Source organism: Nodosilinea sp. E11, from assembly GCF_032813545.1.
Lineage (GTDB): Bacteria > Cyanobacteriota > Cyanobacteriia > Phormidesmidales > Phormidesmidaceae > Nodosilinea.
This window is the reverse complement of sequence record NZ_CP136520.1, coordinates 3,283,855-3,395,231: the sequence shown is the minus strand read 5'-3', so window position 1 is coordinate 3,395,231 and position 111,377 is coordinate 3,283,855. Positions and strand designations below refer to the sequence as shown.

115 protein-coding genes, 2 tRNA genes and 1 riboswitch (2 of these 118 only partly in view) are annotated in these 111,377 nt (G+C 56.5%); of the genes, 55 read left to right on the top strand and 62 right to left on the bottom strand.

The window, feature by feature from the left end; translation table 11 throughout:
- From RRF56_RS17235 to RRF56_RS17220, 4 genes are all read right to left on the bottom strand, one after another.
- Positions 1-112 carry the beginning of a helix-turn-helix domain-containing protein gene (locus RRF56_RS17235; RefSeq protein WP_317034392.1) on the bottom strand. 671 nt of this gene lie to the left of the window's left edge, so only the first 112 of its 783 coding nucleotides appear in the window; the start codon lies at positions 110-112; the stop codon falls past the left edge of the window.
- Between the two features lie 16 nt (positions 113-128).
- Positions 129-914 carry a pseudouridine synthase gene (locus RRF56_RS17230; RefSeq protein ID WP_317034391.1) on the bottom strand — a complete coding sequence of 262 codons (786 nt, stop codon included), beginning with the start codon at positions 912-914 and terminating at the stop codon, positions 129-131.
- 142 nt (positions 915-1,056) lie between these two features.
- Complete coding sequence (locus RRF56_RS17225; RefSeq protein WP_317034390.1) at positions 1,057-2,445, bottom strand: HAMP domain-containing sensor histidine kinase; 1,389 nt, start codon at positions 2,443-2,445, stop codon at positions 1,057-1,059.
- Between the two features lie 190 nt (positions 2,446-2,635).
- Positions 2,636-2,806 (bottom strand): DUF4278 domain-containing protein, encoded by a 171-nt coding sequence (locus RRF56_RS17220; protein WP_317034389.1) that lies wholly within the window; start codon positions 2,804-2,806, stop codon positions 2,636-2,638.
- Between the two features lie 39 nt (positions 2,807-2,845).
- Positions 2,846-2,901, bottom strand: a riboswitch (Glutamine riboswitch).
- A gap of 85 nt (positions 2,902-2,986) precedes the next feature.
- Between RRF56_RS17220 and RRF56_RS17215 the strand changes: the two genes are divergently transcribed.
- The 3 genes from RRF56_RS17215 (at position 2,987) to RRF56_RS17205 (ending at position 5,145) form a co-directional block, all read left to right on the top strand.
- Positions 2,987-3,811: a creatininase family protein gene (locus RRF56_RS17215; RefSeq protein ID WP_317034388.1), complete on the top strand. Its 825-nt coding sequence runs from the start codon at positions 2,987-2,989 to the stop codon at positions 3,809-3,811.
- Between the two features lie 53 nt (positions 3,812-3,864).
- A tRNA-Cys gene (locus RRF56_RS17210) sits at positions 3,865-3,935 on the top strand.
- A 133-nt stretch (positions 3,936-4,068) separates the two neighbouring features.
- Complete coding sequence (locus tag RRF56_RS17205; RefSeq protein WP_317033854.1) at positions 4,069-5,145, top strand: hypothetical protein; 1,077 nt, start codon at positions 4,069-4,071, stop codon at positions 5,143-5,145.
- Here the strand turns inward: RRF56_RS17205 and RRF56_RS17200 are convergent.
- From RRF56_RS17200 to RRF56_RS17175, 6 genes are all read right to left on the bottom strand, one after another.
- Entirely contained in the window at positions 5,130-5,345 is a 216-nt protein-coding gene (locus RRF56_RS17200) for a hypothetical protein (RefSeq protein WP_317033853.1), read from the bottom strand. The genes RRF56_RS17205 and RRF56_RS17200 overlap by 16 nt on opposite strands.
- Positions 5,338-5,769 carry a hypothetical protein gene (locus RRF56_RS17195; protein WP_317033852.1) on the bottom strand — a complete coding sequence of 144 codons (432 nt, stop codon included), beginning with the start codon at positions 5,767-5,769 and terminating at the stop codon, positions 5,338-5,340. Before RRF56_RS17195 ends, RRF56_RS17200 begins: the two co-directional genes overlap by 8 nt.
- Positions 5,766-6,215, bottom strand: a complete 450-nt coding sequence (locus tag RRF56_RS17190; protein WP_317033851.1) for a hypothetical protein — start codon at positions 6,213-6,215, stop codon at positions 5,766-5,768. Before RRF56_RS17190 ends, RRF56_RS17195 begins: the two co-directional genes overlap by 4 nt.
- Positions 6,208-6,570 carry an HNH endonuclease signature motif containing protein gene (locus tag RRF56_RS17185; RefSeq protein WP_317033850.1) on the bottom strand — a complete coding sequence of 121 codons (363 nt, stop codon included), beginning with the start codon at positions 6,568-6,570 and terminating at the stop codon, positions 6,208-6,210. The genes RRF56_RS17190 and RRF56_RS17185 overlap by 8 nt, the downstream gene beginning before the upstream one ends.
- Positions 6,557-8,851 carry a VapE domain-containing protein gene (locus RRF56_RS17180; protein ID WP_317033849.1) on the bottom strand — a complete coding sequence of 765 codons (2,295 nt, stop codon included), beginning with the start codon at positions 8,849-8,851 and terminating at the stop codon, positions 6,557-6,559. Before RRF56_RS17180 ends, RRF56_RS17185 begins: the two co-directional genes overlap by 14 nt.
- A gap of 101 nt (positions 8,852-8,952) precedes the next feature.
- Positions 8,953-9,330, bottom strand: coding sequence for a hypothetical protein (locus tag RRF56_RS17175; protein ID WP_317033848.1), 378 nt, complete (start codon positions 9,328-9,330; stop codon positions 8,953-8,955).
- A gap of 139 nt (positions 9,331-9,469) precedes the next feature.
- On the opposite strand from RRF56_RS17175, the gene RRF56_RS26450 reads away from it, so the two are divergent.
- From RRF56_RS26450 to RRF56_RS17150, 6 genes are all read left to right on the top strand, one after another.
- A complete protein-coding gene (locus tag RRF56_RS26450) occupies positions 9,470-9,727 on the top strand; it encodes a helix-turn-helix domain-containing protein (protein ID WP_410510487.1) in 258 nt (85 codons plus the stop codon).
- Positions 9,728-9,802: 75 nt separating this feature from the next.
- The gene (locus RRF56_RS17170; protein ID WP_317033847.1) at positions 9,803-10,006 is read left to right on the top strand and encodes a hypothetical protein; all 204 of its coding nucleotides are present in this window, start codon (positions 9,803-9,805) and stop codon (positions 10,004-10,006) included.
- An 83-nt stretch (positions 10,007-10,089) separates the two neighbouring features.
- Positions 10,090-10,284, top strand: a complete 195-nt coding sequence (locus RRF56_RS17165) for a hypothetical protein (protein WP_317033846.1) — start codon at positions 10,090-10,092, stop codon at positions 10,282-10,284.
- 209 nt (positions 10,285-10,493) lie between these two features.
- Complete coding sequence (locus RRF56_RS17160; protein ID WP_317033845.1) at positions 10,494-11,432, top strand: hypothetical protein; 939 nt, start codon at positions 10,494-10,496, stop codon at positions 11,430-11,432.
- A complete protein-coding gene (locus RRF56_RS17155; RefSeq protein WP_317033844.1) occupies positions 11,432-12,136 on the top strand; it encodes a hypothetical protein in 705 nt (234 codons plus the stop codon). Before RRF56_RS17160 ends, RRF56_RS17155 begins: the two co-directional genes overlap by 1 nt.
- Positions 12,129-12,326 (top strand): hypothetical protein, encoded by a 198-nt coding sequence (locus tag RRF56_RS17150; RefSeq protein WP_317033843.1) that lies wholly within the window; start codon positions 12,129-12,131, stop codon positions 12,324-12,326. Before RRF56_RS17155 ends, RRF56_RS17150 begins: the two co-directional genes overlap by 8 nt.
- A 48-nt stretch (positions 12,327-12,374) precedes the next feature.
- Here the strand turns inward: RRF56_RS17150 and RRF56_RS17145 are convergent, their stop codons facing one another.
- From RRF56_RS17145 to RRF56_RS17080, 14 genes are all read right to left on the bottom strand, one after another.
- Positions 12,375-12,722: a hypothetical protein gene (locus RRF56_RS17145; RefSeq protein ID WP_317033842.1), complete on the bottom strand. Its 348-nt coding sequence runs from the start codon at positions 12,720-12,722 to the stop codon at positions 12,375-12,377.
- 58 nt (positions 12,723-12,780) lie between these two features.
- On the bottom strand, positions 12,781-13,395 hold the full coding sequence (locus RRF56_RS17140; protein WP_317033841.1) for an FHA domain-containing protein: 615 nt from the start codon (positions 13,393-13,395) through the stop codon (positions 12,781-12,783).
- Positions 13,382-13,543: a hypothetical protein gene (locus RRF56_RS17135; protein ID WP_317033840.1), complete on the bottom strand. Its 162-nt coding sequence runs from the start codon at positions 13,541-13,543 to the stop codon at positions 13,382-13,384. The genes RRF56_RS17140 and RRF56_RS17135 overlap by 14 nt, the downstream gene beginning before the upstream one ends.
- Positions 13,543-13,953: a hypothetical protein gene (locus RRF56_RS17130; protein WP_317034387.1), complete on the bottom strand. Its 411-nt coding sequence runs from the start codon at positions 13,951-13,953 to the stop codon at positions 13,543-13,545. The genes RRF56_RS17135 and RRF56_RS17130 overlap by 1 nt, the downstream gene beginning before the upstream one ends.
- Complete coding sequence (locus RRF56_RS17125; RefSeq protein ID WP_317033838.1) at positions 13,950-15,050, bottom strand: hypothetical protein; 1,101 nt, start codon at positions 15,048-15,050, stop codon at positions 13,950-13,952. The genes RRF56_RS17130 and RRF56_RS17125 overlap by 4 nt, the downstream gene beginning before the upstream one ends.
- Positions 15,031-15,501, bottom strand: coding sequence for a hypothetical protein (locus tag RRF56_RS17120; protein ID WP_317033837.1), 471 nt, complete (start codon positions 15,499-15,501; stop codon positions 15,031-15,033). The genes RRF56_RS17125 and RRF56_RS17120 overlap by 20 nt, the downstream gene beginning before the upstream one ends.
- Positions 15,501-15,851 carry a hypothetical protein gene (locus RRF56_RS17115; RefSeq protein WP_317033836.1) on the bottom strand — a complete coding sequence of 117 codons (351 nt, stop codon included), beginning with the start codon at positions 15,849-15,851 and terminating at the stop codon, positions 15,501-15,503. Before RRF56_RS17115 ends, RRF56_RS17120 begins: the two co-directional genes overlap by 1 nt.
- Positions 15,820-16,074: a hypothetical protein gene (locus tag RRF56_RS17110; protein ID WP_317033835.1), complete on the bottom strand. Its 255-nt coding sequence runs from the start codon at positions 16,072-16,074 to the stop codon at positions 15,820-15,822. Before RRF56_RS17110 ends, RRF56_RS17115 begins: the two co-directional genes overlap by 32 nt.
- Positions 16,074-16,754: a hypothetical protein gene (locus RRF56_RS17105; RefSeq protein WP_317033834.1), complete on the bottom strand. Its 681-nt coding sequence runs from the start codon at positions 16,752-16,754 to the stop codon at positions 16,074-16,076. Before RRF56_RS17105 ends, RRF56_RS17110 begins: the two co-directional genes overlap by 1 nt.
- Positions 16,755-16,770: 16 nt before the next feature.
- Entirely contained in the window at positions 16,771-17,274 is a 504-nt protein-coding gene (locus RRF56_RS17100) for a hypothetical protein (RefSeq protein ID WP_317033833.1), read from the bottom strand.
- 319 nt (positions 17,275-17,593) lie between these two features.
- The gene (locus tag RRF56_RS17095; protein ID WP_317033832.1) at positions 17,594-19,171 is read right to left on the bottom strand and encodes a hypothetical protein; all 1,578 of its coding nucleotides are present in this window, start codon (positions 19,169-19,171) and stop codon (positions 17,594-17,596) included.
- A gap of 2 nt (positions 19,172-19,173) precedes the next feature.
- Complete coding sequence (locus RRF56_RS17090; protein ID WP_317033831.1) at positions 19,174-21,612, bottom strand: hypothetical protein; 2,439 nt, start codon at positions 21,610-21,612, stop codon at positions 19,174-19,176.
- Entirely contained in the window at positions 21,609-21,911 is a 303-nt protein-coding gene (locus RRF56_RS17085; protein ID WP_317033830.1) for a hypothetical protein, read from the bottom strand. Before RRF56_RS17085 ends, RRF56_RS17090 begins: the two co-directional genes overlap by 4 nt.
- A 510-nt stretch (positions 21,912-22,421) precedes the next feature.
- A complete protein-coding gene (locus RRF56_RS17080; protein WP_317034386.1) occupies positions 22,422-23,084 on the bottom strand; it encodes a response regulator transcription factor in 663 nt (220 codons plus the stop codon).
- A 1,013-nt stretch (positions 23,085-24,097) separates the two neighbouring features.
- Between RRF56_RS17080 and RRF56_RS17075 the strand changes: the two genes are divergently transcribed.
- From RRF56_RS17075 to RRF56_RS17065, 3 genes are all read left to right on the top strand, one after another.
- Entirely contained in the window at positions 24,098-27,835 is a 3,738-nt protein-coding gene (locus RRF56_RS17075; RefSeq protein WP_317034385.1) for a hypothetical protein, read from the top strand.
- A 211-nt stretch (positions 27,836-28,046) separates the two neighbouring features.
- The gene (locus RRF56_RS17070; protein ID WP_317034384.1) at positions 28,047-28,724 is read left to right on the top strand and encodes a MerR family transcriptional regulator; all 678 of its coding nucleotides are present in this window, start codon (positions 28,047-28,049) and stop codon (positions 28,722-28,724) included.
- The gene (locus RRF56_RS17065; RefSeq protein ID WP_317034383.1) at positions 28,721-29,995 is read left to right on the top strand and encodes a vWA domain-containing protein; all 1,275 of its coding nucleotides are present in this window, start codon (positions 28,721-28,723) and stop codon (positions 29,993-29,995) included. The genes RRF56_RS17070 and RRF56_RS17065 overlap by 4 nt, the downstream gene beginning before the upstream one ends.
- 333 nt (positions 29,996-30,328) lie before the next feature.
- On the opposite strand, the gene RRF56_RS17060 is transcribed toward RRF56_RS17065, so the two are convergent.
- Entirely contained in the window at positions 30,329-31,105 is a 777-nt protein-coding gene (locus RRF56_RS17060; protein WP_317034382.1) for an SDR family oxidoreductase, read from the bottom strand.
- Between the two features lie 274 nt (positions 31,106-31,379).
- Between RRF56_RS17060 and RRF56_RS17055 the strand changes: the two genes are divergently transcribed.
- Positions 31,380-32,330, top strand: a complete 951-nt coding sequence (locus RRF56_RS17055; RefSeq protein ID WP_317034381.1) for an HNH endonuclease — start codon at positions 31,380-31,382, stop codon at positions 32,328-32,330.
- Positions 32,303-32,905, top strand: coding sequence for a hypothetical protein (locus RRF56_RS17050; RefSeq protein WP_317034380.1), 603 nt, complete (start codon positions 32,303-32,305; stop codon positions 32,903-32,905). The genes RRF56_RS17055 and RRF56_RS17050 overlap by 28 nt, the downstream gene beginning before the upstream one ends.
- A 412-nt stretch (positions 32,906-33,317) precedes the next feature.
- Here RRF56_RS17050 and RRF56_RS17045 read toward each other — a convergent pair whose 3' ends face one another.
- Positions 33,318-33,689, bottom strand: coding sequence for an REP-associated tyrosine transposase (locus RRF56_RS17045; protein WP_410510627.1), 372 nt, complete (start codon positions 33,687-33,689; stop codon positions 33,318-33,320).
- Positions 33,690-33,818: 129 nt separating this feature from the next.
- Entirely contained in the window at positions 33,819-34,046 is a 228-nt protein-coding gene (locus RRF56_RS17040; RefSeq protein WP_317034378.1) for a helix-turn-helix transcriptional regulator, read from the bottom strand.
- A 106-nt stretch (positions 34,047-34,152) separates the two neighbouring features.
- Between RRF56_RS17040 and RRF56_RS17035 the strand changes: the two genes are divergently transcribed.
- Positions 34,153-34,461 (top strand): hypothetical protein, encoded by a 309-nt coding sequence (locus RRF56_RS17035; RefSeq protein ID WP_317034377.1) that lies wholly within the window; start codon positions 34,153-34,155, stop codon positions 34,459-34,461.
- Between the two features lie 209 nt (positions 34,462-34,670).
- Entirely contained in the window at positions 34,671-35,075 is a 405-nt protein-coding gene (locus RRF56_RS17030) for a hypothetical protein (RefSeq protein WP_317034376.1), read from the top strand.
- 208 nt (positions 35,076-35,283) lie between these two features.
- On the opposite strand, the gene RRF56_RS17025 is transcribed toward RRF56_RS17030, so the two are convergent.
- Both RRF56_RS17025 and RRF56_RS17020 read right to left on the bottom strand, forming a co-directional pair.
- Complete coding sequence (locus tag RRF56_RS17025; protein WP_317034375.1) at positions 35,284-35,838, bottom strand: DUF2267 domain-containing protein; 555 nt, start codon at positions 35,836-35,838, stop codon at positions 35,284-35,286.
- 290 nt (positions 35,839-36,128) lie between these two features.
- Entirely contained in the window at positions 36,129-36,872 is a 744-nt protein-coding gene (locus RRF56_RS17020; protein ID WP_317034374.1) for an ABC transporter substrate-binding protein, read from the bottom strand.
- A 268-nt stretch (positions 36,873-37,140) separates the two neighbouring features.
- On the opposite strand from RRF56_RS17020, the gene RRF56_RS17015 reads away from it, so the two are divergent.
- Positions 37,141-38,037 carry a phytanoyl-CoA dioxygenase family protein gene (locus RRF56_RS17015; protein WP_317034373.1) on the top strand — a complete coding sequence of 299 codons (897 nt, stop codon included), beginning with the start codon at positions 37,141-37,143 and terminating at the stop codon, positions 38,035-38,037.
- Between the two features lie 298 nt (positions 38,038-38,335).
- Entirely contained in the window at positions 38,336-40,267 is a 1,932-nt protein-coding gene (locus tag RRF56_RS17010) for a primary-amine oxidase (protein WP_317034372.1), read from the top strand.
- Positions 40,268-40,360: 93 nt separating this feature from the next.
- On the opposite strand, the gene crtC is transcribed toward RRF56_RS17010, so the two are convergent.
- The 4 genes from crtC to RRF56_RS16990 all read right to left on the bottom strand — a co-directional run bounded on the left by crtC (position 40,361) and on the right by RRF56_RS16990 (position 43,391).
- A complete protein-coding gene (gene crtC / locus RRF56_RS17005; protein ID WP_317034371.1) occupies positions 40,361-41,251 on the bottom strand; it encodes a cyanoexosortase C in 891 nt (296 codons plus the stop codon).
- Positions 41,252-41,265: 14 nt separating this feature from the next.
- The gene (locus tag RRF56_RS17000; protein ID WP_317034370.1) at positions 41,266-41,892 is read right to left on the bottom strand and encodes a hypothetical protein; all 627 of its coding nucleotides are present in this window, start codon (positions 41,890-41,892) and stop codon (positions 41,266-41,268) included.
- Positions 41,893-41,935: 43 nt separating this feature from the next.
- A complete protein-coding gene (locus RRF56_RS16995) occupies positions 41,936-42,589 on the bottom strand; it encodes a hypothetical protein (protein ID WP_317034369.1) in 654 nt (217 codons plus the stop codon).
- Positions 42,590-42,671: 82 nt separating this feature from the next.
- The gene (locus tag RRF56_RS16990; RefSeq protein ID WP_317034368.1) at positions 42,672-43,391 is read right to left on the bottom strand and encodes a hypothetical protein; all 720 of its coding nucleotides are present in this window, start codon (positions 43,389-43,391) and stop codon (positions 42,672-42,674) included.
- A gap of 1,008 nt (positions 43,392-44,399) precedes the next feature.
- On the opposite strand from RRF56_RS16990, the gene RRF56_RS16985 reads away from it, so the two are divergent.
- The 9 genes from RRF56_RS16985 (at position 44,400) to RRF56_RS16945 (ending at position 56,061) form a co-directional block, all read left to right on the top strand.
- On the top strand, positions 44,400-45,794 hold the full coding sequence (locus RRF56_RS16985; protein ID WP_317034367.1) for an ammonium transporter: 1,395 nt from the start codon (positions 44,400-44,402) through the stop codon (positions 45,792-45,794).
- A 64-nt stretch (positions 45,795-45,858) separates the two neighbouring features.
- Positions 45,859-46,311 carry a hypothetical protein gene (locus tag RRF56_RS16980; RefSeq protein WP_317034366.1) on the top strand — a complete coding sequence of 151 codons (453 nt, stop codon included), beginning with the start codon at positions 45,859-45,861 and terminating at the stop codon, positions 46,309-46,311.
- Between the two features lie 220 nt (positions 46,312-46,531).
- Positions 46,532-48,178 (top strand): CapA family protein, encoded by a 1,647-nt coding sequence (locus tag RRF56_RS16975; protein ID WP_317034365.1) that lies wholly within the window; start codon positions 46,532-46,534, stop codon positions 48,176-48,178.
- A gap of 322 nt (positions 48,179-48,500) precedes the next feature.
- Positions 48,501-48,791: a hypothetical protein gene (locus RRF56_RS16970; RefSeq protein ID WP_317034364.1), complete on the top strand. Its 291-nt coding sequence runs from the start codon at positions 48,501-48,503 to the stop codon at positions 48,789-48,791.
- A gap of 54 nt (positions 48,792-48,845) precedes the next feature.
- Positions 48,846-49,733, top strand: coding sequence for a DUF2267 domain-containing protein (locus RRF56_RS16965; RefSeq protein ID WP_317034363.1), 888 nt, complete (start codon positions 48,846-48,848; stop codon positions 49,731-49,733).
- A 146-nt stretch (positions 49,734-49,879) separates the two neighbouring features.
- The gene (locus tag RRF56_RS16960; protein ID WP_317034362.1) at positions 49,880-52,435 is read left to right on the top strand and encodes a type II CAAX prenyl endopeptidase Rce1 family protein; all 2,556 of its coding nucleotides are present in this window, start codon (positions 49,880-49,882) and stop codon (positions 52,433-52,435) included.
- 76 nt (positions 52,436-52,511) lie between these two features.
- A complete protein-coding gene (locus tag RRF56_RS16955; protein WP_317034361.1) occupies positions 52,512-53,432 on the top strand; it encodes a hypothetical protein in 921 nt (306 codons plus the stop codon).
- Positions 53,425-54,600, top strand: a complete 1,176-nt coding sequence (locus RRF56_RS16950) for a lipase family protein (protein WP_317034360.1) — start codon at positions 53,425-53,427, stop codon at positions 54,598-54,600. Before RRF56_RS16955 ends, RRF56_RS16950 begins: the two co-directional genes overlap by 8 nt.
- Positions 54,601-54,690: 90 nt before the next feature.
- A complete protein-coding gene (locus tag RRF56_RS16945; protein WP_317034359.1) occupies positions 54,691-56,061 on the top strand; it encodes a hypothetical protein in 1,371 nt (456 codons plus the stop codon).
- A 126-nt stretch (positions 56,062-56,187) separates the two neighbouring features.
- On the opposite strand, the gene prmC is transcribed toward RRF56_RS16945, so the two are convergent.
- Positions 56,188-57,126, bottom strand: a complete 939-nt coding sequence (gene prmC / locus RRF56_RS16940) for a peptide chain release factor N(5)-glutamine methyltransferase (RefSeq protein ID WP_317034358.1) — start codon at positions 57,124-57,126, stop codon at positions 56,188-56,190.
- Positions 57,127-57,351: 225 nt separating this feature from the next.
- Positions 57,352-59,013, bottom strand: coding sequence for a D-Ala-D-Ala carboxypeptidase family metallohydrolase (locus RRF56_RS16935; RefSeq protein ID WP_317034357.1), 1,662 nt, complete (start codon positions 59,011-59,013; stop codon positions 57,352-57,354).
- 173 nt (positions 59,014-59,186) lie between these two features.
- On the opposite strand from RRF56_RS16935, the gene RRF56_RS16930 reads away from it, so the two are divergent.
- From RRF56_RS16930 to RRF56_RS16920, 3 genes are all read left to right on the top strand, one after another.
- Positions 59,187-59,960 carry an HAD family hydrolase gene (locus tag RRF56_RS16930; protein WP_317034356.1) on the top strand — a complete coding sequence of 258 codons (774 nt, stop codon included), beginning with the start codon at positions 59,187-59,189 and terminating at the stop codon, positions 59,958-59,960.
- Positions 59,961-60,613: 653 nt separating this feature from the next.
- Positions 60,614-62,221 carry a Re/Si-specific NAD(P)(+) transhydrogenase subunit alpha gene (gene pntA, locus RRF56_RS16925; RefSeq protein WP_317034355.1) on the top strand — a complete coding sequence of 536 codons (1,608 nt, stop codon included), beginning with the start codon at positions 60,614-60,616 and terminating at the stop codon, positions 62,219-62,221.
- Positions 62,222-62,277: 56 nt separating this feature from the next.
- Positions 62,278-63,702 carry an NAD(P)(+) transhydrogenase (Re/Si-specific) subunit beta gene (locus tag RRF56_RS16920; RefSeq protein ID WP_317034354.1) on the top strand — a complete coding sequence of 475 codons (1,425 nt, stop codon included), beginning with the start codon at positions 62,278-62,280 and terminating at the stop codon, positions 63,700-63,702.
- Positions 63,703-64,042: 340 nt separating this feature from the next.
- On the opposite strand, the gene RRF56_RS16915 is transcribed toward RRF56_RS16920, so the two are convergent.
- From RRF56_RS16915 to RRF56_RS16900, 4 genes are all read right to left on the bottom strand, one after another.
- On the bottom strand, positions 64,043-64,714 hold the full coding sequence (locus RRF56_RS16915; RefSeq protein ID WP_317034353.1) for a hypothetical protein: 672 nt from the start codon (positions 64,712-64,714) through the stop codon (positions 64,043-64,045).
- 355 nt (positions 64,715-65,069) lie between these two features.
- A complete protein-coding gene (locus RRF56_RS16910) occupies positions 65,070-65,714 on the bottom strand; it encodes a L,D-transpeptidase (protein WP_317034352.1) in 645 nt (214 codons plus the stop codon).
- Positions 65,715-66,400: 686 nt separating this feature from the next.
- Positions 66,401-66,793, bottom strand: a complete 393-nt coding sequence (locus tag RRF56_RS16905; RefSeq protein ID WP_317034351.1) for a hypothetical protein — start codon at positions 66,791-66,793, stop codon at positions 66,401-66,403.
- Between the two features lie 606 nt (positions 66,794-67,399).
- Positions 67,400-67,804: a Fur family transcriptional regulator gene (locus RRF56_RS16900; protein WP_317034350.1), complete on the bottom strand. Its 405-nt coding sequence runs from the start codon at positions 67,802-67,804 to the stop codon at positions 67,400-67,402.
- A 103-nt stretch (positions 67,805-67,907) separates the two neighbouring features.
- Between RRF56_RS16900 and purS the strand changes: the two genes are divergently transcribed.
- The 3 genes from purS to RRF56_RS16885 all read left to right on the top strand — a co-directional run bounded on the left by purS (position 67,908) and on the right by RRF56_RS16885 (position 69,553).
- Positions 67,908-68,171, top strand: a complete 264-nt coding sequence (gene purS, locus RRF56_RS16895) for a phosphoribosylformylglycinamidine synthase subunit PurS (RefSeq protein WP_317034349.1) — start codon at positions 67,908-67,910, stop codon at positions 68,169-68,171.
- A 127-nt stretch (positions 68,172-68,298) separates the two neighbouring features.
- Positions 68,299-68,994 carry a phosphoribosylformylglycinamidine synthase subunit PurQ gene (gene purQ / locus RRF56_RS16890; RefSeq protein WP_317034348.1) on the top strand — a complete coding sequence of 232 codons (696 nt, stop codon included), beginning with the start codon at positions 68,299-68,301 and terminating at the stop codon, positions 68,992-68,994.
- Between the two features lie 241 nt (positions 68,995-69,235).
- On the top strand, positions 69,236-69,553 hold the full coding sequence (locus tag RRF56_RS16885) for a hypothetical protein (protein ID WP_317034347.1): 318 nt from the start codon (positions 69,236-69,238) through the stop codon (positions 69,551-69,553).
- A gap of 13 nt (positions 69,554-69,566) precedes the next feature.
- On the opposite strand, the gene RRF56_RS16880 is transcribed toward RRF56_RS16885, so the two are convergent.
- Positions 69,567-69,917, bottom strand: coding sequence for a hypothetical protein (locus tag RRF56_RS16880; RefSeq protein WP_317034346.1), 351 nt, complete (start codon positions 69,915-69,917; stop codon positions 69,567-69,569).
- 82 nt (positions 69,918-69,999) lie between these two features.
- On the opposite strand from RRF56_RS16880, the gene RRF56_RS16875 reads away from it, so the two are divergent.
- Positions 70,000-70,317, top strand: coding sequence for a (2Fe-2S) ferredoxin domain-containing protein (locus RRF56_RS16875; protein ID WP_317034345.1), 318 nt, complete (start codon positions 70,000-70,002; stop codon positions 70,315-70,317).
- Between the two features lie 185 nt (positions 70,318-70,502).
- On the opposite strand, the gene recF is transcribed toward RRF56_RS16875, so the two are convergent.
- A complete protein-coding gene (gene recF, locus RRF56_RS16870) occupies positions 70,503-71,633 on the bottom strand; it encodes a DNA replication/repair protein RecF (protein WP_317034344.1) in 1,131 nt (376 codons plus the stop codon).
- A gap of 80 nt (positions 71,634-71,713) precedes the next feature.
- Between recF and rnc the strand changes: the two genes are divergently transcribed.
- Both rnc and RRF56_RS16860 read left to right on the top strand, forming a co-directional pair.
- Complete coding sequence (rnc, locus tag RRF56_RS16865) at positions 71,714-72,367, top strand: ribonuclease III (RefSeq protein WP_317034343.1); 654 nt, start codon at positions 71,714-71,716, stop codon at positions 72,365-72,367.
- A complete protein-coding gene (locus RRF56_RS16860; protein ID WP_317034342.1) occupies positions 72,364-73,188 on the top strand; it encodes an SDR family oxidoreductase in 825 nt (274 codons plus the stop codon). Before rnc ends, RRF56_RS16860 begins: the two co-directional genes overlap by 4 nt.
- A gap of 183 nt (positions 73,189-73,371) precedes the next feature.
- Here RRF56_RS16860 and RRF56_RS16855 read toward each other — a convergent pair whose 3' ends face one another.
- The 3 genes from RRF56_RS16855 to RRF56_RS16845 all read right to left on the bottom strand — a co-directional run bounded on the left by RRF56_RS16855 (position 73,372) and on the right by RRF56_RS16845 (position 77,685).
- Positions 73,372-75,132: a hypothetical protein gene (locus tag RRF56_RS16855; protein WP_317034341.1), complete on the bottom strand. Its 1,761-nt coding sequence runs from the start codon at positions 75,130-75,132 to the stop codon at positions 73,372-73,374.
- 25 nt (positions 75,133-75,157) lie between these two features.
- Entirely contained in the window at positions 75,158-76,798 is a 1,641-nt protein-coding gene (locus RRF56_RS16850) for a D-Ala-D-Ala carboxypeptidase family metallohydrolase (protein WP_317034340.1), read from the bottom strand.
- Positions 76,799-76,941: 143 nt separating this feature from the next.
- Entirely contained in the window at positions 76,942-77,685 is a 744-nt protein-coding gene (locus RRF56_RS16845) for a cation diffusion facilitator family transporter (RefSeq protein WP_317034339.1), read from the bottom strand.
- A 328-nt stretch (positions 77,686-78,013) separates the two neighbouring features.
- On the opposite strand from RRF56_RS16845, the gene RRF56_RS16840 reads away from it, so the two are divergent.
- Positions 78,014-78,838 carry a histidine phosphatase family protein gene (locus RRF56_RS16840; protein WP_317034338.1) on the top strand — a complete coding sequence of 275 codons (825 nt, stop codon included), beginning with the start codon at positions 78,014-78,016 and terminating at the stop codon, positions 78,836-78,838.
- Positions 78,839-78,906: 68 nt separating this feature from the next.
- Here the strand turns inward: RRF56_RS16840 and RRF56_RS16835 are convergent, their stop codons facing one another.
- Entirely contained in the window at positions 78,907-79,872 is a 966-nt protein-coding gene (locus RRF56_RS16835) for a hypothetical protein (RefSeq protein ID WP_317034337.1), read from the bottom strand.
- 221 nt (positions 79,873-80,093) lie between these two features.
- On the opposite strand from RRF56_RS16835, the gene RRF56_RS16830 reads away from it, so the two are divergent.
- Complete coding sequence (locus RRF56_RS16830; RefSeq protein WP_317034336.1) at positions 80,094-80,732, top strand: GNAT family N-acetyltransferase; 639 nt, start codon at positions 80,094-80,096, stop codon at positions 80,730-80,732.
- 306 nt (positions 80,733-81,038) lie between these two features.
- The gene (locus RRF56_RS16825; protein ID WP_317034335.1) at positions 81,039-81,506 is read left to right on the top strand and encodes a hypothetical protein; all 468 of its coding nucleotides are present in this window, start codon (positions 81,039-81,041) and stop codon (positions 81,504-81,506) included.
- A 32-nt stretch (positions 81,507-81,538) separates the two neighbouring features.
- On the opposite strand, the gene RRF56_RS16820 is transcribed toward RRF56_RS16825, so the two are convergent.
- The gene (locus RRF56_RS16820; RefSeq protein ID WP_317034334.1) at positions 81,539-82,663 is read right to left on the bottom strand and encodes a histidinol-phosphate transaminase; all 1,125 of its coding nucleotides are present in this window, start codon (positions 82,661-82,663) and stop codon (positions 81,539-81,541) included.
- A 200-nt stretch (positions 82,664-82,863) separates the two neighbouring features.
- On the opposite strand from RRF56_RS16820, the gene RRF56_RS16815 reads away from it, so the two are divergent.
- The 4 genes from RRF56_RS16815 to RRF56_RS16800 all read left to right on the top strand — a co-directional run bounded on the left by RRF56_RS16815 (position 82,864) and on the right by RRF56_RS16800 (position 86,493).
- Positions 82,864-83,946 (top strand): PIN/TRAM domain-containing protein, encoded by a 1,083-nt coding sequence (locus RRF56_RS16815; RefSeq protein WP_317034333.1) that lies wholly within the window; start codon positions 82,864-82,866, stop codon positions 83,944-83,946.
- Positions 83,947-84,012: 66 nt separating this feature from the next.
- Complete coding sequence (gene aroA, locus RRF56_RS16810) at positions 84,013-85,362, top strand: 3-phosphoshikimate 1-carboxyvinyltransferase (RefSeq protein ID WP_317034332.1); 1,350 nt, start codon at positions 84,013-84,015, stop codon at positions 85,360-85,362.
- A gap of 93 nt (positions 85,363-85,455) precedes the next feature.
- Entirely contained in the window at positions 85,456-85,899 is a 444-nt protein-coding gene (locus RRF56_RS16805; RefSeq protein ID WP_317034331.1) for a hypothetical protein, read from the top strand.
- 135 nt (positions 85,900-86,034) lie between these two features.
- The gene (locus RRF56_RS16800; RefSeq protein ID WP_317034330.1) at positions 86,035-86,493 is read left to right on the top strand and encodes a GatB/YqeY domain-containing protein; all 459 of its coding nucleotides are present in this window, start codon (positions 86,035-86,037) and stop codon (positions 86,491-86,493) included.
- A gap of 220 nt (positions 86,494-86,713) precedes the next feature.
- On the opposite strand, the gene RRF56_RS16795 is transcribed toward RRF56_RS16800, so the two are convergent.
- The 4 genes from RRF56_RS16795 to RRF56_RS16780 form a co-directional block, all read right to left on the bottom strand.
- Entirely contained in the window at positions 86,714-87,184 is a 471-nt protein-coding gene (locus RRF56_RS16795; protein ID WP_317034329.1) for a hypothetical protein, read from the bottom strand.
- Between the two features lie 157 nt (positions 87,185-87,341).
- Complete coding sequence (locus RRF56_RS16790; RefSeq protein ID WP_317034328.1) at positions 87,342-87,809, bottom strand: hypothetical protein; 468 nt, start codon at positions 87,807-87,809, stop codon at positions 87,342-87,344.
- 151 nt (positions 87,810-87,960) lie between these two features.
- Positions 87,961-88,416, bottom strand: a complete 456-nt coding sequence (locus RRF56_RS16785; protein ID WP_317034327.1) for a hypothetical protein — start codon at positions 88,414-88,416, stop codon at positions 87,961-87,963.
- Positions 88,417-88,431: 15 nt separating this feature from the next.
- Complete coding sequence (locus tag RRF56_RS16780; protein WP_193969686.1) at positions 88,432-88,836, bottom strand: NIL domain-containing protein; 405 nt, start codon at positions 88,834-88,836, stop codon at positions 88,432-88,434.
- Positions 88,837-88,980: 144 nt separating this feature from the next.
- On the opposite strand from RRF56_RS16780, the gene RRF56_RS16775 reads away from it, so the two are divergent.
- Positions 88,981-89,562: a thioredoxin domain-containing protein gene (locus RRF56_RS16775; RefSeq protein ID WP_317034326.1), complete on the top strand. Its 582-nt coding sequence runs from the start codon at positions 88,981-88,983 to the stop codon at positions 89,560-89,562.
- 3 nt (positions 89,563-89,565) lie between these two features.
- Here the strand turns inward: RRF56_RS16775 and ald are convergent, their stop codons facing one another.
- From ald to RRF56_RS16750, 5 genes are all read right to left on the bottom strand, one after another.
- Positions 89,566-90,681, bottom strand: coding sequence for an alanine dehydrogenase (gene ald, locus RRF56_RS16770; RefSeq protein ID WP_317034325.1), 1,116 nt, complete (start codon positions 90,679-90,681; stop codon positions 89,566-89,568).
- A 145-nt stretch (positions 90,682-90,826) separates the two neighbouring features.
- A complete protein-coding gene (locus RRF56_RS16765) occupies positions 90,827-92,080 on the bottom strand; it encodes a hybrid sensor histidine kinase/response regulator (RefSeq protein WP_317034324.1) in 1,254 nt (417 codons plus the stop codon).
- A 175-nt stretch (positions 92,081-92,255) separates the two neighbouring features.
- Complete coding sequence (locus RRF56_RS16760; RefSeq protein ID WP_317034323.1) at positions 92,256-92,471, bottom strand: hypothetical protein; 216 nt, start codon at positions 92,469-92,471, stop codon at positions 92,256-92,258.
- 4 nt (positions 92,472-92,475) lie between these two features.
- Positions 92,476-92,952, bottom strand: coding sequence for a multicopper oxidase domain-containing protein (locus RRF56_RS16755; RefSeq protein WP_317034322.1), 477 nt, complete (start codon positions 92,950-92,952; stop codon positions 92,476-92,478).
- A gap of 10 nt (positions 92,953-92,962) precedes the next feature.
- Positions 92,963-93,430 (bottom strand): peptidoglycan-binding domain-containing protein, encoded by a 468-nt coding sequence (locus RRF56_RS16750; protein ID WP_317034321.1) that lies wholly within the window; start codon positions 93,428-93,430, stop codon positions 92,963-92,965.
- 427 nt (positions 93,431-93,857) lie between these two features.
- Between RRF56_RS16750 and RRF56_RS16745 the strand changes: the two genes are divergently transcribed.
- The 3 genes from RRF56_RS16745 (at position 93,858) to RRF56_RS16735 (ending at position 96,225) form a co-directional block, all read left to right on the top strand.
- The gene (locus RRF56_RS16745; RefSeq protein ID WP_317034320.1) at positions 93,858-94,535 is read left to right on the top strand and encodes a sigma-70 family RNA polymerase sigma factor; all 678 of its coding nucleotides are present in this window, start codon (positions 93,858-93,860) and stop codon (positions 94,533-94,535) included.
- Positions 94,536-94,621: 86 nt separating this feature from the next.
- Positions 94,622-95,335: a DsbA family protein gene (locus RRF56_RS16740; RefSeq protein WP_317034319.1), complete on the top strand. Its 714-nt coding sequence runs from the start codon at positions 94,622-94,624 to the stop codon at positions 95,333-95,335.
- Between the two features lie 401 nt (positions 95,336-95,736).
- A complete protein-coding gene (locus RRF56_RS16735) occupies positions 95,737-96,225 on the top strand; it encodes a hypothetical protein (protein ID WP_317034318.1) in 489 nt (162 codons plus the stop codon).
- An 82-nt stretch (positions 96,226-96,307) separates the two neighbouring features.
- Here the strand turns inward: RRF56_RS16735 and RRF56_RS16730 are convergent.
- Positions 96,308-96,380 (bottom strand) — tRNA-Ala (locus tag RRF56_RS16730).
- A 148-nt stretch (positions 96,381-96,528) separates the two neighbouring features.
- On the opposite strand from RRF56_RS16730, the gene RRF56_RS16725 reads away from it, so the two are divergent.
- From RRF56_RS16725 to RRF56_RS16705, 5 genes are all read left to right on the top strand, one after another.
- Positions 96,529-97,605: a RuBisCO accumulation factor 1 gene (locus tag RRF56_RS16725; RefSeq protein ID WP_317034317.1), complete on the top strand. Its 1,077-nt coding sequence runs from the start codon at positions 96,529-96,531 to the stop codon at positions 97,603-97,605.
- 12 nt (positions 97,606-97,617) lie between these two features.
- Positions 97,618-97,821 carry a hypothetical protein gene (locus RRF56_RS16720; RefSeq protein ID WP_317034316.1) on the top strand — a complete coding sequence of 68 codons (204 nt, stop codon included), beginning with the start codon at positions 97,618-97,620 and terminating at the stop codon, positions 97,819-97,821.
- Between the two features lie 154 nt (positions 97,822-97,975).
- The gene (locus RRF56_RS16715; RefSeq protein ID WP_317034315.1) at positions 97,976-99,739 is read left to right on the top strand and encodes an NAD-binding protein; all 1,764 of its coding nucleotides are present in this window, start codon (positions 97,976-97,978) and stop codon (positions 99,737-99,739) included.
- Positions 99,740-99,872: 133 nt separating this feature from the next.
- A complete protein-coding gene (locus RRF56_RS16710) occupies positions 99,873-101,369 on the top strand; it encodes a DEAD/DEAH box helicase family protein (protein ID WP_317034314.1) in 1,497 nt (498 codons plus the stop codon).
- Positions 101,370-101,797: 428 nt separating this feature from the next.
- A complete protein-coding gene (locus tag RRF56_RS16705) occupies positions 101,798-102,502 on the top strand; it encodes a hypothetical protein (RefSeq protein WP_317034313.1) in 705 nt (234 codons plus the stop codon).
- 163 nt (positions 102,503-102,665) lie between these two features.
- Here the strand turns inward: RRF56_RS16705 and secG are convergent, their stop codons facing one another.
- The 4 genes from secG to RRF56_RS16685 form a co-directional block, all read right to left on the bottom strand.
- Positions 102,666-102,920, bottom strand: a complete 255-nt coding sequence (secG, locus tag RRF56_RS16700; RefSeq protein ID WP_317034312.1) for a preprotein translocase subunit SecG — start codon at positions 102,918-102,920, stop codon at positions 102,666-102,668.
- A gap of 81 nt (positions 102,921-103,001) precedes the next feature.
- Positions 103,002-104,600, bottom strand: coding sequence for a 2,3-bisphosphoglycerate-independent phosphoglycerate mutase (gpmI, locus tag RRF56_RS16695; RefSeq protein WP_317034311.1), 1,599 nt, complete (start codon positions 104,598-104,600; stop codon positions 103,002-103,004).
- 286 nt (positions 104,601-104,886) lie between these two features.
- Positions 104,887-106,596, bottom strand: a complete 1,710-nt coding sequence (locus tag RRF56_RS16690; protein WP_317034310.1) for an ABC-F family ATP-binding cassette domain-containing protein — start codon at positions 106,594-106,596, stop codon at positions 104,887-104,889.
- A gap of 198 nt (positions 106,597-106,794) precedes the next feature.
- Entirely contained in the window at positions 106,795-107,214 is a 420-nt protein-coding gene (locus RRF56_RS16685) for a hypothetical protein (protein WP_317034309.1), read from the bottom strand.
- Positions 107,215-107,510: 296 nt separating this feature from the next.
- Between RRF56_RS16685 and hisIE the strand changes: the two genes are divergently transcribed.
- Complete coding sequence (gene hisIE, locus RRF56_RS16680; RefSeq protein ID WP_317034308.1) at positions 107,511-108,161, top strand: bifunctional phosphoribosyl-AMP cyclohydrolase/phosphoribosyl-ATP diphosphatase HisIE; 651 nt, start codon at positions 107,511-107,513, stop codon at positions 108,159-108,161.
- A 280-nt stretch (positions 108,162-108,441) separates the two neighbouring features.
- Here the strand turns inward: hisIE and rsmG are convergent, their stop codons facing one another.
- Both rsmG and RRF56_RS16670 read right to left on the bottom strand, forming a co-directional pair.
- The gene (rsmG, locus tag RRF56_RS16675; RefSeq protein ID WP_317034307.1) at positions 108,442-109,179 is read right to left on the bottom strand and encodes a 16S rRNA (guanine(527)-N(7))-methyltransferase RsmG; all 738 of its coding nucleotides are present in this window, start codon (positions 109,177-109,179) and stop codon (positions 108,442-108,444) included.
- Positions 109,180-109,214: 35 nt separating this feature from the next.
- On the bottom strand, positions 109,215-109,871 hold the full coding sequence (locus RRF56_RS16670) for an ABC transporter ATP-binding protein (protein ID WP_317034306.1): 657 nt from the start codon (positions 109,869-109,871) through the stop codon (positions 109,215-109,217).
- A gap of 382 nt (positions 109,872-110,253) precedes the next feature.
- On the opposite strand from RRF56_RS16670, the gene RRF56_RS16665 reads away from it, so the two are divergent.
- Together RRF56_RS16665 and RRF56_RS16660 are read left to right on the top strand one after the other, a co-directional pair.
- Positions 110,254-111,090: a Sll0314/Alr1548 family TPR repeat-containing protein gene (locus RRF56_RS16665; protein ID WP_317034305.1), complete on the top strand. Its 837-nt coding sequence runs from the start codon at positions 110,254-110,256 to the stop codon at positions 111,088-111,090.
- A gap of 59 nt (positions 111,091-111,149) precedes the next feature.
- A protein-coding gene (locus RRF56_RS16660) for a DUF3531 family protein (RefSeq protein ID WP_317034304.1) crosses the window boundary here: on the top strand, positions 111,150-111,377 show its 5' portion. Its footprint extends 225 nt past the window's final position; 228 of the gene's 453 nt are visible here — the first part of the coding sequence; the start codon lies at positions 111,150-111,152; its stop codon lies off the right edge, out of view.

The following is a 111,377-nucleotide window of genomic DNA, read 5'->3' as shown; positions in this document are numbered from 1 at the left end:
TGGCATCAAGGGTTTCTCCCTGCTGCTGGCGCGCGGCCTGCAATAGGGTACCGAGTTCTACCAGTTGCTCTCGGTAGAGCGCGTTAGGATCAACCAACTCTTTTGTCTTCATACAGGGAGAATTTAGCTCAAGACGGCGAATGGCTAACTGATGACTGAGGCAGACAAGCGGCGGAGTCTGATTGAACCCATGACTCAGCTAATAATGCCTCAATTTCGGCAGATGATAAAGCCCTGTAAGCCCCCACATCCAGGTTGCCTAGATGGACTGAGCCCACCGCAACCCGGTGTAAGTCTAGCACTCGATGCCCCAGGGCCTGGGCGACTCGACGAATTTGGCGGTTGCGCCCTTCCTGAAGAATGACCTCCAGGTGGGTATCGGTGGAGCCGGCAGAAATCACCTCTACGCGGGCCGGGCGAGTGGGGCTGTGGTCGAGCCAAATACCCTGACGCCACGCTTTTAACGTTGCTGCAGTTACCTGACCCTCTAGCCGCACTCGGTAGGTTTTAGAGACGTCATGACGGGGGTGGGTGAGCCTAAAGGTAAAGTCACCGTCGTTAGTCAGCAATAGTGCCCCGGTCGTGTAGGCATCGAGCCGCCCCACTGGGTGGATGCCGACGGTATGGAGGTCGGGGGACAGGGCAGTGAGCACGGTGGGTCTGCCTTCGGGATCGGCACAGGTAGAGACCATGCCTCGGGGTTTGTGCAGCAGCAGATAGTGCTGGGTCGGGCGATGATGCGCCTGGATGGGGCGGTGGTTGACCTCAATGCGATCGCAGTTAGGATCGGCCCGCTGGCCTAGGTGGGCGACCTCTCCATTGACCATGACTTGCCCAGCTTCAATCAGCTGCTCGGCCTGCCGTCGAGAGGCAACCCCATACTGGGAAAGAATTTTTTGGAGCCGTTCTGACATAGCCGAAGTCAATGCAATGCGGGGAAAACGCTAGAGATTATTTGAACCCGCTTAATGATTATGGCAGCAATTGAGGGTGGCTGAGTATAAGTTCTCAGTGAAGCGGCCGACGAATGCGCCTGGCGGTGGGAGTTCCAGCAATTTAGGCAGGATCTTTAGCGCCGATCGCGCCCTTGGCATGTTCGGGCAGGGCCGATACCGGTAACTCTAGCTGTAGCCAGGCTCCGCCTAGGTCGGGGTGGTTGGCGGCGGTAATGGTGCCGTTATGAGCTTCGATAATTTGGCTAACAATGGCGAGTCCTAATCCAGAACCCCGGCTTAGGGTCGGCGTTAACCCAGGGTCTACGGGCCTGAGATCGGTGTTGGCTGTGTTGCGGGTGCGGGAGGGATCGGCTCGGTAAAACCGATCGAAAATATAGGGTAAATCTTTGGGGCTAAAGCCTGACCCCATGTCGATCACCTCGAGGATAAGGCCGGCAGGGGCCTCGCTGTCGGCCTCAAGGTCAGGGGTTAGGGCGATCGCAGGCACGATTAGACGGGCATAGATAGTGGCACCGCTAGGGCTGTGTTTGATGGCATTGTCAAGCAGGTTGAGCAGTACCCGGTGGAAGAGGGGCTCGTCGAGGTTGACTAAACACTGGGACGGACCGACATAGGCTAGGTCGAGCTGCTTAACCTGGGCCAGGGGTTCGAGGCTGAGCCAGGCTCGCTGCACCATCTGGGGTAAATCAACGGGCTTGAGGTTAAGGCCCTGAAATTGATCGCCCTGGAGGCGGCTGAGGTTGAGCAGGTCTTCGACCAGGTTGCTGAGGCGAATGGTTTCATTGACCAGGCGATCGAGCCAGCGCCGTTGAGCTTCATCGACTCGGGGTTGTAGGGTTTCGGCCACCAGACGGATTGAAGTCAGGGGAGTTTTCAGCTCATGGGCGACATCTGACGTCCAGCGATCGCGCTGCTGCACCAGCAATGCCGCCTCCTGCCGATTCTCTAAAAACACCCCCACCTCACCGTTGCCGAGGGGAATGGCATAGCCCCGCAGGGGATAGGTCGGCTCTTCTTTAGGGTGCAGCGGGTCGGGAGAAATTTGGTAAAGCATCCACTCCTGCTGGCAGCAGGCCTGCTGTTCTCGGGCTTCTTCGATCAGTGCATCGAGTTCGTAAGAACGGGCCACTTCTAACAGCAGTCGCCGCCGCTGCACTGGCCCCGTCAGCGGCTGATTCATCTTGAGCAAACGGTTGGCCTGGGCGTTGCACCACACCAGCTGGTTTTCTTCATCTACTTGCAGGTAGCCGATGGGGGCATTTTGCAAAATGTGCTCTAAAGTATCGCGGCTGGTGCCGAGCGATCGCAGCTGCCGCTGCTGCTGGGGATGGGTTTGCACCAGTTTCTCAACTTGTCCTAGGGCTGTAGGCCAATCGGTTGCCTTGAGGGTAGCAACTAGCCGTTGCTCTCGCCGCCGCTGTCGGCGCTGCTGCCAGATCAGCAGCAGCGCTCCGGTAACCAACCCCAGCAGGTAGATCCCAATAATCAACGTTTGCCCTGTCCGTAGCGAAGTATCTCTAGCTCAAGCCTATCGCACAAAAAAGCACCCCCGTAGAGGTGCTCTTTTTAAATCAAAGATAAAGTCAGAGTTTAAGATGGCTCTGGCCCCTTTGAAATAGAACGAAGGCCCTAGTTGATGTTGACTGGAGCCCTCGCTTAGCCTAACCGGGCAAACTTAACTAGTTAACCGCAGCCCCACGGTACCTTAGCCCTTGGGGGTGATCGGCCTTAACCTGTTTCGCTAGGTGGCGAGTAGCCACTGCGCCACGGTAACGACCAATGACTTCTTCAGAAATAGCTACCTGGGCAGCAGCAGGTTCGTAATCAACGCCACGATATTTCAAGGACATATTCCGCCTCTCCTTAATGAGTGAAGGTGTATAAACAGAGGCGCGTTCCTTCGAGCTGAGCTCTACTTCCGTCTCTTTCAAAGGAGATGAACGATTTGTTTCTGTATTCATTGTTACTGTTTGCACCATAACTGTCAAGTCACGTTGTCAGGAATTCCTAGCAAAAGCCACCTTGTAACTATGCACAATCCTATTCCTCCCCATCGCTACTTCCCCTACCTGACTTGGACTGAGATTGAGGCGATGCCCGATCGCGAGAATGTGGTGATTGTGCAGCCGATGGGAGCGATCGAGCAGCACGGCCCCCATTTGCCGTTAGCTGTCGACAGTGCGATTTGCACTACGGTGTTGGGTCAGGCCCTGGCAGAGTTGAATCCGGCTATTCCGGCCTATAGCCTGCCGCCGCTGTACTACGGCAAATCGAACGAGCACTGGCACTTTCCAGGCACCATCACCCTGTCGGCAGAAACGCTGCTACGGGTGATCCATGACGTGGCCGAGAGTGTGTATCGGGCCGGGTTTCGCAAGCTGGTGCTGCTCAATGCCCACGGTGGCCAACCCCAGGTGCTAGAGATTGCCGCCCGCGATCTGCACTTGGCCCATCCCGATTTGATGGTGTTCCCACTGTTTGTGTGGGCGGTGCCCAACTGCGCCGGAGAGTTGCTGAGCCAGAAAGAACTGGAGCTGGGTATCCATGCCGGAGATGCCGAAACTAGCCTGATGCTGTCCATTCTGCCTGAGCAGGTGCGGATGGAGCTGGCCCAGACGGAATTTCCCCAGGGGTTGCCCACCGAGAGCTGGCTGACGATGGAAGGGGCGCTGCCCTTTGCTTGGGTGACCCGCGACCTGAGCGCCAGCGGTGTGTTGGGCGACCCGACTGTGGCTACGGTAGAAAAGGGCGATCGCCTGCTGGAGTCGTTAGCTCAGGGCTGGGTAACAGTGCTGGAAGATATTTATCGGTTTCAGCAGCCCCAGGCCAGGCTGGATTTGCCGCAGGTTCCTTAGTGCGATCGCTAGATTGCGCCCCTGAGTTTGCTATACTCAATAGCTGATAAGGTGGCGACATGGCCAAGTGGTAAGGCAGAGGTCTGCAAAACCTCCACCCCCGGTTCGAATCCGGGTGTCGCCTTTCTTTTAGCTGGCAATTTTTGAGCCAGAACGACTGTAGACAGGGCCTTTCGGCTCTGTCTACTTTTGTATATTGTTGCTAGTTGTAGCCATTTGTAGTTAATTGAGCCTAAGTTTTTAGGCAAAATTTAGGCATGGATTTTGCAGAGCGGTTGAACCGGGCCAACGGGCGACTTAAGGCGGGCAGAATCCGTGTGCGGCTGCAAGCGCTCAATCAGAAGATTTATGCTCGGGGCACGTTTCCGCCTGCCCCCGGGAGCACGAAAGACGCGCCCTACCAGCAGCGGATCGCGTTGGGGCTGCCTGCTAACCCTAGGGGGTTGTCGCTGGCTGAGGAACAGGCGAAGGCGATCGGCGTGGCCTTAGAGGCTGGCCGGTTTGATTGGGGGCAGTATCGGGGCGATAGTGCCGAATCTGTGGGGGATTGGGTAGAGCGATTTAAGCGCCGGTGGCGGGGGGCCGCCATTACATGGAAAACCGACTATCAGCAGCCGTTTAACAAACTGCCTTCAGAGGCTCCGCTGACTCTGGCCCTGCTAGAGCAGACTGCTGAGAAACGGACGGAAGAAGATTCTCGCTCGCGCCTGCGGGCCTGCAATGCTTATCGCCAGCTCGCAGAATTTGCGGGCCTGCCGGGGGAGGGGTTCGCAAAGCTCAAGGGCAGCTATAGCGCGTCGGCGGTCGATCCGCGAGCGCTGCCCAGCGATGAGCAGATTGCGAGCTGGCGGGGCAAAATTGCTGATCCTGGGTGGCGGTGGCTGTTTGGGATGCTGGCCACCTACGGCCTACGGCCCCATGAGGTCTACACCGCCGACCTGGCCGACTTTCCTACGGTGAGGGTGCATGAGGCTACCAAAACCGGGTCGAGGTTTGTTTGGCCGCTCTACCCAGAATGGGCCACGGACTGGGAGCTGTCGGCGGTGACGATGCCGCCGCTAGAAAATATCGCAGGGTGCAGCAATGCCCAGCTGGGTACAAAAACCGCGAGGGCCTTTAACCGGCTGGGCTTTTGCCAGGCGTATGATCTGCGGCATTCTTTTGCCCGCCGATGCCTTGAGTTTGGCTATAGCCCAGAGTTTGGGGCAAAGCTGATGGGGCATTCGCCAGAGACCCACTGCAAGGTCTATCGGCGATGGATAGATGAGTCTGTGTATCGCGCCATTTATGACCAGGGCATTGAGCGGGGCGATCGCCCTCATGCCCCGGCCTGAGTCTCAACCTGGCTTTGCCACTTTTCGAGGCGCTCACAGTGCCAGAGGTAGGTAAGCCGGGCCGCACTAGGATTTTTAACTTTCCAGTGTTGGCCCTTCTTGAGCTCGCCGTTTTTGCGGGCCGTGGCCAGCACCCACCGGCTAATGCCCAGGCGCTCGCAGGCGGCGGCGGTGGTGAGCCAGGGGGAGGGTTTAGCCATCGATTTTTTCTCCCATTTCATCGACTAGGCGGCAGAGTAGGGCGGCCTGCTCTGATTGGGTTAGGCCTGCCAGCAGCCGATCGCAGTATTCATCTATGCTGGCGGCCATTTGTGGGGGCAGCTCACGGGGCGGTTCGAGGAATAGGCGGTAGGTGCCACTGCTACTTTCGCTGGTGAGCATTTGGGTTTGGGGTAAGGGTTTGGGGGCGATCCACCCTTCGGCTAGGCCCTGGGCGATGGTGGCCGCATCGGCGGCGGGTTTGCAGATGGGCAAGCCGGTGGGGTTTTGTACGTTATCGGGTTGGGGGTTGTCGAGCTGGCGGGCAATTTCGAGCAAATGATCGGCCAGGGCCTCTGGTACGCGGATCGCTCGGGTGGGGCCGCTCCATTTGGCGGGGCGGCCTGCTTTGGTTTTCTCAGTCATAGAGCCTCCACTAGCCGGCGCATTAGTTCGCGGTGATAAGTTTTCCGCACGGATGGACGCAAGACATCAGGCACCAACCAAAGGCCTTGCTGCCCGCTGCATGGCACCGGGTCGATCGCCACAACCTCTGTAAGCTGCCAGCCAATGGGGCCAACAAACCAGGGGGAATCTGATGCCGTCACGTTGCCCACGAATCGGGCGATCGCAACGATTCCGGTGGGGTGTTCATCGCCATCGGGCGGGCAGTCTTGGCCCAGGGTTTGCCGTATCCAGTCGGCAGCCTGTTTGTCGTATTTTTTGCCCGCGTGGATGGCGATTAGGCTGCCTGGGGCTAGGGGGCAAGCCCAGCCGCGATTCTCAACGCGCTTGCCTAGGTGGGCGATCGCGTAGGCCCAGGGGCGGTGCAGGGTGATTGCCTTGAGGGATTGCTTTGTGGGGCTACCCATCGATCGCACCTCCCAGTAGAGGCAATTGCCCAGCTCTCTCGCGTTTGGCGATGCTGTTGGCTTTGCGGTAGGGGGCATCGTGGCGCAGGTGGCAGGGGGCGCAGAGTGCCCGCAGGTTGCTGGGGTCGTTATTGCTGGGGTTTTGGTCGAGGTGGGCGACCGTGAGCGTAAAGCGCTGGGGGTGGTCGAGGTCTTCAGCCCAGTAACCTAGGGCCAGGTCCGAAAAATCTTCCCAGCCCTGGCCAGTGACGCGGCAGGGCCTGCCACAACCAGAGCATCTCCACCCAGCGGCGACTTTAACTTGAAGTGCTATTTCTTCCCAGTTCTCGGGGTATCGGCTTCTATCCATTGGCATCGCTGAGCACCTCCACTTCACCGGGTAAATATTCACGGGTGATCATCCAGCCGTCGCGCTTGACGGCTACCTTTTCGTCAACGTGGGCGACCACCCAGGCGGCCACGCCGTCATAGCGACCCTTCTTGATTTCGACCTTGGCCCCTACCGGGGGAAGAACTATAGACACCTCTCTATCGGGACATAGAGATTCATCTTGGATATTTCCCCTCTTAGGGATTTGGTTGGTCAGGTTGGTCAGGTTGGTCACCTTGCTAGATGTCCGGTGGTCAACGGTTTCTAGATTGTCGTTTTGGGTAGGTTGGTCAGGGGGTTGGTCATTAGGTTGGTCATTAGGTTGGTCACCCCCATTTACATGGGTTTGAACCTCCTCTGACCAACCTGATCCAACCTTTTCTCCAAACTTTGGATTTATCCAATATCTAGGTCTTCTGCCGTTGACCAACCTCCTGACCGACCTCCACCCGTTGATGCGCAGAAGGTTGGACACTCGCATTTCTTCGCGCTTTCCCTGGCGGTCGTAGGGCAGTTGCAGGCCCACGGCTAACACGTCGGCGGTATTCACTTCGCTGAAGTCTTCGCAGTAGTCGAGGATCTTTTTCTCCCATGGGTCGCTGGTGACGTAGTTGAGGGCATCTTCTTGGGCGGCCTGGTGCATCTCGTGGGGCAGCTCCCACCGTTCGCCGCTACGGAAGGCGTGAACCACCGCGCCCCAGATGCGATCGCGCTCGACCGACAGCTGCTGAAAGGGCACCATCGGAATTTCGACCGGAATGACCCAATAGCGGCGGTTGCCGGTGGCGTCGGCCAGGAATTCGGTTTCGTTGGTGCTGCCCACGATGATGCTGGGTCGCTTGAACTCTTGCACCGTGCGGCCATAGGGCGGCCGCACCTGGTCGGTTTGGGTGGTGATAAAGGCCTTGACCGCTGAAATGTCTTTGCGTTTAAAGACCGCTTCAAGTTCGGCCCACTCGATGAACCAGCTCTGGTGTAGCTTTAGCCGCTCGTCTTTGTCGCTGGTGCTGCCTACGGTGTCGTCGAACCACTCCTCTCCTGCCAAAATCTTCCAAAAACTGGATTTACCGACGCCCTGGCCACCACTGAGAATGCAGACCGTGTCTACTTTGCAACCTGGCCAGAATGCCCTGGCCACAGCTGAGATTAGCGTTTTTCTCAGATAGACCTGGTGCAGTTCGCTGGTGGTGCCCAAGAACGTTGGCCCCAGGCTATCAAGCAGCTCGCTATCTGCGGGGTAGAGCTTGGCGCACTGGTTGAGGTATTCGGCCACGGGGCTAAAGTTCTGCTGGCGGGCGATGTGGCTACAGATGGCGGTGCAGTCGGCGTCTGGCAGCTGAATATTGTACAAAAGTGCCAGCTGTAGGCGAAGGCTGTCGAAGTCGCAGGGTTCACCATCTAGCTCTACTTGAGATTTCAGCTCATTCCACCGTAGGCGGTTCTTTAGGCGGTCCGAAACCATTTGGTACCTACGGGCCAAGGCGCAGGGTTCACCCTCGGGGGCTTCGGTGTCGTTTTCGTCGGTGTCGGCCTTCCATTCTTCGAGAGTGGGGGCAGCGGTGATCCTTTCGGTAACCTCGACGCCGGCGGCGATCGCGTCGTCGATGCCCTTCAGTTTGTTATCCCACTCCACCACGTAGACCATGGCCCCTTTGGCGGCGAGCATTCGCCCCAGGTTGTGCAGGGCGCGTCTCACCTGGCGTTTCTCGATAATGTCTCGGTCAAAAAACAGGTAGAAGACTCTGCCATAAGCACAGAACAGCTCCAGCTCTGGCCGTAGCCTCCCCAGCTTGCCGCCGGTGCTCACCCCAGGGATACTGATCGCCGGATGGCCCTCGGTGAGTAGTGCCCCCGCTTTCTTGGCCCCTTCACAGATGCAGATCGCCTGGCTGGTGTCGGTGATGAGTTTGGGCCAGTAGTCTCTATCCTCCATTTCGAGAAAGAGTGGAGCTAGGGCCTGGCGGCTAGGGCTGAAATATTTGCGGGGCTTCTTGGTCTCTGGGTCTAGGGGTGGGTTGTCTGGCTTATATTGAGCCCCGGCAAAGGTGCGCTCTCCTGTAGTGGGGGCAACCCCAGCGACTGCCCACCCTGGTGCTAAATCTGTGCTGTGCTTCCATCGCTTGTCTGTGTTGCGGTTGAGTAATTTGTCTACGTCGGAGGGATCGTCTATGCTCCATACGTTGCGGTCAATGATGTCTGACAACACCGCCGAGGCTTCCCACTCTGAGCGGTGTTCTGGCATTAAAATGCTTGTATGTTCGGGCATCTCTCTGGTTAATAGGGTTACGTTTCAGTGGCGGGGTAGTGACCCGCTCTAATAGTGAAAACGAAGGGGCGGCATCTATTGAGGGTGGCCGCCCCTTTGCTTTAAATGACTCCGTATTCGATCAGCACATCGTGAATTTGGTCTGGGGTGGCCATGGGGTAGACCTGCCGAACGTCGCGGAGAGTGTGGGCCAGCGCAACTAGGGCGGCATTCTCGAAGGCTTCGCCCCAATACCAGGGGCTGTTGAGGTGCGAAATTTCGGCATTTTCGGTAGACCACCAAAACCCCGGCCACGGCTCGGGGTTGGTGCCGTAGGGCAAGCAGCCCCGCATATTGCGATCGACCAAAAGGGGCAGCCAACCTAGCAGGGCACTCCAGGGGCTGCACTGCTGCCAACCCACGACTTCACCGCCGCCGCCGTCGTAGCTAGGTGCGCCTAGTACTGGGCAAAAAGTCGCTGTCAATCTACCTATAGACATACGGTTTCTCCGGTTCTAAGTGACTGAGAGAATAAAAGGCGGGCTCAGATGTGAGAGTCGGTAGCCCGCCTTGTCGTTTCTTGGAGCATAGCAGACTCGGATGTGAGTTGCACATCCGAGCCTGCTATGTTAAGTTCAAATGGTAGACCGAAAAGTGATTGGTGTCGAGGGAGACCCCCCGATGAAGCAGATCAGAGAAATGTTGGGGTTGACGCAGCAAGAGTTTGCCGGTCGGTTAGGCGTGGCTATGTCCACGCTAAGTCGATGGGAGAACGGGAAAGGGAAAGCATTGCTTAGCTCTGGCCAGTTCAAAATCTTGCTGTCAGACCTTGAACCGCACGGCATCACGCTAAAAGACCTGCCAGACGATCTCAGTCGTCCAGCAGGTCAGAGTTAAACCACAAGTTGTAAACCCCAGGGGCAGAGCCGTGGAAAGCAGACCCCTGGGATACCCAAAGAGGGCACTTCCATTATGCCGAAACCACTTCCACCTAAATTCCGCAGCTACTACCGGCGTCTGCACCATCGGGCGGCGATCGAAGCGATGGCGGCACTGATCGACCTCGACCCTAGCTGGGAGAGTAAGGATTTAGCCCCAGTAGCCGCCGACTATGCCGACGATCTGATCGCAGAGCTGAAGCGGAGAGAAACCGCCGGCGACGATATCGAAGACTAATTAAATTTCAATCTTGTAAACCCCAGGGGCAGCCGTCGAAAGCAAACACCCCTGGGATACCCCAACAAGGGCACCTCTATTCTATGGCTTCCCCATCCCAGCAAAAGATTCTCAAGCAAATTGAGACCAAAGGCCACTACAGCACCACATCGGAGCGCAGCGCAAAAGCCGCTAAGGCCCTCCCTGATGTGCAGCATGTCTACAGTTGCGAGATTCCTACGAACCCAGGCAAAACAACCCACCGCTTTATAAAGCGGCAGTCTTGCCTGCCTCAATAGTTCGCTGAGCCCGCGCCCCCAACTCTCCTGGGGGGCGCTTTTTGTCGTTTTAAAGCAGCAAAAATTATGTCCAACTTCTTCATCCTTCTCCTTTGTGCTGGGGCAGCCTGGCGAATGATCGTTTTAGCTCTAGCCGTTGGCCTTTCCTGGTCAGCCATTCTGTTTATCGCTTTCTTCAGCATTCTTATCGTTCGGGTCTTTTCTTTGCTATGACTAATCAATTTTGCGAAGGGGCTCAAACCTCAATCAGCGGCGATAACCAAGGGCGTTCCTGGGAGCACTTTTGGTTAGACCAAACCTACAAATTCTCCAATCAAATTCCCAATCAACAAAGTTGGACACGTACAGATCCCGGCTGGGTTTTGGCAGACAACGGCTACTGCCGCTGGCAAAATACCCCGCCCGAAAGAATGCGTGATTTCTCGCCCAATGGACAGGCCCTAGCCGTAGTAGAAAATGCCCCAGCACCTACCCAAGCAAATGCCATCCATGGGGGCATGAGTGACGGCGGTTTTGGTGTTCTGGTGTTGTTGGCCACCGCCGCCGCAGCCGGGCTGTGGTGGGTCAACCGGGGCAAAAAAACAGACCCCACCTACCACCCCCACGCCGACTTAGATTTATCTCTGCCCCCCATGCGCTACTCGCCCGTAGCCATCGACTACATCGAGATCGAAGACGGGGAAGAGGTGCCCGAGGGTTACGAGCTGGTGACAGAGGAGGAGGGGGACAACCACCCAAAGCACCTGATGCCGCAGGGGAATCGAACCCACGGAATTCCTAGCGTTGAGCCCCTCGAATTCGAGTGGAATTCGCGCGAATTCGAGGGGAATTCGCATGGGGCCGATGCGAATTCGCAAAACAGCCAAGATGCGAATTCGCTAGGAATTCCGGGGCTTCCAGCCGATTCGCAAGACTGGCCCCCAAAAACCATGGGGGCACCCTGCGACCCACTTCAGCCAGAGCAAGCGGGGGAATTTGACCTGTACAGAAAGTACGTAGACACCGATGGCCTCAACCCCAAAGGCAACGACATCATTAAGCGCCTGTGGGGTTGCACCCCAGGCCGTAGCGCTGCCTATGAAGCCGCACGCAACCGACGCGATGCCTTCGCCAAACGCCTCGACTATTACCGTTTTGAGGAAGCCTAATGCCTAAGCGTAGAATCAGAAAAGTTAACTCGGGCCACTACTCCCCAGCCCCCACAGCAGCAGTCACATCTACCGCAATTTCTGTCACTCCGCCAAGGGTTTCCCCCTGGCGGGTAGACCTGGCTTTACTACTCCTAACTGTCGGCGGTTTTGCTGCCATTGGTGCAGATTCTTGGATGAGTTGGGAAGGCTTTTCTACCATGCCGATTGACTGGTGGATCGCCGCTATCCTCACCGCAATTGTGGCCGTTTCTCAGATTGGCTCTGGCATCATTCAAGCGTTAGGAGGAGACCCCTTTAAGGGCATTGGTGGCAGCACTAGCGCAGATGATTGGTGGGGTATCACTCTTAAGGGTTTATATGTGCTCGATATCTTCAGTAACTTTGCTGGGTTTGGGGGCACTCAATACCTATCCATTAATGCCCTTTGGGCCGACCCCCTTGGCACTATTGGCCTGCTGCTGTGGAATGCAACCCTGGCCGTTTTGCTAGCCTTTGGCGATGAGATTCTCTTTAGATTGAGAGACCGAATCGCCATCGGGGCGCAAAAGAACCAGCAGCTCGCTAAGATTCGCGCCATTCAGGTCGAGGCCCATAACAAAGTGCTCGACCACTACCGAAAGCTGGCGGTCGAGCAAGCAGAAGCCGCAGGGCAAAACCTATCGGTGGCCTTTGACTGGTTAGACGGGGGCGACAATGTTTAAGCCCTATATCAAATCCTTCCTAGCCACACCACAACGCCTGTGGGCCTGGTCGAGGCTCTACCCCTACGAGTCGATCGGCTATGGCACCCTGCTACTGTTCCTAGCTCTGGCCGCAAAACCAATCATCGTTGCCGCCGCTTGTGTGGCGATCGTCGGGGGAATCTACTGGATGTTCACCGGCCCGCAATAACATAGACCTCAAACCACACCGCGCCCCAGCCACACCTGGGGCGCTTTTTTATCGCCTATCTCGCAAAAGATCATCAATCACCTTTTCTGCACACCAATCGAGCGACTTGCTCATATTGGCCTGGCGGGTCGAATGCAGCAGCCGCACCGAAACTTCGTAATTATGGGTGTAGGTTGTGATTTTGCTCACCGCCTGGCCAATCTCTCTCTCTGCTGCTGGGGTTGCCCTCTTTCTAGCCACAGGCCTATGGGCCACCTTCACCCGTCGCGCCCGGCTCTGGCTCTGCCCACCCAAACTAAAAAAAGGCGTCTTCACCGCCCCAGAGCGATAGAGCTGGTTGTAGCGAATCCACCACGCCACAAAACCAATTACAGCCAGCGCTAACAATACATCCATGGCCCACCTGCACTCCTACTAGAGTCTTCCCAGCAGGGGCCGCTAATTCCGTACAAAACTAATTGGCTAACCAATCCAGCATCAATATGAAGCCAGCCACCCCAGTAGCCGCCACCACAACCCGGTAAATTTTGCCCTGCACCGTCTGACCGCTGATCACCCACTGCGCCATCAAATAGGCCGAATCGGCATAAGTGCGCTGGGGCTCTGGTGGTGGTGGTGGTGGTGGTGGTGGTGGTGGCTCCGGCTTAGGCAGAAGCTCTATAAAATCTATGGGCACATTGCTAGAAATAGTCGCAGGGCCAGAATCCTCGCCCACCGTATCGTGCTCATCCTCAACCACCCTCACCAGGTTTGAGGCTAGGTAAAGGCGATCGCCTATCCCAATCGGGTGCAGCTCACCCACGGCCAACCGTTTGCCAGCAATAAACGTGCCCTCACTGCTGCCCAGGTCTTGCACTGTCCAGCGATCAGCAGCGTAGCTGTAGGCAATGACGCAATGCCGCCGACTCACATCTCGAATATTGATGGTGACATCACATGTGGGATTACGGCCAAACACCCACTCGCCCTGCCGTGAGCCGCTGGGGGCCTCTAAGGCATAGGTAATGTCTGCCCAAACCGGGTCTTTAAACTTCTCATCAAAATAGAGCGTCAGCTTATGGATCGTCATCGTTTAGGCGGGTGGGGGCGGCGGAATGGCTACCGCCATCCTGAAGCCGCTTGGGGGCTTTGTTGCGATCGCCAGACGTAGACAGCGAGACAGATAGCACCAGGGTGAGCACGAAAGCTAAAAGGGGAAAGGCCAGGTCAACAACCATCAAAAAACCAACGGGATAGCATGAGCGTCGGCTAGGGCCTGCCACTGCTCAGCCGCCCCCTCAGGCATGAGGATTACTGCTTTTAGATGGTCGTAAAGGGCCTGCACCAGGGGCCAATTGTCGGCGATCGCTGCCAGCTTCAAATCTTCCCGCCGAATTGGGGGTATGTCTTCCTGCCACTCAAGGAAGGCAGGATCGGCCATAAAGGCGATTTTGAAGCCCTTGGGGTCTGGCTCTGGGGCCGCTGGCTCTGGCTCTGGCGGGGTGTAGGGTTGCCAGTCGCCGCGATCGTAGGCGGTCTGTAGCGCTGCCTGCGTGTTGGCGCTGGTGGAGTAAGCAGCATAATCGGGGCTGCCTTCTACGGTCTCTACAATGTGGGCAACAGAATCAACATCAATAGAGACTTTCATCGTATTACCCTATAAGAACACAATGCAGCCGCTCTCTTTAGGCCGGAGGGGGCACCCGCCGCTACAGTCGATTCCACACTAATTCCTATCAAGTCCAAGGGCAGTATCGGCGAAAATAACGGCAAACTAAAATTGATAATTGAGTTTGCTGGGGCTGTCAGAAACTCAGATTGATTGCCTAAAACAAAATCCCCGAGAATCCCAAGGGTGCTGGGAGTAAGCGATCTAAGCCTAAATTGATTGTAATTAGATGCATCGTAGGTATCGGGCCGACCAATAGTAATTCGAATACTCGAAACAAAAGTCTTGGGGGCAGTTTTTAGGCTGAGGAATGCCAGGCTGGCCGTGATATTTGCCCCTACGTTTACCGCTCCTTGCTCGTAATGAAGGACGCTTAACCATAAACTTCCAGACCACTCCCACTCGCCAACGATCTGCCCGCCGCTGTTCCTTTCTCGCCACACCTGCCCGACGCTAGGGGCGATAGGTTCTGCGGTTTGTTCGTAATGAAGCGCCTGGGGTGGCTTGCCCGACACATCAGCCCAGGCCCCAGATGTAGCCACCGCCGCCAGCCCGGTGATCGTGTTTGCCGGTTGAGAGCCTGTGTGGTTGCCCCTTGCCCGGTTAGCCGTATCGCGGGCATTGAGCTGGGCCGTGCTCTCAAAGGCTGTTAGGGCTCCGGCTTCCAGTTTTAGGCTTAGGGCGGCCTGGGTCGCAGTCTCTAAACTAGCCAGAGCCGCCCCGGTGGCAGTCGAGACGGGCTTATCTAGGTCTGCGGTGTTATCCGCACTGCCTAAACCGACATCTGCCCTGGTGAGCACCACGGCCCCAGCTTTGCCCGCTACAGATTGCACGGGGGCAGCTTCGGCGGCGGCTTCGGCAAAATCGGCGATAGTATCGGCGGTTTGGGTGCCGGTGTGGTTGGCTCTGTTGCGGTTGGCCGTGTCGCGGGCATTGAGTTGGGGCGTGGTTTCGGTGGCCGCTAAAGCCTGGTCGATGACCCGAGAATTAGCGTTTATCTTTTGGAAGGCCACCCGAGGCGGATCGCCTGTGCCATCATTCGGCTCGGTGCCAACGTTAATCGAAGTTAAAGACATCAGTTATATCCACCGTCGTATCTTCACGATCAGCGTAAGGGTGAGTGTCGTTGTCGGCGGCGAGGGGTGGGGGGCCTGCTTCCCTGGCCAGGTGTTCTATTTGCACCAAAAAGGCGGGCTCTGGGCTGCGACCTCGAAAGTTTCGATAGACAACCTTTTGCACCTCTGGCCGCCACAGTATCCCTGTGCCCCTCACCTCTCGGGGGATATCGGCCTGAATGACTAGCGACTCAGCCCTAGGGTAAATGCGCTTCGCGGTGGTGTAAAACGTCTCGCCGTCTTGATTTGTACGAAACCGCACCAGGGCATAGGTTTTGAAAATCACCCCCACCCCCAGGTTTTTGCAGGTAACGCGAAATACCGCGTTACCTGCTGCCAAAGGAGCCGCGCCACTATAAGCCCGCCATACCTTTAGCTTTGGGGCCACCACCCCCAGGCCCTGCCATGGCATTAGCGCCCGATCCTATAGGTGCCCAAGGCCTGTTCATCAGGGCTCTCTGGCTTATAGATCACCGTCACAGGGAACGAAAACGGAATGCCCCCAGGGCGGCCCAGCACCCAGCGGTAATCTTTGCTCGTCAGGCTGGGCAATTTGCGCGCCTTCCGTTCGGCATCGATCGCCGCCACAGTGGCCATGAAGCCGCCTAACTTGGCTATTCTGCCCGACACTACGCCGGTTAAGTCTGGCGGGGCATCGGTGGCCTCTGCTGGGGGCTCTGGCTCCGGTTGCGCCGGGGGCGTTGCTGGGGCCTCCGGTGCTGCCTCTTGCTCAGTAGATAACGCCTTCGAGCGCCTCGTCATGTTCGTCGATTTCGGCTTGTCTGGCGTCGAGTTCTCCACCGTAGACATAATCTTCCCACTCCTGCCGGGTTACAGATTCCATCAGGCCCAGAGAGCCCGCCCTACAAATTAGATAGCCCTCCCCATTGGCACGATCAAAGCTCTCTCGCCAGGTCGGCACCGGTGGGATGTCGGCCAGGGCAAGGTTAAATTCGAGCGTACCGGGGAGGATCAGGTTAGCCATTAGCCACCACCACCAGCGGCGGGATACTCAATCACCTCAGGCCGCTCGATGTTGTAGCCCGCTGCGATCGCCGCCGCCTCTGCGTCGGTGCTGTAGTAGGTGGCAAACACACCGCCGTTATCTTCAATCGAGGCCCGGCCAGGCTTGGTTCTAGAGCCAGTTACCAGGCTTTGGCGCTCGATGGTGGTGTTGATCTGGTTAGCCGCTTGCAGGCCTAGCACGGTGGAGACCCGGTCGAAGTCTACCCGGTTCAGAGGGAAGGCATAGAGAGCCCCGTTGCTTAGCTCTGCAATGGCGGTAACAGAGCGTTTGCCGTCTACGTTGGCCGTTAGGCGTACACCACGCCCCGGCTTGCTCAGAGACCAGCCACCAGCAGCAGCTGCTGCCAGCTTGTTATAGGCCATAAAAGTGCTAGTGGACGCAGGCTGAGAGATAGGGGCGGTCGGGTCTCGCTTGACCACTCGGGCGGGCTTGGGGCTGTTGGCTCCGGTCACCATGATCCGATTAGCGACCGCAGCGGCCTCTACAGCAGTCATGTGCCCCAGCTGGGTCTTAATGTCTGCCCCAGAGATGCCGGTACGAGCGGCCAAATCAACGGTTTTAAAGCCGTAGTGAAGGATCGGGTTGATGGCGACAAAGGTCAGCACATCTCGAAGTTCGCCCCTTGTATATTCGGGCATGGGTTAGGTCTCCTGATTAGAGTAGGTAAGGATCGGCCCCATAAGAGACCACGCCGGAGGTTGCATCAATGCCCATAATCACAGGGATATTAAAAGAGCCCTGATACACTCCGGTGTCGCTGTTATAGGTTCCAGTCACAAAGTTTCTAGAGCTGGGGTTTAGCGCGGGGGTTCGTTCTAGATTTTGGAGGTACATAAGCACCTCAAGGGCATACTTCTCTGGCGTATTGCCTTTGAATGTGCCCCCGGTTCCTTCCTGAAACCCAGCCCCCACTAGATAAGAATTCGCACTTAAAGTTAGATTTCCGTTGCCGTCGATGGCTTGAGAAACCGAAAACTGATAAGTACCACTAAAGGTTTGAGCCTGTTGGTCATGACTGCCAAGAACATTCTCCACCTGACCAGGGTTTACCACCGTACTCAACTGTTTTAGGGAAATAAAGCTCAGTATTTCGTGAGCCTGCCCTTCAGCAGTTGTGCTTTTGATAGTGCCACCTGTGCCCGGTGTAACTGTTGCCATGCAAGCCCTAGAACGTCCATCTGTCCAGCATCCTAGCCTATTCCTTGAACCTGTCAACAGGTGAATCTACTTAGGTTATAACTATCAATACGACAGTACAACATCCATGATTGTCGGTCATTGCACAGAAGGAAAAAACAGACTTATAAATTTATGGAACTTTTACTTTATCCAAAGCTAAGCACTCGATCTAGACGCGCAATTAGAAGGAGGAAAGGCCGCTATGGTAGACCATACGAATATAGACCCTATGGCAACTTGGTCAGACGGTTATCTCAGGAGACAGGGAGAGATCGAGAATGGGTTTTAGATCAACTCGCTAAGGAACGGCAGTATCTGCTGCGTCTAGACGCCGCAGCAGCTCTATGACGTTTTGGTCAAAGTCTGGAGGTTTAGTCGATCGCCACAGATCAAACCGGGCGCGCTTGTCGATGAAATTTCCATCTGTACTGGGGCTGCCACGGTCTAAATAAAGCGTTCTCTGGCGGTTGATGATCGTCAAGTGGCCTGGATAAACGCGGGTGATCTCTTTCCACATTTTGGGGTTGCGCTGGCGTTCACCCGTGCGTTTTTCCTCGGTAACGGTCAGGCCCTTGATTTCTGCTGTACTCAGGGTAAGGAATGCCCTCAGCCTGTCCTCGGCCTCCGCCTCGGTGCCTCCATAGACCTTCAGTGTGCCGCCATTGTTTAGCCTGGCCTTGGCCAGCCAGCGCCCCCACAGGTAACCATTAGGGCCTCCACATACCTGGCGCAGGCGTTCCCAGTCCAGCAGAGCACGCGAAACCTCGGGAATGGTAACGGTTACCCTTGTTAGGCGTTGTTCTCCTCGACGGGCATAGGGCGGAGTTTTCAGGCTGTAGAGGTTGAATTGCAATCTCAAGCCGTCGAGGGGGCGGGCTCGAATGTAGTCGTCGAGGGATTGGCCCACGATTTGACCTAAATCACGATCCTCTACCATCTGGTGGGTGGTGAGAATTGTGGTGAGCTGGCCCCTGACTTCGCTCTCTGGGCCTGCTACCACAAACTTTTCAGCATCATTGGCCCGGTTGGGTTGCACCTCTACCACTCGCTGGGGGCCTTGGTTGATGGTGGCGGCCAGGCGCTGCTGGGCGTAGTAGCCTTCGATCGAGTTAGAGACCACATACCCGGCCTCTATGCAGGCGTCGATCGCCTCCTCGATCAGCTCTTCAGTAAAATTTTGCCAGAACTGGTTAGGGATTTTCTCGACCCGCTCCTCTACGGCCTGGGCAAAGCTCCAGCTAGGGGCGTTGGCCTCTCCCCAGGTATTTCGTACGTTATCCGCATTGCTGCCAAAAATTAGCCCGCCGATGGGGTTGCTAGGGTCTTTTAGCCACCGCCGCGCCCCTTTGTAGAGCCATCCAGCGGTCTGCCGGGCCAGGTTGCGGAATGATTGGCGCAGCACATAGGCGATCTCAAAGGTCAGCTCCTCAAAGGCCTCCTCTGACACTTCGCGCAGCACATAGCTAGCCAGACGCTCGTCAAAGGCAAACAGCGATGTGGCGGGCACAATGCCGCAGGCGAAAAACCCCAGGGCATTGCCAGCAGTGCCCCCCAGGATGCTGCCGTAGGCGCTCCATCGGGCCTTAGCCATCTGGTCTATGCGATCGTCTGGGATGTTCCAGTCAAAGTAATACAACTCGATCGCCGCGCTCGTGAACATCGACCAGAGGTTAGTCAGGCTAAAAACCAGGCTGGGGATCTGGGCCAGAGCTGCCCCGATTAGAAAGCCTCTCAAATTGCCCCAGGTGAATATCTGAGCCAGTTGCTTACCGGCCTGAACAATCTTCTGAAAGAAGCCACCACCGCCCCCACGGTTGCCTACCTGAAGCCGTACTCCCCTGCTGAATAGCTGGGCAGAAGTGAGCGTAAAACCCATAGTTACCTATCCTTTTTTGGGCTGCGATCTCTGATTTGCGGGCCTTCCCCTGGGGGTCTGCCGTAGGGGTTATCGTCACCAGTGGCCGATCTAAACCCGGCCTCCACATCTCTTAGGTAGGCTTCCCAGTCTTCGCCCTGGCCCCCACCGGCGGCGGCCTCATCCACAAAATCGCCCTGCCCTCGGATGTTTTGCCGGATTTGGGTTTTAAGGTCACCCTTGGGATCTAGCCTTCTCCAGTAAACGGCGCGAATAATCGCGGCGGCCTGCAACAGTTCGGCCAGAATGCTCTTGAGGTCTTGCCCGTCTGCATTCTCAAAGCCCCTCACCTTGGCCACAGACTCATTGAGCAGGCCGTCGAAGGGGTCTTGGCCTGGAGTGTAGGCCAGGGGCATATCAACCACGCTGGGGCGGCTCTCAAAGCCTAGAAATTCGGCGTTGGCCTTGGCGGTGAGGTGTGCCAGGTGAGCCTGCTGGGTGGCGCTGCCCGCCTGGGCTAGCGTGCGACTGGTGGTATTGAGAATTTGGGTGGCCGTCACCTGCTGGCTCACCATCATTCCCACCAGCTCTGCCACGGCCTCGGCCATATTCGGCATCCCCACATTTACCGTCCCGGCTGGGGTGGGGATGGGAATTTGCTGGGGCCATTGGCCCATAACCCCGTCAAGCTGCTGCACCTGCCATAGATGCAGTTCTGCCAGTGAGCCGATCTGCAATTGGGAGGGGTTTTGCTTGGCAATTTGGTCTGGCACGCTAACAGGCATACCGTCGAAGCCAATGCCCGATTTGATTTGCTCCAGGCGCTTAATGATCTCTGGGTTGGCCGGGGGAATGCAGCACTTGCCCTCCTCAATGCGGGCGGGCTGCTGTACTGGCTCAATTTGGGGCCTGGTGTTGGGGTTGGTGGTGGTGATCTCTCCAGGGGTGGTGAGGTCGATCGCGGTGCCGGTTGGGGTGGTTGCGGGCTGCCTCAAGCCCACCGGGACAGTGATCGGCGGGTCTGGATTAATAAACCCTGGCGGGTTGATCGACCCGGTAGGGATGGGAACCGGAATAAAGAAGGGTTGAGCGGTTCGCTTGCCCTCTTGGTCGGGTTGCAGGGGGCGACTGGGGCCAGTGGGGTTCAGCGGGTCGAGGGGTTGCTGGGGCTGAGTTGGTGCGAGTGGGTCGGTGTCGGGCTGAGGGCTAGCGGGTGCAGGCGCGAAATTGGGGGGCGCGTCTGGGGCCGCAAAAGGAGAGCCAGCCCCGATGGGAGCTGTATCGGGAACAGGGGCGGGCGATCGTTCTGGCCAAGGTGAATTAGGCGCGGGGGCCGTAGGGCGCGCATTAGGTGCCGCTGGAACCGCGCGCGGGCGGCCTGCGCCATCTGTGCCATTAGGGCGGTAGGGATTGGGCGATCGCTCTGGGGTGGTACTGCCTGTTTGTGGAGCTGGAGGGTTGCCGCCTGTATCGGGCAGGCCGCCAGCCCTTTCGAACGAAAGGGTAAAAGTGCCCTTTTCTTTCGTTCGAAAGGAAACATCGTTGTCTTGAGCGATGGCCCTTGTAGAGCCATCGCCTTGAGTAATTAGCAAGGCCAGGTTTCTCGGCCCACAAAGGCCAGGGTTACTGTACTCCAGGCGAGCATTAGAGACAGGCCCCAAAATATTGAATTCCGATAAAAACTCAATACTCCATGGAACGGTAAGCGACCCATCGCACCAAACCCGATCGAATTCAAGTCGGCCCGATGCTCGGTAGAGTATGCCTGGCATTTGCCCACCAGTGAAGGGTGCAGGGCCATAGATAGGATCGCCAGGCACAACTACAGGCCCGGCCCCAGCTGCTGCTGGGGGAAACTGCCCAGGGTATTCCTCCCCACCGGGGCGAGGGGTGGCCGCGCCTGGCTGTGGGGGAATGCCTACACCCGGCTCTGCCGGATCTGGCCAAAAGAAACCATCAACGGCCCTCCCAATACCACCGCCGACCGCACCGCCGACCGCACCGCCCGCCAGGCCGCCGCCGACTGCACCAACGACGCCACCAGCACCCGCGCCCGCTACAGTGCCCACGCCTGGCACGGCAGAGCCGATCGCACCACCAGCAGCGCTGCCCCCAGCGAAACCGGCCACCTGGCCACCAACCGAGCCAGCTACGCCCCCCAGGCCTACGCCTAATCCCTCAAACAGCCCGGCCCCTTGGTTATAGGCTTGAGCTGCACCGATGCCGCCGCCAATAGCAGCCCCAGCCAGGCCCGCGCCTGAGAGGCTTTGCCTAGCCAGCTGCCCTGCGGTAGGGGCCAAGCCGGGGGCCAGGGTACTATTCGGCAATCGGCCCTCTGGGGTATAAAAAACCCGATTGCCCAAGCTGTCGGCGGCATAGGTGCCGGTTTGCTGCTGGCGCAGAGGAACTGTAGGCCCACCTTGATAGAGGTAGGGATTCTCACCAAGGGGAACAGTCGTCATGGGCGGTATTGCGTTGGGATTGCTGCGGTAGAAATGCTTCGAACATTCACCCAGAATGGTTGGGGTGATGCGCGCCAGGTATCTTCTAGTTCTAAGGAAACGCGAAAAATAATCCGCTCTGTCTTGTTAGCCGCCAGGCCATCTTGAGCCGTGACAACTGGCACTAAAATGCCACCGACAGATTCTTGGTAGTCAGTGGCTTTGTGGAGCTGGTAGAAGGCTCCGTTGGCCCATCCGACCAACTTAGAGAGAGAGTTGACGCTGGCGGGTAAGTCTGTAGCAGGGTTGAAAGCAGTCATCAGGTTACCTATTGAGAATCAGATACAAAATCGCCAGCCCCGCAAAGCCAAGCACATAGGCCAGGGCTGCTTGCTTCCAACTTTGAAAGGGGAAATAGAGAGGAGGGATTCGGCGGTTTTTTTTGCTCACAAGAGAACCACGAATTTGCTCTAATTTTGCCCTAACTCAGCTCCACCAACAGGAATTTATAGGGCTATTCTTAGGCAAGGATTAGCAACCACAACCCAGAATGCTTATATGGCAAGCCTTTTACGTTTACCTACAGAGGTCTGCAAAACCTCCACCCCCGGTTCGAATCCGGGTGTCGCCTTTTTAACGGTAAACCGCTCAATTCAGCCTCCAGAGGTTCCGACAGACGGCGAGTTTAGCATTGTGCTGCAGCTTGCCAATCAGGGGTAGTGAGCGAGTATCGTCGTCCGTACCAGTATCGGCACATGTTTATTACCCTGGGCCTGGAGATGGATAAGGTGCAAAGATTGAATTCTAGAAAATCAGATGCTGTTTGGGTCTTAGTTAAAGATGCCTAGAAGCCCTAGGGCATGCATGACGGCAGAGAGACGGGTTTGAACGCCAAACTTTTCATAGATATGCTCTAGGTGTTTTTTGGCGGTGCGATCGCTCATGCCCAGCAGCTTGCCTACCTCCACCAGGCTTTTATCTTTAGCCACCCAAAACAAGACTTCTGACTCTCGCTTGGTTAAGCCCAGCAATTGCAATGACTCTGCCGAGAACGGCTCTGGTTCAGTCTCTTCGAGCAGCAGGTAAAGCTGTTCAACTTTTGGGCAGTAGCTAAAGCGAATGGCCAACCGTTGCTCTTCTAGCTGTAGTCTCAGGGGGCGAGCTACTCTACAAACTTCTTCTACCTGAGAAAACATGGAGAGCTGACGATTGACCCACTGCTGCAACAGGTCGGGCAGGGCAATCGGGGCCTTGGAGGGTGGAAAGTAGCGGTGTAAGATTTCCCCGGCTTTTTGGGTGATCCACTGCACGGTGCCGCAGGTGGATAGGGCAATGAGAGCCGTTTGGTCGGTGGCAGATTGCTGCTGAGCTAGATGGTCGTGTACTTGGTGAAAAGCAGCCAGGTTGTCATAGGCCTGTTTGAGGTGGGGACGGATAAGGTTTAGGACGAGGCGATCGCGCTTGGTGAAATTGCGGCGATCGCGGCTGATCATTAAACCACATCGTTCTTGTCCCCTATAAAAGGAATCAGTCTTTGGCAGTTTTTGCAATGTAGATGGAAGTTTAAAGTAAGTTACCATTTGATCTTCCAAGCCATAGTGCTTAAAAAAGCCTGTGTATAGAAGGTCTTGACGGTGAAATTCTGACTCGGTCAAAAGATCAGATATAGCTAAAGCGTGCTCATCTGTTGTTTTTTCATAGTGACTTGCTACAGGATGTGAGAAAAAATGCTGAGGCACTGCTGTATATGTTTCTGCCGTAACACCCACCGTCGGATCTGGGAATGTCACAAAACGTGGCAATGTTTTGGCACCCATGCGAAAAGTGACCACTCCCGACAGTTCTGAACCAACGACCCTGGGCAAAGCAGTTATGAGATCTACTGGAAAAGCTTCCAAGCTGCAAGGGATGTAGAGCGACTTTAAGAACCCATTAAGGCTTTTCCAATCCGCATTCGTTAGGGTTTCCATACTTTGCTACCAAAAGCAGAGCTGCTTAAGATTTGGGTACGGCGATCGTCGTATTGCTTCTAAAAATAGATTTTGGCATTCTTAGGTCTATTACGTCAATAAATCAGAAATTTTGGCTAATCATAAGGAGGATAGAGCAATTTCGGAGGCTTGCCCGGGTATTTTTAGCTGGAATCTAGCAATTTTTTATACTTCTCTCAGCAGGCAATGGCAGCTTCATAATTTAGTACGGCGATCGTCGTATTGCTTCCCTATGGGTTTAAGTTTCCAGACAGCGTACTCCTTGCCTGGCTGGCTCTACACTGCCGGGGGCATAGCTCGGAGGTTGCTCGCGTCTCCGGAAGCTTTGTGACACAAGGTTGATAGGATTCAGCGATCGAAGCGTTATGTTCCTGGTTTTGAAGGCGGTTCAGAGGGTTGGCTGGCTAATCAGATATTGATTGATGCCTTTGATAAACGCTTGTTTGACAAAATGGAAAACAGATCAAATCCAATTCAAATAAAAGATTTTTTTCTCTCTCTTTCTCGAAGGCAGCTTGCATTTTGGTAAATTACCATGCTTTTCAAATATTCAAATTTATCCAGAGATTCTAAGTGTAATTCTACTGGAAACTTCTTTTGTTAAAACCATTAAAGGAAATCATTTAGACCTAGGAAGTTGGCAACTTCTTTGCCAGGGCATAGCTTGGTCTTTGTTAGCGGCCTTTGGGTTAAGAGTGCTGTGGAATAGTGCTCTACTGATCCACGGATTCGGGCATTGTCTTATCCGGGTTCTGGTCGATCAGAACCCAGCGGTCTTCAGCCTGGCATCAATCTTAGAAAATAGAACACTTGCAGAGGTAGTCCGCTCCTGCCTGCCTTTACAGCCAATTGTTTTACCCTCGCGGGATAGTCAACATCTCCCCTGGGTTGCCGTGGGCGATCGCACGCCTTGGAAGGTTCGCAGTAAGGCTATGGGGGGGGTGCTGTTTAATGGTTTGGCCGTGGGATGGGCCAGCCTCTGCTATGGGAGCCTTTTGCCTTTGCTGTCAGGGTTTCCCCAATTGCTCTGGGCAAACGTTTTGGTATTAGCGATTCCTATGTTCGCGATCGCCAATGCCATCACGCTGGTTTGTTCTGTTTCTGATGCGGTAGCGATAGTGTCTGGTCGCGCCGACTACTTCTACTGCGGTAACTTTGGCTTTATTGCCCAAAAGACCGACCCCCAACTGGAGGGATTAATTCCCCAGCGTTGGCTCGAATTATTTAAGACAATGGGGCGTGAAACAGAGGTAAGGGGAGAGCAAGCTGGTGGAGGGTTGACCATCGGCCAAGACTGGACCGGTCGAAGCTATTTTGTGGGGGACAAAATAGTTAATGCCAAACGCAGTAACTTAACTCAATCTTTAGAAAAGGTCTTTCATGGCACTCGCGATCGGGCCTGGCGAGCCGGATATCGTCCTCGATACAATGCCATTACTGGTGTTTGGCACTACCGCTTTGGTACCAGTGGTCCTCCTTCTGTCTTAGAAACGCATTGGCACGAATGGAGCCCAGATCGCCTCGAAAAAGTTTGGCAGATCGAAAATGATAAATATACCGCCAAGCTCCAGAATGTGAATCACCGGATTACCCACAACGGTGACTTCGATGCTTGGCAACTCTTCGGCCGATTAGTTGATTACCGAACCTTAGGGTTGTGGCTAGAGCGGGTGTTACAGGTACCTAACCAAACCGTCGGCGATTCTCCAAAGATTGCCGGGATGATGGATCTGCTCATTACCCAGGGCATGTGGTTGCCTTCGGTGCGGTTGGCCTATCAACTGATGATTGCCTCCTCTGTGGACGATGCCTTTGGAGGGGCTGAATTGACTAAGGATGCACCCCATACAGCCCCGGCTGGCGACCAACTCGAACGCTGGGCTCAGCTCTGCGAAGCCGCCTTTGTAGAACATCTTAACTACCTTCCCGCAGCCAAAGAACTCACGACTTCCCACAGTCTTTACCAACTGCAGCAGCTGATGATTCACCATCTGCAGCAGGACAACCAACTAGCCAGTATCGATCAATGTAAGCTCTGCCTCTTTGTACAAGCCACCCTAGAGGGCTTTTTATACAACGACCTATATCGAGCTACTCAATTTTTTATGTTGCGAGCACGAGGCAGCTTTGGCCTCGTCACGGTGTCAACGTTAACCCCTGACAAGCTGGTCTTAAGTAGTTTGGGACAGCCAATAACGATTGGTGTCGACCCTCAGCAGCAATATTCCATTTATGCCTCTGAGCCTTCGGCAGTGGATGCGGTCTTGCTTCACAAGCCAAAGACTTATCGCTTAGATTTAAACCAAAATACAGGAGAAATTGCAGTTTTATCTCCAACGCACCTTGAAATTTTCTCAATGACGGAAAAGCGCGAGCTTCAGGAAAGTGAGATTATTGATCGACGATTCTTCTACAGGCAATCCCCTGACTTGCAGCGGATTCCAAAACTGACCACACCGGGGATGGATCCCATAGAGAAAGATTTATTAGACATTCCCTTTATTTTGCAAACCATTCGGGAGACTTGGGTTGACCCGACGTCTTGGAATCGTCAAAGTGCTGAGTATCTATTGAGTTTACTGATTCCCAAGGCTCGATATTTATCTGAAAAGCAAGGCAAACTCAAATTCTTTGATTTAGACCCTGCACTAGCGGAGTCACGTCATGTAGATATTCTCATTACCGGCGTTGAAAATAGTCTCTGGTTGGGGGAACGATTCGCCAAAGATTTGAAAAGTATTTTTCCCCTGTTGTCAATTAAGACCCTCTCATCGAACCTAGTGTTACAACAGCTGCAGCACGACTTCGATAGTCTAGGACTGGCCAAGCAATCTATTGTTTTTGCCATTAGCCAGTCGGGGCAAACGTTCTCCACCTTGCAGGTGCTCCACACCAGTGATCTACTGGTGCGACAGGGAGTTATTCGCGAGTTTTTTGTCCTCACTGGGGAACCTACCAGTTTTATCGGATCTTCTCTGGCGCGTCCGGTGTATTCAGGAGAACCGTTTAGCAGGCGTATGTTTACCAACAAAAGCGGTCGCCGTCTAGCCGAACCCGCAACCGCCTCAGTGGCTGCGACTCACCAAACCTTAACCGAGTTGCTGTTTTACCTGACTCGCCAAATGCAAATCGCCTTCCCGGACCAGCGCCCCTTGGGCATGACGCTATCGCCAGAAGGTTTGCTAGTACTGCAAGGAATGGAAGATGAGTTTTTTCTGCAAGGTGCGGTAGATATTCTAGGTGCCAATACCTCGGGCGAAGCGCAGCCCACGCGTTTGCATCGCCAAATCATTGAGGGTGGGCAGCGATGGTCCCTTCACATCACTGAAACCCCGCTGGCCTGGGGCATCCATGCCCTTTACATTGTGATTACAGTAGGTTGGCTGATTCCCTTTGGCTACAGTATTCCCCTAGCCCAAACCCTGATGAAGGGGACGTTGATGTTATGCAATTTGCCAGCGACCACTCTGTTGAGTAAGAGTTTATTAACTGATTGCGTCCTGATAGACATCGGCATTTATATTTTTGGCCCTTGGTTATGGACCCTGGGGCTGAGGCTACTACAGCGACGTCAGTTATTAGCTCGCACCGGAAAACGGACCCTGGTAATTGGCGATGTGCCCTGGGTGCAGCAAACCCTGAGAATTTACGTGAGTAAGCTGTTTTCCCTGAGTTACGGTATCACCTCGTTAGAAATTCACGGGGCCAATCCTCAAGACCATTTAGTCCACCAGTTTGGCCATCAAGTGGTGCGCGGCACTTTGCTGTTCTTTGGGTTTCCAGATGGCCGTTGCAGTGAAAAACAGGCGAATGAAGAGAAATCTGTGCTGATGACGGCTCGACAGGCTAATGGTATTCAACATTTGCGCACCGGCCCTGAGGTAATCGCGGTGGGCACCAATCCAATGCTTGCAGATCAAGGATTTGCTAGGGTTATCTTACTGCCCAGTCCTACTCAACAGGCCTGTGAAGACAGTGAACAACCTCCCCTGACAACAAATTTAATTGAAACTCTGCGTGAATCGCGGTATGGATCGTTTAGGCGATTGCTGACCAGCTATCTTTTTTTCTGGGCACTGGCGAAACGGGTGGCTTCATTCCCTTTGCTGCGTTATAGCTTTTGGCGATCGCAGAGCCGCACCAAGATTATGACTACTGCCGCTCCAGTTTCTGCCACTAGCCTTAACCGCCCTGAGCAGGAGGAGATCACCATTCTAGATCTCGCTGCCTTGGTGAATCGAGAGCAAAGTTGACCGTATACACTCGCCCTGTGGCCCGAGCACCCATTCCTTCGATACGGCCATCGAGGGCGTATTCAACCACGTTGGACGGGGTTCGAAGTCGGGCCATCGACGAACAACCAGTGATCAGAACGACAGGGGATGTCGTAGCTACCAAAGACAGTGACAGCAAAATGCGTCATTGACAGTTTAATTTGCAAGTGTCTATTATGGGCCTATGAGCATGTTGCAACAGATTGCCCAGCAACAGCCCGAGATGGTCTTAGATCGCTTCGTTGAGGTGACCAACGACCTGCTGCCCCAGTTTTTGCCCGACCAGAGTTCTGGAAATCGCGGGCAAGAACCGGTGAATCCTCGGCTGGTGCGCTATTACACCACTCAGGGATGGTTAGACAAGCCCCTTAAGCAGGGGCGCGAAGCCCGATACACCTACCGGCATCTACTGCAATTGCTGGTGCTGCGCCGTCTGCTGGCGGAAGGCTACAGCGCTAGCTCCATCGGCAGCCTGATTGGCGGTCAGGCGGATACGGCGTTGGAAGACATTCTGCAAGGCGGCGTGCAGCTGACGGTGGAGGCGGCAAACCCGGCGCTGGCGTTTTTAGCTCAAATTCGCGATGGGCAAGGCCCGGCCAAAGGCCAACGCAGGGAATCCTCACCATCAGACCAATCGCCCAAGCGCACTGCCAGTCGAGCTTTTCAGGCTCCCCTGGCGGCACCGGCCCCCACTGCCCCACCCGCATCTCCCCCCCAAGCCTGGACTCGTCTAGAGATTCTCGACGGTCTAGAACTTCATGTCCGCCAAGACTTTGTGGCACCTGCCACCGCCCACGAGCGGGACAGTCTGCTCCAGCTGATTGCCGACCATCTCACCCACCTTAAATCCACCCAGAGGCCACCATGACCCAACCTAAACCCGCTCTCCCCACCGTCGAATTGATTCCGCTCCACGGGGCGATCGTCACCCAGCAGCCCATGACCCTTGATGTGCTGGTGCGAATCACGCCCCCAGCCGTCACCCTCAAGGCCGATCGCGTACCCCTCAACCTCAGCCTGGCGATCGATCGCTCTGGCTCTATGCAGGGGAAAAAGATGCACTACGCCCGCGAGGCCGCCCGCTTTGCCGTGGAGAATTTGCTGCCCTGCGATCGCATCAGCATCGTCCTCTTCGACGATCGCATTGAAACCCTAGTGCCCAGCACCCTAGCTACCGACAAAAACACCCTGCTAGAGAAGCTGCGCCATGTCCACTCGCGGGGCTCGACTGCGCTCCACGCGGGCTGGGTCGAAGGTGGGGTGCAGGTGAGCCAGTACCTCAACCCCGCCCAGCTCAACCGGGTGATTGTGCTCTCTGACGGACTGGCCAATGTGGGGGAGACTAGACCAGATGCGATCGCCAGCGATGTCCACGGTTTGGCCCAGCACGGTGTCAGCACTACCACCCTGGGCATTGGCGACGACTACAGCGAAGACTTGCTGGCGGCAATGGCCCGCAGCGGCGACGGCAACTTTTTCCACATCGAGTCTGCCGAGCAGTTGCCGACGATTTTTGAAACCGAGCTGTCGGGTCTAGCCGCTACTCTGGGCCAGCGGGTCAGCCTCGGCATTAAGCCGAACAATGGCGTCACGGTCATGGACGTACTGAATGACTTTGAGCAAACCGACACCCGGCGTTACAAACTGCCCAACCTGATGGTGGGTGCGCCCATTCAGGTGGTGGTGCGTTTGCAGGTGCCCGCATTGAGCCAAAGCAGCGAACTGATGCAGGTGCGCCTCGCCTGGGATGACGCGGAACAGCCCGGTCGGCAGGTGCTGCGGGCGGGGCTGGAACTACCCCTGGTGAGCCCCGAGCAGTTCAGCGATTTCCCGGCCAACCCAGCGGTGCAAGAGCAGGTAGCTCTGCTGATGGCGGCTCGCGCCCGTCGCGAAGCGGTCATGTACTCCGACCGGGGCGACTATGCTGCCGCTAGTATGTCCCTAGCCAATGCTCGGATGGAGATGGCCGCGATGGCACCCAGTGAGGCGCTGCTAGAAGAGCAATCTATTCTGGAAGATTTAGAAGCTGACTACCAGAGCGGTAATGTGACCAGCGCCCGCAAGAAGGCGTTTTCGCAGTCGTTTAACCTGTCGCGATCGGGCAAATCTAAGCCCCGGCGATCGATGGATTCTAAATAGAACGCTTTGATTATCGTGGGGTGGAATGTCACTGAAATAAGGTGGGTGGGCAGTGCCCACCCTAGGGCAAATTAATGCTTTCGGCGATTGGGGAGGGTTGATTTCAGCTTATTTTAGTGACATTTATCGTAGGGTGCGTCATCGCCCGGCGTGACGCACCAAGCCCAGACCTAAGGTGCGTTGGGCTTCGCCACAGCACACCTTATAGCATCTATGCGGTAGTCCTTGAGGATCCCCCCTGGTCCCCCTTAAAAAGGGGGGAACCGGAATTAAAGCCCCCTTTTCTAAGGGGATTTAGGGGGATCCCATGAGGTTGAAGCGTTCAAAGTTTTGCTAGAGCCCTGGGGTGGTCTGCTCGAATAGCGCCCCAAAATCGGTGGTGACCACCGCCCCAGGATTGCCCTCTGGCTTCGAAATCACATCGAAGGCTTTGTTGCGGGCCGCTGGTTCTAGCAATGCCTGCACCACCACATCGGCCACATCGGCGCGGGGAATGGAGGTGGGGATGCCGTCGGGGGGATGGGCTAGGAGGGTATCGTCTTTGCCGACGATTAACTCTCGCTGGCCGCCGGGCTGATCTTGCAACCCTCCGGCGCGAATGATGGTGTAGTCGAGGCCGGAGCTAATCAAGTAGGCTTCGGCTTTGCGCTTCCAGATCAAGATGTTGCCGTTGGCCATGCGGTTGAGGGGGTGCTGCTCGTTGGTGCCGCCCATGGAGCCGACAAGGACGATGTGCTTCACTCCGGCGGCTTTGGCGGCAGCGATTTGGTTAAGTTGGCCGTGGTAGTCTACCTGCTCGGGGGTGCCGCCCTCGGGGTAGATAAACTCGGGCCGCTGGCCTGGCTTGGGTGGGGCTTTCATTTGGGGGATGGCGCTAGTGAGAATGACCAGGGCATCGCAACCGGCCAGGGCTGGGGAGAGGGTATCGGGCTGGGCAATGTCGCCGATGTAGAGAGGGACGGTGGTGCCGAAGCGATCGCTGGCCTTTTGCCCAGAGCGGACAAAGCCTCGGACGGTGAACTGCGCGGGTCGCTGCTGGAGCTTTTGGACGACTAATGCGCCCGTGCGCCCAGTGGCACCGGTTACAAGCACTTGAAGGGGATTGGTCATTGGGGTTTAGACTCGGTTTGCCAATTACTGAGCCTCTAGTCTAGGGTCTGGGCGCTCACTCATTCTCCTAACTCGCTCTAAACCAGCAACAAGAGCATGAGCCTTGGGCGATCGCCTACGCCTGCGTGGATGAAGACCTGTTCGATGTTTTGCTCGACCAAGATCAGGAAAGTGCAAGAACTGATGAATTTTAAGACCTGCTGGAGTACTTTAGGGATGCCTGCGCTATGACTGGAGCCAGGCCCGACGATGCCTGACCCCAAAGCCACCGATTTTGACCAAAGATTTGACCTATTATGCCAAGAAGTTTGCCAACCTGCGGGTTGACAAGGCTCGGGGCACGGCTCCCCACAAGCCGATCTTGCTGCTGACGGTGCTAGATCTGTTTGAGAAGGGGTTACTTAGCCGCAATGAGATCTACCTGTCGCCGGAGCTGACGGCAAATTTTCTCAAGTTTTGGCACCAGTTTGTGGCTAGCGATCACCACTCGACTATTGCGCTGCCGTTTTTTCACCTGACGGGGGATAAGTTTTGGCATCTGATGCCGAACCCCGGCTTTGAGGCGGCGATACAGGCGAAGGTGAAGATTCGATCGCTGCCAGCGCTGCGATCGGCGGTGAAGTATGCCTACCTGGATGGGGAACTGTTTGCCCTGCTGCAAAACCCCCAGAGCCGCACGGAGCTAACCACGATTTTGATCCAGGCATGGTTTACAGATCGGGGTGGGGAGATTGCGGAGGCGTTTAAGTATGACGAGTTTGAGGCGGTGCAGCGATCGCTATTTGACTCGGGCGGGGCAACCTACAACGTCGAAGACTTACGGGATGAAGACCGGATCTTTGTCCGTAATGCCGCCTTCCGCCGCAATGTGGTGAAGCTGTATGACCAACGTTGTGCGTTTTGCAAGGTGCGAGTGGTGGGTTGGGATGGGGTGAATATGGTAGATGGGGCACACATTCAACCATTCTCTGAGTTTCGGGATGATCGGTTTGTAAATGGCATCGCCCTCTGCAAAAACCACCACTGGGCTTTCGACCACGGCTGGTTTGGGATCGATGATAATTACCGCATTTTGGTTCCATGGGATCGATTCACGGAGGAGGCTGCGGCAGAGAGCCGAGGAATGATGACATTTAAGGGAGAGTGGATTGATTTACCGAGGAAGGAAAGATTCATCCCAAGCTTAGAGGGGTTGAGGTGGCATCGAAAGAGATGGAGTATTTAGCATCAAATCCTAAAAGTATCCAGGGAAACTTAAAAGTGAAAGCCCATTTCAGTCAATTGACAAAGAACAAGAAAAAAGCAATTTATGATTTCCTGATAGTTTTTCTTGCTCTTTCTACAGCCTATTTTGCATGGAAGTGGATTTCCTCTGATTCTAGTGGCGAATCTCAGTTTGCAATAATCACTGGTTTTTTAATTCCTTTTGTCTTGTATCTTCGATCTTTCGAGAGGGAGCTTCCAAACACAAAATTAAGAAGTAATACTCTATCGAGCATGTTGAGTGTCGCCAATGACATACAAGTCAAAATTCTTAAGAGAAAAATAAGATCTTATATTCCAAATGTAGACTATGGGGTTCAAGTTGAAATCGAGATTTTTGCTACCAAGAAAATAGTAATCAAATCAATGGAGATCTCTTTGCAAGAAGTTATTGGCTATGGGAATGAAAGGCGGGTTGTATCAGATCCAAGAATATTTAAAAGTTTAAATGAAGACTTCCTCTCTGCTGCTACGAGTGAAATTTTCAAGGAAAAACTAGCCAGCCATCGAGAAATAGAAATTAATCTTTATGTTTAGAAGAATTTGAATATCTTTTTCTTACAATTGCGGCTAATGTTTCTGGCGAAAGACTACCCGATGACTGGGAGGGACTCTCATTGGAAAACTGGGAATTAAAAATCACTTATAATGGTTATAGTGGAGAGAAAGAGTTAATTGAAAAATTCAATTTTGATGTTCACCGTGAAAGTTTCAGAACGCCAACACAATTTAGATTTGAAGGCTTTCACTAAAATATAGTTGCAGAGTTTCGATGGAGCGTTGGAGGAACCCAATTCTGTAAATAGGCACTGCCTACCACACATCCCTCACTCCCCAACATCCAATCCCTCCCCCACAAAATCCACATCCCCACATCCCTAATCCTCCCCACACACCCCCTTTCCCACAAATCACCGAAAACTCTCACTCATGTGGGCACCTCACCAACCTATGCTTCATCAGATTGTAGTGCAAATTTCAAGTGCCCCACCCAATCTGCCTCATCGCGGACCTGGTGCTCCCAAAATTGTCGTTGCCGCACATCACTTTCTCGCTGCCGCTGTCGCGGTAGGCAAACATCTTGGGGTAATGCGTCGCTACCCCGTAGCGATCGCGTAAATAGCACCTTCAACCGCCCCACCCGCTTCGAGTAATTGCCGTCATCCGGTAGCAGAGTCCACAAAAGATGAAGGTGATCGGGCAAAACCACCGCCGCTGTAACGTCAAAAGGCATTTCGGCTTTTACGGTAGCCGTGACACAACGCAACCGTTGCACATTCTCTGGATTGGCAAAAATCGGTCTGCGGTTAAATGTTACCAGGGGAGAAAGACGGCACCGCTGGGGGTGTAGGTGCGGCGACAGTCGGGCATGGGGATGGACAGGAATGAACGGGTTTAGGGTTCCTGGTTAGTTGCGAGGGTGGATGGTGGGCAATGCCCACCCTACGGGTCAAATTTCGTCGCCTAGATAAAGCTTGACAAAAAATTCAGCCGCTTCAGGGTTCATAGATTTTAGTGCTCTGACAATTTCAACAACGGTTTCAGCGGTTGGATCGCGCTTCTCGTTTGCCCAGCGGTAGACATTGTTGCGCTCTACATCCATAGTCCCCGCCAGCGCAAACTGGCTGATGCTGTAATCCGCTAAAACCTGCTTGAGCGCTTTGCCTGCTTTTCCCATGCGTTCATGGTTTCAGAGTTTTACCCATCCAGACACATCCTAGTGGTTGACAGTCAACCACTAGGCAGATAGGCTGCTTTTTAACGTCCTAGTGGTTGACAGAATTATGCAAGATCAATCTCCTACCGCCCGCTACAGTGCCCGCATCCTCAACCCCGAATCTGCTGGGCCAATTCACCTTGAACTCACCCTCAAACTCCACAGCTACCCCCACCCCGATCGCGAACCCGTCAAAATTCTCGTCATTGGCAGCAAGCAGTCCGTCAGTTCCATTGTCGTCGCCCTTCACCAGCTCGGCTTTGCCGAAATCTTCGAGTGGACAGACTTTCTCAGCGCCCCCAACGCCGATAGGCCCTTGCAGTTCGCCCCTGGTGAAGTCATGAAAGCCCTGGTCAAGTTTTTGCCGAGAGAGTAGGTAGGTGGGCACTGGCAATCCACTGGCCTACCCCTTGCCTTTCTCTTTGCTCAGAATCGCTATAGTTGGTTGGGGTGCTGCGGCAGATTTACCTGCCGTCATACCGATTTCTCTAGCGGTCGACTAACCCCAGCCCCTGCCCCGGAGATGCAGTCACCACTGAGAGAAACAGTTATGCGATATCGTCCTGTCCTTTAGTAGATTTTGCCATGCGATACTGGTTAGTCTTAGCCCTCGCCCTGGGTGTAGTAAGCCTTTCCCCCACCAGCGCCCCGGCCCAGTCTCCCGCTGCCCCTGCCAGTCCCCCACCCCAGGGTGCCGTAGACCAAATCTTCCTCATGCGCAGCAGAAACATCGCCCGCGCCGCTGCCGAGACCGCCAACGGGGGGCTAGGGAACTACATGGCCGAACCCGCCATGCATGGCCCCACAGCAAATGCCCCCATGGTGATCAACGAGGATGGTTCCCTGTTGTTTACCTTCCGAGGCTTTCGCCCCGAAGATCGAGACATCAACGGCAACCCCACCTTCTCCTTTGAAACAGAGGTGCTGGTAAACTCAGACCGGACTTTTCAAATTCTCTATAACGGCCCCATTCGACCGGTCAGCCCCTAACCGTTAGGCGACATCTAGAAAAAGCAGACGCCAACTTAAATCCAGCGCCTGTAGCTGCTGTAGCGTGGGCACTGCTGCAAAACATCCTAACGACGTCGGCTACGGCTATATGACTCGGTTGTTCATTCCAAAGCGTGCGATCGCAAAAAAAGGTGCGCCATTGCAGAGCAGTAGCGCACCTCAAGGTCATATTTTAGAGGAATAATTTCTACGCCTGATCCCAGAGTTCGCGAACGCCATTTTCGGGCAGCCAGGTAGCAATTTCCTGAATCCGCTCTTTGGACAGCTCCTTTTTAGTTGCTGAGAACACGGCTTTTACTGCCCGCTTGCGCTCGGCATCCTTATGGGTAGGATCGCGGCGCAAACCGCCCTCATTGGCTACTCGGAAGAAGAAGCGATCGGAGTCAATTTTAAAGATGCCTGGGCCTTGCCAAGGCGGGCGCACCCGGCTCAGAAATCCGACCAGGGGATTAGTGTCTTTCCACAGATCGGTGACTTCCATTTGCAAAGCTTTTTCATCGGTTGGCATGACGTCTTCATGCAGTTCATCGGCCACCCGATCGGCTGACTCGGTTGTCATTAAGTCGCGCATGACGCGAAAGACAACTTCGGTAAAGTCTCTAGCATCGTAGGGCTCAGCGAACCCTCCTTCAACCATGACATATTCCAAAAAAGAGCGATCTTTATCGGCGATCGCCAGTCTAGAATCTTCTGTTTCAGTCGGATCACGTTCTGGTATTTCTCTTACAGCTTCATCTACCATCGTTGGTTCCTTTATTGATAACCATCTTCTTTCAATAAAGGTTAAGCAAGTTCTGGCTGGTTCACCTCCTTCACAGGGGCAAGCTATGGGTGGGCCAAGGGGTAGAGATTTTGTCGCCGCTGCGACTGTCCTACTGGCCTGCGTGCAGGGGTAGGCTGGCGCTTAATTTATAGCTGTAGCCAGTCCGGTTAAGACATTTCCTCAAGAGCGTTTGAACGTTCGAACGTTTCTAGGGTTGTGGATGTCCTAACCCAGGTGACTATAGCTATACCCAGGCAGGTCAACCTGGGCTACTCAAAGGGAAACGGCTTCCAAGGAATCCATTCAGCCCAGAGTTCACCCAGGGTGCCATCGGCCAGGGTGGCGGCGATCGCGGCATTGAGCGCTGCCCGCAGGGTGGGGTTGGCTTTGGGGGTGGCGATCGCAAAGGGCACTCGGGTCGGTAGCGTCAGCCCAATCTCTAGGGATGCATCGTCTTCGGCGGCGGCCACCAGCACCAGTTCGTCATCAATCAGCGCGTCGATCTCTCCCGCCCGCAGTGCCGCTAGCATTTCGGGTAGCACCTGGTCGCTGCCGGGGTAGGGCACCGCTGTCGCCCCCGGAAAACCCTCAACTAGGGCAATGTTGGTACTGTCGGCCAAACCACCCACCCGCTTGCCTGCCAGGTCACCCACTGAGGCAATGCCGCTACCTTTTTTGACCAGCACGGCCTCGTCAAACAAACCGTAGGGCTCGGTAAAGTTGACCAGCTGCTGGCGTTCTGGCGTAATTGCCTGGTTAAACCACACCGCATCGTACTTGCCCGTGGCAAAGCAAGTATAAAACTCGAACATCGGCAAGTTGTGCCACACAGGGGTAAGGCCCAGCTGGGCGCAAACCGCGCGCGCTAACTCGGGCTCGTAGCCAGTGCGCTGCCCGTTGGCGGTGATAAAGCTCATGGGGCGGGCATCGAAGTCACTGGTGGCAATATGCAAAACGCCCGGCTCAACGGTGAGGCTAGTCAAAGATTCGGTGGTGGGTAACGAGGGACACATAATGTTTGGGGGGAAAACTTATTATGACAAGTACATCGGTCACCCCCGATTTTGTCAACTCAGCTGAGTCAAATTCAGCTCATTCGGGTGCATACGGGCAGCAATGCATCCCCTTTCGAGATGAATCCCTGTGGTGCATTGTGCTTCACACGCATGCACCCTACCGACCGTTGCTCCCGTAGGGTGGGCAAGGCCCACCACCACCAAATTCCTGTAGATCAGACTCGCTCGACCCGCTGTGTTTCCTGCTCCAGAGACTCGGTTTGCAATGGACTATCAACCCACTCAGCTCTCCCCCGCGCAGATTCAGCAGTTTCAAAACGACGGCTTTTTGATTCTGGAAAATTTTCTGCCGCCCAATTTTGCCGAACGCCTAGCCAGCCGTCTGGAACCCATGTTTCACGGCGAGTTTGAGACCGGCATTTTTCCGGACGAGTGGCACTGGCGACCGCGTATGAGTCTGCCCGACATCACCCGCGAAATCTGCAATGGCTGGAAGAGCGATCGCACCATCGCCAGCCTGGTGCTCTCGTCAGAAATCGGTCGGCTCAGCGCCACGCTAGCGGGGTGGGAGGGTGCCCGCATTGGTCAAGACAGCCTGTGGATGAAGCCCCCCGGTGCCCAGGCGATCGCCATGCACCAAGACGGCGTCTACATCGACTATCTCAATCCTGCCGAGATGATGACTTGCTGGGTCGCCCTCGATCGCGCCACCGCCGCCGACGGCACCCTGGTCTATGCTAAAGGCTCCCACCAGTGGCCGATTTCCAGCGTTGAGGGCGAGTTCCACGCCCCCACCAAAGACTACCGCTGGGCGATGCTGCAAGCGGCTGAAAATGCTGGCGTGCCCGAACCTGAGCTGGTGGTGGTCGATGTGCCCGCTGGGGGCTGCGCCTTTCACCACGGGCGCACCTGGCACGGCCTCGGCCCCACCACCCGCACCGAGGGCATGTTCCGCAGCATTGGCCTGCACACCCTCCCCGCCAGTGCCCAGTTTCACCCCACCAACCCCCAGGGTTACATCTACGGGCGCTACAAGCGGGTAGGCCATACCGAAATGGATGAGAGCTTTTTCCCGATTCTGTGGCGCAGCGACGGCTACCGCAGCCCGCACTTAGCCGAGTATTGCGAAGACCCGTTGGGGGCCGAGATGGCGATCGCCTAGCGGTTTTGGGTTGTTGGCAAAATTCTCTGATGGTGGGTTAGGCCTCCCCCACAGCGACCTAGGGCCTAACCCACCCATTCGCCTACTCACCCATGGCATTTTCACCCTGTAGGGGCAGTGCCCACCACCCTGGCCAGAGTCGATCACATTTCACCCAAAATGCTGCGATCGCACCGCCAGCAGAAGTTTCGTCACGTCAAGCATAGTACCAAGCGGTTGTGCAGTTTGTAGCTCAGAGTAATGGTGGGCAGTGCCCACCTTACAGGATCCATTCAACTACCCCACAGGAGCGTATCCCATGACCATCGCCCAAGAACGACCGACCGCGATCGCCGTTGCCCATCCCCTAGAACCTCTAACGCCAGCAGAAATTGCCGCCGCCGTCGCCATTCTGCGCCAGGAGAAATCTCTGGGAGCAACGACCCGTTTCGCCACCGTTACCCTAAATGAGCCTGCCAAGGAAACCGTGCTGGGCTTTAAGCCGGGGGATGCCATTGTCCGCGAAGCCTTTGCGATCATTCTCGACAACGCCACCGCCCAAACCTACGAATCGATCGTCTCCCTCACGGCGGGCACCGTCATCTCGTGGAAACATATCCCCGGCGTGCAGCCGCCGATCATGCTGGATGAATTTATCGAGTGTGAGAATGCGGTCAAGGCTTGCCCGGAGTTCATTGAGGCGATCGCCAAGCGTGGCATTACCGACCCCAGTTTAGTCATGGTTGACCCTTGGTCGGCGGGTCACTACGGACTAGACGACGAAGAGGGTGTACGCCTCTCCCGTGCCCTCTGCTGGGTGCGGGCCAACCCCACTGACAACGGCTACGCCCGCCCAATCGAAGGCGTCATTCCTGTGGTCGATCTCAACAAAATGGAGGTCATCCGGGTCGAAGACCACGGCGTAGTGCCCCTGCCGCCCCAGTCGGCCAACTACTCCCAGGAGTACATCAAAAACTTTCGTACCGACCTCAAGCCGCTCGAAATCATTCAGCCCGAAGGCCCCAGCTTTACCGTCGAGGGCCACGAAATCCGCTGGCAAAAGTGGAAAATGCGCATCGGCTTCACCCCTCGCGAGGGGCTGGTACTCTACACCGTCAGCTACAACGACGGTGGCGAAGAGCGGCCCATTCTCTACCGCGCCTCTCTGGCCGAGATGACCGTGCCCTACGGCGACCCCCAGCCCCACCACTACCGCAAAAATGCCTTTGACGTGGGCGAATACGGCGTCGGCACCCTGGCCAACTCCCTCAAGCTGGGCTGCGACTGCCTGGGCGAAATCTATTATTTCGATGCCTTTATGACCAACTCGCGCGGCGAGGTGGCCCAGATCGAGCACGCCGTCTGCCTCCACGAAGAAGACTTTGGCATTCTTTGGAAGCATGTGGACTGGCGCACCAACGAGACTGAAGTGAGGCGATCGCGCCGCTTGGTCGTTTCCTTTATCGCCACCGTGGGCAACTACGAGTATGGCTTCTTCTGGTACTTTTACCAGGACGGCACGATTCAGTACGAAGTCAAACTGACGGGTATGCTCAGCACCGCAGCCGTCCCCCCCGGCGAAGTGCCCAAGTACGGCACCCTGATCGCCCCGCAGCTCTACGCCCCTGCCCACCAGCACATCTTCAACGTGCGCATGGATATGTGCATCGACGGCCTGCAAAACTCCGTCTACGAAGTGGATGTCGAACCGGAGGCAGACGAGGCCCTCAACCCCTACGGCAACGCCTTCTACGCCAAATCGACCCTGCTTGCCACCGAACTGGAGGCCCAGCGCCTGATCGACCCGATCAAAGCCCGGTACTGGAAGATCGTTAACCCCACCGAAACCAATGCCGCAGGCTACCCCACGGCCTACAAGCTGATGCCGGGCGAAAACACCCTGCCCCTGGCCCGACCAGGGGCCAGCGTGATGCAGCGGGCCGGCTACATGGGCAAGCATCTATGGGTCACCCCCTACGCCCCCGACGAAAAATTTCCGACGGGCGACTACCCCAACCAACACCCCGGCGGTGAAGGACTACCAAAATGGACTGAGGCCAACCGCCCGGTAGACAATACCGACCTAGTGGTGTGGTATACCTTTGCCCACACCCACGTGCCCCGCGCCGAAGACTGGCCAGTAATGCCTACGGCCTACGTCGGTTTCATGCTCAAGCCGCTCAATTTCTTTGATCAAAACCCGGCCAACGATGTGCCCCCTGCCGCTAGCAAACACAGCTGTTGCAACTAAGACCAAATAGGTGCCTCCAGTCTCCTTTACGTAGTATGAGAATACTGGGGGCACTGACTTTTGGGCGCTCACGCCAAGGACCACAACACCCAATCAAGAGCCTTCTGATGCAGGGGACAGCCTCAGCGCAAGATAGTAATACCCTCCGAGTAAAACAGTTACAAAAATTTGCCCACCCCAAGGGCCATGCAGAAAATCAAATATATCGGCTCCCCAATAGGCAGCGGCCAAAGCCATCAGCACCAAACGAGGAATATTGACCAGAAAGGCAAGGACAATGCCGATAAAGCTGAGCTGAAAGATTTTATAGTTTGAAAAGCCTAGATACCAACCCAAGCACAAACTAGCCCCTAGCATGGCCAAGGCCGTATCAAAACCATTGCATCCCCAACTTACTTCAACGGTGTGATGTGGGAAGAAAACCAACGGCCCAGACACCACAACCGGTTGCCCTACCCAGCGCAAAACAGTGGTTGTCACCCACGCCATTGATGATTCCAATATCCGGGCGGGCAGCAGTGTTTGCCATAGTGTGCCGGCAATATGGCCAGGATTAGGATATACACTCAGCGCAAAAGCCCAACTAATACCAGAATATGTGCTAAAAAAAGCTATTCCCCAACAGCTAATTACCACACCGATCAAGATAAAAAGCCATAGGAATGCTTGTGACCAAAGCGAAAATCGACAAAAGGGAAAACTTAGTATACCAACAACAATCAAACAATGCCCCAGCCAGCGATCGGCCTCTAAAGAATCGACCACTGCCAGGGAGTACCGATTTTGCCAAAGCTTGATAATTCCAATCGCTGCCAGGCAAACCGCCAGAGTAAAGCTACCAGAACCATACTGGTAAATTTGAAGGACTAGAAAACGTATCCAACTGGGCAAATAGCACAGGCCCACAAACAAGCCCAAGGAAACAATCACAGTATGGGGCGTTTTGGGATATGCTGCATAAAACTTAAAACAGGACTTTATCATTTAATTCAACCTGGCTAAGCCCGTCGCAATCGTCTTCTGCCAAGGCTTTTCAAAAGACCTAGCCGGCCGACGCCAATTAAGCCTCCACCGACTAGCAAAAGATTCCCAGACGATGAGATCAGTGTTTTCATTGAACCAATCTGGGCATCTTGCTTCAAGATTGTGGCTTGATTATCAACACTACGAATGGCGTTGGTAAAGGCATCATCATCAAGCTGTTGGTTTAAGGCAGGATCTTCTCGGCCCTGGGTAATACGAGCCCGTAGTTCAGATGCTTGGGTATCAAGATTAGCTATAGCCTGGTGCTGCAACGTCAGGGTATCTTTAATGACTAGCAGGCTAGACAACCCCAGTAAAAGCCCTGCTAACACACAACCTATCGCCATTACCTTTAACTGTTGCAAGCGGCTATTTAACTTGCTATAGACCAGTAAAGCGCTGCCAACAAAGAGCAGCAGGCTTCGTTCTGAAACCTGTTGCAAAAAATTGAGCCGCCACTGAGGCGACAGCGGATTTGGCGGCAATCCAATCACCAAAATATCAATGACGAATCCGATTAAGCAAATACCACTGACGATAAATGCCAATTTCTGAGTCGTCACTACTCCTTGGGCTTGCCAAGGCATCTGCGTGTTAGCCATTAAACTCCACCTTAAGCATAAGAAAAACGATTACTTTTCCAGTTCATTTTTCAACCAACTGAAGCGCTTTTCCGGAGTATTTTGCCATCCCAAGCGATCGCACTGACCGGGCAGATACTTGCCCCAAAGCACCTAAACCCATACCAGTCAGCAAAAGGCTAAAAAAGGTCCTGGCAACTGTTTTTCGAATTCGAATTTTTGCGATCGCCGATAGCTCTTGGGTTCTTTCCTCCAAAAGTTTGACAGCCTGCTCTTTTCGAACTGGATCCATGATTGCCCCTAACGCTTCCGTAGGCTGGGGCGAAAACTGTTGAATTTCTTGCGTGAGATTTTGCTGTTGATTTACCAGGTTTTCAAGGGCTAAGCTTTTAAATCGGAAGCTATCTTGTAGATAAAAAAGACTGCTTAAGCTAATCCACAAACCCAGTACGCAACAAAGCCAACCAATTTGTTTAAGTCGCGCAGGCGTTGTTTGCAAACTGTGACATAGTAGGGCGGCTCCAAAGAGCAGTATAATGCAGCGCTCTCCCAGTTGCTGGACAAATCCCATCCGCCACTCAATCGAATCTAAAGCTAATCCTAAACTAATAGACAGCATGTCTAGACTAAAGCCAACGATGCAAATCAAGCTGGCAATCAGTGTCAAAGAATGAATTATGGAGCTATCTTGGTCTGCAATATCGTTAAATTGGCGCATGATGATATCTGGCCTATAGCAAGTTGTCAAAAGATTATGGGGTCGCCATCTTGGCCCAATAAGACTGGCGACTGCTACCAGGCTAAGACACCGATTTTTGTTTACGAAAAACAGCCACACCAAATCCTACTAAGCCTGGAATTAAAAGGGGAGAAGGTACAGTAGTGGTGCCATTGCCAGTTGTAGCCATAGTTAGAGAAGCGACACTAAAGTTCTCATCCCCACTGCGGGTGGCGATAAACTCGATAGTGCTGATGGCTGTGTCAGCAATAAAGCCCCAGGTCGCAGATCGGTTTGGAACGGCTACAACTTGAGAGATTCCATCAATGCCCGTAACAACAATTTGAGTATCTTTGGTAAACGCACTGGAGGTGAAATCTAAAAACAAACCCTGAACAGCTTCTGGAAATGACCAAACCACCGAAATAGTTTGTTTTCCGGTAGTGCCATAGCTAACGCTATAACCGCTGCCATCGATGCCATGGCTAGTCAGGTTAGTTGTCGTCAAAGTTGCTTCTGGATCTGAAAGCACATCGTTAACTTTCAACTGGCTAGTGATACCGGTATTGCAGAAATTGCTCAGGGTTGAGTAATTGCTGCCGTTGGTATAGGGAGAACAGTCTAGCCCCGCTAAGCTACGGTTTTCCAAGGTGAAATCTTGGCCGCTACCCGTTAGAGCGTCTTGCCAAGCATTGGCATCGGTGAAGGTGCCTGAGATCGTTAGCGCCTGCGCAGATAGGGGCGCTAAAAGTAGGGATGAAATTGTTAGAGTAATTCCCTGAAGAAGTATTTTTGAATTCATTTTGTGAAACTTGAGAGTCTACCCATTAACCGAACAAACGCTCAGGCTGCTTGGTCTCGATGCAGTCCTTTGCTTGTATTTTAGATGAGATGGTGGTAGAGCCCTGAGTGTTAGCCATGCTGAATCAACTTATTAGTAAGCAGTGCTGAGTCAAGCTGGCTAGGAGTTAGATGGAGATGCTTAGGAAGAAACTGGAGGGAGGAGACCTACTGATATTACCTATCCTAGATAGCTGGTACTCCTGCAACATCCGGGTAGTTACGGTTCTTGTGGTAGAGATAGATCCGTAAAAATTCGGTTCCATTGTGCTTGGCAAGGTGCAGAGTGAAGGCAAGCCGTAGAGCTGACGTACCTTTGTAAGACTTCTAGCTGGGTCGTTGGAATGATTGACTGACACAATGTTAGAGGTAGGTTGAGTCAAACGGAGCGCAACCCAAGGCCAAGTTCAATCAACGGATGTAGTGCAAGACATCGGGCAGCCAAAGCCTTAGCGCTGTTGCAGTCCACAGTTTCACGCCATTTGGAGACAGTGGTACGGGGCAGGGAGCCTACGGCAGCTTAGTCAACCTCCACAGCGGCATGGTCGATGACGTCAGGTGGCGCAGTTTCTGTGTAGATGTGGCACATCCCATTGCGGGTCAGTAAGGGTTAGAACTGCACCTGGCTCGGCCACAACTTAAGAGCTTATGGGACGTTATTCAACCCTTCAATGGTAGTTCAGTATCGCTGACTACAGCCTATCCCCAAATTGCATTGCACACTCTTGACATAACAAGTTAGCCGAGAAAACTCAGATAGCTTGATGATTAATCTTGGGCTCAGCCTGGGGTTTTGGGCCTTGTGTTTATACCAGCCGAAATATTTTTACCTAGACCTAGTCTGTCTGCTCGAACGGGTTGACCTTTTCGGCGTATTTAGCTTGGTTTTTAGCCGCTTGCAAACGTTGCAGGTTGGTCGTTTCGTTTTTCAGGTTCTCTGTACAACTTAACTGACAGTTAGGAGTTATCTATGTCTCCTGAATCGCAAGAGTTTTTAGCAACTTTTGTAGCAGAGTCTTACTACTATTGGGCCTCGGTGCTCATGTTGCTGATTCACGTAGGCTTTTTAGCCTACGAGGGTGGTGCAGCTCGTTCTAAGAATGTGCTGGCCACCATGGTCAAAAACCTGATGACCCTGTCTTTGGTCGGCCTAACCTTCTTTTTCTTTGGCTGGTGGGTGTACAACGCCTTTCCGCTATTTCCCCTGCAGGGCGGCATTGTGGGGCCGTGGACCAGCGCCACCGCTGACGGCACTGTGGGCGAGGTGCTGGCGCTGGTCGAAGCTTCCTACCCCTGGTCGCCTGCCCTGGGGCCAAACATTGCCGATAACCTGACTGGCGTGTTTTGGTTTGCCTTCGCCCTGTTTGCCATGACCACCGCCTCCATTCTCTCGGGGGCAGTCATTGAGCGCATCAGAGTTGGGGCCTATGGCATTCTGGCAATTGTTTTGGGCTCGTTTACCTGGGTAGTAGCCGCTGCCTGGGGCTGGAACCCCTACGGCTGGTTTTTTACCCAGATGGGCTACCACGACTTTGGCTGCTCTGCCCTACTCCACGCGGTGGCGGGGTTCTTTGCCCTGGGTGTGCTGATTAACCTCGGCCCCCGCATTGGCAAATTTGATGCCCAGGGCAAGCCACGGGTGATTATGCCCCACAATTTGCCCCTAACGATGGTGGGGCTGATGCTGATTTTTGTCGGTTTCTATGCCTTTTTGGCCGCCTGCGTGATCTTTACCCCTGGCCAAACTGGGGCGATTACCATCTACGGCACGCCGATGACTCTGGCCTCGATTGGGGTCAACACCACGCTGGCACTCTCTGCTGGTCTGGTGGGGGCATACATGGGCTCGAAAGCTGACCCGTTCTACACCATTTCTGGGGGTCTGGCGGGAATTATTTCGGCGGCGGCAGCGATGGATATCTACAGCCCGGCGATCGTCATTATTCTGGCCTTTGTGGGCGCTTACACCATGCCTTTTGTGGGCAATGCCGTCGAAAAAGCTGGCATTGACGACGCGGTAGGTGCCTTTGCGGTACACGGCTACTGCGGCATGTTTGGCTCGCTGATGGTGGGCATTTTTGCGGCGGGCTACCCGCAGCCCGATGGCATTCCCTCGATTAACTTTTGGGGGCAACTGGTGGGCGCGGTGATTTCTGCGGTGCTTTTGGGCTTTATCCCTGGCTATGGGGTGAGCTTTTTACTGAAGAAGTTTGGCCTACTGCGGGTGTCTGAAGCTGAAGAAATTGCTGGTCTAGATTTGGCTGACTTTGGCATTGAGGGCTACCCAGAATATTCGATTTTATCGGAACAAAATGGCCATGCCGATCGCGTGGTGATGCCGATGCCTTCGGTGGTATCTAAGTAGCTAATCTGTCTGAACCCCTACTGAAACCCTAGCCCCCATGCTAGAAAATTGAGGAGCAAGTGCTATGTCTAGCCCGTTTTCTACTTTTGAAGAGTTTGAGGGGGCCATTGATGGCCCCACTGGCGGGGCAATTTATACCTTTGCCAACAACCCCGCTATCAACACCATTGCCCTGCTGATCTGCGTTGGGTTATTTATTTGGTTTTTGGTCAGAACCTTTGCCACCCACCACGAGATGCCCGCCGTCGATCAGTCGCTGAGTCACCTGAGTGCCTTTATCGTGGCGGGGCTGCTATCGATCGCAGGGGCCGAGTATCGCCAGACCATGCAGCCTAACCAACCCGCCGAGACTCAGCCCCAGGCAATGTCTCACCGACCGGGGGCCAAGGCGACCCTGGGACTATTGGGCTTGGCCGGGGTTGGTCTGCCGGTGGGGCGACGCGGAGCCAAGACGGCCTCGTCGGGGCGATCGCGCCGCAAGGGCCGCTACCGCGACCTTCAGTCACCCCGGTCTTAATCGGCTGAGGTCGAGAGTCCTGACTTGAGATAGCGAGTTTTGTCTGTCCATAGTTGATCTGTCCTAGCGTTTTCCGTAAACCCACATCTGCCCCGTTAGCCTGTGCTGACGGGGTATTTTTTGGCAGTAACTACCGCTGTGACGCTTTTTTGAGCTACTAGCTGACCCTGGCGCTATGATTTGGCGTAGCAGCGCGCAGGATGGCTTTTGAGGGGCAACGATGACTGACTTAACCCAACAGTCGAGCTGGTCGCAAGCTCAAACGGGAGATGTGGGCGCGATCGCCGCTCTACTCACGGCAATCCTCAATGATCCTCCAGTAAAGCCCCCCGTAAAAGTAGAGGTATCGCGGCGCGATCGCACCCTCTACGTCTTTCTCACTGCGTCCCAGTTGCCTCAGCTAGAGCGCGATCTGCACCGCATTCATGGGGTGGTCGCGGCTCTAGGACTGGGCAGCCTGACCCACCTCAAGGTGCTCGACGGCACCGAAAAGCGCCTGCTCAACCGCTGGCAGCACGACTTTAGCCTAGAGCCTTTGGCCCCCCCGGCCCCCGCTGCCCCGCCTGTACTCCCCCCTACAACTGAGGCTTTAGTTTCCCCTGTTGGGCCAAGCACTAGGGCAGCGGCAGAGCTAACGGTGGCCAGACCCAGTAAACCAAAACCGACCCGCGATCGCAGGCGATCGCAGGGCCGCTGGCGCTGGATAGCCCTGTCAGCCGCTGTCGCTCTGGGGTTTGGGTTGACCGCCGCAGTCACCCAGTGGCGCGTTAGCCAGCAGTCAACCGCCAACCCCGCCGCTCAGTCAGCCTCGGCTGGCGACCCTCGCCCTGCGGCGGCCATTGCCCTAGAGCCCATGCTGGCCGCAGAGCGCACCGCCGCCCTGGCTGCGCCCGAGCTAGCCGTTCCTGTTACCCTCACCATCAAAGCCGTAGGCGATATTATCCCCGGTACCGACTATCGGGGCTATCGGCTACCCCAAGACTGGCAGTATTTGTTTAGCAGCATCCAATACCACCTGGGGGATGCCGACATCACCTTTGGCAACTTTGAGAGCACCCTAACCGAGGTGCCCCACAGCGCCAAAGATACGAGCCGAGGCAATACCTTCGCCTTTCGCACCCCGCCCTGGTACGCCAGCGTGCTCAAAGAGGCCGGGTTTGACGTGCTCAGCGTTGCCAATAACCACTCCTTCGACTTTTTTGAGCAGGGGTTTAACGACACCATTGCCCACATCGAAGCGGCGGGCATGCGGGCCGTGGGCCGCAAAGACGAAATTCTATACGTCGAGGCCCAGGGGCAAACGGTGGCCTTTATTGGCTTTAGCACCTACTCAGAGCACAATCGGGTACAGGATTTGGAGCAGGCGATCGCCCTGGTGCAAACCGCCCAGGCCCAGGCCGATATTGTCGTCGTCTCCTTCCACGCGGGCAAAGAAGGCACTGACGCCACCGTCACCCGCGACCAGACCGAATTTTTCTTTTCCGAAAATCGCGGCAATGTCGTGCAGTTTTCTCGCACCGTGATCGACCACGGGGCCGATCTGGTGCTGGGCCACGGCCCCCACGTACCCCGCGCTCTCGAACTCTACAACGGCAAGCTGATCGCCTACTCCCTGGGCAATTTTGTCGGCTACCGCAGCCTCTCCACCGTTGGCCCCCTGGGTACCTCGCTGATCTTACAGACCGACCTCGATGCCCAGGGCAACTTCGTCAGCGGGCGCATTATCCCCGTCGCCCTCGATCGCAACGGCGTGCCCTACCTCGACGACCACTTTGGCGGCGTTACTCTCGTGCGTCAGTTTACCCAGCGCGACTTTCCCGATACGCCTTTAGAAATTGATGATCTGGGCTATATCTGGCCTCGGTAATTGGTAACGGTGGGCCTAGGCTGGGGAATCCCCGCTGCCCCCGTGATAAGGGGGGTCTGAGTCCGCTGCAAGGTTGCTCTGAAAAAAGGGGGATTTAGGTCCTCCGGCGGATGGTGCGATCGCCAACGTCGCACCATCTGGCTAAAGGGTGAAGCCAACGGGGCAAAACCTTCTACTAATGACAGGGCCGTGCTCCAGGGGAGCCGCGTTAGCTTGTCTGAAGACTGTGCAGATGTTAAGCGGGTGCGATCGCTGGCCTAGGCTAGCTCGTTAGCGCCCACCTTGGCCCCGCCACAGCCGTAATTATGGATCACCCTGACCTATGACTGACAAAACTAAGCGCCCTCATCCCATTGGCAATCCTCAAGAGGCCGAACCGGGCCGGGGGGCCTCGGGCAATCAGTGGGCCGTACAAACGGCTCAATCTACCGACGTCAATCCTGACGATGAAGTCATTCCGTCGAACGTCGATGTAGAGAAAAATCGGCAGCAGATCGCAGCTTATGCCGAGCAAGAAGAAGGCACGCTGCCGACATCCCATGGGTTTGTCATCGATGAAGCGGGCAAAATCGATAACTTTGCCGTTGAGCCCCCCATGTACGTCGAAGAATAGTTGCCCGGACGGGGCCACCGAAAATCGATTTCTACAGTTTAATTAGGAGGCTTTATGCCAATTTCTATTCGAGATGATGTGGTATTCATTATCTTGCAAAAGATTAATGAGTCTAGCCAAAACGATTCCCAAAACGACACCAAGAGCGAAACCGAATTTTCGCCTACCGATTTCACCGGCTTGGGGTTGACCAAGGCCGACCTGCTCGGCCACTTGGATTACTTAAACCAACGTCAGTATATTGTCGCCGAGTTTAGCGGCAACGCCTATGGCAATCAGGAAGATGTGCCCGACGTCGTGAATTCTGATGAAGTCGGCTTTCGCATTGCCAACACCTATGGAGCCAAAGATGGCCCCCTACCGCACCTGATTGACTTTAAGCGCGCCACCCTGACCCCAAAAGGCCAGCACATGCTGGCTGATATGGAAAACGATCCACCCCAGGCGCTTGAAGAGGGGCCGAAGGTGCCAGTGCTAACGGAGCACACACCATTTTTAGAAAAGGTGAAAATTAAAGGCAGTCTGCCCGATATCTACGATGCTCGAGACATTACCGAAGTGGTGTTTCGCGTTATGCGCGACGTTATGACCACCGCCGAAGCTGACCGAGTACAGGCAGAACTGCACGATGCTGTCTTGCCGACCGACGAGAAAGCCCTGCAAATGGAAGTGGCCGATCTATGGAAGGATCGAAATCCTCTAGTGGGCCTGCTGAGCCGGATTCGTCCGCCCTTAAAAGGGCCAGCCCCCTTAGGAATTGACTCGAAGCTGTTCTTAACCCGCATTGACAATGAGGCCGGGGTGCCCAAAACAGTCAATGCAGAAATAGTGGTCTCAGCAGTGTTTTCAGCGACTAAAGACGAGCTGTCTCAGGAGCGCATTCAAGCGGTGGCTCATTGGCTCCCAGAAGGCAAAGTTCGCGATATCTGGCAGGCGGCCTAGGGCTAGAAATGCTGGAGCATTCTAACCATTAGTTACAGCCAACACATTTCCCCTATGGCTTCTTTATAACGTGGTGCTAAAGTCTGAACCGACTGGGTCAGATAATTGCCAGCATGTTACAGATCGCCTGTCGGGAGTGTTGAGCCATGCCGTTTACCATCCCTCGCCCAAAGCACGGTCGTTCTAAGCACCGCTGGCGGGGGATAGCGCTAGGACTAATGGCGCTGCTGCTGGTGTTGATCGGCAGTGGGGCGGCGATCGCCAACGTCTCTAACTATGAGCTGGCTCAGGCCCAGCCCTTTAACCGGGTCGAGACCTACCCGGTGCAGCCCCTGCCCACTGCCCCAACCCTACGGCCCAACGGCCAGTGGATGGGGCGACTGATTTTACCCAGCGTCGCCGACTATGCTGCCGACCCCGGTGATTGGGCCTGGTTCGAGGTGTGGCATGGCGATCCGGCCCTGGTGGGGCAGCGGGTAAAGCTGACCTGGCAACCCACGGCGATCGCCCAGGCCTACGTAGAGACAGTCACCACCGACATCGCCTTCAGTGCCCAGGCCGAGCAGTTTTTAGCTAGAGGCAACGTGGTGCCAGAGCGGCTGAATGGGCGGCAGCAGGTGGGGCCACTACAATCGCTGGCGGGGGCACGCCCTCGCGACGATGTCATAGTGCGGCTGGTGGATGCCGAACTGACGGTGCAAGCGGGCCAGCCCGTGGTGCACACTCGGCTAGAACCGGTGCAAATCACCGGGCGCGAGTATGGTCTGGTGAAGATCATTGGCCCCGATACCACGGTCAGTGCGCCTCGGCCAACGGTTTGCCCTGGGCCAGCCCCCTGCCCCCCAGAGTTTTTTCAGGTGCAGTTTTACGACAGGGCGGCCCAAGACTTTACTGGTCCGATTGGCACCGTGCGCATTCCCCAGCAGCCTGCGGTCAATGGCGATCGCTTTTTTTCTAACCTGCGAGATTTAGAGCATTCTCCAGCCGGGCGGGCGGGGTGGTACATCTACGGCAGCCGCGATGCCGAGGGGATGTTTACGGTACAGGCACTCAAACCCCGCGCTTTGCTCCAGCTGGTGCCCGACCAGGTGGTGATAGGCCGCACACCAGGACTGAAATATATCGATCGCCAGAATTGGCGTCATACCCCCCAGCGCCAGGGCACCCTTCAGCGGGTGTTGGTCAGCCCCAACGGTGGCAGCCCTGAGGCCGCCCGCGCCCAGTGGCAGGAGGGCGACTACGCTCTAGTCATTCATCTCTTTGGCGGCATTGGCGGCGAAAACAGTGAGTTCATTCCGTTGGGGACGGTGACAGGGCACTTTGCCTACGGCCTGGCCCGAGTGGTGCGCGAACCGATCGCCGACGAGCTCCAGTTCGAGATTCAGTACCAGCAGATCTATGCCCACAGCTCTCCGGCGGTGCTGTCGGGCACCCACGACTGGGGCAGCTACACCGGGGATATGCAGCGGGGCTGGCTGGGCATTCGCCCAATCTCGGACGTGGTCGTGAAGCTCGACTCATTGACTACACCACTACAGCTGGGCGAAACCCGGATTTCGCTGTTTGAGGAACTGCTGATCCAAACCCAAGTGATTGCGGCCCGATACCGCACGGGCGACGGCACCGGGGTAGCGGGGGTAACCCCGGCTACCTCCTGCGTGCAGGACTCAAACCAGGCGCTGTTCATCGCGATGCAGCAGGTGCGGCGGCGCATTGAGGAGCACCCCGAGGTGGTGCGGTGGGTGATCGACAATATCAAAAGTCCTGAGGCCCAGCGTGCCCTCCAGTTTGTGGCCTTAGCTAATGACCTGGAACAGCTGCTGGTGCCCTACGGCGTCATTCGCGCTGACTGGCAAAACAATGCCGAGTCCCTGGCCGGGGTGGTGCCCCGAGGGGCCTTTACTAGCAATAACGGGCTATTTGCCGGGGTGCTGAGCTGGCAAACCATGATGCCCCGCTGGGCCCACGACGCCGTAGCTCGGGTGTTTTTGCGCCACGGGGCCGAGCTGTGGTTTTTGCGCACCAATATGGTGGGCGGCAATGACCCTCGCATCGAGCCGGTGCCGCCCACCACGCTGATGGGTGGCATTCCCCTGGTGGGGCGGGCGGTGCAGCGCTTCGCCGATGCCTTCAGCACACCGTTTAGACTGACCACCCCGCTGCTGGTGCTGCTGGCGCTGGGGCTTTACGGGGCGATCGCCATTCCCTACGGCCTCAAGACCGGCTTTCTTACCCGCCAGCTGGCCCTCGTTCCGCCGCTGCCCCTGGCCCTCAGCGCCCTACGAGTGTTCGTTATCCCTGCCTTGCTCGAAGAAATTGGCTTTCGGGTTATGGTGCTGCCCCACCCCAGTGAGGGTGTGGCAGGCGGGCGCTGGCTGCTGTGGGCCATCGTCAGCCTGGTGCTGTTTCTGCTCTACCACCTGCTGTTGGGCAAAACCACCTACACCGCCGCCTGGCCTACCCTCAGCGATCGCCGCTTTCTTACCCTGGCAGGCTGGCTAGGCCTCACCCTCACCGCCGTCTACTGGCTCACCGGCTCACTCTGGCCGATTGTTTTGATTCATTGGGCGGTCGTGATGATCTGGATCTATACCTTGGGTGGCCAGGAACGACTGCCCCGCAAAAACCGCTTGATAGCTATCGCCAATCAAGTTGGGACAAGGCCATCACTCCGGCGTAGGCAGAAACCCACTAGCCCGTAACTGCGCTCAAATGGATTCCCGCCTGGGCGGGAATGACCACTGCAAAATTGCTCCTTTGACATTCTCCCCTCCCCCCATGATCCTCTCCGATCGCGAACAGCTCGCCTGCCTCGAAACCCTGGCCGGGGTGGCCAAGCTCAAGGGTATGCCCACGCCGCGAGAATTTGAGGCCTTTTTGGCGGCGATCGCCCCCTTTACACCGCTGCCAGTGGGGGTGACGCTGGAGAGTCTGCTGGGCGACACCCGCCCGATTGAGCACTGGCTGCCCCAGATTCAAACGCCGGAGGGGCAACAGCAGGTGTACCGAGGGGCCTATGGCATTGTGCGATCGAAGGGCATTAACCCCCAGGAGACGGCGGTACTGAGGCAGCTGCGATCGGCCTTTGGCCTCTCGCCGGAGCTGGCGGCGGCCCTCGCTCGACAGCCCCTGCGGGCCAACTTGTCTGGCGGGTCGATCACTTCGGCTTTGGCGGGCATGGCCGCGCTGATTGGCCGCGAGGGAGACGTGCGCCGCCTGATTTTTGACTATGCATTGGGGGCGGCGATCGCGGGCCTGGTGCCCCTGCGCGGCGGCGGTAGTCTGGAAATCAAGTTTCTGGTGGTGCTGGGGCTCATTTTGAAGATGAGTTGGGATATTCGCAACCTCTGGGGGCGGCCTCGGGGGCAAGATCTGCTGGCGATCGCGGGTAACCTGTTTGGCTTTTGGGCCGCAGTAGTCGTAGGCTTTTTGGCCTGGGGCACCGTGGTGGGCCTGGGCGTGGTGGTGCCCTATGTCGGAGCCTTTGCCCCAGCGGCGGGGTTTGCCACCGCCACCTGGATTGCCGGGCAGGCGATTAACCAGTTTTACACCAGCGCCAAGCGGCCCGACCCTGTGGCCCTCAAACGGGCCTTTCCCAACCTCCAGGCGATCGCTCAGTCTTCTCCAGCCGCTATTCCAGAAACTCTCTCAGACATTCCCCCGATCGCCAACCCTAGCCAGGAGCACCACCATGGATAAATTTAAGCGTCGTCAGGTGTTGCTGGGAGGTGTGGCCGCAGGCACCGCCGCCACCCTGGGGACAGAGTATGTGCGGCGCGATCGCGCCCAGGCCCGCCAGGCGGCGATCGATGCCTTTGCTGCCGAGTTCTACGACCCCGAAGATATCATTCAGGCAGCGGTGACCGGCGACACCCGCATGGTCGAAGAATTCCAGGCGATTCAGGCGGCGGCGGCCTTTCCGCCGCCGCCCATCCCCTACAACCGCCAGGTCTCGAAGCGGCTGATCTTGCTCAGCCGTCTGGCCACCCAGCAGTACATCACCGGTCGCAACGACCCCAGCTACGACGGCAGCCTGCAACGGCTGTTTGACTACAGTCCCGAGCTAGATCCCTACCGTCTAGTCACCAGCTTTCGCGGTCAAGAGCGTCAGGTCAACGACAACATCGAGGTGCAGGTGCCCCAGGCGCTGATCGACGACCCCACCCTGGTGAATGATCCCACCGCCCTGGAGGAAAACCTTGGCCAAACCGAAGACGCCATTCGCACCGGGGTAACGACGGCGGTGCGGGTGGGTCGCCGCATTGAGGTGTTTTACGGCTTTTTGCTCGAGTCTGAGGCCGACAGCATCTTGGTGTTTCGCGGCACCCAGCGCACCGCCGAGTGGGTGGGCAATATCTACGCCGTGCAGCAGCCCTACCTCGACCCCACCACAGGCGAGAGCCTAGGCAATATTCACCAGGGCTTTCGCCGCATTGCCAACAGCATTATCAATCCTCAGGTGGTGGAGGCGGTGCGCCAGATCAACCCCGCCAAGCCCTGCTACGTGTCGGGGCACAGCCTGGGGGCCGCCCTGGCCACAGTGCTCGCCCTCGACATTGCCCTAGCGGTGCCCGAGCTGCGGCCCAGTTTGCAAGTTTACGTCTACGCTAGCCCCCGCGTGGGCAACCCCGAGTTTGTGCGCAGCTACGCCCAGATATTGCCCAACAGTTTTCGGATTACTAACCTGGCCGACCCCATCCCCACTATGCCGCCCACCAAACTGCGGGCTGAGTTTGTGCATGTGGGCGAAGAGTGGGCTTTTCTCAGCCAGGGGGGCGACATATTGCCCAACCACATCGTCGATACCTATCGCCGGGCGGTGAATGCCGAGGCTGAAAGCAACCAGCGGCGAGACGGTTTCCTATAGCGCAGCGGCAGTTTCAGTTTTTGCAACCATCCTGACACCTGTAGCCCCCTGCCGTAGGTTAAGGAAATAGTTCGGGTTAGGAGCACGACCATGAAACCGCTGAGATTTTGGCTACCCCTAGGCGCGGTGCCGATCGCAACGCTAGTGGCACTGATAGCTCCTCACCTGCAAGCCGCAGAATTGACGATCCCAGACCTTTCGCCAGTGCCACCAATTGTGCAACGCCAACACTACAACCGCGATCGCCAGGTGATTGAGCGCACCCAAGCGATGGTGTCTGACCCCATAGCTCGACAGCTGGCCGAGGCCCTAGAGCTAACTATTCTCAATGTCACCTGGGAAGACACCGGGCGCTTCTATGGCTCGGCGGTCGGCCCCAACATCAGCGATATGACCATTCAGGTGCAGCAGCAAGACCCAGACACCGGGCGGCACCAGCTGCACCTTATGCCTGTGATTCGCCATCCCAACTTTGCCGATCTCAGCGCCGATGTGCCCCTCGATAAGTTTGCCGTCTTGGTGGGCAATGAACAGGGCCGTGAGTTACGCCGGGTGCCCCTGGCAGAGGTATTGGGCGATTTACGCAGCTATCTACACACCCCCCAGTCGTGGGCGGGGCGGGGGCAATTCCCCTCCGGGGACGCTTCGCGATCGCTGCTGGTTCCCCAGCGCGACAGTCATGTGCTGGTCAGCGCTCAGGCCTGCTTTTTGCCGATTCCCCAGGCGGGGGTGGCCACCTTCAACCCGGTGCTGTTTAACTACCAATCGCGACCCGGCGACCCGGCGGTGCTGACCATTCTGGCCACCCGAGAAGGCACTAGCGTGACGGTGATCGACAACCAGCGCGACGGGTTTGAAGCCGGGCGCACCTGGGGGCAGCGCCTGTTTTTCAACAAGAATGGGGAGCGGGCCAGCTTTACAGGCCAGCGCCTGAGCGACTTTCAAACTGAGCAGGCCGAGACCCCAGACCGCCCTGGGGAGGTGATGGCCGAAGCCGACACCGAGGGCCTAAACATGGTGCTGCTGATTCAGGTGCCCCTCAAGCAGCGGGCACCCATGGCGCAATCAACCTTTGACAGCGGGCTGATGAGCTTGGCGGCTCCCAGCACGGAGAGCAGCCGCGCCCCCAGCGATGTGGAGGCCGCAGTGATCGGCCACGGCGAGGTAGAAGGGCCGTTTACCGAAATCGACAACCTCGCCATCGAACGCGACCCCAACTACCCGATTCGGGTGACGGTGCAGTTTTATAAGGCCACCAGCAACGGTGTGGTCTCAGAAGCCGATATGGCCGAGATTCGCCAGCAGATCGATCGCGTCTATGCCGATGCCGACTATGTGGGCAGCCTGGTGGTCGATGGCCCCAGCGTTCGCCCCACCGAGCACGATGGCCCCAAGGATGAGCCTTCCGACTGGTGGCAGCGCTTTTGGCAGCACCAGCGGGATTGGTTGGATCGGGGTTAGGGGCCTAATACCAAATCCGGATCGCATAAACCTGGTCTCCAAAAGGCCAAACCGTAGGGGCATTGCAGTGCAATGCCCCTACGAGGTATCGGTTTCGCAGCGGGTTTTTGTGGGTTGGATTTGGTATCACGGGTCATTTTTGGCTTGGCAGTCTGGCGTGTAAATCGCTCGCACGAAGCGATCGCGCCCGGCCAAATCAAGACAGATCTCAATCTCGCTGTAGCAGCCCTGGGCGGCCAGCAGATCTCGCACCGCCTCGCCCTGCCCGGCCATGATTTCGGCTAGCCACAGACCACCGGGCACCAGATACACTGGGGCCTGGGCGGCCAGAATGCGCAGGGCAGTGAGGCCGTCGTCGCCGCCATCGAGGGCGGCGGTGGGTTCGTGGTCAATCACCTCGGGCTGAAGCGTGGGCAGCAGGGCGGAGGGAATGTAGGGGGGGTTCGACACCAGGGCGCTGAGTTGCCCCCGGTAGGCCGCCAGGGGCTCAAACCAGCTGCCATGGTAAAAGGTAATGCGATCGCGTAGTCCGGTGCGATCGGCATTGTGCTGGGCAACAGCCAGAGCCGCCGCGCTTTGGTCGACGGCAAGAATGCGGGCGGCGGGAAAGGTTTGGGCTAAGGCAAGGGCGATCGCGCCACTGCCGGTCCCCATATCGACCCATAGGCCCTGGGCTAGGCGATCTCTGATCGGGCTAGTCGCCACTGCTGCCGCCGCCAGATCGATGATCAGCTCAGTCTCTGGCCGGGGAATCAACACCGCTGGCGAGACCGTTAGCATCAGGTCGCGCCAGGGAGTTTCGCCAACTAGATATTGCACCGGGGTGCGATCGCTGAGGCGCTGCTGCCAGCGACGGTCTAGCTCGCTGAGGGGGTAGCGCAGGGCAATGGGCGATCGCTGCTGCACATTACCCAGCTTCAGCCCCAGGCGATCGACATCGGCCACTGCCGTCAGTAACCAATCAACTTCCTCAGCCTCGACTCCAGCGGCCTTGGCGGCCTGTAATGCCTGGACTCGCCAGGCCCACAGTTCGGCCCCGGTGATGCAGTTATCCTCTTCAGGCATAGCCATATCGGGTACATGGCACTAAAGGCAAGGTTTCGCCAGCTTGCAACCCTACACTGAACAGTCGCGCTTCGATTTGCCGGTGAGGACTTGCATAGGCCTGTCTAACCTGTGCGAGGCTCAAATGGTCTAGCATCTCCCCATCCCCCTTATCTCTCTCATTCACCCCTTCACCCCTTCACCCCTTCACCCCTTCACCCCTTCACCCCTTCACCCATCCACTCCCTAATGCATCCACCGCGCCTTAAACCCGCGCGCGTCCAAATGCACCAGGGCGGGAAACTGCCGATAGCGGCCCAGCCCCCCCGGCCACCAGGGGTCGAGGGCCCAGTAGACCTGGTTGCCGGTCAGCCCCACGCAGTAAAAGTCAATGGCGTCACCGACGATGTGGCGGCTCTGGGAGGCACCCCCCACCCGACGATTGATTTCAGCCGGACGGTACCAGCTGGTGATTAAAAAGGGACGGCCAATGCGATCGCGGGCCTGCTGGGCCAACGCCGCAATCCGTACTATGGCATCGACCGTCGCCTGATTGGGAGGCATCCGGGCACCGCCCCGCGTCGCCTCCGACCAGGTGAAATTGCCGTTGGGCACAATGCTGGCGTCGAGCTGAATATTGTTAGGGGTCCACCGGGACGGGCGCGCCGGGGATGGTGCGGGCACTGGCACAGGCATGGCCTCTGGCGAGGAGGGTGAAGCCCGCTCTAGTCGTCGCAGATCGTCAAACAACAGTTGAATCGTCGGAATTCGCCCCTCCTGTCGCCGCCAGAGTTGCACCAGCCGAATCAACGCTTCCCGCTGCTGTTCTGTCGGCGTGTAGGTGGCAGGAATGCTGGCGGCAAAGTCGAGCAGGGCGCGGTCTAAGGTGCGGGCCGAGGTCAGCAAGGCCGCCTGATTCTCAGCATTCTGCATCAGATCGTCAGGGTCGACCCCCAGTTGCTGAATCGCCGTAGTGCGCGAGTCGAGGCCAAACCAGCGGCGATAGCCCTCGGTCAGAGCAAAGCGGAGATCGCCCTGGCCCCCATAGGCGGCAGGAATTTTTTGCACAAAAGCGATCAGCGCCGGATCGACGATGTCTAAGTTGGTTTCGGTAGCGAAGGGGTCGTGGGTCAGCAGCCATTCGATCGCCTCCTCACGGGTATCCAGCTCGCGCCACAGTTGCACCAGCCGAATCAACGCCTCCCGCTGGTTGGGGTAGCCCGAGTAATAGCGCCCGGCAGACTGCATAAAGGCCACCAGGGCATTGTCGAGGGCGGCCTCGTCGGGCACCTGGTCTACCACCGGCACCCCCAACGCATCGATGGCCGCCGCCGTCGTGTTGAGCTGTCGCCACAGGCGCACCGCTTCTAAAAGCGCCAGGCGCTGAAAGTCGAGCCGCCCGTAGTTGGGGGGCACCCGTTCGGCAAAGGCCAACAGGGCCGGATCGAGCTTGGCTAAGCTCTGGGGCAGCTGTGCCCCGCTGTAGTCGGCACTGATGTCTTCTAGATAGGCTTGCAGCAGCGCCCCAGGGTCGCTGGGTTCGAGTTGGGCGGCGTCGAGATCGCTAGCGGCAGGGGTAAAGCCTCTAGCCACCGCCTGCAAAAAGCGATCGCTGTACCGTCCCACGCTAGCATCCCAAATGTCGGCCCCACTCCAGCCCTGCGCAATCAGCCCCTGGGTCAGGCTACGAATGGTGTTGGCCCCGTACTGTACCTGGGTCGAGAAGGTATCGATCGCAGTCATAGCCAGCTGATTGGCTGGAGCCAGACCCAGCCCTGTTTCTCCATCGCTGAGCTGCGGCTGATTGTGGACGGCATAGAGAGCGGCCAAAATCGGCTTGTGCACGCCCGCCCGGCCCCCTTCTAGGAGATAGTAGTAGTTGCGTTGATCGGGTGCTAGGGTGCTCATGGCGTTAACGGGGCGTTTAGAGGGTAGTTGCTGGCGTGAGCAGAGAGTAAGGTTTGGGTGCCAAGGCCATGTCAGCCGCCCACCCTCAGTCCTCTACATGCGTAGCATTTTTTTCTAGGCTGCAAAATCGGGCCATAATGACCCATTCACAGTAACCACAAAGTGTAGACCCGATGGGCGAAATTCATCCATTACCCACCCCTGGGTTTTCCCCAGCACCTGGCCTCAAGCTGCTAGCTACCGATATGGACGGCACCCTCACCCGCCAGGGCAAGTTTACCGCCGCCCTGCTGCAAGGGCTAGAGCAACTCCAGGCTGCGGGTCTGCCGGTAGTGATTGTCACGGGGCGATCGGCGGGGTGGGTAAATGGTTTGGCTCACTACCTCCCTGTCGCCGGGGCCATGGCCGAGAATGGCGGGTTTTATTTTCCGCTCACCGCTCCCCCCGAGCCATTAGTAGCGATCCCCGATCTAGTCGATCACCGCCAGCAGCTACAGACAGCCTTTGCGCATTTGCAATGGCGATGGCCCCAACTGCAAGAGTCTGACGACAACCGCTTTCGCCTCACCGACTGGACCTTTGACCTTGACGGCCTGTCTCAGGCAGACCTAGACGAAATGGCGCACGTTTGTCAGACCTTGGGCTGGGGGTTTACCTACAGCACCGTCCAGTGCCACCTGTTTAAACTGGGTCAGTCTAAGGCCGCCGGGTTGCAGCGGGTGTTGCAGCACCATTTTGCGCCGATCTCTACCGCCGAGGTCATCACCCTAGGCGATAGCCCCAACGACGAGAGCCTGTTTGACCCAGCCATCTTTCCGAATGCGGTGGGTGTGGCAAACGTCAAAGACTACTGGCAGCACCTAGAGCACCGCCCGGCCCACCTCACCCACGCTCCTGAAGTAGACGGATTCTTAGAAGTGGTCAAAGCTTTGACATCGGCTGGTTAACACCGACGCTTTGCCTGTAAATGAACTCACCCAATCTCCCAGAAGGCCTTTGTTGTTGATTGGCGATCATCAATCTTCAAAGTTTCAACACTCATAAAACATTCCTAAAGTTTTATCCTTATGCTCTGGTGTGCCCCTTACCATGCCAAGAAGTCATCTCTAGTTTTCTAGCTTGTAATCCCTAGCTTTTGGGCTGAATCCTTGCACTTGAGTGAAATCAAACCACAATCTAAACATCTAGACCGTCTCAATATCTAGCGCAGAACCTAGGGCAGACGGTGGCTAAGGGGACTTCTGGGAAACTTTTTCCTTAATGGTGGGCAGTGCCCACCCTACGGTGGCTACAGTTGGCGGATAAAGCGGGGATCTTCTTTTCGAGAAATCGTCTAAGCGGAAACCAATGAGCTGGTTCAGACACCATGGGGGCGCAGCTTCATCGTTAGTCAAGGGCTTGGCCGCTTTCTTTTTACCCACCTGCCATCAACTAGGGCAAAAATCATTCCCACCTACAGCGCGTCACCAAGGTTAAGCGGGGTCAAAGTTTGACGGTTCTAACGATGCCCTGACGGCTTACCTACGAGGTTTTTTCCGTTTCACTGTGTTTCCCTTTGCCTGTGTTCTTTTTGTATAGGCCATTTCGGTAGTAATTTCCTATGACCATTGCAGCACCCCAAGAAACCCCTGTAGCTAACCCGGCAGAGGCTGTCTCCTCAGGGTTGACGGTTGGCATTCCTAAAGAAATTTTTGCCGGTGAGCAGCGGGTCGCCGCCACCCCCGATACAGCCAAAAAGCTACAAAAGCTTGGCTTTGATGTCTTGGTCGAAACCCAGGCCGGGGTAGGGGCTAGCTTTACCGATAGTGCCTACGAAGCCGCAGGCTGCACAATTGTGGCCGATGCCCCCAGTCTGTGGGCCGCCGCTGATGTGGTGCTCAAGGTGCGATCGCCCCAGCACCACCCCACCCTCGATCGCCACGAAGCCACCCTGCTCAAGCCCGAGCAAACCCTGATCAGCTTCATTTGGCCTGCCCAAAACCCCGACCTGCTGAGCCAACTGGCCGACCAGGGCGGCACGGTGCTAGCCATGGATGCTGTGCCCCGCATCTCCCGCGCCCAAAAGCTCGATGCCCTTAGCTCGATGGCCAACATTGGCGGCTACCGAGCGGTGATTGAGGCCGCCAGTAACTTTGGCCGCTGCTTTACTGGCCAAATCACTGCTGCGGGCAAAATGCCCCCGGCTAAAGTGATGGTGATTGGCGTGGGCGTAGCGGGTCTGGCGGCGATCGGGGCAGCTAAGAGTCTCGGGGCGATCGTCAAAGCCTTCGACACCCGCCTGGTGGTCAAAGAGCAAGTGCAGAGCCTGGGCGCAGAATTTCTCGAACTTCACTTTGAAGAAGACGGCAGTGGCGAGGGCGGCTATGCCAAGGTGATGAGCCAAGCCTTCATCGCCGCCGAAATGGCGCTGTTTGCCCAGCAAGCCAAAGAGATCGACATCATCATCACCACGGCGCTGATCCCCGGCAAACCGGCCCCGCTGCTGATTACCCGCGAAATGGTTGAGAGCATGAAACCCGGCTCGGTGGTGGTCGATCTGGCCGCCGAACAGGGTGGCAACTGCGAAGTCACCCAGCCCGGTGAGGTGATTAACTACAACGGTGTCACGATTATCGGCCTCACCGACCTGCCCAGCCGCATGGCCGCCCAAGCCAGCCAGCTTTACGGCAACAACCTGGTACACCTGCTCAGCGACCTGGGCGGAGCCGAAAACTTCTCCATTGATATGGCAGACCAGGTGATTCGCGCCACCACCGTGATTCACAACGGCCAGGTCACCTGGCCACCGCCGAAGGTAGAGGCTCCGGCGGCGGCTCCCAGTACCCCGTCGACCGCTCCGGTGGCCGCTGCCCCGATCGCCAAGCCTTGGTACAGCCAGCTCCTCTGGCCTGTGGTATTGGGCCTCGTCTGCGTTGCCATCGGTCTCTGGGCACCGGCTTCCTTTATGACCCACCTGACGGTGTTTGTGCTGGCCAGCTTTTTGGGCTGGAAGGTGATCTGGGATGTATCGCCCAGCCTGCACACTCCCCTGATGAGCGTTACCAATGCCATCAGCGGCATCATTATCATCGGCGGCATGCTCCAGATCTCCGGCGATATTACGTCACCCATGACCATCTTGGGCGCGATCGCCCTCTTCCTCGGCACCGTCAACATTGCCGGCGGCTTTATGGTCTCGCAGCGCATGCTGAACATGTTTCATAAATAATTTTTGACCGTTGAGTTCAACGTTCAAAAATGCCCACCCACCCATTCTCCAAGGATATGGAAAACAACCTCGTAACCACCGCTTATATCGCCGCCAGTGCCCTCTTCATTCTCAGTCTGGCGGGGCTGTCGCAGCCCGAGAGCGCCAAGCGGGGCAACCTGCTGGGTATGGTCGGCATGGCGGTCGCCTTTGCCGCTACTGCCGCCATTAGCCAGGGCTATCCCATTCAACTCGGCTCCATTGGCCTGGGGGTGATAGTGGGGGCGCTGGCCGCCTCCCGCGTAGCCATGACCGACATGCCAGAGATGGTGGCGCTGCTCAATAGTTTTGTGGGCCTAGCCGCTGTACTCGTGGGCTTTGCCGAATATCTCCAGCCCAGTGCGGCGTTGGTCGGCGCAGATGTGATCATCCACCGAGTCGAAATCTTTGTCGGTGTGTTCATTGGCATCGTCACCTTTACCGGGTCGATGGTGGCAGTGGCTAAACTGCGGGGCTGGGTGCCCAGTCGAGCGGTGCTGCTGCCCGCCCGCCACGTTTTCACCCTGGGCATGCTGGGGGCGATCGCTGCGCTTGGATTCCCCTTTCTCACCGCCACTGGCAATCTACCGCTGATCGCGCTGGGGGCCATGACTGCGATCGCAGCCATCTTCGGCATTGTGATCGTGATGGCGATTGGCGGAGCCGATATGGCGGTGGTGATCTCGCTGCTCAACAGCTACTCGGGCCTGGCCTCAGCGGCGGCAGGCTTTATGCTCAACAACGACCTGCTGATTATTACCGGGGCGCTGGTGGGCAGCAGCGGTGCCATTCTCAGCTACATCATGTGCAAAGGCATGAACCGCTCCTTCATTAACGTAGTGCTCGGCGGCTTTGGAGAAACTACTAGCTCTGGTAAAGCCGCCGCCCTTCAGGGCACCGCCACCAGCACTACCACCGGGGAAGTGGTTGATCTACTGGCCAACGCCCAGAGCGTTGTCATCGTCCCCGGCTATGGCATGGCTGTTGCCCAGGCCCAGCACCCCGTAGCCGAAATCACCCGCCTGCTGCGAGCCCAGGGTAAACAGGTGCGGTTTGGCATTCACCCTGTAGCAGGTCGCATGCCGGGCCACATGAACGTACTGCTGGCCGAGGCCAATGTACCCTACGACATCGTGCTAGAAATGGACGAAATTAACGACGATTTGACCGCAACTGATGTAGTGCTGGTCGTCGGCGCTAACGACACGGTTAACCCCAGTGCCAAATATGATCCCAACAGTCCTATCGCTGGCATGCCCGTGATGGAAGTTTGGGAGGCAAGCACCGTGGTGGTGCTCAAACGCGGTATGTCCTCCGGCTATGCTGGCGTCGAGAATCCGCTCTTCTTCAACGACAACACACTGATGCTGTTTGGCGATGCCAAAACCAACGTCAACGGCATCCTCGCTCAGCTCTCTAGCTCTGCCGCCCCAGAGGCGATCCCAGCCCTCTCAGCCGCCTAACCTGCATTATTGATCTTGGGAGAAATACCTGTCATTGTGAGGCGGGCTAAGTTAACCCCAACCAGCTTCTAGGTGGCTTTCATTCGGGTAAAACCGCTCGTACAGATTCCCCTATGCTCTCGGCGAGAGCATAGGGGAATCTTTCGTTTTAAGGGCATAACCCCGATTCCCAAAAGGCCAAACCATAGGGGCGCACGGCATGCACTCTGCTGAACCGGGGTAATCAAACAGGATTCAGTATCAACCCCTCGTCAGGCAGCCTATAACGGGCTCACCTAGCAGCCTCAACAGTATTGTTTAGTAAAACCTTCGGCTGAGAGGCTACTCGACAGCACTGGGGTTACCACAAAGCACGCACACCATCGTCATCAAACTGATCTTGCTGCTGCTGAACCGTGCCAGGTTGCTGCTGAACCGTGCCGGGTTGCTGCTGTTGGATCGTGCCGGGTTGCTGCTGTTGGATCGTGCCGGGTTGCTGCTGTTGGATCGTGCCGGGTTGCTGCTGTTGAACCGTGCCAGGTTGTTGCTGAACCGTGCCAGGTTGCTGCTGTTGGATCGTGCCGGGCTGCTGTTGCTGAACCGTGCCAGGTTGCTGCTGTTGGATCGTGCCGGGCTGCTGTTGCTGAACCGTGCCAGGCTGCTGCTGTTGGATCGCGCCGGGCTGCTGTTGACCTGCGCCGGTAGTACCAGGCTGTTGCTGTTGGCCTGCACCAGTAGTACCAGGTTGTTGCTGTTGGCCTGCGCCAGTGGTGCCGGGCTGCTGCTGTTGGCCTGCGCCAGTAGTACCGGGCTGCTGCTGTTGGCCTGCGCCAGTAGTACCAGGCTGTTGCTGCTGACCCGCACCAGTGGTGCCAGGCTGCTGCTGCTGACCCGCACCAGTAGTACCAGGCGATTGCCCGGCTCCATCCACTTGAGCAGTCACACTGGGCATGCCAACCAGGACACCGGTCACTACTGCACCAGCCAGACCAGCTAGCGCAAGAATAAGACGATTTTGACTCTTCGTATTCATAAAATTGCCTCTTAAAACGTTTTCAATCTGACTCAATTTCGAGCACTTATCAAAAGCTTAAAGAGGCTGCTTCATAGACTTATCTATCAATAGTCTGGCATTGTTTCTATCATCCTGAATCCCAAATGAATACCCCCGTTTTGTAGGGGCATAGCATGCTACGCCCCTACGGTGTTTCTGACTATGACCGGGTTTGCCAAATCCGATTTGGCAAACCTGGTTCCACGGAAAACCATTCGAGAGTAATTACGGGCTAGTGGATTCCTGCCCCACGTCTTGGCGGGGCAGGCTCTACAGGGGACAGATAACAACAGACAGGCCTTTCACTGGTTTTGGCAGTTGCTCAGTCCGTTGGCTATTGCACTACAGTGACTGAGGTACCCAGCTTGACCTGGCGATACAGATCCTCCAAATCGGTGCTGTGCATGTGGATGCAGCCGTGGGATGCGTTTCTCCCCACTGTCGATGGATTGCGAGTGCCGTGAAATCCAATCCAATTGTTGCCGTCTGTCCAGAAGCCAATCCACCTTGTACCTAAAGGATTGCGGGCATCGCCGCTAGGGATACGCTCATTGGTAAAGGGACTGATCCAGGTGGGGTTTTCGCGCATTTGGCGTACTTGAAAGGTGCCCGTAGGGGTTTCCCAACCCGCCCGCCCAATACCAATGGGATAACGCTTCGTGATAGTTGTGCCTTGGTAGACCCAGACTTCTCGCTGTCCCAGGTGGATCTCTAAACGCACCTCCTCAGTTTGGGGCGGAGGGGCCATAGCCAAAGCTGTATCAGCAACGCTTGGGTTGACCCATGCTTGAGCAGGCTCAGGAATGGGTGACAGGAGCACAGATTCAGGCGTTAGGGCAGCAAAGTCGCTTACCAAATTGGTTTCAGGGAAAGAGAACATTGCCTCAGGCAAGGATCTAGAACGGGCCTGTTGAGCAGCAGGCACAATCAAGCTCAGGGCTAGGGCAAGCCCCGACAGACCAAATAAGCGGTTTAGCATGAAGATCTAGGGTGCGATCGCGCAAAACACATCAATAAAAGACTGCAAGTCTTGCCCGCTACCGCAACTTGATAATTTCTCGGCGGGGGGATTAACAAGCAGAGTGAGCTAGCAGCCTCCAGGGCTATGGCAGCGGTAAGCCGCGCACCAAACTGCGAGTACGCCTCTTACCCGAGGCTGATTTTACCCCAAACCCTAGGTCTAACTAACACCCGAACCGCTTGTCTTAGCGTTTAGCGATATCAGACAGTTTTCTCAGATCAAACTATCAGTTTTTGGATCCAAATATTTAGACTGACTTAGTCTTTCTTGCGCCATAAAACCCTGATCCAAGCCAACAAATAGTCGCGTTTAGATGTGTTCTTAGTTTGGCTATAATGTGCCCCTTAGCCGAATGTTTCACTTGCAAGCGGCGGCATCTCTAGCCGGTGCGATCGCATGCACTCAGCAGACCATCCGGCGGCGATGGAGGATTCATCGTTAGGCCAAAAGAATCGACCAGGGGGCAGCATCTACGACGCAAACCGAACCTGGCTTGAAGATGAGTTTCACTGCATTTCACTCATCTATCTGCAAAGGTTTATCCTCTAAACAAGCCTAGCTCTCTATTGCCGATGGAGCCTTACTGGGCATAGGGCCAAACTCTTCAGCCTAAGAAATCCTGATCTAAGACAATACTCTAACCCCTAGCAATCATTGGCGTAAAAGTCAGAACAATCGTTAGCCTCTATTTTTTGCACAACTAAAGGATTGACGGCACATTTTATATAGGGATTCTTGCTGAAATAGCGGCATTGAGAGCAAGGGGTAGTTTGACTGCGATCGGGAGACTTAACCTCGCGAGCATTTAGTTTAAAAAATACAATTTTTCGTACAGCTAAAACAATCAAAATACTGAATGAAAAGCCCCAACCCACTAAAACCAGACCATCCAGAAAGCTGCTGGGAGATCGATAGTCTTCAACTACTGGTGCTTCAGCCGCATCAATTTCTGTCCAAAACAAAGTTTGAGAGGTGGGCTGGTTAATATCAGCACGATGGCGAGGCAAATCTGGCGGTAGAAATATTTGGCTTTCCATAGGGGTTTGTGGCTATTGTATCGGTGCTAAATGACTTTATTTAGGATTTGGTATAAGTCCTCATTAATCTTTGATTTAGCCATAGCTATTTTCTGGCCAGCAAAAATCATCACGGCGTAGGCCCAAGCACTACCCCACCTGACAAAAGAATCACTCTATGCTTTCCTCAATCTGAGCGAAAGGAATTTGTAGGCATAGCCCACAAGCAGAAGATTGGCGATCGATTTTCCCCAGTCGTTATCGCCCCAAAGATTGAATGTTCTCCTCACAAAAACAGGAGCCATCAAACTAACTGTCTTAATGTCATCTTTCCGCTGATCGACGCTAGGGTCTTCTTTCGAAAGAAAGAGATGCCCAACTAAAAGTCATAAGGCTGCTTGGACTGGCGACTCCCAGCTAAAGCCCAGGCCAACTAGTCCTCTGCCAAGCAAAAGGTGACAGGTTAGTGGGTTCAAGGTTCAAGGTGTCAGGTTCATGGCAGACCTGACACCTGACACATGCCCCCTTTACGTTTAGAGCCTGTCACAATCAGCTTGGTCAAGGATTATTGGGTAGCGACAATATCGGCTCTCGTGAATCATTCGGGAAGTGGCCCATACTTTAGCTTTAGGCTTGCACCGGATCCAATGGCATCTCAGTTTGGCACCGAGGGCAAAGGCCAAAGAACTCAAGGGTGTGGTAGAAAATTTTGAACTGGTGGGCTTGGTGGAGATCTTTCTCTAGGCTATGCACAGGGCACTCATCAATGGCGATGGTGATGCCGCACTGGAGACAGGTGAGATGATGACGGTCTTCTTGGGGCAGACTGTAGAGTGCTTCGCCCGATGGCAGAGTCCGCATCTGCACCGCCCCCTCTAGTTTGAGGGCATCTAACGAGCGGTAAACTGTGGCTAGCCCCATGGTGTTGCCGTCTTGCCGCATTTCCACGTAGAGATCTTGAGCCGAAATCGGCTTGCTCAACCGCTTTAAGACCGTCAAAACTTTCTCTTGGCTGCGGGTGCGTCGTACCATGCTGGCTCACTTGTACTGTCTCAATTTTATCAACCGGTTGATACGGTAGGATGATAATGCCAACTATTATGTATGGCTTTTTCAGCCACCACCGGAGTTTGTCGTGCCCCATTACAGCGCTCGCATCTACGTCACTCTACGCCCTTCGGTGCTCGACCCAGCTGGAACGGCGGTGCAAGCTGGCTTGGCCCACATGGGCTATAACAACGTCGGCCCAATTCGGATTGGCAAATACATTGAGCTCACGCTGGAAGCTGACGATGAAGCTGCCGCTAGCCAACAACTCGATCGCATGTGCGATCAGCTTTTGGCAAACCCCGTGATTGAGAACTACCGTTTTGAGCTACAAGCCCTAGCCACCGCTTAACTAGCCGCAGGTATAGCCGCTGCTAAATCGAGGGGGTCAAGCTTCCGGGGTTCAACGCACCAAGTCCGAGCACCTACGCTTCCCTCCTCGTTCACGCCTTCGCCTCTTCACCCTTACTGACTCTCCCATGAAATTTGCCGTTATCGTCTTCCCCGGAGCCAACTGCGATCGCGATGTGGCTTACGTCACCCGTGATGTTTTGGGACAGCCCACCCGTATGGTTTGGCACGAAGATAGCGACCTGGGTGATGTCGATGTGGTGGTGGTGCCCGGTGGCTTTAGCTACGGTGACTACTTGCGCTGTGGGGCGATCGCCCGGTTTTCTCCAGCCATGCAGGCTACCGTCGAGCATGCCAACGCTGGCAAGCCGGTACTGGGTATTTGCAACGGGTTCCAAATTTTAACCGAGGTCGGGCTGCTGCCGGGGGCGCTGGTACGCAATCGAGACATGCGGTTTATCTGCGATCGCGTCCCCCTCAAGGTCGAGCGCACCGACCTGCTATGGACCTCAGGCTACGATCCGGGCCAGGTGATTACCCTGCCCATTGCCCACGGCGAAGGGTGCTATTATGCCGACGCCGCCACCTTAGCTGAGCTAGAGGCCAACCAACAAATCGTTTTTCGCTACAGCAGCGCCGATGGTGTGTGCAACGACAGTACGAACCCCAATGGTTCTCTCAGCAACATTGCGGGTATCTGCAACCGGGCGGGTAACGTGTTGGGCCTGATGCCCCACCCCGAGCGGGCCGCTGATGCGGTGCTGGGCAGCGTTGACGGGCTGCCGCTGTTTCAAAGCCTGGTGCAAGCTCTGGTCGCAGCCTAGGTGGAGCTTTGCACTTGCTTTAAAGAGCGATCGCGATCGAGGTCTAAACTTCACGAATAGCTGAGTCACGGCAGCGCTACTGCCTACACTAATCCTCAAAGAGACCGACTCTGACTCAAGATCCAAGACGGAGTTCTGCGCTGTACCGGTTGCCCCTGGGGTAGCCGGTTACCGTGTTGTTGGGGTCGAGTGTTTTCGGCGAGGCCAGCGCTTGGCCCAATCGACAGTCCTAGGAGACCCTATGCCACCCTGTGACGAATGGCTCAGTATCGCCCTCGCTTACCGGTCTACGGTGTATGACTATTGCCAACTGGCCTTGCGCCCCACCCTCGACCAGGCTGCCGCAGAGCGCATGGGCGAAATTTTACAGCAGGCGAAGGCCGAACCCTTGCTCAGTTTGCTAATCGACGAAGCCGATGGGCTGGTAGAGCGATTACAGCCCTGCCTTTGCCAGCAGCACCTGCAACAACAACAACAACGTCTGCGCTTGGCCATTGATGCATTTTGGGTCGAGGAACTGCTGGCTACCTGTAGACCACAGGCCAACACCAACGTCTAGCCCTGGCCCCAATTTAGAGCCGATCGCGATCGCCTACCCACTGGTCGATCAGGGCAACCACTGTGGCCCCCAGGCCCAACGGCAAAACACCAAACATAATTCTGTTGCCATTGGGGTGATTGCGCCAATCTAAAACGAGTAACACTCCATCACCAATGCGAAACGAATCGACATCCATGAGCGTCAGCAGGGCCGGCAGAGCTACAAACAACAGCACCAGCATGAGCAGCGTCGTCAGAAAAACCTGCAAAAATCGCGTCATCATCACCTCAACTTGTGCCCTTGGGTTGGCCCCGTACAGGTTAACCGGTTGGGTATCGGGGTTGTGTGACTCGGATTTGGTATCACCCTCCGACTCAGCCACCGCTACAACGGTCTGTAGACAGTTTGGGGACGATCTGTGGCAGGCTGGGAGTAGTCAGTTCGCCCTCCAAGGCCCCATGACCATGTCTTCCTCTTTACCTAGTCGCCCCAGTCGCTGGCTGGTGCAGGTCTGTCGACATCGGTCGTGCGATCGCGGCGGTTCGGCAGCGGTGCTAGCAACCTTCAGAGAACACCAAGGCCCTACCATTTTAATCGCCGAGAGCGACTGCATGGGCCAATGCAGCGCTGGGCCTACGGTTAAGATCATGCCCGGCAATACCTGGTACTGCCGAGTCACCGCTGAGGATGTACCGCGAATTGTGGAGCAACATTTGGGGCAGGGAGAATGGGTGCGCGATCGCCTCCATCCTCGGTTTCACCCGCCTGATCCATCGGACTGATGGCCCAACACAGGGGTAGGGCCATGATCACCTGGGTTAGAACATCTAGAAGCCCAAAAACGTTTGAACGTTCAAACGTTCTTAAGGGAGATGTCTTAACCAGTCTGGCCACAGCTATACGGGGTATTAGGTGACCACCAGGGAGTACAACTACAGCTGTCGGCTCAATGGTGAAAAGCCGTCTATTAGCCCTCAATACGCCCAGATTTGACGGTCAAAATTTGTGATGAGGTCATCCACTGACTGCCAAACGCGCCCAGGTGAGTGGTGGTAATGATGGTTTGAAAACGGTCTTGAATGGCTTCTAGTAGCTGGTTTTGGCGGTTCAAGTCTAGCTCGGCCAGCACATCGTCGAGCAGCAGCAGGGGCGGTTCACCCACCACCTCATCGATCAGGTGCAGCTCGGCCAGCTTGAGGGCCAGCACCAGGGTGCGCTGCTGTCCCTGAGAGCCGTACTGACGGCTGGGGGTATCGTTGATGGCAAACTCGATGTCGTCGCGGTGGGGGCCAACTAGCGAAGTGCGCTGATGCTGCTCGGCGATCGCGCGCAGTTTGATCTTCTCTAAAAAGCTGGCTTGAATCACCTGGGGGTCATCCTCTGCCATGGGCACGTTGGGCTGGTAGTGAATCCGCAAGTCTTCGCGCTGACCACTGATGGCCTGGTGCCACTGGTGGGCGATCGGGGCCAACCGCGCGATCGCCCTGGCCCGCCGCCGAATCACTCGCGTCCCCAGAGCCGCCAGTTGGGCATCCCATAGGGCAAACTCAGTGGCGTCTACAGATTGGCTGGCTTCCCCCTCATCACCGCCGTAGGACTGCTTGATCAGGGCGTTGCGCTGCTTTAGCACCTGGTTGTACTGGCTGAGAATATGGGCATAGACCGGCTCTAGCTGAATCAGCAGCGTGTCGAGCCAGGTGCGCCGTTCTCCCGGCCCGCCCCGCACCAGGTCGAGGTCGAGACTAGAAAACTGCACCGCATTGAGGGCACCGAGAAAGTCGAGCTGTCGCCGCAGCTTTTCGCCGTTGAGAATGGCCGTACGCCGCCCCGCCTGCCGCAGCACCAGCGACAGATCGGCCATACCTAGATCCCGACGGACGGAGGCGGTGATTTGGGCAGCGGGCTGGTCTTGCCGCACGAGATCGCGATCGCGCCCTGTTCGGTGCGACTTCAGCGTCGCCAGCAGCTCTACGGCCTCTAGTAGGTTCGACTTGCCCTGGGCATTTTCGCCCACCAAAATTGTCTTGGGGGCAGCAAAGTCGATCTGCTGCTCGCCGTAGTTACGAAAGTGCCTGAGCGATAGATGGGTGAGATACAAGGGGGTTAAAGCTGAGGCTGGACTTGGTTTAGGATACAGGACGGCGCTAATGCCTCGCCTATTCCCTGACGCTGTAAATCATGGATTTGCCTAGCTTTCAAAATTTGGCCCTGCTGCGGCAGGCGCTCACCCACAGTAGCTACGCCAACGAACACCCCGCCGAAGGCCCCGACTACGAGCGGCTAGAGTTTTTGGGCGACAGCATTCTCGAGTTTGTGGTGCGCGATCTGCTGGGTGCCCGCTATCCTCACATCAACGTTGGGGAAATGTCGCGGCGGTGCGATCGCTTAGTGGATGAGCCTTGCCTGGCAAAGTTAGCGGTAGAGATGGGCATTCCAAACCATATGCGCTTAGGAGCAGGGGCACAGCACGAGCGCAACAACCCCAGCGTTCAGGCCGATATGTTTGAAGCCGTAATTGGGGCGTACCGCTTAGATGCCGGCATTGAAGCCGCCCACCGCTATGTCGAGGCCGTCTTTGGCCCGCTTGTCGATCGCGTTCTAGAGCTTCGAGTCATTGATCCGGTAACTGAGTTGCAAGAGTATGTGCAGGCCCACATGGGCGGTGCCTTGCCCAGTTACGTCGAGAAAGATCGCCTTGGCCCTGACCACGCCAAACTGTTTGTTTTAGAAGTGCGGATCGCCGATACCAGCTACGGCACCGGCCAAGGGCGTAGTATCAAAGACGCGCGTAAAAATGCCGCCACTGAGGCACTGAGGAGGCTGAAACGATGAAGGCAGCAATTTTAGGCTGTGGCTACGTTGGCAAAGCGGTGGCCCAGCTGTGGGGCAGTCAGGGACATCGGGTTACGGCGACAACCACCCGTCCTGAGCGGGTGGACGATCTGCAAGCGATCGCGTCAGCCGTACAGGTCGTTAGCGGGTCAGATCCCGCAGGAATTGCGGCGCTGATGCAAGGCCAAGATACCCTGCTGATTTGTGTCGGAGCCGGTCGTCAGGCCAATTACGAAGAGACTTACCTCAACACCGCCAAAACCGTAACCAGCGTTCTCGATCGCGCACCAAGCCTCAGGCAAATCATCTTTACCAGCACCTACTCGGTCTACGGCAACTACGACGGTGCCTGGGTGCGCGAAGATGACCCCGCCAAACCGGCCACCGACAATGGGCACACAATGGCAGAGACCGAAAAAACTCTGCTTCAAGCGGCCACCGCCGATCGCGCCGTTTGCATCTTGCGTCTGGGCGGCATCTACGGCCCAGGACGAGAATTGGCCAAGATTTACAGCCGCGCCGCTGGGCAGACTCGCCCCGGAGTTGGGCACGAGGCCAGCAACTGGGTGCATCTCGACGACATTGTAGGAGCGATCGCCCATGCCCAGGCCCACGCCCTCAACGGCCTCTACAACCTGGTGCAAGACGAAATTCCCACCGTGCGCGAACTGATCGATCGCGTTTGCACCGCCCACAACCTAGACCCCGTACATTGGGATCCAGCCCAGCCCAGCGCTCGGCCCTACAACGTGCGCGTGTCTAACCAAAAGCTCAAGGCCGCAGGCTACGAGTTTCGCCATCCTACTTTCGCAGGCCTATGACGCTTTGGAACAACCGGATTTCTGGTGAAAGGCATGGATATAGCCATGAACACCTGGGTTAGGACATCCAGAAGCCCAAAAAACGTTTGAACGTTCAAACGTTCTTAAGGGAGATGTCTTAACCAGGCTGGCCACAGCTATAGCACTGCGATCGCACCCAAGAAACCCGGTTCTTCTTTCCCGTCAAGGTCGCCCCACAAACTCAAGGCTGGCCAGATGCAGCTTACCCTGGGGTACCTGGTCAAACACCAGTTCCACCTGAGCTAAGTCGGCCAGATTGATTCCAGAAAATTGCCCGAGGGGAATGCGGAGACTACTGGGATAGAGGGGGGCCGTAGCACCATGGGGTGGGTCAGGCTCAAACTGGCGCAGAGCAGGCACGCTAGAGAGAATTTCGACCCGCGCCGCCTGGCCCTGGCGATCGCGCAGCACCACCGCCAACACCGGCTGCCCCTGGGGTATTAGCCAAGATGGATCGGGGGCAAGGCGCAATTCCAGACTGTCAAAAGAGCTGACATCGGCCCTAGCGACCGTCAGGTTGAGCTGTTGGGGGGCAGATTGCCAAGCCAGGGTGAGCACCCCCGGAAAGTGGGGATAGGGCCGCCGCGCCTGGGAGCAATCGGTGAGCGGCTGACAAAAGGATGCCTCTAGACCAGCGGTAAAGCTAGCCGTTGGGTTATCTTCGCTCTCGAATAGGGGGTAGCGTTGGGCGCTGGGCACAACCAGCGTGGTCAGCACCGGTTGTCCCAAGATAGTCGCTGGGGCCGCCCGCTGGGTGGCCCGCCCTGCTGTGGCTAAAGCCGCCTCCCCTGGGTTAGACCAAACGGTTTGCAAAAACACCTGAGTATACTGGGCAAGAAAATTTTCCTGGGCCACCCGCGACAGACGATCGCGCGATCGCTGGGGGTTGCACAGCGGCCCATTGTCGGGCTGACGATAATAGTCATCTTCGGCCACAGCGGCATTGAAGTAGTTGTGGTTGGCTCCCGGTAGCACCAGACCCACCACAGGGGTAGTGCGAGCTTGCGATCGAGCCGTTTCTACGTAGTAGAGGCTGCTGAGGTCAAAAATGTCGCGATCGCACCCGCCCGCTACTACCGCCGTCGGCACATCGGGCAATTGGTAAGCATCGGGTCGCTGAAGCATAGGGTAACTGCGCGTGGGGCTGACCAGCACCAGAGCTGAAACAGAGCCTAGGCCAGCGGTCATTGTCCCAAACGTTCTTGCCTCTGCCCTCTGGATTGCACTCAGCGCCGCCGCCCCACCGCCCATAGAGTGGCCCACCATAGCCAGCCGGGCCAAATCAACCCGCCCGACCAAGGAAACGCCAAACCCCACTTCGTCCCCCCGGTGGGCCTGGGCCAGACGAGTTAGGTGAGCATCAATAATCTGGCCGCTGCGCTGGTCAGCCAGCTGATTGCGGGTATCAGCGGTCGCCCCATAGGTTTCGCTAAAGGCCGCATTGAGGTTAGGCACTAGCACTCCATAGCCTGCCTCAGCCAAAGCCTGGGCCAGGTAGGCAAACCCCAGGTCAAAGCGGGGTTCAGCGGCGCAGGGCCACTGGCTGGTGGCCTCTGGCTGAAAGTGGCAACCGGCATGGCGACCGTGGAGCACAATAACCCAGGGCCGGGGAGCAGGGCCGGGGGGCAGCGCGATCGCCCCCGTCAACCGCAGCGGCATGGTAGCAACGCCCGCGTCAGTTTGGCTGAGCGTGGTTGAGCCCAGATCGTAGGATCGCACTAAAGGAAAATCCGCTAGATCTGGAGAGGGTGTCGCCGGCGGCGGCGGGGAGAAGGCCAACCCCGGCCCCATCGCCATCCCCAAGCTCAGCACCAGCAGCGCCAGCACCCACCCCCGCCTGACCACTCTCACCAGCGCCCGCTGGCACCGTCGTAAACCCAGGGAAATAATTGGGCGGCCACGGTTCTTCCACCGCTCAGTCATCCCTTGTTGTCGTCCTAGATTGGGCCTAATAGCCGTAGCTCCAACGAGCCCGGTAGCCGCGCATATCGATATGAGTAAACACCGAAGAGCTAGCCAGCCCTCCTCGGTTGCCCCACCATCCATTTAGCCGCGCATAGACGTCTGAGCAGCGCACGCCAGGCACCACAAAATCTACCGCATCACCCAAAAGGTGGCGAGACATAGACGCTCCACCCACCGCCGCATTAGTCGCCGGATCGCGATACCAGGAGTTAATTTTCAGCGCCTTGTCGCCGTACATTTTGCGAATCTCTTCCATCACATCGGCCACTTTCAAGATGTTGTAGACCACCCCGGCGTTAGCCGGTTTACGATATCGCCCCGTGGCCCGATTGACGTGCAGCGCCTCGCCCCAGGTAAAATTGCCCCGCACCCCGTAGCGATTCTTGGGCTGAATGGGCTGGTTGGAATAGTAGGTGCCTGAAAACCCCGGCAAGGTTAGCGCCACGCCTCGGTCGGTGGGGTTGGCAGGTTGCTCCGGCCCCCGATCGCTCGGGTGATTGCCAATCTCAGTGCCAGAGATTTGAATATCAGGGGCGTAGGCATGCCAGGTGGTGCGATTTTGAGGCCCCAAAAACGCTCCCTGGAGGGCCACTCGCACATGGTTTTTGTCAGGCTGAGCGTAGGAATTGAGCAAAAACACCGTGCCCTTTTTCACCAGCACCTTTTCAGCATTAGAGAGCTGGTTCGACTGCACAGGTTTTGCCTTAAAAATAGTGTCGCCGCTCACTTCTAGGGTTTCGCGGTTGCCGTCGATTTTGACATCGGGGCTGTAAACATACCACTTGGTCGTCACCTCAGCCCCCACGATCGCATCGGCCAGAGTAATCTCAAAGTGGTCGCTGGCGGCTGGCTTAAAAGCCAGCAAATTAAGCTGGGTGCCGTTTTTGACAAATACCTTTTGTGCCGGGCTCAGCTGCGACGATATTTTGGGTTCGGTCTTAAACAGGGTGTCGCTCACCACTCGCAGCCGAATGCCGGTCAGTACATCAATATCGGGCGTGTAAACAAACCAAGTGCGGTTGGTTTTATCGCCCAGGGTAGGTTCGCGCAGCTGTACCTGCCAGTGGTTGCGGCCAACATTGATGTAGTACTGAATATCGAGGACGGTACCGTTGGTCACTAGCACCTTTTCGGTATCAGTCAGCTCGCTCGACAGTTTGGGCTGAAGCTTAAAGTAAGTCGTGCTCTTCACCCGCAGGGCCAAGTTGGTCACCGGGCTAGGCACAGTACCCTCCCCAGCACCAGGGGGAGACGTTTCGCCGCTGTCGGGTGGAGGTGGGGCAATGGTTTCCGGGGGCGTCACGACTTCGGGGGGCGTCACGACTTCGGGGGGCGTCACAATGTCGGGGGGCGTCACGGCTTCGGGGGGAGGAGTTTCCTCCGGCGGGGGGGGCACCACCACCGATCCACCGCCAGCCTGCTCGGGTTCTGGACCACCGGTACCCACCGAGACCGTCATCGCCAAAGGCGCATCAGAGCGTAAGAACCAATCTCGCATACCCTCCACATTGAGCACTTGCTCTTTGGGGTTCGAGGCAGAGGGACGCTTCTGAATGCGGGATATCCACTGGTTTCCCTGCATCAGGTAAAAAGCTTCATCGGTTTCCTTAACCCAGGTACCCATGGCGGTCACTCCCGTAGACGTAGTGGCGGCCAACGCAGAGATTGCCACCTAGCTAAGAATAGTAGAGTCTAATAGACGATCTGGCGCAGTTTTGTGGCCTAATGCCGCAGGTTTGTTACCCGAACCTGCGGGCTAGCCTCCCCTTAGTCGGAGGATGCCCCAGAAATATGAGCACTCAGATCGGTGCGACCAGTTTCTAAAAAGCCTAGGGCCGATAGGTCGGGGGCAGACTGCCCCTTCAGATGGCCCCAGCTTTGGTAGATCAAGGGTAAAGCACTGCTGCCAATCAGTAGGGCGATCGCCAAACTCAGGGCACCGTCAATCCAAAACCACTGAAACAGGGCCATGCACAGCGCCCCAACAATTACGCCCACCGAGCTAGCCAGATCAGCCACCACGTGCAAGAATGCGCCCCGCCGATTCAAAGATGTCTCGTCGGCTTGGCCATGGAGCAACCACACACCAAACCCATTGATCCCTAGACCCACCAGGGCTGTGCCTACCATAGGCGCGCTGACCAGAGCAGCAGGGGGCGCGATCAGGTGGTGCCAGGCCTCTAGGGAAATTAGCCCCGCCATCACCAGCAGCCCCAGACCATTGACTAACGCCGCGATCGCTTCTAGGCGCGGTTGACCAGGGCGGGGGCGGGCCAACGTCAGCCGTGTGAGCCAACTGGCTGAAAGCGCCAGGGCGATCGCCCCCACATCGGTCAGCATGTGTCCTGCATCTGACTGCAAGGCCAGGCTATGGCTGTGGCTGCCCACCAGCCATTCCACCACAGCAAACCCCAACACCAGGCTGAGAAACAGACCTAAGCGCTGACGATCAGCGTCATCCAACCCGCAGCGACAGGCAAACGATGACGTCGAGTGAACTGAAGAACCCATGGGCAAACAAACGATAGGCCGCGAGAAATTCTCTAGCATTTTGGCATGCTTTCCAGGTTATGGCGGCACTAATAGACAGTTTTACCGCCGCCACCGCTCAGCTCTAGACTACCCACCCCGGCCTAATCAGGCCCACACCCCCACGCTGGCCACGCCTCGTTCAAGTCGATTCACTTATACCAAATCCGAATTGCATAACCTCGATTTCCAAACGGTCAAACCATAGAGGCGCATGGCATGTGCCCGGCTGAACCGGGGGCAACCAAACAAGATTCAGGATTACAACTGAGTTGCGGCCATTCGGCCCGTTTGCCCGCCAGGAAAAACATTGCCCCTAAAATCAAGTCTGGCAATTCTGATCACACCCCTTAGCAATGAGTTTGAGCCGATGACCCTGCTGAAGCTGCTGCTGGTGCGCCATGGCCAGTCGGTGGGCAACACCGTAGGCCGCATGGAAGGGACGACCTCTACTGGGCTGACGCCGTTGGGGCGGCAACAGTCGCGGCGGCTGGGCCAGCACCTAGGAGCGACCGGCTGGCTCCCTACCGGCGTCTATTGCAGCCCCCTAGAGCGAGCGACCGCTACCCTGGCAGCCATGGTCGAAGGCCTCGGGGCTGAGTTAGTCGAGTTAGATCTATCCCAGCGATCGCCAACCCCTCCCACAACAGGCATGGTGCTGCTCCAGGCCAAGCCTGTCGCTGGGGCCGTCCTAGACCAGCCCATCCCTGTAACGCTGCTCAGCGACCTCAAAGAATACGATGCAGGCGTGTTTAACGGCCTCACCTGGGCCGAGGCCTGCGATCGCTACCCCGACCTCTGCCAACGGCTCACCACCAGCCTCGACTGGCAGCCCATTCCCCAGGCCGAAACCCTGACTGCGGGACAAGCTCGCGCCCAGCGATTCGTCGCTCAACTGCTGCACCAGCACGGCAACGGCGATCGCATTCTTGTCATCGCCCACCACTGGATTTTGCAGCATGTGATCACGGGCCTGATGGGCTGCGATCGCGCCTGGGGGCTGCCCATGGACAACACCGCCTGCTTTGAGTTTTGGTTAGACCGCGATCGCTGGCCCCAAACCGGCCCCAACCGCCTCAATACCGAACTCTGGCGAGTGAAACGCTTTAACGACACCACCCACTTGCAGAGCTAACGCCAGTTTTGAGTTTTCAGTTTTGAATTTTGCTTGAACGCGAAAGTTCAACCCTTAAAACTAAACATTCAAAACTGAATACGGGCCTCCAAAATAAAGGCATCGGTAAGCTGGGGTACCCCCGCCGAGCTAGCCGGTTGCAGCAGCAGGCGCTGGCGCACCACACAGCTCACCAAATCATCCACGGCGCTGCTGCCAGTCCCCTGCAATAGCCTGACATTAGAAATCTCCCCGCTCGGCTCTACCCGAATCTGCATCTGTACCGAGGTAGCCACCATTCCTGCCAGCAGAGCATCCAGGTTGGCAAATCCACAGCTAGAGGCCAGAGGCTGCATGGCGATCGCGCTAGCGCCCAGCAATTGCGGAGCCGTTTCAGGAATGTCTCTACCGTTAGGATCCAACTGCAAGCCCACGGGCACTACTTGGCCGCCCTGGCCAGCGTTACCACTGGGCACTGGCGGCGCACCTCCGGGTGGAGCCTCTACCCCTGGGGGTCGGCTCACCTCTGGGGCCGCTGCCAGGGGTGGCTCTGGGCGGGGCGGGGCGGGGGCCACTGTAGGGGGGGCCACAGACCTAGGCGCTGGAGTCAGTCGCGGGGCCGGGACCACCGGGGGGCTGACTATGGGGGGTGCAGCGGGTTGGGGCGGCGCAGCTACCGTCGGGGTTTCCGGTCGCCGGGCTGGGGCCGGGGCGACCTCAGGAGGATTGGCTACAGTGGGTGCGGCCTGAGCCGCCAGGGCCGGTGCTGCATCATTGGTGGCCACAGGGGTGGCCACAGGCTCTGCCGATGGCGGTGCCGCCCCGGCAGCATCAGTCAACTGAGCGATAGGCGGCTGATCTGGAGGCAGAGCTACCATCTGAATGGGCAGAGGGGCCATCTCACCCTCGGAGAGAGCTGGAGTTTGCAGCGCTAGGGTCCGCACCATCCCCAGAGCCAGACCGTGAGCCAGCACCGAAGCTACCGCTGCCCCAGGCCACAGCAGCTTGGGATCGCGGTGGCGCACAAAGGTAGTGAGAAATGAGGAATCGGCCATAGTTATAAGGTGCCCCCGCCCAGGCAAACCCGATAAACACCACCTACGACAAACAGCGGTGACAAAAAAACCATTCTTTAGATCGTACTCGTTGGCGGCGAGGAGGAGGGTATATTGACTGGAAGGCGATTGACCAACCGTTTAGGCTGAGTGCCGAGTACTCGCTTCGTTAACGCCAGCGCTAGCTGTGTTCGCCGCAAATGTGTTCGCCACAAAAGCTCATGATCCAGGCCGACCCAGACCTTCCCCTCCTGCCCACCTCAGCCGCACCGCCCCCGCAGGTTCGCACCGCTCACCTGCACGATATCGAGCGGCTGACCGATGTACTAACCGCCAGTTTCTACAACTGCGATGGCTGGCGACAGTGGGTCTATCCATTCATTCGACTGGGCATTCAAGAAGATTTGAAGCAGCGGCTCAGGGCTCAATCGCCTCGCTATGCCTGCCTAGCCGCCATAGCAACTGACCCAGCGGCCACCCCGCTGTCTGTAGCCCCACCCAACAGCCATGATGCAATCGCCGGTACGGTAGAAGCAGCTCTCCGTCAGCCCTGGCCCTGGCAAGGCGATCGCCACGTCTACATTTCTAACCTGGCCGTAGGGCACAGCTTCCGGCGACAGGGCATTGCTACTACTCTTCTGCAATCCTGCGAACAGGTAGCCCAACGATGGCGCATCTACGAACTGCGTCTCCACGTGATGGAAGACAACCTCGCCGCCCGAGCGCTCTATCTTAAAGCGGGCTTTACTATAGCCCAGGTCGAAGATACTCCCGCCTCCTGGCTTGGGCTTCAGGCCCGCCGCCTGCTGCTACGCAAGACCCTACTGCCGTCACCGGCTCCAGAGCAACCCCCCAGCTAGACTAGGCAGCTTCATACAAACCTCAAACTATAGCGAAAGAAATTCACCCCCACTTCAACGCAGCTAAATACTTCATCGGGGGGGAACCAGACATTTACTCTAGAATAAAAACCTGGGAACTGACGATCTCCAGAATTTCCAAAAATCCAGTTTAGGCCACAGTTAATCAACGGTTATCGCTAGTATGTGACGGGGATGATCTCCAACTTTGAGCAGAATATTCCACGGTCAGGATACGGGGGTTCATTGCACTCCCCTGGCTTTTTCGCTGCGCCTAAGGCTCCCCACCCCCATGCTGTCACCCCAGTGAGCCGTCTTTCAAATCCCTTTTTTGAATCCAGTCTATCGGTGTCAGAAGACGATGATATTCTGGCTAAAATTCGCGGCGGCAGTCTGTGGGTAGTAAACAGTCGCCGCCGCAATGGACTGATTATTTACAAAGAGTTTTACACCGAGTTTGCTGGCCCTGGTGCCGCCGTGGGCGGCGGTCTCGATGACGATTGTCGTGCCGTCATCCCCCTAGGTAGTCTGTCGCTGATCTCCCCTGAGTCGGCTGATGCCCAACAAAAAGCGCTTAAAATCCGCTTGCAGTGGGTGCGACTCACCCAAAATTTTACCGACAAGCCTGTGCCCCTCGATCGCGCCCAGCTCATTCTGGAACAGTTTAAGAGCTACTTTGATCAGAACATTGTCGATCAGGTGCCCGATGAAGCCTTTGCGCTGCTAGTGGGAGTGTTGCCCTATACCGTCCGCCGCGCCCGCGCCCTGGTGTAGGGGCATTGCATGCAATGCCTCTACGGGGAGGTTTAGAGCTGCTGCATGTGGGCTAAGGTTCGCTGATTCTCTGCCGGAGTGCCCACGGTAATTCGCAACCCGCCCCCCGTGTGGCGTACCAGCGTACCCTGGCGACGCAGTTGGTTAAACCAGCGCTCTAGCTCTGCATTCAGCGGTTGACCAGAAGATGCCGGAGGTCGTCCGTAGAGAAAGTTGGCGTCGCTGGGCCACAGGCGCAGGGGGGTGTGCTGGGCGATCGCCGTCGCCAACTCCCGCCGCTGCTGCTGAATCTCAGGCACCACGGCCAGCAATTCTTGACGGTGGGCGAGGGCAAGCTGGGCCGCTGCTTGGGTCAAACTGGGTAGGTTGTAGGGCAAACGCACTTTTTCGAGTGCTTGGGTTAGCTCTGGATTGGCCACGGCATAACCCACTCGGTAGGCCGCCAGGCGAAAGGCCTTAGAAAACGTTCGCAGCACCACCCAGTTGGGCCGAGTCAGCACCTCGGCTACAGTGGTCTGCTGGCTGAACTCAAAATAGGCTTCGTCCACCACCACCAGAATGTCGGGGGGCAGGGCCTTGAGCCAGGCCAATTCGGCGGCGGTGAGGGCGTTACCAGTGGGGGAGTTGGGGTGCACCATAAACACCACTCGCACGGGGGCCGCTGGGGGTTGGTCAATCGCCTGCTGCGCCGCCGCCAGATCAACTTCAAAGGTTTCCTCGTTCCGTCCCACTGTCACCACCGCAATGCCCAGGGTACGGGCGAGAATGCCGTACATCGAAAAGGTGGGATTGGCCACCAGCACTGCTCCTTCCTCACCGACGCAGGTGGCAATCAGCAGTGAGCGAATCAGTTCATCAGATCCGTTGCCGACGGAGATGTGGTCGGCACTCACAGAAGCGCCGTCAGCAGATTCGGTGACATACTGAGCGATCGCCCCTTTCAACGCCCCATGGCCGCCGTCGGGGTAGCGGTTGGCGGCGATGTCGTGATGCAGGTGCCAGGCCAGCTTTTCTTTCAGCGCCTTGGGTAGATCGTAGGGGCACTCATTGGTGTCGAGAATGTCGAGCCTAGCTGGGGAGGGGTCGTCTGCCGACTCAACGTGGGGCATGTAGGCCGCCAGCTGAACCACCGCCGATCGCAAAAAGGGCAAAGCCATGGAGAACGCAAGTGCAGTAACCCCCCCATTATTGCAGAGCCAGTGGGGCGGCTAGGGAAACGGGTATTAGCGGTATACTTTTGCCAACCTGGCTGCTCGATCGCGTCTCTTCTGGCGCTTTTGATCTAGGGGAGTACACTGAGAGGGATAGGCAATAGCCTATAACCGCTGCAAAATCAAGGCCAGAACCGCAGACCACCATGCTAGACGCACTGATTATATTCTCATTTATCCTGGCCGGGGCGGGCATTGGGTTCTACAGCATTGACCTGCTGCCCCAGCCGATTTTGCAGCAGGTGACCAATATTGAGGCGCTGGGGGCTGTCACCGCTGTATTTGGCGGGCTGATTGGCACTGGGTTGGGCCTAGTGATGCAGACCAGCTACCGCCGCCTAGAACGGCAGGTCAAAGAACTGCCCCCCGATCGCATTCTCACCCGCGCCGTAGGGCTGGTGCTGGGCCTGCTGATCGCCAACCTGATGCTGGCCCCCTTGTTTTTGCTGCCAATTCCCTCCGAGTTTGGCTTTATTAAACCGATGACGGCGGTGCTGGGCAGCGTGCTGTTTGCTGTCTCGGGCATGAATTTGGCCGACACCCACGGGCGATCGCTGCTGCGGCTGATCAGCCCCAGCACCCTAGAGTCAACCCTGGTGGCCGAAGGCACCCTCAAGCCCAGCAAGACCAAGGTGCTCGACACCAGCTGCATCATTGATGGCCGCATTGAGGGGCTGATGGAGACAGGCTTTTTGGAAGGGCAGCTACTGGTGCCCCAGTTTGTGCTGCAAGAACTGCAAAATGTGGCCGATGCCAGCAACGACCAAAAGCGCGATCGCGGTCGCCGTGGCCTTGACGTGCTCAACCGCATTCGCGAGGCCTATCCCAATCGCCTGCTGATCAACTCTGTCGACTACGACGACATTCCCACCGTCGATGCCAAACTGGTGAAGCTGGCCCAAGAACTCAACGCCATGCTGCTCACCAACGACTACAACCTCAACAAAGTCGCCAGTTTTCAAGATGTCGAAGTGCTCAACATCAACGACCTGGCCCAGGCGATTCGTCCCGCCTACCTGCCCGGCGACGACATCGACTTAAAAATTCTCAAAGAGGGCAAAGAACCCTCCCAGGGCGTGGGCTACCTCAACGACGGCACTATGGTGGTGGTCGAAGAAGGCCGTAACTACATTGGTGAAGAGCTAGAGGTGGTGGTGACCGGGTCGCTGCAAACCTCTGCGGGTCGCATGATCTTCGCCCGCCCTAAAACATCAATGGTCACCTCCTAACGACACAGCCCTCCTGACCTAGACAGCAATAGGGTACGATCGCAACGGCTTTTCACTATTGCTGCCATGACCGCCCGCATTGCCCTGACCGACGCTGCCCCGCACCAAACCCTCACCCTAGAGTTGCCGGCTGAAGGAGTAGCCCTCACGGGCCGAGTGCGGGTGCCAGGTGACAAGTCAATATCGCACCGAGCGCTGATGCTGGGAGCGATCGCCAGTGGCGAAACCCGTATTCAGGGGCTGCTGCTGGGCGAAGACCCGCGCAGTACCGCCGCCTGTTTTCAGGCCATGGGGGTGACCATGTCATCGTTAGACGACGAGTGGGTGACCGTGCAGGGGGTGGGCCTCGGCAACTTGCAAGAGCCTGCCGACGTGCTGGATGCGGGCAACTCGGGTACCACCCTGCGGCTGATGCTAGGGTTGCTGGCCAGCCACCCCGATCGCTACTTTACGGTCACAGGCGATGGCTCACTGCGATCGCGCCCGATGGATCGCGTGATCAAACCTCTCACCCAGATGGGCGCAGAGATTTGGGGCCGACAGCACAACCGCCTCGCCCCTTTAGCCGTGCGAGGACAGTCCCTTAAACCTACTCACTACCACTCGCCAGTGGCCTCGGCCCAAATCAAATCTTGCATTTTGCTGGCCGGATTAATGACCGAGGGCAAAACTACCGTGACCGAGCCCAGCCTGTCGCGCGATCATAGCGAGCGCATGCTGCGAGCCTTTGGAGCCGAGATTGAAGTGGATCCTGACACCTGTAGCGTCACCGTTCACGGCCCTGCCACCCTCACCGGGCAGACCGTAGTGGTGCCCGGCGACATTAGCTCCGCCGCCTTTTGGTTGGTGGCCGGAGCGATCACCCCCGGCTCTGACCTGGTGGTCGAGAATGTCGGCATTAACCCTACCCGCACCGGCATTCTCGATGCCCTGGCCGCGATGGAGGCCGACATTACCCTGGAGAACCCTCGCGAGGTGACCGGCGAACCCGTGGCCGACCTGCGAGTGCGCCACAGCCGTCTTAAGGCCGCCAATTTCAGCGGTGACCTGCTGCCCCGCATGATCGACGAAGTGCCCGTTTTGGCGGTGGCTGCTCTGTTTGCCGAGGGCACCACAACCATTACCGATGCGGCAGAGCTGCGGGTCAAAGAGTGCGATCGCATCGCCGTAATGGCCAGCCAACTCACCCACTTGGGGGCGCGCATCGAAGAACGTCCCGACGGTTTGACCATCTATGGCGGCAACCCCCTTAGCGGTGCGGTTGTAGATAGCTACACTGATCATCGAGTGGCCATGAGTTTGGCGATCGCGGCCCTACGCACCTCAGGCTCCCTACAGATTCAGCGGGCCGAGGCAGCAGCGGTGTCCTATCCTAACTTCGTCGCTACGCTGGCTCAACTCTGTGGCCAAGGCTAATTCATGCCAAAACCATGACTTCAGCCACGACCTTGGGCACACTCTAACCAAGCCCCAGAGGCCAAGCCAAGAGGCTCGACGTTTAAGAAAGCGATGTGGCAACCGTTGAGAAACTTAGTCAACAGTCTCACAACCTACATGGCCCTCAGCCCCGATATGGTCACCCGCCAACGAGTGAACCAGTGGCTGAGATCGCGCCCCTGCCTTACCAGCACCGAGTGGTTCATCCGCTATTGGACCCCGCCGGCTGTGCCTCGTGCCCTACCCAGAGCGCTCAGCGACTTTGCCTACGAGCAGTTGCACGCCTACTCTGGGCTCGATATCGGCCGGGTGCGGCCCAGCGACCACCTGATTGACGATCTGGCCTTTCCCGCCGTGTGCTGGTTTGACTGGGGGATCACCCTGTGCGAAGACTTTGACGAAATTTTTGCTCTCGACATCAGCGAACAGTTTGACGAAACCCAGTTCACCACCTTCGCCGATCTAATTCACTTTTTACACCAACAGCTGACTCTCCCAGAGCCAGAGACCCCCTAGCATTACGCCCTTAACCATTAAGAAGGTAAGAACGGGGCAAAGGCGACGCCACCTACTCTGTTGCGATCGCCAACGGTTTAAAGTGGGAACATAGCCGACAACGCGCCACCGAGATCGGCGCAAGGATAGTTTGCCATGAGCCTAAAAGACCGCATCAGCGACGACATCAAGACCGCCATGAAGGCCAAAGACAAAGTACGCCTAGAGACGGTACGCAGCATCAAAAAAGTGATTCTCGACCGCGAGACCCTAGTGCGCCCCAGCGGACAAGATGCCCTGACCGTCGAGCAAGAGCTAGAGGTCTTGACCCAGCTGGCCAAACAGCGCAAAGACTCGATTGAGCAATATCAAAAGGCGGGGCGAGAAGACCTGGCAGCCCAAGAAGCCCAGGAACTAGAGATTATTGCTGAATATTTGCCCCAGCAGCTCAGCGATACCGAGGTAGAAGCGATCATCGACGAGCTGATTGCCAAAACTGGAGCTGCATCAGCCAAAGACATGGGCAAGGTCATGGGACCTGCGATGCAACAGCTTAAAGGCCGTGCCGATGGTGGCAAGGTGCAGGCCCTGGTCAAAGCCAAGCTGGCAGGCTGATACCAAATCTGGATAGCATCAGCCCGGTTCTCAAACGGTCAAACTGAAGGGGAAAAGGGCATTTACCCTGCCAAGTCGGGGGTAACCAACCAGGATTGGGTATAAGACCTTGAAAGCCGTCCAGAACTGGTTGCTATCCCAGATTACCGGTCATGCCGCTAGCGCAACGGAGAAGCCGAGGGTTGAGCCGTACTGTACCCATACTCTAGCGATCAGCCGTTTAGTCGTGGCCAATATCTAAAACTTGGCCAGCGGTGCCTTGCAGCTGATTGCGAAGGTTAGCCAGCTGAGTTTTGTCAGAAATCAGCCTTTCATCGTAGTTGCGCTGCCATACCGATTGCCCTAGATGGTTGCGGCAGAGGTTGATGCGCTTGGCGGCGGCAGCTTTAAATCCGGCGATGAAAGACGACAGCAGCCAAGGTTTTTGACTTGCCAATGGGCCTGAAACCCCTATACCGATGGGGTTAGCCCCTTGGAGAAAAACAATTCCGCTGAGACTGGTAGGGGTGATCACCCAGGCGTCAAGGGTAATACCTTTGCGGCTAGCGGCTGAGCGCACCCATTCATCGGCCACGATCAACCCACAGTCGTTTAAGCACAGTAGCCCCTGCTGATAACTACCCAGCAAGGGCTGCTGCTGAAAGGTAGATAGCCCGATCAAATAAGCCCTAGCGGCGGTTCCGTCAGTCAAGGGATCTAACCTCACAGAGTCTAGGGGGTAGGCACTACGACAAAAACTCATAGGCTCAGATGATTAAGTGCACCAGCACCCTATAGTCTGCCCAGCCAACCTAGGCGAGCATCAGCCCTGAGCATGAAGTTATTGCTAGGGCTGGGTTGAGTAAGGTTTACATGCCATCGGCAAAAGCAGTGACGAGCTTTTCAAGGTAGCCGTTGACCAGCTGGGCCGCTTCTGGAGCCAGAGCATCGGTAAGTTCTGTCTGAAGGCTGCGATAGGAGTCAATGGCAGAGGATTCTTTGTGCAGGGCACGGGTAATGTTTTGCATCCACACCACGTACTCTTCCATAAACCCGCTTGGGTCATCGAGCAAGATGGCTTTGGCAATGCACTCTAGGGTATAGGTCATGTCGCGCTGACATTTGCTCCCATGCTCTTGCACCACCTGGCGGTGCTGGGTCGACATCAACCGGCGCAGCGCGTTGAGCACCAAGGTTTCGCCGTTATCTTTAAGGTAAGTGTAGGTTGCATAGCGCGAGTCGAAGGAAGCTACAAACTGAGCCAAGGGCCGCAGTTCAGCATCGCTGAGGTAGCGTCCGTCAGACTGCTTAATAGACTCTATTAAAGCGGTGTTCATAGTGAAGCGGAGATTTGGGCAGCAAGCAAATGGGTAACCTTAATCTACCCAGGCCACAGCCAAAAGCAACAAAATTTAAAGTTGGCAAGGGTTGTTAGACCGGTTTAGGTCAGCCCTGATTGATACGCAGCAGGCATCGCCGGCCCCAGACCTAGGCTGTAGTCGCTGCCAGCAAAATTGGCAGCCAGCTCAACGCTAATCCGATCAGCGCCAGCCCTGACAGACAGATAAATGCGATCGCATCTCTAAAGCCCACAATCAGATTGTCTACCCTAGCCAGCAGCGACACCGCCACCAGCATGGCAAAGTAGGCAAACAGCTCGAACTGGGTAACGGCAACCACGGCCAAAGAGGCCAGCGAAAGCGCCATGACAAAATATCCCATGTCTGACTGAAAGCCCAGCAAAATTACTCGCCGCACCCACGGCCAGCCGAGGGTAATCACCCAGGCACCGGCGATCGCCAGCAGAATGCTTAACCCCCAACTCACGGCCGGTGCCTGACGATGGTGCAAAAACCCGCCATAGGTAGCGTAGGCCATCACCAGTAGCAACCAAGATAACCAGTGAGCTTGAAGTAGTGTGCGCAGTGATCGGTCGGATTTCATGGCGATCAACCGGGCCTACAAATTCGTGGAGATGGCCTGCACCGGGCAGGTGGGCACACATTGCTCGCAGACAATACAGCGCGATCGCGCGAAGGTCAGCCGGTAGGTCTCGCTATCGAGGGTGAGGGCGCGAGTGGGGCACACGCCAGTACAGAGGCCACAGTGGACACAGAGGTCTTCATCCACCACAATTTCGCCGCTGGCCCCAGAGACCTCTATATCTTGCACCTCAAGCCAGTCAATGGCGTCGTTAAGCTGGTCAATATCACCCGATAGCTCTACTACCAGGGTGCCCACCTGGTTAGGGGCTACCTGAGCCCGAATGATATTGGCAGCAATGTTGAAGTCTTTGGCTAACCGGTAAGTGATCGGCATATGTACCGACCGCTTGGGGAAAATTAGCTTCACCCGTTTTTTCATAGCCGACTCAATACCACGATTCTTTTACACTAAAACCAGTAGGTCTACCTTCATCCTAACGGGAGACCTGGTAGGCCCGTTAGATCTCGAACCATCGGCTCGCAGCCCTCACGTTTTCAGAACCCTAGGAAATACGTCTTCACCATGCCAGACAATCTGCCTGTCACCTCTAATCTTGCCCCCAGCCGGGCCCGCAACCTGATCGTGGCCGTGGCCGCCGTGGTACTGGCGACAGCCATGGTTTTGGGCATTCGCACCCAGTCAGCGGTGCCTTCTTTACCCGAATTAGCCGCCAGCGCAGTGCCCTACGAGGTGGCCCAGATCAACGGCAAGCCGACCCTGCTAGAGTTTTACGCCAACTGGTGCGGCACCTGCCAAGCCATGGCCGGAGACATGGCAGAACTGCGGGAGACTTATGGCGATCGCGTCAACTTTGTCATGCTCAACATCGACAACAACAAGTGGCTACCCGAAATGCTAGCTTACCGGGTCGAAGGCATTCCTCACTTTGTCTATTCGGGGGCCGATGGCGCGCCCATTGCTACGGCCATTGGCGAACAGCCGCGCCAGATTCTCAGCGACAACCTCAATGCCCTGATCGCCCAGGCCCCCCTACCCCACCAGCAAACCTTTGGCCGCACGTCAGCTGTGGAGGGCGACTTTTTGTCGCGACAGAGCACTGTCAATGACAACCCCCGCGCCCACGGCAATGTGGTCACAAATTAGCGGCTAAATAGTCGCCAGTTGCTCCACGGGTTGGTTAGCTAGGTCAGCAAAAACATCGCGCACCGCCGGGTGGATCAGCTTACCGGCTGACACATTTAGCCCGCCTTGGAGGCCACTGTCGGTGGCTAGGGCAGCCATGCCCTGGTTGGCGAGCTTGAGCACGTAGGGCAGGGTAGCGTTGTTGAGCGCCTGGGTGGCCGTCCAGGGAACAGCACCGGGCATGTTAGGTACCCCAAAGTGCACCACGCCCTGATCAACGTAGGTGGGCTGGCTGTGGGAGGTGGGGCGCAGGGTTTCGATACAGCCGCCCTGGTCAACGGCCACGTCAATAATGACTGAGTGGGGGCGCATAGTTGCTACCAGTTCCTTCGACACGAGGATGGGAGCCTTGCGACCGGGCACCAGCACTGCCCCAATCAGCAGATCTGCTTGGGGTACAGAGGCAGCGATTTGGGCAGTGCTGCTGTAAAGCAGCTCTACCCGAGAGCCAAAAAGAGTTTCGAGGTAGGCCAGGCGATCTACATTGAGGTCAATAATTTGTACCCTAGCCCCCAGGCCCACAGCCATTTTGGCGGCCTCGGTGCCCACTACACCGCCACCTAAAATCACCACGGTGCCAGGGGCCACGCCGGGGATACCGCCCAGCAGCACGCCGCGCCCACCCTGCTGCCGCTCTAGATAGCGGGCTCCAAACTGCACCGAGAGCCGACCGGCAATGATGCTCATGGGGGTGAGTAAAGGCAGTCGGCCATCGGAGCCGACTACGGTTTCGTAGGCGATCGCATTGATGCCGCTCTGCATTAGAGCCTCTGTCAGCGATCGCTCAGCCGCCAGATGCAGGTAGGTAAACAAGATCAAATCGGGGCGAAAGAACCCGTACTCGGATGGTTGGGGTTCTTTAACCTTAACCACCAACTCTTGGTCCCAAGCGGTAGCAGCATCGGCCACTAGGATAGCCCCTGCCCGCTGGTAGTCAGCGTCACTGAAGCCCGAGCCAGCCCCCGCCCCAGTTTGCACCATGACTTGATGCCCCTGCTGGCAAAGGCTTTGCACCGCAGCTGGCGTTAAGCCCACCCGAAATTCTTGGTCTTTGATCTCTTTCGGTAACCCAATACGCATAGTGTTGCCCTGGATAGATGACGGGGTATTCCCATCCTACTAAACCCCAAGAAAGACAATGGTTTAGGGCTGGCGGTTCGAGATTTTTAGTCTGTATGTGGATCCATACAGCTATTGCTGAAAACTGCTCACAGACCCCTGCGGTTTATTGATTCACCGACTGTGGCAAATAGAGCGTAAAACAGCTTCCCTGCCCGGCTTCTGAGATCAGCGCAATGGTGCCGCCGTGCAGGCGAGCAATGCGCTGCGACAGGTGCAAGCCCAGTCCGTGACCCGCCCGCGCCTGGTTGCCTTGCCGAAACCACTCAAACACATCCCCTTGCTCTGCTTCAGGGATGCCAATGCCAGTGTCGGCGACCGACACCCAAACCCACAGGTGAGGGCGATCGCCGGAGCTAACGGGGTCAACCTCGGCAGGCAGATGCTCTGTCGTACCAACTGTTACCTTAACGCTACCGGTATCGGTAAATTTAATCGCATTGCCCACTAGGTTAGTAATCACCCGCCGCAGTTCTAGGCGATCGCCTGGGACAGTAAAGTCGTCACTGGTGGGGCTGCTGGCTTCTAAAGCCACAGGGCCTGCCGCCACAGGCTCTAGACCATGGCTAGAGTGCTGAACCCCGTTACCAGAGTAGCTATACAAAACATCCCCCCGATCGGCTCGGCAGAGCAGACAGGTGAGCATTTTTTCAGCGGCAATGGGGGCTAGCTCCATGACCACAGTTTCGGCTAGCTGAAACAGATCGACCGGCGATAGCGTCAGTGCCTTATGACCAGCTTCATGACGATAGACCTCAAGCAGGGTGTTGACCATGCTCAGCAAGTGGCGATTGCTCTCGGCAATGTTCCCAAGGGCCTGTTTGGCGTCGTCAGCGACCGTGCCAAAAGCGTCACCTTGGCACAGCTTAAGCATGCGGTTAGCCGCTACTAGAGGGGTGCGGAGGTCGTGGGTGAGGCGGGCCACAAAGTCATCCCGCTGACGAATCATGGCCGACTGGGCATCAATACTGCGTTTCAGGCGCAACAGCGATCGCACCCTGGCCCGCAACTCGTTGACATCGACTGGTTTGCGAATGAAGTCATCGGCCCCCGCATCTAGACCCTGCACTAGGCTCGACTGGTCGTGGGCAGTAATTAACAGAATGGGAATGTAGGGCAGGGTAGAATCGCTGCGAATTCTTTGGGTGACAGCGTAGCCATCCAGCCCCGGCATCATAACATCCAGCAAAATTAGGTCAGGCGGTGCTTGCTGCACTACCCGTAAAGCCTCTTGCCCGCTCTCCACACAGGTCATGCGGTAGTCCGGGTCATCTAAAATTGATTCGATCAAAAATAAGTTGTCGGGGGAGTCGTCTACGGCCAAGATGGCAAAGGAATCATTGGGGAGATCCGGGGGCATTACAAGCTCAACACTATAAACGCGGTGCTATTTAAAAATGTTAACCGGGAAATAAACGAGGACCTAAGGCAAAAACAGCAGAAGGGCATTTTTTCTATTCCTCTATAAGTGTCATAGTATTCAGTGAATCACCTCTATCGCAGGGCATAAGCTCTAGTTGGGCTGTCGTTCACCGCTAGAGGTTAAGCGCACTAGGGCGAGGTTGGCGGTTTCCTAACAGCCCCCAACTGTTGGCCTGTAGCGCTGACAGCAAAGCATGGCCAGGGGCTTCGGTTAGGGCTTCTAGACGGGCAACCACAGTGATGATGCCGCCAATCACCAACACTGTAGGGGCACCTACTCTGCGCCGAGCAGCGTCTGGAGCAATAACAAAACCACTACGCCTAAACAATGTCTTAGGGGTTGGTGGCGGACAAGATCTCGAGCTGCCCTACCATGCCGGCTTCGGCATGACCCGCGATCGCACAGTGTAGTTCATAGATGCCGGGCCGTTCGGGCACAAACACCCACTCAGCGATCGCCTCTGGCTTCAGCTCTAGCTCGTGGATCGCCCCTTTGACCTCGACCCCAGCAGCCTGTACCTTCTGAGTCCAAAGGCCATCGGCAAAGTCTTTAGCGGTAAAGTAGTGCTTCTCAGGGCTGGGGTTGTCGAGCACCAAGCGGTAGCGCTGACCGGCCACAAACTGCATCTGGTCGGGTTCAAAGCGCAGGGCACCGGTAGCTGTGCCTAGGTGAATAGTGAGGGTTTCAGCGGTGGCGGTGGCGGCGATCGCGCCCCTAACCCCGACCATCAGGGTCAGCACTAGAGCAAACATCAGCCCGGCCAAAATCCCTCGCCAATTCCCTGGATCTCTTCGTTGATACCAGATCATAGGCTTATCCCTATAAATACCCCAGCGGCAGATCGTCAGGGTAGGCGGTCTTTAAGGATTCTATCGCGTGCTGGGTCGTCGGCCCCATAATGCCGTCGATAGCACCGCTGTAGACTCCCGCCCGCTTGAGATAAGCCTGAAGGGCCTTGGTTCGATGTTGTAAATCGTGCCAAAGCGTATCCACCCAGGTTTGGCCAATGAGGCGTTTGAGCTTGCTCTGCTGCTGCTTGAGCACCTCTGGAGACAAGACCTCTAGGTGTTCGGCCACCCAGCAGTCGGCTTCATCAATCCAAAAGTTGAGCAGCGGGTCATCGATCGCCTGGGCCAAAATCTCACCTAGGCGATCGCCGTCAGCGTCTGACAGCGTCGGTTGGAGAGCCAGCGTACAGTAGTCGATCAACGTAGAGCGGTGCTGCTGCAAAGCTTGCATCAGGTCGGCGGTGGGAGACACCCCTTCAGCCCTCAGCCGATCAGCCATAGGGGTGTCAGCTGGCTCTGCGGTTAGAAGAGCGGTATCTAGCACGGGTGCTGTCGCGTGTTCTGTGTCCATTACTCCTCAGGTGCCTCCGTTAAGAAAGCAGAATAGATCTCACTATGAATGACGGTCGTCGGGCTACCCCCCTGACCCAGGCTCACGTGGGCACGCGGTTGGACAGGCTAGTATCACCCCCAACCCAATCTAGAAAGCCACAGCCTATTTTAGGCAATGGGCTTTAGGCAAATGGGGTCTAATGATTGCCGCACTAGTGTATTAGTGACCTGTACCTTGAGGTTGTGACAGGGTTGCGTCATCTTTTTTGATTGTTTTTTTGAGGCCTGATTTTCCGCAATTCTAGCTGTCACATTGGAGCAGCTTATATCACTTATTCAGTGAGTGATGCCGCACCTAAGATGCTAAAGGGAATATGAGCCAATCTGACGACACCAGTGGTTTTAATGAGTTCTGCCCCCCCGCCGATGCTCCTGCCCAAGATGTGTTCGATCAAGCGCTGAGTGAAATTCTTGGCAAAGATAACCCTCACGCTACCCCAATTCTGAGTGCGATTCAGCGAACCCTCAAGCAGTACAGCTTGCACGACCAATACGAAGCCCACGAAATTCTCCACGAAGCTTACCTGCGGGGCAAAAAGAAGCTGCAGACGGGAGAGCTGATCCACAACCCCTACGCCTGGCTACGGGCAACGGCCTTTCACGTCATTTACGAGCGCAAGCGCAAGCATCGCAGCGGTGCCACCGACCCTCAGGTGATCGAGGCCATACTGCCCGATCACCGCCTCAACATCATGCAGCAGCAGGTGCTGAGCGAAGAACTTGACCTGCTCTACGAGGCTTTGGCCCTACTGCACGACGAGGATCCGGAGGGCACTTGCCTACTCTACCTGCGCAACGTCCGGGGCTGGTCTTGGAGCCAGATTAGCCAGTGGCTGCTCAGCGAAGGGCTACCCCCAGCCAACGAAACGACCTTGCGCCAGCGGGCTTCACGGGCCAAGCGGCGGCTCAGAGATATTTTTTGGCAGCGCCTAGCCCAGGGTGAGCCGCTGTCTCAAACCTGCCGATCCTGCGAAACCCAAAGTCGCCGATAGGCTGTTTTGGCCCATCCTACGCAAAAACTGGCTGGAGCGCCCCTTGAACGGCATGATGATGGGTAGCGCTAGCACAGGAGTTGACGATGAATAACCTTTGGGGACGGCTGCAAGGCTCGAAGCTAGTTCTGTGGGGGATCATTGCGGCTCTGGGAGTGGGGATGCTGGTGCCCTTGCTGCTGTTGGTGCCCCGACGCAATCAGACCGTCGCTCCGGCCAGCCCAGAAGATCGTCAGACCGTGGTGACCGAGGTGATCGGCTCGAGAAATCGGGCGAGCTTGGTGGGCACATCAGCGACCAGGGGCAACCCCAATGCGCCCATTGTGCTGTTTAAATTTTCTGATTTTCAGTGCCCCTACTGTGTGGTGGCAGCGGGGCACATGAAGGAGTTTGTGGGCAACCACGAAGACGATATTCTCTACGTCTACAAACATTTTCCGCTGACGCAGATTCATCCTGAGGCGATGCCTGCGGCCAAGGCGGCCTGGGCGGCACAGCAGCAGGGGCAGTTTTGGCTCTACCACGACGGCCTGTTTGTTAACCAAAACCGTCTGGGCGAAGAGCTGTATCTGGAGTTGGCCGAGGCCATGGGGCTCGATCTAGAGCAGTTTAACCGCGATCGCACCAGTACCGAGGCCGAGGCCGCCATTCAGCAAGACTTAGAGTTGGCCCAGCAGTTGCGGCTACAGGGCACTCCCTCCTTCATCATGAATGACCTGCTGATTCCAGGCGGCGCGCCGCCGCAGCTATTTGAAGAAATCTTTAACCAGATTAACGATCTGATTCAAACCAGGGGCTAAGCGATCGCCCTGGATTGGTTAATAGCGCCATCGCAGGGCTATGCCAGTTGACTGTGCCAGTTGGGCGTCTGCCTGCCAAAAGCCACCGCTAGCCCAGGGGTTTACAGCTCTGCGATCGCGCTTTTCTGGCCTCTCTAAACCCCTCAAACCTTCGTCAGCACAGGGGTTGAGAAACTTGCCTGGTTTATTTAACTGTTCAGCCCGTATCACCCACTACAAAAAGTGTCATGACCTGCATCAAGGGGACCTAGCCCGCAGCGCTACAACAGTGTCATGGCGAAAGCGAAGACCTCTGCTTCTCCGCCAGCCCCATCCCGACCTAATGGCATTGCTCAAACCGTTTTGGGTGGGCTTCTCAACCACACAGTCAACAACACACAGTTTGCATTTGGAGAATGACCATGAAAACCCGTTCTATCGCTGCGATCGCATTAGGTCTCACCGCCGCTTCTATGGCCGCCCTGCCCATGGCCGCTAACGCTCAACAGGCTCCCACCGACTACAACTACGTCGGCGCTGGTGTCGGCATCGGCAACGTAGGTACTAGCGACGTGGGCCTATCTGTCAACAGCAAGTTCACCGTAGCCGACAGCGTCTCGCTGCGCCCCGGCGTGATCTCCGACCTCAACTTCAATGGCGACGGCGCAACCTCCTTCCTGCTGCCCGTGACCTACGACTTCAACCCCGTAACCCCCAACGGACGTCTGCTGCCCTACGTGGGCGGCGGCCTGTCGGTCGCTACCGAAGGCTCTACCACTGTCGGCCCGCTGGTCACTGGTGGGGTTGACTACCGCATCACCGAGCGCGTTGTGGCCAATGGCGCAGTCAACTGGTCGCTTCATGGCAACAGCCGAATCAACGGCACCGTCGGTCTGGGCTACACCTTCTAGGTCCTAGACCACGGGCTCTGAACCAGCAAAAAGGGGGCGATGGCAATGCCATCGCCCCCTTTTCTGTTGTGAATGAGCGAGATGGAGCTAAGCGGATTCGAACCGCTGACCCCTTGCATGCCATGCAAGTGCTCTACCAACTGAGCTATAGCCCCGCATGCGCTCAAGCCTGTGCCCAACGCATCAACAATAGTGACCTAAGGGAGGTACCCTCGTCAACCCCAAATTTTCTTTTAGGGGAAGCGGTGAAGCGGAGCCATCCGCGATAGAGTCAGGGTGTATAGCGTTAACGTGGCACTGACAATGGTTTCCCCTGGTTCTTCGTCTCCCCCCAATACCGATGCGGTAAAGGACATATTGCTCAGGCTGCGGCGCAAAGAAGGTACCTGGGTAGACTGGGCCCAGGGCTGCCAGGCTCTGCAAAAGGCCGGGTTTAACCCCCATCAAATTTTTGAAGAAACGGGGTTTGAACCGATTCAGCAAAACCAAATTGTGGTGGCAGAACAGGTCTATCAATCGCTGCTCAAGGTAGGGGTAGCCGAAACTACCAAGGCCCACTTTACTCAGCAAGGTAGCGACTCACTCTACGAATTGCGGATTCTTTCCCAGGCCGATCGCGCCAGCACTGCCGACTTTGCCCTCCAGCACGGGCTAGATTCTGACGCCATACGAGATCTGGTAAAACCGATTAAAGAATATTCTTATCGGAAGGAAAAGCCGCCAGGGTTTGGGGATGGGCCAGGTGATGCGATCGCCTACCACTTTTGGAAGCTGGCTCGCCAAAAAGACGACCTACAAGATCGCTCTCGTCTAATTGCCCAAGGACTGCGCTTTGCCGAAAGCCCGACAGCTCGCCAGCAGATCGAAAAGCTACTCACCGACTTTACAGTAGACAAAAGCCGACCAGCGCCTCGGCTCCCCCTATACCGCCTCGAAAGCGAAAGCGACTTACCCCGCGTGATCCCCGTGGTCGGCCAGATGCCTTTGACGGTAGAAGATTTCAAAGCCGTACCGGTGGTGGTACCCGAAGCCCCCTTTGGCATGGTGGCCGCGAATGGAGCCAGCGCGTGGATCGCCGTGCCCGGCTGGCAGGTGATTTTTCGAGCCGAAGACCCGGTGGGGCTGCTCACCCCATCCCGCCAATTGCCCAACTATCCTGCCGATGCCGCCGATGAGGTCGTGCTGGCGGTGATCGATCGCAGCGATCGCGAGTGGAGCGATGACGGTTACTTTCTCACCGCTGAGGGCGACCAGCTCGCCCTGGCCTGGTCTCCCCAGCCCTTAGATACGCCGATTTTGGGCAAGATGATTTTGATTCTGCGGCCCAAGCGCATTTTGGACGAAGACTACAACCGCGAACTCTGGCAACTAGACGAGTAGGAGGAAAAGGCCATGGCCCTCGAACGACGCCTATCGCGCACGATGTTCTTAAACACTGAAATTGTCGAGCTGCGGCAGATGTGCCTGACGCCGGGGCGCGTCTTTGAGCCGGGGAAATACCTGGCAGGTGAGCTACCCGACACTGCCTTTGAGATGGGCTTGGTGGAGAAGCTGCCGCCCGTGCGAGGCAAGAGTGAAGAGATTGCAGGAGAGTAGGCGCGCAATGGATCAGGGCGGGAGGGAGTAGGGACGGGGGTGAGTGAAGCACCCTCGCCCCTATTCCCCAAATTTTTAAGACAACGTGCCGAAGACTACAGCGGCAGCAGCCTCTAGCCTCGACAACAGAGGATAGTCTCTGCGATCGCTCACTATGGTCGGGATCTCCTCTCAACCTCGGGATCTGCCCCAGGTACTGCCCCACATTATTGTCTGCGGGTTGGGACGCACGGGGCTGAGAATTTTTACGCTGCTACGTCAGCAGGGGGCTAGAGTAGTCGGCATCAGCTACCACCCGATGCCTGAGGTAGAGGGCGATGTAGTGGTCGGAGAACTGCGATCGGCCTCGACTCTGATTCAGGCAGGCATTTACCAGGCCCAAACGTTGGTGCTGGCCGCCTCAGACGATGCTCTCAACCTGGCAATTCTGACCCAGGCGCGCTTGCTCAATCCCAACATTCGGATTATTAACCGGCTGTTTAATATCAGATTGGGCGATCGCCTCGACCATACCCTGCCCCACCACGTCAGCCTCAGCAGCGCCGCCCTGGCGGCACCGCTGTTTGCCTTCGCCGCCAAGGGCCATCGCGCCATGGGGCAACTGCGCCTGTTTGATCTCACCTGGCCAATGTATGAAGAGGTGATTGATGCCGCCCATCCCTGGCATGGCAAACCGCTCAAAGCGATGTGGGACAACCGATCCCAGCTGTTGATTCACTACGACTCCGCCCATAGCTCCATTGATTTAGTCACCGCTGTGGTGACGGGGCAGGTGTTGCAGCCGGGCGATCGCATTGTCGTAGCCACCCGCCCCCAGCAGCCAATGCTACAATCGCGCCATGTCTCCCAGTTTTGGCAGCGGCTGCTGGTCACCCTCGACCACGGTCGCCGTCGCGCCCGCGCCACGTTAATGGTGATTCTGGCCCTGCTGCTCACCATTGGGTTAGCCACCTTTACCTACCTATGGCACAACCTCAACACCAGCTGGGTTGACGCACTGTATTTTTCCGTGGGTATGATTACGGGCGCTGGCGGCCAAGAGCAGGTAGCCGAAAAGGCATCGGCCCCGATCAAAGTCTTTACCGCCATCATGATGTTGATCGGAGCCGGGGTGATCGGCATCTGCTACGCCCTCCTCAACGACTTCATTTTAGGATCCCATTTCCAAAGCCTATGGAGTGTGGCCCGGATGCCCCGCCAGCACCATTTTGTGGTCTGTGGGCTGGGGGGTGTGGGCTACCGCATTGCCATTCACCTGCACGAAACCGGGCATAAGGTGGCCGTAGTCGAGCAAGATGCCCACAACCGCTTTTTACCCGCCGTCCAGGCGCGCAAAATTCCGGTGATCATTGCCGACGCCAATTTAACTTCTACCCTCGAAACCCTCAATCTGGCTTCGGCCCAAGCTTTACTGGTAGTGACCAGCGACGATACGGTCAACCTAGAAATTGCCCTTACGGCTCGCAGCATTGGCCCTAAGGTGCCCGCTGTAGTGCGCATCTACGATGCCGAATTTGCCCAGCAGGTGCAACAGGTGTTCGAGTTTGACCAAGTGCTCAGCCCGATGGACTTAGCCGCCCCCACCTTTGCCGCCGCCGCTTTAGGCGGTCACATTTTGGGCAGCGGCATGGCCGGGAATCTGCTGTGGGTGGCGATCGCCACGCTGATTACCCCCCACCATCCCTTCTACAACCAGCCCATGCAGGCCGTAGCCCAAAGGGTTCATCTGGTTCCCCTGTACCTTGAGCGTCGCGAGACTCCAAGGACAGCCTCTAAAGCACACCGCGCCATCCACGGCGATGATCTCTTAGACATCACCCTGACCGACGGCGATGTGCTCTATCTCACCATGCCCGCCAATCGGCTCAAATGCCTTCAGTACAGTGCTACCCCAGTCGGCCAAGACACCAGCAGCTAACGCAAACGGGACAGTCTACGCACAACTGGCCCAGAAACTGGCCCAGAGGTTGCCAATTTTAGCCACACCTCAGCAATGCGCCCCAGGATGGCTATGCTAGCGTCAGAGCACCCTCTGTTTATTACTGGCACCCATGGGGCGCACCCCTACCCTCACCTACGATCGCGGCACCCTGATTCTCCACCCGCCCCCGCGCGGCAAAAGCTGGGTTGACTTCGCCCATTGGGACGATCGCATCGAAAAATTCCGGATCCCGGCCCAGCAGTATCGCGCCCTGGTAGAAAAGCTGCGGGCCGAGCAAGTGCCCTTTAGCGATCAGGCCCAGACCTTTGCCTCACTAGCGCTTGATCCCCAGCTGAGCCTAACCCCTTACCCGCACCAGCAAGAGGCCCTTCAGGCTTGGATCGATCAGCGCTGGCGCGGCGTGGTGGTGTTGCCCACCGCCAGCGGCAAGACCTATCTGGCCCAGATGGCCATGCAGGCTACGCCCCGGCCCACGCTGATCACGGTGCCTACTTTAGACCTCATGCACCAGTGGTATGCCCACCTCAAGGCCGCCTTTCCTGATATCGATGTGGGGCTCCTGGGCGGGGGATCAAAAGACCGCACACCAATTTTGGTCGCCACCTACGATAGCGCCGCCATCCATGCCGAGAACCTAGGCAACCAATATGCTCTGCTGATCTGCGACGAGTGTCACCACCTGCCCAGCGACTTTAACCGAGTCATTGCCGAATATTCGATCGCGCCCTATCGCCTAGGCCTCACCGCAACCCCAGACCGGGCCGACGGTCGCCACGACGATCTCAACCACCTGCTGGGGCCAGTGGTCTACGCCAAGTCAGCCGCCGATCTGTCAGGCCATGCCCTAGCGCCCTTCCAGATTGTGCCGATTAAGGTCAAGCTCTCTAGTCAGGAGCGATCGCGCTATAACCAGCTAATCGCCCAGCGCAACCACTTTTTGCAGGAAGCCAACATTTGGCTGAGTTCGGCCCAGGGCTGGCAGCGGTTTGTCCGCGCCAGCGCCCAGTCGGCGGGGGGGCGACGGGCCATGCTCGCCCATCGAGAAGCGCGGGCGATCGCCCTGGGCACCGAAGGCAAGCTACGGGTCTTGGCCGATCTATTGGCCCAGCACTATCCCGATCGCACTATTGTGTTTACCAACGACAACAGCACTGTCTACCAAATTTCCGAGACATTTTTGATCCCCGCTATCACCCACCAAACCCCAGTCAAAGAGCGCCATGCCGTTCTCCAAGGGTTTCGCAGCGGCGACTATCCCACCCTGGTGGTCAGCCACGTGCTCAATGAGGGGGTCGATGTGCCCGAGGCCCGGGTGGCCATCTTGCTGTCGGGCAGCGGTTCTACCCGCGAATATGTACAACGGCTGGGGCGCATTCTCCGCAAGGGCAGTGGCCACAAACAGGCTGTGCTCTACGAGGTAGTTGCAGAAGAAACCACCGAAGAGGCGATCTCCAACCGCCGCCGTCAGGGGGTGCAGTCCTCCCCTGATCGCCCGCGCCAGCTTGAGTTGGTTCCCGTCAAACCCGTTTATAGAGCTGATCCCCTGCCCTCGGTGCCCCGAGCGGCTGAGGCACCATCGCCCGAATTGGACGACCTGCCCTATTAGGCCAATCCCTTAAAACAACCCTCCTTAGGCCAGTTGAAATGATCCCGAAGAAGTGGCAAGAATTACCGCTCACAAAAGCCCTCAACCGCTATCTTAGTAATAGGCAAAAGTCTTGCCGGACCAAGGTTAGGAGCCTCAACGCTCAGACCTGATGCCAGCAGTCTCATCACCTCTCCCAACCGGGTTGATCTACCTTGGGCTTCTCCCCACAGCCCACCTGTTAACGCCAACCTTTTTTCAGGCTGTCACCCAAACTTGGGCCACATCCCAGCCCCAAGTTAAGAAAGACCGCCAAGGAAGACCAAAGCAGGTAATCTGGGTTTTCTCCCCCTGTGCTCCAGTCCTCTGTACCATGCCCTCTGGGCAGTGTCTGGGCGATCGTCCCTATCGAACCGACCTCATCCCATTTTTGATCCCTGCCTGCCTTCATGAGTCACTTGTTTGCCACGGTTTTACTGCTTACCCTCGGTGCTGGTTCAGCGGGGCTACTAACAGCCTCCAGCCAGCCTCTGGCCCAACCGTTCTACCCCAGCCCACTGCAGACAAGCTTGCTGCGCCATAGCACTGCAGAGCCGACTCTCACCACCTACCTGGCTCAGCTCGATGTACCCGCCAACTCGGCGATCGACGAAGCGCCCAGGGGTGCGATCGCAGCCACCATTTGCGTTAACCTACCCGACTGGCAGCGCCCCTCTGAGCATGCTCAACTCAAGCAGCTCGAAACCATGCCCCGCTACGGTAATGACCTAGACCTCCAGAATGATCCCCTGGTAGACATCGCCAAAGACTGGTGGAGCCACGACGTTTTTTCATTCACCACCTATGGTCTCAGCGCCCGCACCGATCCCCTCTATCTCTCTGGGGTATGGACGGCCCTAGAGAACACCTGGGACTGCTACAACGGTGACCAAGCCGAGCAAATTAACCAGGGTGATCTGGCTGAAATATGGCTGCTGCATCACCGCCTGGTGAACCTAGCTTGGCAAGACAATCAATACGTCGCGACCGTTGAACCTGGTGAGGCTGGGCTTCAACTTGTGCAGTTTCCTCGGCAAGAGAGCAGCCAAGGATTGCCCCTGAGCATCATCACCACTACGGGCCAAGCGTTAGCGGTCATGTCTGGCGACTGGTAACTCTGGGCCAAATATCCTTGTGCAACCAGAACTGGCACAAACAAAAGCCCTCTGAGCTAGCTAGCTCAGAGGGCTTACTCTCAACAAATTCACACACCAAAACTTACAACAGTGTCGGACCCATCAGCCGTGATTAACTGGCGGCTGGCCCGACTCTAGCAGTCTAAAGAGCCGGAGTAGTCGCTGCGGCATCTAGCCACCCTGCACTCAGCACAACCGTGAGGCCCATAAACAGTACCGTGAGGGTCCAGGTGACGCGATTAAGCGTTGTTTCAGCACTCTTGGTACTGGTAAACAGCTGAGCCTGCCCGCCCAAACCGCCCAAGCCATCGCCTTTGGGGCTGTGCAGCAGCACCAAAGCCGTCAGACCCACGGCTGCCACCATCCAGATGACCTTCAAAATTGTGGTAACTATCATCGCGTTCCTAGCCTAGTTCAAACCCAATCTTCACTATACCTCAAGCCCCAGAACCCTTTCAGACCCGATCTAGGCTTACGCCTAGATTGAGAGCTTCACCGGAGTGCGGTTGTTGCGAATCTCCATATCGGCGGGGAGAAACATCGATCGCCCGGTCATTTCTGGGGGCTGAGGCAGACCCAAAATTTGCAGAATCGTGGGAGCAATATCAGACAGTCGCCCGTCTTCTCTCAGGTTGACGTCACCACCGTAGGCAGGTACCTTGAGCTTCTCCCCTTCAACCAAAATAAAGGGCACCGGATTGGTGGTGTGGGCCGTCCAGGGCTTGTGGTTTTCGTCCCACATCAGCTCAGCGTTGCCGTGGTCGGCAATGATAATCGCTGTTCCCCCGGCCTTGCCAATGCCGTCAATCAGTAGGCCTAGCTGATGGTCAACAGCCTGCAAGGCGGTGATAGTGGCATCCATCTTGCCGGTATGCCCGACCATGTCGGGGTTGGCGTAGTTAATTACCACTAAGGAATATATGCCTTTCTCAATCGCAGCCAGAGCGGTGTTAGTGACGGCTGCCGCTGACATGGCGGGGGCCTTGTCGTAGGTAGCGACCATGGGGCTAGACACTAGCTCTCGATCTTCGCCTTCGAGGGGTTCTTCGAGACCGCCATTAAAGAAATAGGTGACATGGGCATACTTCTCGGTTTCAGCGGTGCGAAACTGCTTCAGGCCGTGATTGGCTATCACCTCACCCAAAATGTTGCTCAAATTTTGGGGCTGAAAGGCCACTTTGACTGGCATCTCGGGATCGTACTGAGTCATGGTGACGAAGTTAGGCGGGGCAATGAGTTCTCGCTCAAAGCCTTGGAAGTTCGGGTCAACCAGAGCTTGGGTGAGTTGCCGGGCCCGGTCAGGGCGAAAATTGAAGAAAATGACACCGTCTTCAGGAGCGATCGCCCCAGGGGCCAGCCGCACCGGCTCCACAAACTCGTCATTAATATCTTGCTCGTAGGAGGCCAGCAGCGCTTCCATAGCCGTCTGGCCACTGCCGGGGCCAGGGTCAGTCATGACCCGATAGGCTTTCTCGACGCGATCCCAGCGGTTGTCTCGATCCATCGCGTAGTAGCGGCCACTGAGGGTGACCAAGCGGCCCAGACCCAGTTGATCAACGTAGTCCTGAATTTTTTGTACCGCCACTTTGCCTTCGGTCGGCTTAGTGTCGCGGCCATCAGTAATCACGTGGATGCAAACTTGATCAATATCTTGGGCTTTAGCCATCTCAAGCAAGCCAAACAGGTGCGACAGGTGCGAATGCACTCCGCCCTCTGAGCACAGCCCAATTAGGTGCAGCTTGCTGTTGCGGTAGCGAACTCCCTGACAGGCCTCTAGTAAGGCCTCATTCTCTTGCAGGGTGCCATCTTCCACGGCGTCAGAAATACGCACCAGTTCTTGCGGCACAATGCGCCCCGCACCAATGTTGAGATGGCCGACCTCAGAGTTGCCCATCTGGCCCTCAGGGAGCCCCACATCTTTACCCGAGGTGCGAATCAAGGTGTGAGAGTAGGCAGCCCAGAGGCTGTCCATCACCGGAGTTTTAGCCGCAGCAACGGCATTGCCATCACTATTTTCCCGGTATCCCCAGCCGTCGAGAATGATTAACACCATCGGCGGAATTGACGTTTGACTCATGGGTAAGAATCCTTGGGACTTGGACTAACGTCTTAGTAATCATACTATCCAGAAAATCAGCCTCGGTTCTGAGCCGGGGCAGCGCTGGATCGGTCATTAAGCAGCGCCCTTTAAACAGCGCTTAGGTAGATAACTTAGCCTTACACCACCGCAGAACCACCCGCGGTCAAGGGATCGAAGATCGCACACTTGGGCTCAGCCTAAACTTGCTGCGCCAGCTAAGGGGTAGGTAAACCTTTAATTTAAGCAAGATTTTTTATAAAAGGCATATTACTCTACATCTGCATCATTTTGTAGCGTTGGCCTTACGCTTGGCCTGCTGTTGCTGGCGCTTGGCGGCAGCCTTGGCTTTTCGCTCGGCGTCTAGGGTCGCTTGCTTGGCGGCCTCGGCTTCTTCGGCCACCTTGTCGAGATAGTAATGATAGTCACCCCGATACAGGCGCAGCTCACCATCGCGAATTTCGACAATTTTGGTTGCGACGCGGGAGATGAAGTAGCGATCGTGGGACACCAACAGCACGGTGCCATCGTAATGCTGGAGAGCCTCCTCCAACATCTCCTTAGCAGGAATGTCTAGGTGGTTGGTGGGCTCGTCGAGCATCATCAGGTTGGCGGGGCTCAGCAGCATTTTGGCCAGCGCTAGACGGGCCTTTTCGCCACCGCTCAGAGCTTTCACCTGTTTAAATGCCATATCGCCGGTGAACAGAAACCGCCCCAGCAGAGTACGCACTTCTTCGTTGGTCCAGTCGGGCACTTCGTCGTGGATGGTGGCGATCACAGTTTTTTCGAGATCTAGCGCTTCGGCCTGGTTTTGCTCAAAATAGCTGGGGATCACATTGTGGTTGCCCACCTCGACTTGGCCGTCGGTGGGAGTTTCGAGACCGGCGATCATCCGCAGCAGGGTCGATTTGCCCGAGCCGTTGTGGCCCAGAAACGCAATGCGATCGCCCCGTTCGATCAGCAGATTGGCCCCCAGAAACAAAATCTTCTCGTCGTAGTTGTGGGTCAGATCGGCAATAGTGACTACCTCGCGGCCACTGCGGGGAGCAGGGGGAAAGCGGAAGTGCAGGGTGCGGACGCTGCCGGTGGGGGCCTCAATCCGCTCTACCTTGTCGAGCTGCTTTTCGCGGCTTTTAGCTTGGGTGCTGCGGGTAGCGCTGGCCCGAAAGCGATCGACAAAGGCCTGCTGTTTAGCAATTTCTTTTTGCTGGCGCTCGTAGGTACTGAGCTGGGCGGCTAGATTCTCTTCCTTTTGGGTCAAATAGGCCGTGTAGTTGCCCAGGTAGGTGGTAGAGACGCCGCGCTCGGTCTCAACGATCTGGGTACAGAGGCGATCGAGAAACTCCCGGTCGTGAGAAACGATCACCATCGGGGTAGTGAGCTTTTTGAGGTAGCCCTCAAGCCACTCAATGGTGTCGAGGTCAAGGTGGTTGGTGGGCTCGTCGAGCAGCAACACGTCGGGGGCTTGTAGCAAAATTTTGCCTAGGCCCATACGCATCTGCCAGCCGCCGCTAAACTCGCTGACGTAGCGATCGCCGTCAGCCGCCTCAAACCCCATCTCAGGCAAAATCTTCTCAATCTGTGACTCTAAGCCGTAGCCACCCAGGGCATCAAAGCGCCGCTGTAGCTTATCCAACTCGTGAATCAGCTTGTCGAGTTCGTCGGGGTTGGCACTCTCCATCAGCGTGGGAATGTGATGCAGCTTTGACTGCACCTCGTTGGCCTCTTTAAATACGGTCCAAAATTCGTCACGCACAGTGTGGCTGGGGTCAACCTCAAACTCTTGCGACAGGTAGGCGATCTTGAGGTCAGCAGGGCGAATGATCGTGCCGGTGGTGGGCTCAATTTTGCCAGTGATGATCTTGAGCTGGGTCGACTTACCCGCGCCGTTGACGCCGACTAAACCAATGCGATCGCCCGGTTTCACCTCCCAGTTCACGTCCTTGAGCACCTCCCCAGTGGGGTAAATCTTGCTGATGTGTTCTAAACGCAGCATGGGCGGCTCCAAAGGCGGGGAGTAAACGAATCTTTACCAAAGGTAACGAAAAATGGGGCCAGGTTGTCGACTTCTGCGCTATGTCGCTAATTCATCCTTGAGAGAAAAATCCATACGTCAGATTTTCACAAAAAAAGGACGCAGCTCAGCTACGTCCCCGTTATTCATTGGCAGGGCATTAGCCCCAGTAGCGAGTGACTACTTCTTGATGTCTTTTGCCATTTTGCGAAACATATCGAGATTGGTATCAACCTTGCGGCGATCGGAGTTCGCATCCTTCTTGAAGGCGGGTTGCACAGAAACGTCGGCCTGGGAAATTTTTTCCACAGACAAGCCCTGGTCTTGCAGGCGCTTAGCTTCCATCGCAGAAATTTGCCGAATGCTTTCTTTCTCCCCGGTTTCACCCCGCTTTTTGGCATACGTGCGCCGCACGGTTTTAGACGATCGCATGTACTCGATGTTGCCGTAGCTCTTGGCGTCGTCTTCGCTCAAAAAGTAAGCTCCGCCAACTTGCTTAATGGTGGGTTGCTGAGCAGCGGGTTGCTGCCGCACCGGGCGGTCTGCTTCTCCGGGGTTCTTAGCTTTGCCGCCAAACAACCCGCGAATAAATCCAGTCATGAAACTCTCCTGCGTCTGTAAAGAGTAAGGTCGAATGAGCCAAGCCCGCAGGCAAAGCGCCCTTGAGCAGGGCAGATAGCCAGACTAGACTTAGCTGAAGGTTTGTTAACTACTATGTTAACTTTTGTTGGCAGAAAAGTTAGGACGAATTCGCTCAATCCGCGTTTTGTATCGGGTTAGGCGTTTATGAGAGCGGTGGGTAGGGCCAGGCAAGTCGGCTTTCCATTTCTGGCGCATCGGGTCTGGGCGCAGACCAAGAAATACTAGAGTGGGTAAGGATGTTTTATCGCCCTGCCATGGTCACTTCTCCGTCTTCGCCCTTTGCCACCGCTGTGCCCATCGATCGCATTCGCTACAACGACCAGGGGCTGGTGCCTGCCATCGTGCAAGACTACCTCGACGGCACCGTGCTGATGATGGCCTGGATGAATGCCGAGTCGCTGCAAAAGACCTTAAACACCGGCGAAACCTGGTTCTGGAGCCGATCGCGCCAAGAGTTTTGGCACAAGGGGGCCACCTCGGGCCATGTGCAAAAGGTGCAGTCGATCCGCTACGACTGCGACAGCGATGCCCTGCTAGTCACCGTAGAACAGTTGGGTGACATCGCCTGCCACACTGGCGAGCGCAGTTGCTTTCACCAGATCGACGACCACAAAGTTGCGCCCCCAGCTGACACGCTCTCGCAAGTGTTTGGGGTAATTTGCGATCGCCGCGACCACCCCAACCCCGCCTCCTACACCTGCAAATTGCTGGCGGGGGGCGACAACAAAATTCTCAAAAAAATTGGCGAAGAAGCCGCTGAAGTAGTGATGGCCTGCAAAGACGATGACGCTGATGGCATAGCCGGAGAAGCCGCCGACTTGATCTATCACACCCTCGTCGCCCTGGCCCACCACGGGGTCGATATTAAGGACGTTTACCGCAAGCTTCAGGCGCGGAGACGGTGACGGGACTTAAGGGTGGAGAGTGGATGGGTGGATGGGTGGATGGGTAGAAGAGGAAGTGGATGAGCCAAAAATCAGGTGGGAAACAAACGTGGCGTTGCCTGCTATCGGAATGATTTGCCTCTTACCCCTACAGCCTCAGAAGAATCCGATCCACAACGTCAACCAAGTAACCTCTCTACCTCCTGACCTCTTGACCTCTTTACCTCCTAACCTCTTTACCTCCTAACCTCCCCCATCCCCTCCCACTCATCCACCCTCCTACCCTCCCACTCATCCACCCTTAAACCAGCGGCGTCTTCGCCGGAATCCCCGGCAGACGCGGAAACTGGTCAGGCGTGCGCTCTGCCTTGGTGAGCACGACGTTGTGGCGCACGCCCTGGGTTAGAGGCGTGACCTGCGATCGCACTTCGCTCAGCTGCCCCCCCAACCGCTGGAGAATGGCGGTTAACCCAGCTTCTTCTGCCGCCGTCCACTGGCCTCGGTAGAGCACGGCTTGCCCCCCTAATTTGAGCAATGGCAGGGCGTACTCAGCGCAGGTGTTGACTGGGCCAACGGCCCGCAGCAGAGCCAAGTCGTAGGCCTCTCGGTGGAGAGGTTGGTGGGCAACCTGCTCAGCCCGCTGGGGCAAAAAGCTAACGTTATCGATCCCCACGCGTTCACAGACGGTTTCTAGCGCGGCAAGTTTTTTACGGGTAGCATCGAGCAGAGCGATCGCCCAATGGGGAAACACCAGCGCCACCGGCAGGCCAGGAAACCCACCCCCGGTACCAATATCCACCACTCGGAGCCCCGGAGCGCTGGCTCCAGCCTCCCTCAACCACGGCGCTACCCCCTGGAGCGAATCCCACAAGTGCTTTTCCCAAAAATCAGCGGGGGAGGTAATGCGCGTTAAGTTAACCTGCTGGTTAGCCAGCAGAATAGCGTCGTAAAGAGTCTGAAAGCGCTCTTGCTGGTCATCCGTCGGCTGCCAGTGCAAAGTGCTTTGCCAGCGATCGCTGGACGTCGGCAATTGATTCATGTGTTCCCTATCCTGCCGTTGAGGCCCTATCCACCCTATCCTGCTGTGGATGACAGTGTAGTTTGAGGCACCGCTCTAAGCCTGCCGTGGTCGAGCTGCCAACAGCGATCGGCCAGATGAGCCAGTTCATCTGCATCGTGAGAAACCACCAGCAGCGTCCAGTTTTGCTTCAGCTGCTTGAGCAGCCCAATGATCTGCTGACGCATAGACCAGTCTAGCCCCGCCGTAGGCTCATCTAGCAGCAGTAGATAGGGCTTGCGAATCAACTGCACCGCCAGCGCCAACCGCCGCTGCTGCCCGCCGCTGAGCGCATGGGGGCCAGCCTTAAGTGGCAGATGGTCCAGCCCAACCGCCTTTAGGGCTTGCTCAATTTGGTTGCGAGCCAGTTCTGGATGCCCTAGACGCAATTCTTCTAGCAAACTGTGACCACAAAAGTGGCGTTCTGGGAATTGAAAGACCAGCCCGGCCAACTGCCGCAGTGCCTCTGGGTCTAAGTCTTGCTCTCGCCACTGAATAGCACCCTGGGTGGGTTGGGCAAACCCCGCCATCAGCTCCAGCAGAGTGCTCTTGCCCGAGCCACTGGGGCCGTAGATCAACCCCAGGTGCTGGGGTGGCAGCTCCAGAGAAATGTTTTTCAAAATAGCCGTTTGACTGGCCGGTGGATGGTAAGTGAGTTCACGAAGATAGAGCATGCCACCCCAGCAGTAAAACAATGGGCGATAAATTTGGATTGAGCAGGCACCATTCAAGCCAGCCTATTTCCAGTTTGCCCTACAGGATTGGTCTTGGTAGACCGAATAGCAATTTAGGTAGGAGCTAGGCCAGTGTAGCTTCTGTAACATTACTGCCACAAACTCCACTGGAATTCGCCACAATTGAGCCATCAAGGACCACGATAGTTGATCGAGCAGGCATCTTTCCCTCCATGTCGTACGGTTTCGGTTCAATGCTTCAGGTCGTAACGGATAATTCACTATGGTTTTAAATGCTCGGCTCATCCCGACTCGCCTGGGTTCACGCTGCAAAGCAGTATTGGCAGGCACTCTCACCACAGCGTTCCTCGGACTAGCACCCATGGCAGCCCAAGCGGGGGATCCGTTTCGGCCCAACAATCCCCACTCTATTGGCGACAGCACTGAAGCGGTGTTTAATGCACTGTTTTATGAGGGAAATTACACGGCAGCTCAGACTCTGGTTGGCCAGGCCATGGCCGATGAACCCGATGAGCCCATGAACTATGCCATCGCCGCCGCTCTAGGCTATCTCAATAAAGACTTAGACAAGCTGGCCCAACAGGCCCGCCTGACCCAACAAACCGCCGCTGCACTCAAGGCTACCGACCCCCTGCGAGGCCACCTCTATACGGCAGTGGGGATTTTTATGGAAGGAGCCCACGTTCTGCAAACCCAGGGCATTGCTCGGGGCACTCCCACGGCCCTGCGCCTTTTGCAGCGGGTCTTTAGTGAACTGGAGGCGGCAGAGCGCATCGATCGCAATGATCCCGAGCTCAGCTTGCTCAAAGGCTTTATGGATTTGCTGCTGGCAGTCAACTTACCCTTTGCCAATCCTGATCAAGCGATTGCCCGACTGCAAAATGGCCGCCCAGCCTACCTATCGCACCGGGGGGTTGCCATTGGCATGCGCGACCTAGGCCGCTACCCCGAGGCACTAACGGAGGTGGATAAGGCGCTGACCGCAGCTCCCAACAACCCCGATTTGCTCTACTTGAAGGCTCAGATTCTATTCCTTCAACAGCAGTATGAGGCCAGCTTGCCCTTTTACCGATCGGCCCTGACCTACGCCGATCAACTGCCGACATCCACGGCCAGACAAATTGCCTACGAGGCCTGCCTCGCAGAGGGCGTAGTGCCCGAGGCCTGCTCTGAGAGATCGCAACTCAACGCGCGTTAGTCTCCGAACGGTTCTGCTGGTTAAGCCCTATGCTGAGTAATGCAGTATAGGGCTTTGCTATGCAGGTCGAATTTCGCGAGTGCGACTTCTTTAACCTTTGGATCTGGCTCAAGTTTGAAACCGTGCCCTCCGTCATGGAACAGCAGTACGTTGACGAAGTCTTTTCGTCATGGTTTTTCTTGGGCAAACTAGGCGGGTTTAACGCCGAAAACCTCCAGGTGCAAGATACGGGGCTCGATATTAGCTATCTACCCTACGACCAAAACCAGCTCAGCAACAGCATGCTG

Excerpts from the sequence above, each read along its gene's own strand:
- RRF56_RS16990 (WP_317034368.1), bottom strand. The coding sequence starts at position 43,391 with ATGAATTCAAAAATACTTCTTCAGGGAATTACTCTAACAATTTCATCC.
- RRF56_RS16780 (WP_193969686.1), bottom strand. The coding sequence starts at position 88,836 with ATGAAAAAACGGGTGAAGCTAATTTTCCCCAAGCGGTCGGTACATATG.
- RRF56_RS17200 (WP_317033853.1), bottom strand. The coding sequence starts at position 5,345 with ATGGCTAAACCCTCCCCCTGGCTCACCACCGCCGCCGCCTGCGAGCGC.
- RRF56_RS16920 (WP_317034354.1), top strand. The coding sequence starts at position 62,278 with ATGGAAAACAACCTCGTAACCACCGCTTATATCGCCGCCAGTGCCCTC.
- aroA (WP_317034332.1), top strand. The coding sequence starts at position 84,013 with ATGACCGCCCGCATTGCCCTGACCGACGCTGCCCCGCACCAAACCCTC.
- RRF56_RS17230 (WP_317034391.1), bottom strand. The coding sequence starts at position 914 with ATGTCAGAACGGCTCCAAAAAATTCTTTCCCAGTATGGGGTTGCCTCT.
- RRF56_RS16960 (WP_317034362.1), top strand. The coding sequence starts at position 49,880 with ATGCCGTTTACCATCCCTCGCCCAAAGCACGGTCGTTCTAAGCACCGC.
- rsmG (WP_317034307.1), bottom strand. The coding sequence starts at position 109,179 with ATGAATCAATTGCCGACGTCCAGCGATCGCTGGCAAAGCACTTTGCAC.
- RRF56_RS17030 (WP_317034376.1), top strand. The coding sequence starts at position 34,671 with ATGCGATACTGGTTAGTCTTAGCCCTCGCCCTGGGTGTAGTAAGCCTT.
- RRF56_RS16820 (WP_317034334.1), bottom strand. The coding sequence starts at position 82,663 with ATGGCTTTGCCCTTTTTGCGATCGGCGGTGGTTCAGCTGGCGGCCTAC.
- RRF56_RS17000 (WP_317034370.1), bottom strand. The coding sequence starts at position 41,892 with ATGGCTAACACGCAGATGCCTTGGCAAGCCCAAGGAGTAGTGACGACT.
- RRF56_RS17160 (WP_317033845.1), top strand. The coding sequence starts at position 10,494 with ATGACTAATCAATTTTGCGAAGGGGCTCAAACCTCAATCAGCGGCGAT.
- RRF56_RS17220 (WP_317034389.1), bottom strand. The coding sequence starts at position 2,806 with ATGTCCTTGAAATATCGTGGCGTTGATTACGAACCTGCTGCTGCCCAG.
- RRF56_RS17170 (WP_317033847.1), top strand. The coding sequence starts at position 9,803 with ATGCCGAAACCACTTCCACCTAAATTCCGCAGCTACTACCGGCGTCTG.
- RRF56_RS16745 (WP_317034320.1), top strand. The coding sequence starts at position 93,858 with ATGAGCCAATCTGACGACACCAGTGGTTTTAATGAGTTCTGCCCCCCC.
- RRF56_RS17140 (WP_317033841.1), bottom strand. The coding sequence starts at position 13,395 with ATGACGATCCATAAGCTGACGCTCTATTTTGATGAGAAGTTTAAAGAC.
- RRF56_RS17060 (WP_317034382.1), bottom strand. The coding sequence starts at position 31,105 with ATGACCAATCCCCTTCAAGTGCTTGTAACCGGTGCCACTGGGCGCACG.
- RRF56_RS16815 (WP_317034333.1), top strand. The coding sequence starts at position 82,864 with ATGCTAGACGCACTGATTATATTCTCATTTATCCTGGCCGGGGCGGGC.
- RRF56_RS17080 (WP_317034386.1), bottom strand. The coding sequence starts at position 23,084 with ATGATCAGCCGCGATCGCCGCAATTTCACCAAGCGCGATCGCCTCGTC.
- RRF56_RS16985 (WP_317034367.1), top strand. The coding sequence starts at position 44,400 with ATGTCTCCTGAATCGCAAGAGTTTTTAGCAACTTTTGTAGCAGAGTCT.
- RRF56_RS17090 (WP_317033831.1), bottom strand. The coding sequence starts at position 21,612 with ATGACGACTGTTCCCCTTGGTGAGAATCCCTACCTCTATCAAGGTGGG.
- RRF56_RS16690 (WP_317034310.1), bottom strand. The coding sequence starts at position 106,596 with ATGCTGCGTTTAGAACACATCAGCAAGATTTACCCCACTGGGGAGGTG.
- RRF56_RS17130 (WP_317034387.1), bottom strand. The coding sequence starts at position 13,953 with ATGAAAGTCTCTATTGATGTTGATTCTGTTGCCCACATTGTAGAGACC.
- RRF56_RS17110 (WP_317033835.1), bottom strand. The coding sequence starts at position 16,074 with ATGGCTAACCTGATCCTCCCCGGTACGCTCGAATTTAACCTTGCCCTG.
- RRF56_RS17020 (WP_317034374.1), bottom strand. The coding sequence starts at position 36,872 with ATGTGTCCCTCGTTACCCACCACCGAATCTTTGACTAGCCTCACCGTT.
- RRF56_RS16965 (WP_317034363.1), top strand. The coding sequence starts at position 48,846 with ATGCCAATTTCTATTCGAGATGATGTGGTATTCATTATCTTGCAAAAG.
- RRF56_RS16875 (WP_317034345.1), top strand. The coding sequence starts at position 70,000 with ATGTCTTCCTCTTTACCTAGTCGCCCCAGTCGCTGGCTGGTGCAGGTC.
- RRF56_RS16670 (WP_317034306.1), bottom strand. The coding sequence starts at position 109,871 with ATGCTCTATCTTCGTGAACTCACTTACCATCCACCGGCCAGTCAAACG.
- RRF56_RS16715 (WP_317034315.1), top strand. The coding sequence starts at position 97,976 with ATGGTCGGGATCTCCTCTCAACCTCGGGATCTGCCCCAGGTACTGCCC.
- RRF56_RS16905 (WP_317034351.1), bottom strand. The coding sequence starts at position 66,793 with ATGGAAAGCCAAATATTTCTACCGCCAGATTTGCCTCGCCATCGTGCT.
- RRF56_RS16785 (WP_317034327.1), bottom strand. The coding sequence starts at position 88,416 with ATGAAATCCGACCGATCACTGCGCACACTACTTCAAGCTCACTGGTTA.
- crtC (WP_317034371.1), bottom strand. The coding sequence starts at position 41,251 with ATGATAAAGTCCTGTTTTAAGTTTTATGCAGCATATCCCAAAACGCCC.
- RRF56_RS16935 (WP_317034357.1), bottom strand. The coding sequence starts at position 59,013 with ATGAGCACCCTAGCACCCGATCAACGCAACTACTACTATCTCCTAGAA.
- RRF56_RS17190 (WP_317033851.1), bottom strand. The coding sequence starts at position 6,215 with ATGGGTAGCCCCACAAAGCAATCCCTCAAGGCAATCACCCTGCACCGC.
- RRF56_RS17105 (WP_317033834.1), bottom strand. The coding sequence starts at position 16,754 with ATGCCCGAATATACAAGGGGCGAACTTCGAGATGTGCTGACCTTTGTC.
- RRF56_RS17070 (WP_317034384.1), top strand. The coding sequence starts at position 28,047 with ATGTTGCAACAGATTGCCCAGCAACAGCCCGAGATGGTCTTAGATCGC.
- RRF56_RS16850 (WP_317034340.1), bottom strand. The coding sequence starts at position 76,798 with ATGGGTACCTGGGTTAAGGAAACCGATGAAGCTTTTTACCTGATGCAG.
- RRF56_RS17025 (WP_317034375.1), bottom strand. The coding sequence starts at position 35,838 with ATGGTAGATGAAGCTGTAAGAGAAATACCAGAACGTGATCCGACTGAA.
- RRF56_RS16855 (WP_317034341.1), bottom strand. The coding sequence starts at position 75,132 with ATGACTGAGCGGTGGAAGAACCGTGGCCGCCCAATTATTTCCCTGGGT.
- RRF56_RS16860 (WP_317034342.1), top strand. The coding sequence starts at position 72,364 with ATGAAGGCAGCAATTTTAGGCTGTGGCTACGTTGGCAAAGCGGTGGCC.
- RRF56_RS16955 (WP_317034361.1), top strand. The coding sequence starts at position 52,512 with ATGATCCTCTCCGATCGCGAACAGCTCGCCTGCCTCGAAACCCTGGCC.
- RRF56_RS16750 (WP_317034321.1), bottom strand. The coding sequence starts at position 93,430 with ATGGCTGATCGGCTGAGGGCTGAAGGGGTGTCTCCCACCGCCGACCTG.
- RRF56_RS16720 (WP_317034316.1), top strand. The coding sequence starts at position 97,618 with ATGGCCCTCGAACGACGCCTATCGCGCACGATGTTCTTAAACACTGAA.
- RRF56_RS16950 (WP_317034360.1), top strand. The coding sequence starts at position 53,425 with ATGGATAAATTTAAGCGTCGTCAGGTGTTGCTGGGAGGTGTGGCCGCA.
- RRF56_RS17135 (WP_317033840.1), bottom strand. The coding sequence starts at position 13,543 with ATGGTTGTTGACCTGGCCTTTCCCCTTTTAGCTTTCGTGCTCACCCTG.
- RRF56_RS17145 (WP_317033842.1), bottom strand. The coding sequence starts at position 12,722 with ATGGATGTATTGTTAGCGCTGGCTGTAATTGGTTTTGTGGCGTGGTGG.
- RRF56_RS16755 (WP_317034322.1), bottom strand. The coding sequence starts at position 92,952 with ATGATCTGGTATCAACGAAGAGATCCAGGGAATTGGCGAGGGATTTTG.
- RRF56_RS17205 (WP_317033854.1), top strand. The coding sequence starts at position 4,069 with ATGGATTTTGCAGAGCGGTTGAACCGGGCCAACGGGCGACTTAAGGCG.
- RRF56_RS17015 (WP_317034373.1), top strand. The coding sequence starts at position 37,141 with ATGGACTATCAACCCACTCAGCTCTCCCCCGCGCAGATTCAGCAGTTT.
- RRF56_RS16980 (WP_317034366.1), top strand. The coding sequence starts at position 45,859 with ATGTCTAGCCCGTTTTCTACTTTTGAAGAGTTTGAGGGGGCCATTGAT.
- RRF56_RS16975 (WP_317034365.1), top strand. The coding sequence starts at position 46,532 with ATGACTGACTTAACCCAACAGTCGAGCTGGTCGCAAGCTCAAACGGGA.
- RRF56_RS17035 (WP_317034377.1), top strand. The coding sequence starts at position 34,153 with ATGCAAGATCAATCTCCTACCGCCCGCTACAGTGCCCGCATCCTCAAC.
- RRF56_RS17125 (WP_317033838.1), bottom strand. The coding sequence starts at position 15,050 with ATGTCTTTAACTTCGATTAACGTTGGCACCGAGCCGAATGATGGCACA.
- RRF56_RS16835 (WP_317034337.1), bottom strand. The coding sequence starts at position 79,872 with ATGGCCGATTCCTCATTTCTCACTACCTTTGTGCGCCACCGCGATCCC.
- RRF56_RS16970 (WP_317034364.1), top strand. The coding sequence starts at position 48,501 with ATGACTGACAAAACTAAGCGCCCTCATCCCATTGGCAATCCTCAAGAG.
- RRF56_RS17195 (WP_317033852.1), bottom strand. The coding sequence starts at position 5,769 with ATGACTGAGAAAACCAAAGCAGGCCGCCCCGCCAAATGGAGCGGCCCC.
- RRF56_RS16710 (WP_317034314.1), top strand. The coding sequence starts at position 99,873 with ATGGGGCGCACCCCTACCCTCACCTACGATCGCGGCACCCTGATTCTC.
- RRF56_RS16775 (WP_317034326.1), top strand. The coding sequence starts at position 88,981 with ATGCCAGACAATCTGCCTGTCACCTCTAATCTTGCCCCCAGCCGGGCC.
- RRF56_RS17040 (WP_317034378.1), bottom strand. The coding sequence starts at position 34,046 with ATGGGAAAAGCAGGCAAAGCGCTCAAGCAGGTTTTAGCGGATTACAGC.
- RRF56_RS16765 (WP_317034324.1), bottom strand. The coding sequence starts at position 92,080 with ATGCCCCCGGATCTCCCCAATGATTCCTTTGCCATCTTGGCCGTAGAC.
- gpmI (WP_317034311.1), bottom strand. The coding sequence starts at position 104,600 with ATGAGTCAAACGTCAATTCCGCCGATGGTGTTAATCATTCTCGACGGC.
- RRF56_RS17215 (WP_317034388.1), top strand. The coding sequence starts at position 2,987 with ATGCACAATCCTATTCCTCCCCATCGCTACTTCCCCTACCTGACTTGG.
- RRF56_RS16915 (WP_317034353.1), bottom strand. The coding sequence starts at position 64,714 with ATGAATACGAAGAGTCAAAATCGTCTTATTCTTGCGCTAGCTGGTCTG.
- ald (WP_317034325.1), bottom strand. The coding sequence starts at position 90,681 with ATGCGTATTGGGTTACCGAAAGAGATCAAAGACCAAGAATTTCGGGTG.
- purQ (WP_317034348.1), top strand. The coding sequence starts at position 68,299 with ATGAAATTTGCCGTTATCGTCTTCCCCGGAGCCAACTGCGATCGCGAT.
- RRF56_RS16735 (WP_317034318.1), top strand. The coding sequence starts at position 95,737 with ATGAAAACCCGTTCTATCGCTGCGATCGCATTAGGTCTCACCGCCGCT.
- RRF56_RS16685 (WP_317034309.1), bottom strand. The coding sequence starts at position 107,214 with ATGACTGGATTTATTCGCGGGTTGTTTGGCGGCAAAGCTAAGAACCCC.
- RRF56_RS16790 (WP_317034328.1), bottom strand. The coding sequence starts at position 87,809 with ATGAACACCGCTTTAATAGAGTCTATTAAGCAGTCTGACGGACGCTAC.
- RRF56_RS16705 (WP_317034313.1), top strand. The coding sequence starts at position 101,798 with ATGAGTCACTTGTTTGCCACGGTTTTACTGCTTACCCTCGGTGCTGGT.
- secG (WP_317034312.1), bottom strand. The coding sequence starts at position 102,920 with ATGATAGTTACCACAATTTTGAAGGTCATCTGGATGGTGGCAGCCGTG.
- RRF56_RS17095 (WP_317033832.1), bottom strand. The coding sequence starts at position 19,171 with ATGGGTTTTACGCTCACTTCTGCCCAGCTATTCAGCAGGGGAGTACGG.
- RRF56_RS17155 (WP_317033844.1), top strand. The coding sequence starts at position 11,432 with ATGCCTAAGCGTAGAATCAGAAAAGTTAACTCGGGCCACTACTCCCCA.
- RRF56_RS26450 (WP_410510487.1), top strand. The coding sequence starts at position 9,470 with ATGGTAGACCGAAAAGTGATTGGTGTCGAGGGAGACCCCCCGATGAAG.
- prmC (WP_317034358.1), bottom strand. The coding sequence starts at position 57,126 with ATGCCTGAAGAGGATAACTGCATCACCGGGGCCGAACTGTGGGCCTGG.
- RRF56_RS16885 (WP_317034347.1), top strand. The coding sequence starts at position 69,236 with ATGCCACCCTGTGACGAATGGCTCAGTATCGCCCTCGCTTACCGGTCT.
- RRF56_RS17085 (WP_317033830.1), bottom strand. The coding sequence starts at position 21,911 with ATGACTGCTTTCAACCCTGCTACAGACTTACCCGCCAGCGTCAACTCT.
- RRF56_RS16995 (WP_317034369.1), bottom strand. The coding sequence starts at position 42,589 with ATGCGCCAATTTAACGATATTGCAGACCAAGATAGCTCCATAATTCAT.
- RRF56_RS16845 (WP_317034339.1), bottom strand. The coding sequence starts at position 77,685 with ATGGGTTCTTCAGTTCACTCGACGTCATCGTTTGCCTGTCGCTGCGGG.
- RRF56_RS16740 (WP_317034319.1), top strand. The coding sequence starts at position 94,622 with ATGAATAACCTTTGGGGACGGCTGCAAGGCTCGAAGCTAGTTCTGTGG.
- RRF56_RS16665 (WP_317034305.1), top strand. The coding sequence starts at position 110,254 with ATGGCAGCCCAAGCGGGGGATCCGTTTCGGCCCAACAATCCCCACTCT.
- RRF56_RS16805 (WP_317034331.1), top strand. The coding sequence starts at position 85,456 with ATGTGGCAACCGTTGAGAAACTTAGTCAACAGTCTCACAACCTACATG.
- RRF56_RS16930 (WP_317034356.1), top strand. The coding sequence starts at position 59,187 with ATGGGCGAAATTCATCCATTACCCACCCCTGGGTTTTCCCCAGCACCT.
- RRF56_RS17185 (WP_317033850.1), bottom strand. The coding sequence starts at position 6,570 with ATGCCAATGGATAGAAGCCGATACCCCGAGAACTGGGAAGAAATAGCA.
- rnc (WP_317034343.1), top strand. The coding sequence starts at position 71,714 with ATGGATTTGCCTAGCTTTCAAAATTTGGCCCTGCTGCGGCAGGCGCTC.
- RRF56_RS17175 (WP_317033848.1), bottom strand. The coding sequence starts at position 9,330 with ATGTCTATAGGTAGATTGACAGCGACTTTTTGCCCAGTACTAGGCGCA.
- RRF56_RS16910 (WP_317034352.1), bottom strand. The coding sequence starts at position 65,714 with ATGCTAAACCGCTTATTTGGTCTGTCGGGGCTTGCCCTAGCCCTGAGC.
- RRF56_RS17180 (WP_317033849.1), bottom strand. The coding sequence starts at position 8,851 with ATGCCCGAACATACAAGCATTTTAATGCCAGAACACCGCTCAGAGTGG.
- RRF56_RS17165 (WP_317033846.1), top strand. The coding sequence starts at position 10,090 with ATGGCTTCCCCATCCCAGCAAAAGATTCTCAAGCAAATTGAGACCAAA.
- RRF56_RS17100 (WP_317033833.1), bottom strand. The coding sequence starts at position 17,274 with ATGGCAACAGTTACACCGGGCACAGGTGGCACTATCAAAAGCACAACT.
- RRF56_RS16900 (WP_317034350.1), bottom strand. The coding sequence starts at position 67,804 with ATGGTACGACGCACCCGCAGCCAAGAGAAAGTTTTGACGGTCTTAAAG.
- RRF56_RS17120 (WP_317033837.1), bottom strand. The coding sequence starts at position 15,501 with ATGCCATGGCAGGGCCTGGGGGTGGTGGCCCCAAAGCTAAAGGTATGG.
- pntA (WP_317034355.1), top strand. The coding sequence starts at position 60,614 with ATGACCATTGCAGCACCCCAAGAAACCCCTGTAGCTAACCCGGCAGAG.
- RRF56_RS17065 (WP_317034383.1), top strand. The coding sequence starts at position 28,721 with ATGACCCAACCTAAACCCGCTCTCCCCACCGTCGAATTGATTCCGCTC.
- RRF56_RS17150 (WP_317033843.1), top strand. The coding sequence starts at position 12,129 with ATGTTTAAGCCCTATATCAAATCCTTCCTAGCCACACCACAACGCCTG.
- RRF56_RS17010 (WP_317034372.1), top strand. The coding sequence starts at position 38,336 with ATGACCATCGCCCAAGAACGACCGACCGCGATCGCCGTTGCCCATCCC.
- hisIE (WP_317034308.1), top strand. The coding sequence starts at position 107,511 with ATGGTCACTTCTCCGTCTTCGCCCTTTGCCACCGCTGTGCCCATCGAT.
- RRF56_RS16830 (WP_317034336.1), top strand. The coding sequence starts at position 80,094 with ATGATCCAGGCCGACCCAGACCTTCCCCTCCTGCCCACCTCAGCCGCA.
- RRF56_RS16945 (WP_317034359.1), top strand. The coding sequence starts at position 54,691 with ATGAAACCGCTGAGATTTTGGCTACCCCTAGGCGCGGTGCCGATCGCA.
- RRF56_RS17115 (WP_317033836.1), bottom strand. The coding sequence starts at position 15,851 with ATGACGAGGCGCTCGAAGGCGTTATCTACTGAGCAAGAGGCAGCACCG.
- RRF56_RS16800 (WP_317034330.1), top strand. The coding sequence starts at position 86,035 with ATGAGCCTAAAAGACCGCATCAGCGACGACATCAAGACCGCCATGAAG.
- RRF56_RS16725 (WP_317034317.1), top strand. The coding sequence starts at position 96,529 with ATGGTTTCCCCTGGTTCTTCGTCTCCCCCCAATACCGATGCGGTAAAG.